The sequence below is a fragment of the Amycolatopsis sp. NPDC059235 genome, from assembly GCF_042754125.1.
Taxonomy (GTDB): domain Bacteria; phylum Actinomycetota; class Actinomycetes; order Mycobacteriales; family Pseudonocardiaceae; genus Amycolatopsis; species Amycolatopsis albidoflava.
Genome location: NZ_JBHZAG010000004.1, coordinates 1 through 111741, shown reverse-complemented (window position 1 = coordinate 111741; position 111741 = coordinate 1). Strand labels below are relative to the sequence as shown.

Here is a 111741-nt window from a genome sequence, read left to right as displayed (position 1 = left end):
CCAAGTCGAACCAGGACTCGAAACGTGGTTCGGCCAAGGAGATTCACCAGCGAGGGATCAGCGACGCTCACGAGCGAAGTCGATCAACGCAGCGAACAGCCGCGAGACAGCGGGGACAGCGAAGACCGCGCAGGCAACACTCCAGCGCTCAGACAGAAACCCGGCTCAGGACTCCGCGCCAAGCAGACAACCAAGCAGGCAACACGGCGCTCCCCAGACAGAAACCGCCTCAGGCCTCGACCCCAGGCAACTCCGTCCGCAGCTGCGAAGCGGTGGAAACCACCAGCATCAGCAACGTCCCCAGCGGCGACGGGTCCATCCCCTCCGCCGGGAACGCGTACCGCAGCGTCACGTCCACCCCGCGCTCGGTGTGGCCGACGCCCAACGTCCCGAACAGCCCCTGCCCGGCCCGCTCCGCGACCGCGACCGCCAGGGCCGGGTCGTCGGGCAGATCCCAGGCCACCACGCAGGTCAGGCTGAGGACCGTCAGGCCGTCGGCGAGGCGGGTGGCCTGGATGACGCACGGGACGTCCGCATGAGAAAACGTGATCGCGCCGTCGTCGTCGACATGGACTTCCAGGTAACGCTCCAGCGCCTCGCGCGCCCGGGTGAGCAGCGCTCCGGTCTCGGCGGCTTCCGCGGTGCTCATTTCGTGCTCCCTGCCTGGTCCACCGCGCCGCCGAACCGGCGGTCGCGCTTGGCGAAGTCGAGGCACGCCTGCCACAGGTGCGTCCGGTCGAAATCCGGGAACAGCGTGTCCTGGTAGACCATCTCCGCGTACGCCGATTGCCACACCAGGAAGTTCGACGTCCGCTGCTCCCCCGACGGGCGGAGGAACAGGTCGACGTCCGGCATTTCCGGCTGGTACAGGTACTTCCCGATGGTGCGCTCGTCGATCTTGTCCGGGTTGATCTTCCCCGCCGCGACGTCCTGGCCGATCCGGCGCATCGCGTCGCCGAGTTCGGCGCGGCCGCCGTAGTTGACGCACATGGTCATGTTGAGCTTGGTGTTGTTCTTGGTCTTCTCTTCGGCGATCTGCAGTTCCTTGATCACGCTGGCCCACAGCTTCGGCCGCCGCCCGGCCCAGCGGATGCGCACGCCGATCGAACCGAGGTAGTCGACCTGGCGGCGGATGGTGTCGCGGTTGAAGCCCATCAGGAACCGCACTTCCTCGGGGCTGCGCTTCCAGTTCTCCGTGGAGAACGCGTACACCGACAGCCACTTCACGCCGATCTCGACCGCGCCGCTCGCGACGTCGATCATCACGGCCTCGCCGCGCTTGTGGCCCTCGATCCGCGGCAGGCCGCGCTGGTTGGCCCAGCGGCCGTTGCCGTCCATGACGAGCGCGACGTGCTTCGGCACCAGGTCGGCCGGGATTTCCGGCGGTTTCGCGCCCGAGACATGCGGCTCCGGAGCCCGCAGCTCGTACCCCGCCGAGCGGGTCTCCCGTCCCCTGCGCAGCACTCGCGGCCTCCTGAAGAATGGATTTCCTACCCGGCCGACCCTACTGGGCCGGGCCCGGCGGTCTCCCGGGCACGCCGCTCCACGAGCGGGAGCGACCGCAGCTGCCGTTCCAGATGCCACTGCAGATGCGCCGCGACCAGGCCGGACGCGTCCCGGCGGGTGATTCCGGGCGACGATTCGGCGACCGCCCACTCCCCCTGCAGCAGCGCGTCCAGCAGGGTCAGGACCTCGGGCGAGGGATGCACCGAACCCGCGATGCGGCAGTCCGGGCACATCGAGCCGCCCGCGGCGACGTTGAACGCGGCGTGCGGGCCGGGCAGGCCGCAGCGGGCGCATTCGGTGATCGCCGGGGCCCAGCCCGCGTAGGCCATGGCCCGGAGGAAGAACGCGTCGAGCACCAGCGACGCGTCCCGCTGCCCGCCGGCCAAGGCTCGTAAAGCGCCTACGACCAGCAGATACAGCTTCAGAACCGGTTCGCCCTCTTCGGCCGAGAGCCGGTCCGCGGTTTCCGCGATCGCGGACGCCGCGGTGTAGCGCTGGTAGTCGGCCACCAGCGGCAGGGCGAACGCGTCGACGGTCTCGACCTGGGTGATGACGTCGAGCGTCCGTCCGGGATAGAACTGCACGTCCACGTGCCCGAACGGCTCCAGCCGGGCCCCGAACCGCGACGACGTGCGCCGCACGCCCTTCGCGACGGCCCGGACCTTGCCGTGCCGCCTCGTGAGCAGGGTGACGATCCGGTCGGCCTCGCCCAGCTTGTGCGTGCGCAGCACCACCCCGGTGTCGCGGTAGAGGTTCACCACCCCGACATCGTCCCACTCGGGAGGCGATGCCGGGGCGGGACACCCTGGTTCAGCAGTAGCTGCCGGTGCAGTAGTAGCTGTGCACCTCGGACGCGGCCACGAGGCTGATGATGATCATGATGATCGCGAACACCCAGCCGAGCGCGCCGATGATGGTGGCGACGAGGCACAGCGTGCGCGTCGTCTGCGACGACTGCTGGGCCATCGCGTAGTTGCCCTGCATCTTGTACGTCTGGACTTCGTTCGACTTCATGATCGCGAAGATCGCGACGATCCACATCAGGAAGATGCAGCCGATCGCCCAGCCCTTGTAGTCCTTGATGGCGCTCATGTCGCCGCCGGGCTGGCCGCCGTAAGCGGGCTGGCCGTACGGCGCGGGCTGGCCGTAGGGCTGCTGCGGGTACGGCTGCGCCGGCGTCGCGCCGGACTGCGGGTACGGCTGCTGCCCGTAGGGCTGCTGCGGCTGGCCGCCGTAAGGCTGCTGGGGCTGCTGGGGCTGCTGGGGCTGCTGCGGCTGGCCGTAGGGATTGGTCATCTGGGTTCCCCCGAGTTTCTCGTGCTTACCGTGCTTTCCGTGATCCGGTGCGGATCAGGACTGTGCCGGACCGGGCTCCGGTGTTTCCGGCTTGATCATCTGCGTCGCTTCCGGCTCGCCTGCCGGCTTCACGACCTGGGTGCGCTCGGCGGCGCCGAACGCTTCGGACGGCGATTGCCGGGGTGCGGCCGGGCGCACGACCTGGGTCGGCTCGGGCTGCTCGAACGCCGTGGGACCCGGCTGCTGCGGCGATGCTCCGGCACCCGGCGCGGCGGGCGGCTGCCCGAATCCCGGCTGCGGCTGACCTGGCTGGCCGAACGCGGGCTGCGGTTGAACCGGCTGCCCGAACGCGGGCTGCGGCGGGACGCCCGGCTGCCCGAATCCTTGCTGCGGCGGAGTTCCGGGGACCGGCGGCTGGCCGTATCCCGATTGCGGAGCCCCGAATCCGCCTGGTGCGGCGGGAAATCCGGCGTTCGGCTGCGCGGGGAATCCGGCCGAGGCGGGCTGGCCGAACCCCGGCGCGGCACCTGGCTGGCCGGGGAAATCGCCTGGCTGACCGAATCCCGCCGGAGCACCCGGCTGTCCCGGGAAACCGCCCGGCTGGCCGGGCTGCCCGAACCCGCCGGGCTGGCCGGGAAATCCGCTCTGCTGACCGAATGCCGCGCCCGGAGCGCCCGAGGGCGAGGGGTCGGCGGGTACCACGATCGTGCTCAGGATCTTGTCCGAGAACGTCTGCGCCTTGTCGTCCCACAGCGGCCACAGGTAACCGAGGGCGAACGCCATGCTGTCCAGCGCGTGCGCGAGGTCGCGGACGAACGCCATCCCGGCCCCGATCGGTTCGCCGGTGGCCTCGCTGACGAGTTTGATGCCGACGATCCGCTTGCCGAGCGACTGTCCCGTGTTGCCGCCGTTGATCCAGCGGTTGAAGACCGTCCAGGCGAGATTGCCGAGAATCGCCAGCAGGTAAACGATCGTGCCCGCGACACCGGACGCCATCGACACGAGCAGAGCGAGGACGATCCCGCCCAGGAGCGGGGCGAAGTCGATGAGATAGGCACCGGCGCGCCGGCCCCAGTCCGCGTAGACCCGGGCGGGACCGTACGGCTGGGGGTAGCCCGGTGCCTGCTGTCCCGGCGGCGCGCCGAACGACGGTCCGCCTTGAGGCGGGCCGCCGGGCTGGCCGTAGGGATAGGTCATCGAGTGTCCCCCTCGTTCATGGTCTCGGCAGGCGAGTGCTGATCGCGGCCGCTGTGGACACGTCAGTGCGCGGGAGCGTACCTCGTTCATCCGGGCCGGGCCGAGCAGGTGTCCGCATCGGGTGACGCGGTGGACGCGACGGCCCCCGAACCAGTTCCTGGGACAGCGAAAACGGGGCTAACTCAGACAGACAGGCTGGTGAACGGGGCCAACGGAATGTTGCGCGCGACGAACCACAGCACGAACACGACCGCGACGACGTGCGGCGTCCAGCGCCAGTGCAGCCAGGACCGCATCGCCCTTCCGCGCAGCCGTCCGATCGTCCAAGCCAGACCGCTCCACGCGAAGAGCGCGACGAACGCCAAAGCCACCGCGTTGTAGTGCAGTGCGGCGGAAAAATCGCCGTGCAGCACGCTGTAGGCCATGCGCATCCCGCCGCAGCCGGGGCAGTCGATCCCGAAAAGCAGCTTCGTCGGGCACACCGGGAGCGGGCCGCCGGGGGTGGTCGGATCGCCGAGCCACACCGCGACGCACGCCAGGCCGATCCCGCCCGCCGCGGCTGCGGGGCCGGCTAGAGCCCTTGCCACCGCACGGGTTCCGCGCGCCGGCTGTCCGGTGTAGACGGTGCTCAACGGAACCAGAGCACGTGTCCGGCGAACACCAGGACGACGAGCGCGACGAGCACGTACAGCCCGATCAGGATGGCGATGCTGAGCGCCGACCACATCGCCCACTTGCGCGCCTCGTCCGCCGCGCGGTGCGCTTCGGCCGCGTATCCCTGGTACCACAGGGTGTTCACCTGGCTGGCCTTGACGATCGCGACGATCCCCAGCGGCAGGCAGCAGAACACGGTCGCGAGGATCGCCCACACCAGGTTGCTGTCCGGCGGCGGCGGGTACTGCGGCGGGTAGCCGTACGAAGGAGGGTACGGGCCCTGCGGCGGATACGGGCCGGTCATGCGGTCCCCCTGGACAAATCGGATACGGTTCGGCCTGACGCTACCTTCCCGCGCCGCCGGGCACGACGGGAACCGGTCAGAAACCCAGCCGGCGCAGCTGCTTCGGGTCCCGCTGCCAGTCCTTGGCCACCTTGATGTGCAGGTCGAGATACACCTTCGTGCCGAGCAGCCGTTCGATGTGCTTGCGCGCGGTCGCGCCGACCTCGCGCAGCCGTTCGCCCTTGTGCCCGAGGATGATCCCCTTCTGGCTGGGGCGTTCCACGTACAGCAGCGCGTGGATGTCGATGAGGTCGTCGCGGTCTTCGCGCGGGATCATTTCCTCGACGGTCACCGCGATGGAGTGCGGCAGTTCGTCGCGGACGCCTTCCAGCGCGGCCTCGCGGATCAGCTCGGCGACCAGCGTCTGCTCGGGCTCGTCGGTGAGTTCGCCGCCCGGGTACAGCTGCGGTCCTTCGGGCAGCCGCTGCACCAGCAGGTCGGCGACCGTCTGCACCTGAAAACCGTCCACGGCGGACACCGGCACGAGGTCGGCGAATTCCATCACCTCTTGCAGCGCGACCAGCTGCTCGGCGATCTGCTCGGGCTTCACCAGGTCGGTCTTGGTGACGACGCCGATCACCGGCGTGCGCCGGGCGATCTTCTTCAGCTCGGCCGCGATGAACCGGTCGCCCGGGCCGATTTTCTCGTTGGCGGGCACGCAGAACCCGACGACGTCCACTTCGGACCACGTCTCGTGCACGACGTCGTTGAGCCGCTGGCCGAGCAGCGTGCGCGGACGGTGCAGGCCGGGCGTGTCGATGATCACCAGCTGCGCGTCGTCGCGGTGCACGATGCCGCGGATGGCGTGCCGAGTGGTCTGCGGTTTGCTGGAGGTGATCGCGACCTTCGTGCCGACGAGCGCGTTGGTGAGCGTCGATTTGCCCGCGTTGGGACGGCCGACGAAGCAGGCGAAACCGGAACGGTGCGGCTCAGTCACGGGTGAAGCACCTCGACCACGGCGCCGGACGGATCGGCGAAGACGATCGGCGCCGCGCTGGACACGTCGCGGACCGCGTGCACGGACGCTTCGGCGACGAGCGCGTCGGCGGTCACGACGGCGGCGGCTTCGAGGCCTTCGGCACCGCTGGAGAGCGCGGCGGCGACGGCGGCCTGCACGGCGGTGAGCTTGAACGACGGCTGGTCGACGGTGGCGGCGGCGTAGGTGCGGCCGTCGCTGTCGCGGACCGCGGCACCTTCCGCGGCGCCGGTGCGCGCGCGGGCCGAACGGGCCAGCGTGACCAGTTTCTGGTCCTCGGCGTCGAGGTCAGGCATGTTCGACTCTCCTGTCGTGCTCTTCGGGCTGGGGCGGGCGGGTGCGCGGGCGCGCCGACGACGGCCGGACGACCACGGACGTGATCCGCATCCGGCCGCGGCGGTCCTTGCCCCCTTCGGCGAACAGCCGAAGACCGGCGACCTCGGCTTCGGCCCCCGGCAGCGGGACCCTACCCAGTCGCTCGGCGAGCAGCCCGCCCACGGTCTCCACGTCGTGGTCTTCGAGGTCGATGCCGAACAGTTCGCCCAGGTCGTCGACGCCGAGCCGGGACGACACCCGGACCGAGCCGTCTTCCAGTTCCTCGACGTCGGGGCGTTCGTCGGCGTCGGATTCGTCGGTGATCTCGCCGACGATCTCCTCGAGGATGTCCTCGATGGTGAGCAGGCCCGCGGTGCCGCCGTATTCGTCCACCGCGATCGCCATGTGGTTGTGCGTGCGCTGCATTTCTTTGAGCAGCTCGTCGAGCCGTTTGGAGTCGGGCACGAAGCTCGCCGGGTTCATCACCGCGTCGACGACCGTGCTCGGCCCGTCCGGGCCCATGTACTCGGACATCAGGTCTTTGATGTTGGCCACGCCGACGATGTCGTCCACCGAATCGTCGATCACCGGGACGCGGGTGAAGCCGGTGCGCAGCGCGAGCGCGAGGGCCTGGCGGACGGTTTTGGTGCGCTCGATCCACACGATTTCGGTGCGCGGCACCATGACCTCGCGGGCGACGGTGTCGCCGAGTTCGAACACCGAGTGGATCATCTCGCGTTCGGAGTCCTCGACGACGCCGCGTTCCTGGGCGAGGTCGACCAGTTCGCGCAGTTCGACCTCGGAGGTGAACGGGCCTTCGCGGAAGCCGCGGCCGGGGGTGATCGCGTTGCCGAGCACGATCAGCAGCCGCGACAGCGGGCCGAGGACGGTGCCGAGGACGCGGACCGGCCCGGCGACGATCGTGCCGACGCGGTACGGGTGCTGGCGGCCGATGGTGCGCGGGCCGACGCCGATGATGACGTAGCTGACGACCACCATCACGACCGCCGACACCAGGATCGCGAGCCACAGCCGGTCGAACCAGGCGACGAAGGACACGGTGACCAGCACCGTGGCGGTGAGTTCGCAGACGAGCCGCAGCAGGAGCAGCAGGTTGATGTGCCTGCGGCGTTCGGCGACGACCGCGGCGAGCTGGCGGGCTCCGACGCGGCCGGCGCGGACGAGGCCGTCGACCCTGGCTTGCGACACCGTGCCGACCGCGGCGTCCGCGGCCGCGAACACGCCCGCGAGCAGCACCAGCGTCACCGCGATGACGACCTGTGCCGGGGGGTTTCCCATGATCGGAGCCTAGGACGTTTCCCCGGGCTGCGGCGTGTCGAGCCCAGCGATGCCGAGCACGCGGTCGTCGACGTCGCGTTGCGCGTCGCGGGCCTGGTGCGCCGCGACCGCGGCCTGGAATTCGCCGAGGATCCGCTTCTGCAGCCCGAACATCTCGCGTTCCTCGGCGGGTTCGGCGTGGTCGTAGCCGAGGAGGTGGAGGCAGCCGTGGACGGTGAGCAGGTGCAGTTCGTCGATCAGCCGGTGGCCCGCGGTTTTCGCCTGGTCTTTCGCGAAGGCCGGGCAGAGCACGATGTCGCCGAGCAGCGCCGGGGACGCGTCGGGCGCGTCGGGGCGGCGCGAGGAGTCGAGCTCGTCCATCGGGAAGGCCATCACGTCGGTGGGCCCCGGCAGGTCCATCCAGCGTTCGTGGAGGTCTTCCATCACCTCGAGGGTGACGCACAGGATGGACAGCTCGGCGAGCGGGCTGACCTCCATTTTCTCGAGGGTGTAGCGCGCGGCGGAGACGATGGACGCCTCGTCGACGTCGACGCCGGACTCGTTGGCGATCTCGATGCTCATCGGCGGGTGCCCTTCCAGCCGCCGTTCTGCTGCTCTTGCGCGTCCTGCACGGCCTGCCACTTCTCGTACGCGTCGACGATGTCGCCGACCAGTCGGTGCCGGACGACGTCCTGGCTGGTGAGCTCGGCGAAGTGCAGGTCCTCGACGCCGCCGAGGATGTCGCGCACGACGCGGAGCCCGCTGCGCTGCCCGCCGGGCAGGTCGATCTGGGTGATGTCGCCGGTGACGACGATCTTCGCGCCGAACCCGAGGCGGGTGAGGAACATCTTCATCTGCTCGGGCGTGGTGTTCTGCGCCTCGTCGAGGATGATGAAGGCGTCGTTCAATGTCCGGCCGCGCATGTACGCCAGCGGTGCGATTTCGATCGTGCCCGCCTGCATGAGCCGCGGAATCGACTCCGGCTCGACCATGTCGTGCAGCGCGTCGTAGAGCGGCCGCAGATACGGGTCGATCTTCTCGTTCAGCGTGCCCGGCAAGTATCCGAGCCGTTCGCCGGCCTCGACCGCCGGACGCGTCAGCACGATCCGCGTGACCTGCTTGGCCTGCAACGCCTGCACGGCCTTCGCCATCGCGAGATACGTCTTGCCCGTACCAGCGGGCCCGATGCCGAACACAATCGTGTGCTTGTCGATCGCGTCCACGTACCGCTTCTGGTTCAGTGTCTTGGGCCGAATGGTCTTGCCGCGCCGCGAAACGATGTTGAGGCTCAGCACCTCCGCGGGCGACGCGTCCCCGCTGGACAACATCCCCACAGTCCGCCGCACCGTGTCGGGCCCCACCTGCTGACCGCCACCGGCAAGCTGCACCAATTCGGTGAACACGCGCTCCGCGAACGCCACGTCAGCCGCAGCGCCAGTCAACGTGACCTCGTTGCCGCGCACGTGCACGTCCGCGGCCAGCAGCTCCTCCGCCACCCGCAAATTCTCGTCCCGCGACCCCAGCAGGCTCAGCTGAGCCCCCTCCGGGATCGGAAATCGAACCTGTGCCTCGGCCGATACCCGATTGTCAGGTCGGGCGGCTCCACCCGTCTCAGTTCCGGCCACGTGGCCTCGGTCCTGCTTTCTGCGCACTTCGCAAGTCAACGTACAGGGACCCCATAGATGCTACTTGTCCCCGACACCCACTCGCAGCCCGGTTTCAGTGCACTCCCGCCTGCGGCTTCCCGAACATCCCCAGCTGCTCCCCGCCGAGCACATGGGCATGCACATGAAACACCGTCTGCCCGGCGTCAGCATCAGTGTTGAACACCACCCGATACCCGCTGACAGAGACCCCTTCGATCTCCGCCACCTTCCGAGCCGTCAACAACACCCGGGACAACAACCCCGGATCCGCCTCCGCCAACTCCCCCACGTTCCGATACCGCTTCCTCGGAACCACAAGTACATGCACCCGCGCCTGCGGATTGATGTCCCGAAACGCAAACGTGGCGTCGTCCTGATACACGACGTCCGCCGGAATCTCCCCAGCAATAATCCGCTCGAACAACGTCTCCGCAGCACCAGCATCGCTCATAGACCCACCCTACAAACAGAAGCCAACGCCCGATACGGACCGCAACCAACGAACGCCACGCCACCACCGGACGCACCCAACGCAACGGCCGCACGACACGCAACCACCGGACGCACCCAACGCAACGGCCGCACGGAAGGCAACCACCGCACCGTGGGGGTCCGGGGGGCTCGGCCCCCCGGGAGTAATGGCGGAACCAGCGGCGGCGAAGTATCGCGCCAGCGATACGAAGACGCCGCGGCGCGGTGGAGCCTGGGGGTCGCTCCACCGCCGCCGCGGCTCCGCCGGACCGAGGGGGGAGGTGCCCGGCGGGGTTCTGGTTCGTACTCAAGAGTAATGCCCGCCTGCGGGCGGGCTGAAACCCTCGTGTTTCGCACGTTGCGAAGCAGAGTAGCCGCCGGGGGTGCGGCGCGCCATCACCTGGTGCGGATGTTTAGGGGTTCTGCCGGGTTTTCCGGTTCTGTGTCAGTGCCAGCGGCCGGTGAGGACGCCGAGTGCGCCTAATGCCACTGCGGCCGCGGTGGATGTGCGGAGGACCGTCGGGCCGAGCCGGACCGTGGTGGCTCCGGCCTCTTCGAGGGCAGCGAGTTCTTCGTCGGTGATGCCGCCTTCCGGCCCTACGACAAGGAGGACGTCGCCTCCGCCGGGGAGGTCGAGGTCGGTAAGCCTGCTGGTGACGCCGGATTCGAGGACCAGCGTCGCGGACATCGTGGCGGCCAGCTGCGCGAGTTCGCGCGTGCCGACCGGTTCGGCGACGGCGGGCACATGGGCGCGGCGGGCCTGTTTCGCGGCGGAGCGGGCAGTTGCGCGCCAGCGGGCGAGTGCTTTCTCGCCGCGGGATCCGTCGTCCCAGCGGGCGACGCTGCGGGCGGCGCGCCAGGGCACGATCGCGTCCGCGCCGGCTTCGGTGGCCAGTTCAACTGCCAGTTCCCCGCGGTCGCCCTTCGCGAGCGCTTGGGCGACGTGGACGCGCAGCGCGGGCGGTTCCTCTTGCCACCGCTCGAGAACTGTGAGGGTGACCGTGGCCGCGCGGCCTGCTTCGACAGCGTCCACGGCGCAGCGGGCCATCGCGCCGGCACCGTCGGAGAGCACGAGCTGCTCCCCCACGCGCAGCCGGCGCACGGTGGCCGCGTGCCGGGCTTCCTCGCCGTCGAGCAGCGCCCGGCCTTCGGCGGGCACTGCCGGGGCGAGGAAGACCGGCAGGGTGGTGTCCGGCACAGTCAGCGGTTCTTCGCGCGCAGCTTGGAGAACAGGCCGCCGTGCTTGCTGCCGTTGGCGGCGAGCGTCGGGACTTCTTCGCCGCGCTGCTGGGCCAGGTCGACGAGCAGGTCTCGCTGGGCCTCGTCGAGCTTGGTGGGCACCACGACGTCGATGTGCACGTGCAGGTCGCCGCGGCCGTCGACGCGCCCGGACGAGCGCAGCCGCGGCATGCCCTTGCCGGTGAGCACCAGTTCGGTGTTGGGCTGGGTACCGGGTTCGATGTCGAGTTCGTAGTCGCCGTCGACCAGGGTGGCGATCGGCACTGTCGCGCCGAGCGCCGCGGTGGTCATCGGGATGCGGAAGTTGCAGTGCAGGTCGTTGCCCTCGCGGACGAACACCTCGTGCGGGGCCTCGTCGATCTCGACGTAGAGGTCGCCCGCCGGGCCGCCGCCGGGGCCGACCTCGCCCTGTCCGGACAGCCGGATCCGCATGCCGTCGCCGACGCCGGGCGGGATCTTCGCGGTGACGCCGCGCCGCGACCGGATCCGGCCGTCGCCGCCGCACTGGCGGCACGGGTCGGGGATGACCTCGCCGAAGCCGCGGCACACCGGGCACGGGCGCGCGGTGACGACCTGGCCGAGGAACGACCGCTGCACGGACTGGACCTCGCCGGCCCCGCCGCAGGTGTCGCAGGTCTTGGTGCTGGTGCCCTCGGCGGTTCCCGCGCCGCGGCACAGGTCGCAGACGATCGCGGTGTCGACGGTGATCTCGCGGTCGACACCGGTCGCGCACTCCTCGAGAGTGAGGCCGAGCCGGATCAGCGCGTCGGAGCCGGGCTGCACGCGGCTGCGCGGCCCGCGGCCCCGTCCGCCGCCTCCGCCGGCGGCGCCGAAGAACGCGTCCATGATGTCGCCGAGCCCGCCGAAGCCCGCGAACGGGTCGCCGCCGCCTCCGCCGCGGCCGCCCCCGTCCATCGGGTCGCCGCCGAGGTCGACGATCTTGCGCTTCTGCGGGTCGGAGAGCACCTCGTACGCGGTGGTCACCTCGCCGAAGCGGTGCTGGGCGTCCTCCGACGGGTTCACGTCGGGGTGCAGTTCACGGGCCAGCTTGCGGTACGCGCGCTTGATCTCCTGATCGCTCGCGTTCTTGGCCACCCCGAGGATCCCGTAGTAGTCCCTCGCCACGTTGCTCTGCCTTCTCCTTCGTGTTCCGCCCCCGCCGCCGGTCAGCGGCCGGACAGGATCTGCCCCACGTAGTTGGCGACCGCGCGGACCGCCGCGATCGTGCCGGGGTAGTCCATCCTGGTCGGCCCGACGACGCCCATTCCCCCGAGCAGCATGTCGTCCCGGCCGTAGCCGATGGACACGACCGAGGTGCTGCGCATCTGCTCGTCCTCATTTTCCTCACCGATGAGCACGGTGACCGCACCGGGGTTGCGGGCCGCGGCGAGCAGCTTCAGCACCACCACCTGTTCCTCGAGCGCTTCGAGCACCTGGCGCAGCGAACCGGGGAAGTCCGCGACGTTGCGGGTGAGGTTGCCGGTGCCGCCGAGCACGATCCGCTCTTCCGGGTGCTCGACCAGCGATTCGACCAGCATGGTGCAGATCCGGGTGAGGTGGTCGCGCAGGTCCGCGGGCGCGGCCTCGGGCAGCTCGGCCACGTTCGCCGCGGCGTCGGCGAGGCGCCGCCCGGCGAGCGCGCCGTTGAGCACGGTGCGCAGCCGCAGCACGGTCTCCTCGGTGACCACGTCGCCGAGGTCGACGGTGCGCTGGTCCACCCGGCCGGAGTCGGTGATCAGCACGAGCATGAGCCGCGCCGGTGTGAGCGGAACCACTTCGAGGTGGCGCGCCACGGTGTTGGTGAGCATCGGGTACTGCACCACCGCGACCTGGCGGGTGAGCTGCGCGAGCAGCCGCACCGACCGGCGCAGCACGTCGTCGAGGTCGGTGCCCGAGTCGAGGAAGTTGGTGATCGCGCGCCGCTCGGCGCTCGAGAGCGGCTTGATCTCCGAAAGCCGGTCGACGAACAGCCGGTAGCCCTTGTCGGTGGGGATCCGCCCGGCGCTGGTGTGCGGCTGGGCGATGTACCCCTCTTCCTCGAGGGCGGCCATGTCGTTGCGCACGGTGGCACTGGAAACGCCGAGGTTGTGCCGCTCGACGATCGTCTTCGACCCGACTGGCTCCTGGTTGGAGACGTAGTCGGCGACGATCGCGCGCAGCACCTCGAAGCGACGCTCGTCCGTGTTCGCCACCGGCACCTCCTTCGCGGTCCTCCTGCTACTCACAACGAGTTTACGGACCCGGGAGTGCCCGGCGCGCCCTCCGGTCCCGGCAGCCACGAGTAAATGGCGGGCAAACAATTTTTAATAGCGACGAACCGGGCAACTCGGATCTTCGCTTGCACGGGGAACCGGAACCCGGTTTTCTGCCTCGGAAAGACTATGAACCAGTCGATCCGAAAGCAGTGGCCGACATGAACGCACTTTCTCCCGAAATCGCCGAAATCCGGCAGCGGGCCGCCGAAGCGCAGGAACGGCTGAAGCACGTGTCGGCGACCGCGACGAGCCAGGACGGCGCGGTCACCGCGACCGTCAACACCGCCGGTGCGCTGCAGGAACTCCAGTTCGGCTCCCGCGCGGACGAGATCCCGCGCGCCGCGCTCGCCGCCGCCGTGCTGGCCACCGCCCGGCGCGCCCAGGCCCAGGCGGCGCAGCAGCTGACCGCGATCATGGCCCCGGTGATCGGCGAGCACAGCGACGCGATGAAATTCCTCGAAGAACAGATCCCGGAACCGGAAGTTCCGGAGGAACCGGCCCCGCCTTCGACGCCGCAGCCGCAATTCTTCGACGCCCAGGACGATTCCGCTCCTCCCGCCCGTCCCGCCCGTCCCGCGCGCCCCGCCCGCCCGGCGCCGGACCCGACCGATGACGACGACTACTACGGCGGCGGCTCGTTCCTGGGGAGGAACTGATGGCGGACGGCTACCAAGTCCATCTCGAGGCACTGCAACAGCACAAAAGCGACGTGCAGGACATCGCCGCCGGGGTGCACACGGCAGCGCAGGCCGCGGAACAGGGCCAGGCGCTGGGAGACGACTCCTTCGGCATCGTCGGCCTCCCGTTCGCCGCGGTGATGCAGAGCTTCACCGGGACCGCGAGCATGTTCATCGGCTTGGTCGCCGGTGCCGCCGACGACATCGCCGACCGGCTGGGCTCAGCCCACGACGCGTACCGCGACCACGAAAAACAGACTGTCGGCACCGTCGACGGCGTCGGGAAGGAGCTGCCGGCATGAGCGAGAACCCGCTGGTCGCGACGAGCGAAGCGCCCTCGGGCGCGCTCACCAACATGGGGTCGTCGAGCAACGAGATGGACAATCTCAACGCCCAGACCTCCGGCACCGGGATCTTCAACGACGTCGCCTCGACCATCACCGACGCCCGCGCGGGCGACTGGGGCAACCTGGTCATGGACGGCATCACCGACGGGCTCGACCTGCTCGGCGCCGCGATGGACCCGCTCGGCTCGCTGGCCGCCGCGGGGGTCGGCTGGCTGATCGAGCACATCAGCTTCCTCAAGGAGGGCCTCGACAAGCTCGCCGGCAGCCCGGAGGCAGTCACCGCCAAGGCGACGACCTGGCAGAACATCTCCAAGCAGCTCGACGAGAGCGCGACGCAGTACCAGCAGGCCGCAGCCAAAGTGAAACCCGACTTCCAGGGACAGGGCGGCTCCGCCTACCAGACCACGGCCGCCGGGTACGTCGCCACTCTGAAGGGCGCGTCCGTGCAGGCCAAGGGCACCTCGGTCGGCATGACGATCGCCGCCGCGCTCGTCGGGACCGAGCGCGGCATCATCCGCGACATGATCTCGTCGTTCGTCGGCGAGCTGATCATCAAGGGACTGGCCGCGCTGGCGTCGTCCTGGTGCACGTTCGGCGGGACCGTGGCCGCGTTCATCGCCGACACGGTGGTCGAGGGCGGGATCCTCGCGGAGAAGATCTCCGGCCGGATCGCGAAAGTCGTGGAGCAGCTCGAGAAGCTCGCGCAGAAAGCGGGCAAGGCGAAGGGCGCGATCGAAGACGCCGCGAACGCGCTGCGCAAGCTCGGCAAGAACGCGGGCAAACTGACGGACAAGAGCGTCGACGCGGCCGTCTCCGTCGAGAACAAGGCCACCAAGCTCAAACAGGCCGGTGCGGACTGGGACAAGCTCAGCCGGGCCGAGAAGTGGGAGAAGGCCGGCGAAAAGGCCGAGGACTGGAAGGAAGCGACAGGCGCCAAGCTGCCGGACAACCTGTCCAAGTTCGCCGAACCGAACCGCAGCTTCCTCAACCTGTCGAAGTGGAAGGAAGCCGACGGCGGCGTGCCCAAGTGGAACACCGCCGACACCACCGGCGTCGTGGCCGAAGGGCGGCGGCAGGAGAACGAGCAGATCGACCGCTCGCACGAGTCCGCCGAGTCCTACGAGAAGGAGCACGCCCGCGAAGAGGGCGGCGGCGAAGGCGGCAGTTCTGAGAGCGGCGGTTCCGAAGGCGGTCCTCGATGACAGTGCGGCCCGCTGATCCGGCCGAGGTCGCGACCGCGAATTTGGCCGGGCGGCTGCACCCGTCCCAACGCTCGCTGCTGGTCGGCGGATGGTTCCGGTTCCAGCTCGGACTGGCCGCCGCGCTGATCGTGTTCGCGGTCGTCCTGCCGCTGACCACGAGCATCCTCGACGAGCCGCACCGCGCGCAGACTCTCGGCGCGGCGCCGTTCGTGCTCCTCCTTATCGTGGCCTTGCTGGTCAGTTGCCTCCGCAGCTACCAGAACCTCAGCCGCCCGCTGACCGTCATCACCGGCTGGACCCACAACTTCGAACAGGACGGCCAGTCCCACGCCTACCCGATCTGCGTCCGCCACTACTTCGCCCGCACTTCGCGATGGGAGATGAACGCCGGCGGCACCACCTACCGGCTCACCAAGCCGCAGTTCGAACGCCTCCGACCTGACCGGAACAACACCGTCTGCCTGATCCCGCGCAGCAAAATCGTGGTCAACATCCTCCCAGCGTGACCGGGACCGGCGAGCGGGGAGAACACGTGCGCGAGGAAACCGTGCAGGCGGCCGCCGACCAGGCCAACCGGGAAGGCCGGCTGCATCCGTCCCAGCGGACAATGGTCCTGAACGCGGGCTTCTCGATGGCTGTCGTGTGGATCATCCTGTTTGTCGCAGCCGCGATCATGGCTCCCATCGGCATCGGAGCGAGCAGCGACGAGGTGCGAGGCCTGAACGAACTGCACACCGACGCCGGTCTGCCGCCGGTGTCGTACTGGTCGCTGAACTGGCAGGTGTACCTCCTGACGGTTCTCTTCCTCGCGCTCGCCGTGCTCCCAGGGAGACTTATCTGGCGGCGGCTGGCGGAAGTGCGCAGCGGCAAACTCGACGTGGTGCCCGGCTGGACGCACGACTACGGGCACGTGCACAAGGCGCCTTCCCGCGGGCAGCACGCGATGTACATGTACGAAGTCACCGAGCGCATGACGTTCACCTATTTCGTCGTGCAGGGGAAGTCCCACCGGCTCGACTACGACATGCGGCAGCGGGTGCTCGGCAACCGCACGAACGCCGCGATCCTCACTCCGCGCAGCAAAATCCTGGTCAACGTGGTCGCCGCGTGACCGCGAAGGCCGATCCCGGCGAGGTCGCCGCGGCCAATCTCGCCGGGAGGACGCATCCGAGCCAGCGCGGCGAGGCGCTCGGCTGCCTCTTCCGGGGAGTCTGGGGGTTCGTCGCGATCGAGGTGGCGATCTCGATCGTCGCGGTGGTCAAGTCGGGCTTCACCACGTCCGCGTTGTGGGCAGTGGGGGTCACCGTGGTCATCCTCGGGTGGGCGATCCGGCTCAGCCTGCGGGAGATCGCCGACTTCCGCGCGCCGCTGACAGTCCTCCCCGGGCCGGCGCACGATTTCGGCGCCGGCCCGATCACCGACGACTATCCGGTCGGGTTCAAGCACATCCCGCGCGGGCCGGGCACCACTGAAAAATGGCAGCTTCGCGTGGGCGGCCGCACCCACGCCGTCGGTCCGGATCGAGGGAAGCGGCTGGCCGCCGAGCGGGTCGTCGCGGTGTGCCTGTTCGGGAACAGCGGCTCCGTGGCGAGCATCGTCGGCGAGAACGGCGTGTGGTGAACCCGCGTCACGAGTTCTTCGGGAACCCCAGGTTCACCCCCGCGTGCGAGGTGTCCGGCCAACGGGACGTCACCACCTTCGTCCGCGTGAAGAAGTGGAATCCCTCCGGGCCATACGCGTGCGTGTCGCCGAACAGGGAGTCTTTCCAGCCGCCGAAGGAGTAATAGCCGACGGGGACCGGGATGGGCACGTTGACGCCCACCATGCCTACCTCGACCTCGTTCTGGAAGCGGCGCGCCGCGCGTCCGTCGCCGGTGAAGATGGCGGTTCCGTTGCCGTACGGGTTGGCGTTGATGAGCGCCAGCGCGTCGTCGAAGCTCGTCGTTCGGGCGACGGACAGCACTGGGCCGAAGATTTCGTCGGTGTACACCGCCATACTGGGCGTTACGCGGTCGAAAAGTGTGGGGCCAAGCCAGAATCCGTCGTCCGCGCCGTCTGCTTCCACGCCCCGGCCGTCCATCACCAGTTCCGCGCCTTCGGCGACTCCGGTGTCCACATAGGACGAAACGCGCTCGTGGTGTGCCCGCGTGACCAGCGGGCCCATCTCCGACGACGGTTTGCGGCCGTCTCCGACGCGCAGTTTTCGCATCCGGTCAACGATTTTGGCCACCAGTTCGTCCGCGATCGGCTCGACGGCGACCACCACCGAAACCGCCATGCACCGCTCCCCCGCCGACCCGAAACCGGCCGACACGGCGGCGTCCGCGGCCAGGTCGAGGTCTGCGTCCGGCAGCACGATCATGTGGTTCTTCGCCCCGCCGAGCGCCTGGACGCGCTTACCGTGGCTGGTGCCGGTTTCGTAGACGTAGCGCGCGATCGGAGTCGAACCGACGAACGAGATCGCCTTGACGTCCGGGTGCGCGAGCAGTCCGTCGACCGCGACTTTGTCGCCCTGCAGCACGTTGAACGCGCCGGACGGCAGGCCCGCTTCGGCGAGCAGTTCGGCGATGAACAGCGCCGCGGACGGGTCCTTCTCGCTCGGCTTGAGCACGACGGTGTTGCCGCACGCCAGCGCGTTCGGCACGAACCAGAGCGGCACCATCGCCGGGAAGTTGAACGGCGAGATCACCCCGACCACGCCGAGCGGCTGCGCGATCGAGTAGACGTCGACGCCCGTGGAGGCGTTCTCGCTGAACCCGCCCTTGAGCATTTGCGCCGCGCCGCACGCGTACTCGACATTCTCGATCGCGCGCGCGACTTCGCCCGCCGCGTCCGATTCGACCTTGCCGTGCTCGCTCGTCACGATCTTCGCCAGTTCGTGTTTGCGCGCCTGCAGCAGCTCGCGGAAGGCGAACAGCACGCGCGTCCGCCCGGCGAGCGACGTGCCCCGCCAGCCCGGCAACGCAGCGGTCGCGGCGGCCACCGCTTGGTCCACCTCGGCCGGTCCGGCGAAGTCCACCTGCGCGCTGACCTGGCCGGTCGCCGGGTCGTACACGTCGCCGGTGGGTCCGGTGCCGACGACCGGCTTGCCGTCGATCCAATGGCTGATGCGGTCGGTCACGACGTCCGCTCCTTCCGGTCGGGTGCCCACGAGTCTCCGGGCGAGGCGCCCGGGTCCGCCATCGACAACGTGTACGGACTACCCCTCTCCGCCGTACAGTCTGTGCCCTGCCGGCCAGCAAGGGGGACCGATGTACCCGACCGTCGCCGAGGCGCTCGCGTTGCCGGTGCTGCGCCAGGGCTGTCCGCGCGTCGTCGCGGGCAGCACCGGGCTCGAGCGGCGGGTCCGCTGGGCGCACGCGGCCGAGGTCGCCGACATCGCGCATCTGCTGCGCGGCGGAGAACTCGTGCTCACCACGGGCGTCGCGCTCCCGGATGACGACGCGACGCTGACCCGGTACGTCGCTGACCTCGCCGAAGTCGGTGTCGCGGGCCTGGTCGTCGAGCTGGTGCGGCACTGGAACGACCGGCTGCCGCGCGCCCTCGTCACCGCGGCCGAGCAGCGCGGCTTGCCGCTGGTGACGCTGTCTCGCGAGACGCGGTATGTCGCGGTGACCGAGGCAGTGAACGGAATGATCGTGGACGCGCAGCTCGCCGAGCTTCGGGCGGCGGAACGGGTGCACGAAACGTTCACGTCGCTGACCGTCGCCGGAGCCGAGCCCGCCGCGGTGCTGGCCGAGGTGGCGCGAATGACCGAACAGCCGGTCGTGCTGGAAACCCTCGAACACGAAGTCCTCGCCTACGACACAGCCGGCACGGACCCGGGCGAGCTGCTGATCGGCTGGCCAGCGCGGTCGCGGGTGGTACAGCTCGGCGAGCGCACCGGTTACCACTCGGCGGCGGGCTGGCTAGTCACCGTGGTCGGCGCGCGCGGGCACGACTGGGGACGGCTGGTGCTGGTGTGCGCCGAGCCGCCGCCGCACCGGTACCAAGTGGTCGCCGAACGAGCGGCGTCCGCGCTCGCGGTGCACCGTCTCGTCGCGCGCGACTCCGACACGCTCGAACGGCAAGCGCACCGCGCAGTGTTGACCGAGCTGCTGAATTCGCCCGCGCCGACGGCAGAAATCCTCGCGCGCTCTTCTGCACTCGCGGTGCCGCTGACGGGACGGCAGTTGGTCGGTCTCGCGGTACGGCCGCGCATCACCGCAACGACGCGACCGACGCTGTCTACGCCGCCGCTTTTGCGCGAGCTCGCTGAAGCCACCGCGCTCGCGACGCGCCGCGCGAAGGTGTCCGCGCTGGTGTCGACCGACGAGACTGCCGTACGCGCGCTTCTCGCGCTCTCGCCAGAAGCCAACGCCGACGCTGTGCTTCAGCGCCTAGCCGCCGACATTCACGACGCGCGCGCTTCCGCTCCCGCCGCGCTCGGCGTAGGCACGACGGTCACTGGACCTGCTGAGGCACAACGCACTTTGGTCGAAGCCGCGCACGTCGCTGCCGCCGCCCTCGACGAGCACGACGGCCAACCGTTCCACCGTCTCAAGGATGTTCGGCTACGCGGGCTGCTGCACCTTCTCGCCGACGACGAACGCGTACACGCCTTCGCGGCGCGAGAACTGGGCCCGCTCCTGGAACGCGACGCCGCTTCCGGAAGCCGCCTCGTTCCGGCACTGCGGCACTACTGCGCGCATGGCGGCAACAAGTCCGCCGCAGCCGTCGCCGCCCACACTTCGCGGACGGCTTACTACCAGCAACTCGCCCGCATCGAACAGGTGCTGGGAGTGCGACTGGAAGATCCGGAGTCGATGTTGTCGCTGTACGTGGCGTTACTCGCGCACGACCTCGGGAGCGCCACCCGTCCGAGCGAGGAAAACCCACCCGGACGAGGAGCACAGTGATCGGGCTCGGCGAGCCGATATCCCTCATATGGTGTTCTCTTCCTTCGCTCCGGTCGCCGCCGCTCTGATCGGATTCGGCGGCGTGGCCGCCCCGCAGGTCCCGGAGTCCGTGCTGCAGCTGACCGTCCACGAGACTTCCGGGCGCGTCACGAGCGCTTCCCTGACCTGCGACCCCACCGGCGGCACGCACCGCCACCGCGACACCGCCTGCGCGACGCTCACCGCGGCCAACGGCGATTTCGCCCGCATCGCCCCGCATCGGCAGAAATGCACGATGATCTACTCGCCGGTGGACGTCACGGCGCTGGGCAGCTGGCGGGGCACGCGGGTGACCTACCGCGCGACGTACCCGAACAAGTGCGCGGCGGACAGCCAGTCGAACGGGGTGTTCGCGCTTTAGGCCGCGCGGCCCGGCGGTCGCGAACGGCGAACGCCGCCGGGCCGCTTCCGGCGGGCAGCGGCGGAATCGGTTGCCGCACCGAACAATTCGGTAGGGAGCCGCCGCGATCCCGCGTAGGCTGCGGCGTCGTGCTGGCCCCGACGACCTTCCGCGAGCTCTGCTTCGTCGTGCACGACCACACCGGCCCGGCGTTGTTCTCCGACGTGCTTTCCCCGTGGCTCGACGAGCACGCGGCCGCCGCGCGCGAACTGCTCGCCCCGCTGGCGGTCTGCGGAGAATGGCAGCGGACGGAATACGTCTGGGGCGACCTGCTCGAGCAAGCGTACGCACTCAGCCGGATCAGCGATCTCCTGCTGCTGGGCTTCCAGCCCGGTCTTCCGGACGGAACCGAAACACCGTGGGCGCACCGGTTGCACCTGCCCGAGCACGAAGTGCGCGTCACCGCGGAGGAGTACCTCAGCTTCTTCTCCGCACTGGGCCTGCGACAGGCCGAGGTCGCGCGGTTCGATCCGTTCTTTCACGAGATCGCGGCCGTCGAACAGAGCGAGGATCCGGACGCGCCGATCGAGATCGTCGCCGAGCGGTGGCCGTGCCTCATGCTCGGCGAACTGCTGTTCGGCCGGGCCGGCGTCGCCGTGCGGGCCGGGGAACGCCGCGCGGCAGCCGGGATCGCGGACCGGTCGATGCTGGAGGATTCGTTCCTCCGTCGCGACTACCTGACCGCGGACGCCTACCGGTTCAACATCGACGCGAACCTGGACATCGACGAAGAAAACCCGTTCAGCGACGAGGAACTGACCCCGGCGGAGCGCCGCGACCTGGTGCGCCATCGCTGCGCGGTGCGCCGCTCCGAGCACCTCCCGCAGCACGAAAACCCGGTGCTCGGCTGGCGGCTGACCGTGCCCCGGACCTGAAACCGGCCCGTCATTCGCACGGCGCCTGCGACCGGACGATCTCCCGGGCCCGGGAGCGGCCTAAGTTCCAGGCAGGCCAAGGGTCGTCCGCGAGAGACACGACGATCGGCCGCAACAGGCAGGCCGCGTCGGGGCGGCGCTGCGCCACTACCGGAGCCACATCCGCGGAAAACCGGCTCAGATAATGGACGTCGAGCGGTTTGCCGTGCGCCGCCCGGTCCAGGTTGGCGTCGGCGATCAAGCCTTCCGGGTTCGCCGCGGCCAACCCCAGCAGCGCCAGCGCCCCGGTCGCGATCGCCGCCCGGGGCAGCCAGGTCGCGCGGAACGTGCCCAGCGTGGCAACCGTCAGGAGGAACACCACGCCCAGCCAGATCTCGCAGACCTCCACCACCAGGCGCAGCACGGTGAACCCGTAAGCCTCCTGGTAGGTCCACATGCGACTCAACGCCGACAGCACCAGCACCAGGCTCAGCACCGCCAAGGCGCCGAGCAGCGCACGCAGCAGAATCCGGTCGGAGCGGCTGGCTTTCGGAGCCCAGCGCAGTGCCGCGGTGACGATGCCGAGCGTCAGGACGGTGCAGGCGCAGAGCTGCCAGAAGCCGCTGCGGGCGTAGTCGGCCGAGGTGAGACCGTCGGTGCGGAGGACGTAGTCCGTGCCGCCGAAGAGGGCTACCGCCTGCACCAGAACGTAGGCGGTGAACAAGACCGCCAGCGTGGCCAACGCCGCCGTCCACAGTAGACGGTCGCCGACGGTGGCCGTCCGGTTTTCCCGTTCCGGCAACGGATCCGCGGAGATCAGGAAGGCACCGGCGATACCGCCGAAGGTCACGGCGAACACCAACGCCCACTGGAAAACCGAATCAGGCCGGACGGTCGGGACGAGGTCGCCGACGAAGTGCGCGAAGTTGTCGTCCGCGCTGATCAGCAGCGGGAGGAACACGACCACCACCAACGCCGACACCAGCACCGCCGCGAAAACCCGCGGTCGGCCTCGTCCCTGACGCCGCGCGCGGCGAAGCACCCACGGCACCGCGCGGAAAGCTTCGAGGGGAATCGCGAGGGCGTCGTAGGTGGTGCCGTGCACGGTTCGCCTGCCGACCACAGCGAGCGACGCCGCGACTCCCGCCGCCAGCACGCACAGCACGAACAACCAGTCCGCCGCCCGCACCGCTCCGACGCCCAGCAGCGCGATCGCCAGCACTCCCCACCCCGCGCGACGCCATCGCAAACCCGGCCCCACCCGCACGACCAGCACCGCGATGGCCGCCAGCACCGCCGACAACACCCATCCGGCCCCCGGCCGATCGACCGGCACCAGCGCCGCGGCGACCACGGCGACGGCCACCGCCGCCAGCCTCGCCCCTCCCGGCACCGCGGCCTCGGCCCGCGCGAACAACGGCCGCGGTCCCGGACGCCGCTGGTCGATCACCACAACCCCGGGCGGAACGGCGTGCGCGGGCCGGACTTCGACGTCCTCGGACATGAAACCTCTCTTCGCATTGGCAAATATCGGACGGGATTTCGCTCCCGCCAAGGAGAAATGGGGAGGTTCAGGAGAGCGTGGGGGCTGGGTGCTTCACCGGAGGCGCTGCGGGAACGGAAGCGCCCGGCCAGCGAAGATCCGCGCACCGGCCAGCCAGCTGACCACCGCGCTCAACCGCCGGGGTCAGCGAACACCTGGCCAGTCGACCGCCGCGCTCAACAACCGACCTCAGCACCCAGCCAGTGCTTCCCCCATCACCTTGAGCCCAGTAGTGCCGTCGAGCAGCGCACCACCGCAGCCAGCCACTCGGCCCGCCCGCTCGTCTCCAGCACGGACGCCGAAGCAAACCCGTCAAGCAGGCAACGTCACCCGGATCCGGCACCCCGGCCCGCCGCCCCCAGCGGCACGACCGGGTTCCGCGTCGACCACCGCGACCGTCCCGCCGTGCAGTTCCACCACCCACCGCACGATCGCCAGCCCGAGCCCGGTCCCGCCGCCCCCGGCGCGTTCTCCCCGGGTGAACCGCTCGAACACCCGGTCCCGGTCGGGTTCCGCGATCCCCGGCCCCTGGTCGTGCACCTCGATCCGCGCCTCCCCGGCCTCGACGCGCGCCAACACCGCCACTTCTCCCCCGGCCGGACCGTGCCGCGCGGCGTTCTCCAGCAGGTTCACCACGACCTGGTACAGCCGCTCCCGGTCGGCGGGCACCGTCGCACCCGGCGGGCTCACCGAGACGGTGAACCGGACTCCCCGTCCCGCCGCCGCGGCCATCGCCTCCGCCTCGGCGGCGACTTCGGCCAGCAGGTCCGCCAGGTCGACCGTCGATCGGTCCAGCGGCAGGGTTCCGGCGTCGATCTGCGACAGGTCCAGCAGTTCGGTGACCAGCCTGCCCAGGCGTTCGGTCTGGTGCAGCGCGGTGCGCAGCGTCGCGGGATCCGGCGAGGCGACGCCGTCCACCAGGTTCTCCAGGACGGCGTTGAGCGCGGTGATCGGCGTCCGCAGTTCGTGCGAGACGTTCGCGATCAGTTCCCTGCGCTGCTGGTCCGCAGTGGACAGATCGGCGGCCATCTGATTGAAGGCCGCGGCCAGCGAGCCGACCTCGTCGCGCGCGGTGGCGCGGATCCGCCGGGTGTAATCGCCTTTCGCCATTTCGCCCGCCGCGGCGGTCATTTCGCGCAGCGGACGGGTCATGCCGTGCGCCAGGATCTGCGACGTCACCAGCGCGATGACCATGGCCATCACCGTCGTCTGCGGCGGCAGCCAGCCGATCTGGTACCGGAAAAACCCGAACGCGATCCCGCCGGACGCCACCATCAGGATCGCCAGCTTCAGCTTCACCGACCGGATCGGGTCGAGCGGCCGAGGCAGCAGATCGACGGCTTTCGCCACCAGCACTCTCACGCGGGAACCTCCAACGCGTATCCGACGCCGTGCACCGTCCGGATCAAATCGGCCCCCAGTTTCCGCCGCAACGCCTTGATGTGGCTGTCCACCGCCCGGGTGCCGGCTCCGGTTGCCTGCACGTCCCAGTCCCACACCTCGCTCAGCAGCCGTTCCCGCGGCTGCACTGCACGCGGCCGGCGCGCGAAATGCACCAGGAGGTCGAATTCGATCGGCGTCAACTGGGCGGGTTCGCCCCCTCGGCGAACCCGCCGTTCGGCGATGTCGATCTCCAAATCCCCCAGCACGATCCGCTCCTCCGCCGCGGCCGAAGACCGCTCCACCCGCCGCAGCAACGCCTGGATCCGCGCGGACAGCACGCGCATCGAGAACGGCTTCGTGAGGTAGTCGTCCGCACCGACGCCGAGGCCCACCAGCAGGTCGGTCTCGTCGGCGCGCGCGGTGAGCATCAGCACCGGCACCGGCCGTCGCGCCTGGATCCGGCGGCACACCTCGAGACCGTCGAAACCGGGCAGCATCACGTCGAGAACCACCAGGTCGGGACTGGTCGCCGCCTCCGCCTCGACCGCCGCCGGACCGTCGTGCGCGACCGTCACGGAGAACCCCTCCGCGCTCAGCCGGGCATCGATCGACGCGGCGATGGTGAGGTCGTCCTCGACGACCAGCACCCGTCTTCCCCCGTTGTCCATGCCGCCGACTTTAAGCAATCGCCGTGGAGGCCATCCGGGTGAGCTGTGGAGATCCGGTGGAGATGTTTCCGCCGTTTTGCCCGGACGTCACCAGCAGGTTGTGACGTACGTCATGCACCCCGGCGCGGTTCGGCGCAATCGACAGACTGCGCCAAGGGCGTCCGAACAGTGAACAGTCTGTCTCTGCCCCCGGCCCCCGCCCGGCGCGCAGGATTCCGCAATGGAGCCGACGACACGTGAGCACAGCCGGGTGGACCTCGGCGACGTGCGGGCGCTGCGAGGCAGCCGGTTCTTCAACGACGAACTGGCCCCGGTCCCGGTCGAGAAGCGGACCTGGACGACCTACAACTATTTCGCGCTGTGGATGGGGATGGCGCACAACATCCCCTCGTACGCACTGGCCGCGTCGCTCATCGCGCTCGGCATGAACTGGCTGCAAGCGCTGATCACGATCACCATCGGGAACCTGATCGTGCTCGCGCCGATGCTGCTCAACAGCCACGCGGGCACCAAATACGGCATCCCGTTCCCGGTGTTCGCCCGCGCGTTCTACGGCCTGCGCGGAGCGAACCTCGCCGCGTTGCTGCGCGCGTTCATCGCCTGCGGCTGGTTCGGCATCCAGACCTGGGTGGGCGGCGAGGCGATCTACGTGATCGTCGGACGCCTCGCCGGATCCGGCTGGCGCGATTCGGCGGTGATCGCCGGGCAGCACTGGACGCTGTGGCTGTCGTTCGCGGTGTTCTGGCTCGTGCAGATGCTGATCATCTGGCGCGGCATGGAAGCGGTCCGCAAGTTCGAGAACTGGACCGCGCCGCTGGTGTCGGTCGGGTTCCTGATCCTGCTCGGCTACGTGCTGGTGAAGGCGGGCGGGCTCGGCCCGATCCTGCACGACAGCGGGAAGCTCGGCTGGGGGCCGGGGTTCTGGAAGGTGTTCGCGCCGTCGCTTATGGCGATGATCGCGTTCTGGTCGACGCTGTCGCTGAACATGCCGGACTTCACCCGCTTCGGCGGCAGCCAGCGCAAGCAGATGCGCGGCCAGATCCTCGGGCTGCCGACAACCATGACGTTCATCGCGGTCGTCGCCATCCTCACCACGTCCGGCGGGCACGTGCTCTACGGGCAGGACATCTGGGACCCGGCGCAGCTGGCGGACAAGTTCTCCAGCCCGGTCGTGGTGGTCGTCGCGCTGGTCGCGCTGGTGCTGGCGACGATTTCGGCCAACCTGGCGGCGAACGTCGTCAGCCCGTCTTACGATTTCTCCAACGCCTTCCCGAAACGGATCACCTTCGCCCTCGGCGGGCTGATCACCGGCGTGATCGGCATCCTGATCCAGCCGTGGCGGCTCTACTCCGACCCGGACATCTACATTTTCGCCTGGCTCGGCTTCTACGGCGGGCTGCTCGGCGCGGTCGCCGGGGTGCTCGTCGCCGGGTACTGGGTGGTGAAGCGGACGCGGCTGAAGCTGGCCGACCTGTACCTGCCGAGCGGGCAGTACTGGTTCACCGCGGGCTGGCATTGGCGCGCGCTCGTCGCGACCCTGATCGGCGCGGTGCTCGCGGTCGGCGGCGCCTACGGCGGTCCGTTCCCGGCAGATGGCCTGATTCCTTTCCTGAAGCCTTTGTACGACTACAACTGGGCAGTGGGATTCGTCGGCGCTTTCGTCGCCTACATCCTGTTCAGCCTTCCTTTGAACGCGCACCGGAACGAGGAGGAAACCAGTGTCTGACACGGTCCGAGCCGGCTTGATCCAGCAGCGGTGGACGGGTGACAAGGAGTCGATGATCGCGAACGCGGTCGATGCCATCGGCAAGGCGGCTTCGCAGGGCGCGCAGGTGGTGTGCCTGCAGGAACTGTTCTACGGCCCGTATTTCTGCCAGGTGCAGGACGCGGATTTCTACTCCTACACCGAAGCCATTCCGGACGGTCCGACCACGAAGCTCATGCAGGAGGTCGCCGAGCGACACGGCGTGGTGCTCGTGGTGCCGATGTACGAACAGGAACAGCCGGGCGTCTACTACAACACCGCGGCGGTGATCGACGCCGACGGGAAATACCTCGGAATGCACCGCAAGAACCACATTCCGCAGGTGAAGGGGTTCTGGGAGAAGTTCTACTTCAAGCCGGGCAACCTCGGCTATCCGGTCTTCGACACCGCGGTCGGCCGGATCGGCGTGTACATCTGCTACGAACGGCACTTCCCTGAAGGCTGGCGCGCGCTCGGGCTCGCCGGGGCGCAGATTGTGTTCAACCCGTCGGCGACGAGCCGCGGGCTGTCCGAGTACCTGTGGCGGCTGGAGCAGCCCGCCGCCGCGGTAGCGAACGAATACTACGTAGGCACGATCAACAGGGTCGGCGTGGAACCGCTGGGCGACAACGACTTCTACGGACAATCATACTTTGTGGACCCACGCGGCCAGCTCGTCGGCGAGGCGGCGTCGGACACCGAAGAGGAGATCGTGGTCCGCGATCTCGACATGGGCAGGCTCGCCGAGGTCCGCGATCTGTGGCAGTTCTACCGCGACCGCCGCCCGGACAGCTACGGCCCGCTCGCGGAGGCCTGATGACTACCCTGATCCGAGGCGGGCAAGTAGTTTCGCCGTCCGGCGCGGTCACCGCCGACGTGCTGGTGGACGGCGAAACCATCGCGGCGGTAGGCGCTCCCGGCACGCTGACCGGCGACGAAACTCTTGACGCGACCGGCAAGTACGTGCTGCCTGGCGGAATCGACGCGCATACGCACATGGAAATGCCGTTCGGCGGCACGCATTCCGTCGATTCCTTCGAGACCGGCACCATCGCCGCCGCGTGGGGCGGGACGACGACGATCATCGACTTCGCCGTGCAGGCCAAGGGAACGTCATTGTTGTCCACACTGGACAAGTGGCATTCCAAAGCGGACGGCAACTGCGCGATCGACTACGGGTTCCATATGATCGTGTCGGACGTCAACGACTCCAGCTTGAAGGAGATGCGGGCGTGCGTCGACGGCGGCGTCGGCAGCTTCAAGATGTTCATGGCCTACCCCGGCGTTTTCTACTCCACCGACGGGGAAATCCTGCGCGCCATGCAGCAGGCGCGCGAGATCGGCGCGACGATCATGATGCACGCGGAAAACGGCATCGCGATCGACGAGCTGGCCGCGCAGGCAGTCGCCGCCGGGCACACTGACCCAGTTCAGCACGGCTTGACCCGCCCGCCCGAACTGGAAGGCGAGGCGACCTCACGGGCGATCCGGCTCGCCAAGGTGACCGGATCACCGCTGTACATCGTGCATTTGTCGGCTTCACAGGCGCTCGCCGCGGTCGCCGAAGCACGGGATAATGGGCAGAACGTCTTCGCCGAGACCTGCCCGCAGTATCTCTACCTGTCCATTGAGGACTTGGCGAAACCCGATTTCGAGGGTGCCAAGTTCGTCGCCTCCCCGCCGCTGCGGGAGAAATCGCACCAGGCCGACCTGTGGCGCGGGCTGCGTACGAACGACCTGTCCGTGGTGTCCACCGACCATTGCCCGTTCTGCTTCAAGGACCAGAAAGAGCTGGGACGCGGCGACTTCCGGGCGATCCCGAACGGAATGCCGGGCGTCGAGCACCGGATGGACCTGCTGCACCAGGGCGTCGTCGCGGGCGAGATCTCGCTGGGCCGCTGGGTCGAGACGTGCTCGGCGACGCCCGCGCGGATGTTCGGGCTGTACCCGCGCAAGGGCGTGATCGCGGCGGGTTCGGACGCCGACATCGTGGTGTACGACCCTTCCGCGACCCAGACCCTGTCCGCGGCGACCCATCACATGAACGTGGACTACTCGGCGTACGAAGGCTTTTCGCTCACCGGAAAAGTCCACACTGTACTGTCGCGCGGCCGGGTCGTGGTGTCGCCGGACGGCTTCCACGGCAGCCCCGGGCACGGAAAATTCCTTTCCCGCGAACTCAATCAATACTTGAATTGAGGGCCGCCTGATGGATTTCGGGATCGTGCTGCAGACCGACCCGCCCGCGGCGGAGGTCGTGCGGATGATGAAGGCCGCCGAGGACGCCGGGTTCCGGTACGGCTGGACGTTCGACTCGTGCGTGCTGTGGCAGGAACCGTTCGTGATCTACGCGCGGATCCTGGAAGCGACGTCCGCGCTGGTCGTGGGGCCGATGGTGACCAGCCCCGGCACCCGGGACTGGTCGGTGATGGCGTCGACCTTCGCGACGCTCAACGACATGTTCGGCAACCGCACGGTGTGCGGCATCGGCCGCGGCGACTCCGCACACCGGGTCGTCGGGAGGCCACCGTCCACTTTGGCCACCGTGCGGGAATGCATGCGCACGGTGAAAGACCTCGCCGAAGGCCGCGAAGTCACGATGAACGACACCGCGGTCCGCATTCCGTGGATCCGCGGCGGACGGCTGGAAATGTGGATGGCCGGGTACGGCCCGAAGGCACTGCAAACCGTCGGCGAACACGCGGACGGCTTCATCCTGCAATGCGCCGACCCGGCCATCGCCCGCTGGACCATCGGCGCGGTCCGAGACGCCGCCCGCGCCGCCGGCCGCGACCCCGGCGGAATCACGATCTGCGTCGCGGCTCCCGCGTATGTCGGCGAAGACCTGGCACACCAACGGGAACAGCTGCGCTGGTTCGGCGGAATGGTGGGCAACCACGTCGCGGACCTGGTGTCCCGCTACGGCTCGTCCGGCCCGGTGCCGCACGAACTGACCGATTACATCCGCGAGCGCGAAGGCTACGACTACTCCCACCACGGCCGCGCCGGCAACCCGTCGACCGCGTTCGTCCCAGACGAAATCGTGGACCGATTCTGCTTGCTCGGCCCAGCGTCGGCGCACATCGCACGGCTGGAGGAATTGGCGGAGCTGGGGGTGGACCAGTTCGCGCTGTACCTGATGCACGACGAGCGGGAGGAGACGTTGGCGGCTTATGGGGCGCAGGTGATTCCCAAGCTGACCGCGTGACCCCAAACCTTCCGCTTGACGAAGAGATGCAGCGACAGGAAGGGAATTAACCATCTCGGAAGCGCTCTGGCGTGTTGCCCAAGAACAAGAATCAGTTTCACGACTTCGGTAACAGCACTGCCGAACCCGCCGATCTCATGATCACGAAAACCTTGACACGAGGACGGCTGGGGACATGGACATCGCGGAGCGCGCGCAGGCGCTGGCACTGAAGATCCGCAAGCACAAAGACAGCATCCAAACCGAGGAGGCGACCAAGAACGCCTTTGTGATGCCGTTCATCAGCACGGTCCTCGGCTACGACGTGTTCAACCCGGCCGAGGTGATCCCGGAGTTCACCGCGGACGTCGGGATCAAAAAGGGCGAGAAGATCGACTACGCGATCGCCCACGACAACCAGATCCAGGTCCTCGTCGAAGCTAAGAAGATCAACGACCCGCTCCGGATCGAGCACGCCTCCCAGCTCTTCCGGTACTTCTCCGTCACCAACGCGAGAATCGCGATCCTGACGAACGGCGAGGTGTACGAGTTCTACACCGATCTGGACGCACCCAACCGGATGGACGCGAAACCCTTCCTGGTACTGGACTTCGCCGACATCGACGAGACGCTGCTGCCGGAACTCGCCAAGCTGACCAAAGAGTCCTTCAACCTCGATTCGGTGATCAGCACCGCGGGCGAACTCAAGTACATCGGCCAGCTCAAGCGCATTCTGGCGACTCAGTTCAAGCAGCCAGAAGACGAGTGGGTCCGCTTCCTCACCACTCGGGTGTACGAGGGTTCTTTCACCCAGCGCGTCCGCGACCAGTTCCTGCCGCTGGTCGAGAAGGCGGCCCGCCAGTTCCTGAACGAACAGGTGAACGACCGGCTCAAGAATGCCTTGGGCGGACCGGACTCCTACGTCAGCGTCACGAGCGGCGCCGCTTCGGACGCGGAACCGGTCCCTGCCGCCGAACCCGCTGCCACTGCCGAAGAGACCGCTGATCGGGACATCGTCACCACCGAGGAAGAACTAGAGGGATACCGGGTGGTCCGGGCGATCGTGTGCGGACAGGTCGCTCCGGAACGAGTCGTGGCCAGGGACAACAAGAGCTACTTCAGCGTCCTGCTGGACGACAACAACCGGAAGCCGATCGCGCGGTTGTGGTTCAACCGGACGAAGAAGTACCTGGGGATCTTTGACGAAGCGAAGACGGAAACACGGGTTCCCCTCGACCGTACCGAGGACATCTACCGGCACGCCGAGCACCTTCGCCGCACCGTCGCACGCTATCTCGAAAGCGGGACCGGCAGTGGACAATCTCCGGTCGAGAACGGCGCCGTGACAGCTCTGTAAAGGATCAGTCCAGCATCGCCTGGTACACCAGCTGCCGCAGCTGCTGCCGGATCGGATGGGTCGACGACGGCAGCAGCTGTGTGTAGAACGCCACCGTCAGGTCCTCGTCCGGATCCACCCAGAACGCCGTCGACGCGGCCCCGCCCCACGCGTATTCGCCAGGCGTGGCAAGGGTTTTCGCCTTCACCGAGTCGATCAGGACCGAGAACCCCAACCCGAAGCCGTACCCGTCGAAAGGCATCTCCGCGAACAGCGGCCGCCCGTACGCCTCCAGATCCACATGCCCCGGCAAGTGGTTGGCCGTCATCAGATCCACTGTGCGCGGGCTCAGAATCCGCACGCCGTCGAGCTCTCCGCGGCGCAGCAGCATCTGCGTGAACCGGTGATAATCAGCCGCCGTCGAGACGAGGCCGCCGCCGCCCGAGAGGCACGCCGGGCGCGACGTACCCACTGCGCCGAAGGCGTCGTTGCGGACCAGCTTCTTCGTCCCGGGCGCAGGCAGATACAGAGCCGCCAGACGGTCCGTGTCCGAGGTCCAGAAGGCCGTGTCAGTCATGCCCAGCGGGCCGAAGATCCGCTCGGCGAACACCTCGTCGAGCGGCTTCCCCGCCAGCACCTCGACCAATCGGCCCAGGACGTCGCTGGCCACCGAGTAGTTCCACTCCGCGCCCGGCTGGAACACGAGCGGGAACCGCGCCCACGCCTTGGTGCACTCCGCCAGATCCAGCCCCGGCGGCGTGCCCCATTCGTACCCGCCCGCGCGGTAGATCGCGTCGGCCGGGTGCGTGTGGTGGAAGCCGTAGGTGAGGCCCGCGGTGTGCGAAAGCAGGTGCCACAGCCGGATCGGTTCGGTCGCCGGCTCGGTGACCGGAGCCAGCGCCGAACCTTTCACGTACACCCGCGGCTCGGCGAATTCCGGCAGCCACCGCGAGATCGGGTCAGTGAGGTCGATCAGGCCTTCCTCGACGAACGTCATCGCCGCCACCGAGGTGACCGGCTTCGTCATCGAGAAGATCCGCCAGATCGTGTCGGTCTCCACCGGCGCACCGGCCTCGACGTCGCGCGCGCCGTGCGACGCGACGTGCACGATCCGGCCGTGCCTGCTCACCACCGCGAGGAAGCCCGGCAGCAAGCCGTCGTCCACGTACCGGGCGAAATGCCGGTCGATCCGCCGCAGCCGTGCCCCGTCGAAACCCGCGTCGGCCGGATCGGCCTCCACCTTCACCTCGGTCGCCATGGCGGCGACCTTACGCCGAAGCAGCCGACTTTCGCTCCGCTGCCTTTTCCTCGCGCCAGGCCTCGTCGTTCTTGCCCTCGCGCCAGTATCCGGACAGCGACACCGCGTCCCGCGCGACGCCGCGGTCGTCGAACAGGTACCGCCGCAGCTCCCGCACGAAGCCGGCCTCGCCGTGGACGAACGCGTGCACGTCCTGGCCAGGCCACGGCAGCGCCTTCACCGCGGCGACCAGATCGTCGGCCGCCGAGCGATGCAGCCAGGTGACCTGCGCGTCGGCCTTCGTCGCGAGCGGCTGGTGCTCCGACTTGTCCGCCACCAGCAGGAACACGTGCGCCAACGCTCCCGGCGGCAGCGCCTCGAGCGCGGCGGCGATGGCGGGCACCGCCGATTCATCACCCACCAGCAGGTGCCAGTCGGCGTCGGCGCGCGGCGCGTACGCCCCGCCCGGACCGGCCAGCAACAGCTCGTCACCAGGCTGTGCGCGCTGCGCCCACGGCCCGGCCAACCCCTCGTCGCCGTGCACCACGAAATCGAGCACCAGTTCGCCCGCCGCCTCGTCGTACGAGCGGACCGTGTACGTGCGCAACCGCGGCGCGTGCTCGCGCGGCAGTTCCTCGCGGATCCGGTTCAGGTCGAACGGCTCCGGATACTCCACCCCGTCCACCTTGAAGATCACCTTCACGTACGCGTCGGTGAACTCGTTCGGGCGGAAATCGCGGAGCCCCTCGCCGCCGGCCACGATCCGGATCATGTGCGGGGTGAGGTGCTCCTTGCGCAGCACCTCCAGCCGCACCGCGGTCCTCCCCTTGCGCGCCGGACCTTCGGCCATCGAACACCCCTATTTCAGTAAGGTTTACCTAAGTCGCGTCCCCCACGGTACGCGCCCTCACCCGTTCCGCCCAGTGCCGCCGTCCCCGAGTTCCGCGAGCATTGCCCGGAAACCCGCCCCGACCCGGTCCCGGTACCCGGCGAAAAGCCGGTTCGCCAGCAGTACTGCCCACCACTGCCCGGTGGCGGCGTTCCGGACGCGGTGAGTGACGCGAGACCCGGCCGGATCGTCGGCGACCTCGTACTCCCCGCGGTACCACCAACCGCCCTGCGCGGCCAGGAACCGGCGCGAGCGGTCGACTTCCAGCTTCATCGCGTAACCCGAAGCCGTCAACTGCCTTTCCAGCCGCGCGAACACCTCTGTCGGCGCGGCCGGAACGACTCCGGAGACCTCGACGATCGTTCTCATGCTTCCCACGGCTTCGAGACCCGCGTGTTCTGGAACGCGGTGATCTGCCAGCCCTCGTCGCCCCGCACCATCACGTAGGTCAACGAGCTCTCGCGCCCCTCGGCGGCCGGGTCGTCGCCCCCGGTCAGCGACGAGCCGCCGCCGGTCACGACGACCGCGACGTCGTCCCGCAGGAACCGCACCCGCGGCTCGCCCCAGCCGGTGAGCTTCGAACCTTTCAGCGGCCCCTGGAACAGCTCGCGGTGCGAGTCCACGATCGCCTGGCGGCCGACGGACCGAAGCCCGAAGAACGTCACGTAATCGGCGTCTTCGGTGAAGCAGTTGCCGTAAGCGTCGGCGTCTCCGCTGTTCCAGGCGTCGGCGAGACGAGTGAGGACACACAGGACTTCTTCGTGCTGCGACATGCTTATCTCCTTAACGAACGTCGTTCGCGTACGAGACAAGTTGTACTCACGAACACCGTTCGCGTCAAGCGCGGGGTTCGTCTAGGCTTCGGGGATGACCGCACCGCCCCCGCCCTGGCGCCGGACGCCGAGCCCGCGCCGGCGCGCCGCGAAGCAGATGCTGTCGCAGGAACTGATCGTGAAAACCGCGCTCGAAATCCTCGCCGCCGAGGGCATTGACGCCGTCTCGATGCGCCGGGTCGCGCAGCAACTGGAGACCGGGCCCGCGTCGCTGTACGCGTACGTGGCCAACAAAGAGGAACTGGACGAACTCCTGCTCGACGCGGCGCTGAGCGAGGTGCCGTGCCCCGAGCCGGATCCGCAGCGGTGGACCGAACAGGTCAAAGAGCAAGTGCGGCACCAGATCCGGGCGATGATGGCGTATCCGGGCATCGCGAAAGTCGCGTGGCAGACGCCGATTCCAGTGACGCCGAATTCGTTGCGGCAGGGCGAAATCATGCTTCAACTGCTGCGCGCGGGCGGCCTCGATCTCAAGCAGGCGGTGTTCGCGGGCGACGCGTTGAGCACGTACGCCAAGGCATTCGCGTACGAAGCGAGCGGCTGGACGTTCGGCGATTACGACCCGGAAAAAATGAGCGAACGCGGGCAGCAGATGGCGGAGTACATGCAGTCGCTGCCCGCGAGCGCCTTCCCGAACCTGTTGCAGGCCAGGGAATTCTTCACCGAGGAGACCAGCCAGCCCCGGCTCGAATTCGCCTTGGAGGCGTTCGTGGCCGGGCTGGCGGCGATGGTCAGAAAGTGAGCACGATCTTGCCGCGCGTGTGACCCTGTTCCAGCTCGCGGTAGGCGGCTTGGACCTCGGCCAGCGGATACGTCGCGGCGATCTCGACGTCGAGCAATCCCTTGTCCGCCAACGCGACGAGGTCGCGCATGACCTCGGCGCTCGCCCCGGCGATGTTGCCCTCGGTCTTCACCCGGTACGTCTCGGCGGCGTCGAAATCGACCACCGTGTCGATCCGTCCGGGGTAGACGCCGAGCCGCAAGGCGAGTTCGACGTAACCGTCGCCGTAAGTGTCGACGAACGCGTGCACCTGGTCGCCAGTCAGCTCGCGGAGCCGCTCTTCGAGCCCTTCGCCGTACGCGATCGGGACAATGTCGTGCTCGCGCAACCACTCGTGGTTCGCTTCGCTGGCAATGCCGATCACAGTCGCGCCGGTGAGCTTCGCCAGCTGCACAGCCAGCGAACCGACCCCGCCAGCAGCGCCGGACACGACGACCGTCTCGCCCTCGCGCGGGCACACCGCACCGACCGCGGCGTACGCAGTCGTTCCGGCCACGAACAACCCGCCCGCGACCTCCCACGACAGCCCGCTCGGCTTCGGCACGAGATGCTCCGCCGGGACGAGCACGTATTCAGCTTGGCTGGAGCGGGTGTGCACGAAGCCGACGACCTCGTCCCCCACCTGGATTTCTTCGACGTCCGCGCCCAGCTCGACCACGGTTCCGGCCAGGTCGCTGCCCTGCCCGGACGGGAAGGTGGACGGCCAGCGTTCCGCCAGCGCGCCGACGCGGATCTTCGTTTCCCCCGGATCGATGCCCGCGGCCCGGACCCGCACGAGCACCTGCCCGGATTCCGGCGCCGGCCGGGGCACTTCGGCCAGCTGCAGCACTTCGATCCCGCCGTGTTCGCCGTATCTGACCGCCTGCGGCATACGCGTCTCCCTCGCTCGTATGCTTAGCCCAACAAACGATCGAACGGATTTATGCCCGGCGGGCGAAAATTCAGCCGGCCAGCCTCCGGACCACGGCATCCGCGAGCAACCGGCCGCGGTCGGTCAGCACCGCGCGGCCCCGACTGTCCAAATCGGACACTTCGAGCAGCCCCTCCGCGGCGGCCGCCCGCGCTTCCTTGATTCCGGACTCGTCGAGCGCCGACAACGCCAGGCCGTCGGAGATCCGCAGCTCCAGCATGATCCGCTCCAGGTGCTGGTCCTCCTCGGTGAGCACCTCGCGATCGGCCTCCGGGCTCTGTCCCTCCGCAAGCAGGCCGGAGTACTTGGCCGGATGCTTGACGTTCCACCACCGCACTCCGCCGACGTGGCTGTGCGCGCCCGGCCCGGCGCCCCACCAGTCGCCGCCCTGCCAGTAGCCGAGGTTGTGGCGGCACCGCGCCGCCTCGCCGGTCGCCCAGTTCGACACCTCATACCAGGTCAAACCCGCGCCGGAGAGGACCGAGTCGATCATTTCGTAGTAGCTGGCCAGCGTGTCGTCGTCCGGCGCGGGCAGTTCGCCGCGCCGCACCCGGCGGGCCAGCGCGGTGCCGTCCTCCACGATCAGCGCATACGCGGACACGTGGTCGACACCTGCGGAGAGAACAGCATCGAGCGACGCGCGCAGGTCTTCGACCCGCTCCCCCGGCGTACCGTAAATAAGGTCGAGGTTGACGTGCTCGAACCCGGCGGCCCGGGCTTCGCGAGCGGCGTCGACCGGACGGCCGGGGGTGTGCACGCGGTCGAGCACCTTGAGCACGTGCCGGGCCGCGGACTGCATGCCCAGCGACACCCGGGTGTAACCCGCGTCACGGATGCCCGTGAAGAACTCGGGCGAAGTGGACTCCGGGTTCGATTCGGTCGTCACCTCCGCGCCCGGCGCGAGCCCGAACGCCGACCGGACGCCGTCGAGCACCTCGGCCAGCCCGTCCGCGCCGAGCATGGACGGCGTCCCGCCGCCGACGAACACCGTCTCCGCCTGGGGTGCGCTGCCCAGGATCTCCGCGCCCAGCTCCAGCTCACGGCGCAGCGCGTCCAGCCACGACCGCGGCGAGGCGGCCGAACCGAGTTCGCCCGCGGTGTAGGTGTTGAAGTCGCAGTAACCGCAGCGGGTCGCGCAAAACGGCACGTGGACGTACACGCCGAACGGACGGGTGCCCAGGCCGGCGAGCGCGGTCTCGGGCAGTCCGGCGGGAGGGCGGTGAGCGTCGGGAACAGGCACGACGTCCATTCTCCCCCGCCTGCCGCGGACTCCCGCGCGCCCCCGCACCCAACACCCGGAGCTGGTTGAGCCAGCTTCACGTCCGTGAGGGGAACCCTGAGGGAATCAGATTCCCTCAGGGTTCCCCTCACGGACCGCGAACCGGCGTGCCACCCGGCGGAAAGTTCGGCCGCCGAACGATGCGCCGCCCGTCGCACCGCCGGTTGACAAGCGCCCGAAACCGTCCCACGATGCGTCCGAAAGCCGGGAAAGACCTGGCAGATCGCCCGGCCAATGCACATCGGCGGCCGTTTCGCACCCCCGCAGTGAGCCTTCTCCCACGATCCGGACGCCCTTGGACGACGTTCGGCCCGCGTGGCAATCTGAGCCGGTGAGTCCTGCCGGTGTCCTTCTCGTGGCGCGCCGCCACGTCGACCTTCTCCGGGTCGCGAGCGCGCTCTGCCGGCCTGTTCGCTGACTCCCGCGCAAAGCCTGCCCAGCCCACCACCTGGACCTGCTCCCGCCCCGCGCCGATGCCGCGGCGGAGCCGCCTCGATCACCCCGCCCGGAGGATCTCCATGTCCGCACCCCCGCGTGAGACGCCCGCGAAGGCCCGCACGCCTCGGACTCGCCAGAAGCGCGGCGAGGGCCAGTGGGCGCTCGGCTACCGGGAGCCGCTGAACCCGAACGAGCGCTCGAAGAAGGACGACAGCCCGCTCAACGTCCGCGCGCGGATCGAGAACATCTACGCGCACCGGGGTTTCGACTCGATCGACCCGGGCGACCTGCGCGGCCGGTTCCGCTGGTTCGGCCTCTACACCCAGCGCAAGCCGGGCATCGACGGCGGCCGCACCGCGCTGCTGGAGCCCGAGGAGCTGGACGACCGCTACTTCATGATGCGCGTCCGCATCGACGGCGGCGCCCTCACCACCGAGCAGCTGCGGGTGATCGGCGAGATCTCGAAGGAGCACGCGCGCGACACCGCCGACATCTCCGACCGGCAGAACGTCCAGTACCACTGGATCCAGATCGAGGACGTGCCCTCGATCTGGTCGCGGCTCGAAGCCGTCGGCCTGAGCACCACCGAGGCCTGCGGCGACTGCCCGCGCGTCGTGCTCGGCTCCCCGGTCGCCGGCATCGCCGAGAACGAGGTGCTCGACGCGACTCCCGCGATCGACGAGATCCTCGAGCGCTACATCGGCGACCCGCGCTTCGCCAACCTGCCGCGCAAGTTCAAGACCGCGATCTCCGGGCTGCCGGACATCGTGCACGAGATCAACGACATCGCCTTCGTCGGCGTGAACCACCCCGAGCACGGCCCCGGCCTCGACCTGTGGGTCGGCGGCGGGCTCTCCACGAACCCGATGCTCGCGCAGCGGCTCGGCGCGTGGATCCCGCTGGACGAGGTGCCGCAGGTCTGGGAAGGCGTCGTCTCCATCTTCCGCGACTACGGCTACCGGCGGCTCCGTTCGAAGGCCCGGCTGAAGTTCCTGGTCAAGGACTGGGGCATTGAAAAATTCCGGGAAGTCCTCGAAACCGAGTACCTCAAGCGGAAGCTGATCGACGGCCCGCCGCCGGAGAACCCCGCGACCCCGATCGACCACGTCGGCGTGCACCGGCAGAAGGACGGCAACTTCTACGTCGGGGCCGCGCCGATCGCCGGGCGGGTGTCCGGCAGCACGCTGGTCGCGGTCGCCGAGGCGGCCGAGCGCGCCGGATCGCGGCGGGTGCGGCTGACCCCGCACCAGAAGCTGGTCGTGCTCGACGTGCCCGAGGCCAAGGTCCCCGCGCTGGAGACGGAGCTGGCCGAGCTGGGCCTGCAGACCAAGCCGTCGCCGTGGCGGCGCAGCGTGATGGCGTGCACCGGGCTGGAGTTCTGCAAGCTCGCGATCGTCGAGACGAAGGTGCGCGCGCAGCAACTGGTGGCGGATCTGGAGAAGTCGCTCGCCGACATCAACGCGCAGCTGGAAACGCCGGTGACGGTGCACCTCAACGGCTGCCCCAACTCCTGCGCCCGCGTGCAGACCGCGGACATCGGGCTCAAGGGCCAGATCGTCAGCGACGCCGACGGCAACCAGGTCGAGGGCTTCCAGGTGCACCTCGGCGGCGGGCTCGGGCTCGACGCCGGATTCGGCCGGAAGCTGCGCGGCCACAAGGTCACCGCGGGCGAGCTGGTCGAGTACGTGGAACGCGTAGTGCGCGCGTACGTCGCGGGCCGCGAGCCGGGCGAACGGTTCCCGCAGTGGGCGTTGCGGGCGGACGAAGGGGTGCTGCAGTGACCGCGGTGGCGGACTATCGGGCGCTGGCCGAACGCGCCGAGAAGGAACTGGCCGACGCGACCGCCGAGGAGGCGCTTCGCTGGACGTCCGAGACCTTCGGCGACGACTTCATCGTGGCGTCGAACATGCAGGACGCCGTGCTGATCGACCTCGCCACGAAGGTCAAGCCCGCGGTGGACGTGCTGTTCCTGGAGACCGGCTACCACTTCGCCGAAACCCTTGGGGTGCGCGACGCGGTGCAGACGGTGTACCCGGACGTGCGGATCGTCAACGCCCAGGCCGAGCAAAGCGTCGCCGAGCAGGACGCGGAGTACGGGCCGAAGCTGCACGAACGCGACCCCGGCCAGTGCTGCTTCCTGCGCAAGGTCGTGCCGCTGCGCCAGACGCTCGGCAAGTACTCGGCCTGGGTCACCGGCGTGCGCCGGGTGGACGCGCCGACCCGCGCGAACACGCCGATCGTCACCTGGGACGAGCGCAACGGCCTGGTGAAGATCAACCCGATCGCGGCGTGGACCGACGACGAGTTCAACGGCTACCTGCACTCGAACGGGATTCTGGAGAACCCGCTGGTGTCGATCGGCTACCTGTCGATCGGCTGCGCGCCGTGCACCGCGAAGGTCGAGGCGGGGCAGGATCCGCGCAGCGGCCGGTGGGCGGGGCAGTCCAAAACCGAGTGCGGACTGCATGGCTGATGGCTAACACAGGAGGACTGATGACGACCGCGGAACCGGCGGCCGACGCGGCTGTCGACAACCTGGCCGCCTTGGAGTCCGAGGCCATCCACATCTTCCGCGAGGTCGCGGGCGAGTTCGACCGGCCGGTGATCCTGTTCTCCGGCGGCAAGGACTCGACGCTGATGCTGCACCTGGCGATCAAGGCCTTCTGGCCCGCGCCGGTGCCGTTCCCGCTGCTGCACGTGGACACCGGGCACAACTTCGACGAGGTCCTCGAATTCCGCGACCGCGTCGTGGAAAAGCACGGGCTGCGGCTGGTCGTGGCGAAGGTCCAGGACTGGATCGACGACGGCCGGCTCGAGGAACGCGCCGACGGCCTGCGCAATCCGCTGCAGACCACGCCGCTGTTGGAGACGATCGCGGAGAACAAGTTCGACGCGGTCTTCGGCGGCGGTCGCCGCGACGAGGAGCGAGCGCGGGCGAAGGAGCGGATCTTCAGCCTGCGCAACGCTTTCGGCCAGTGGGAGCCGCGCCGGCAGCGGCCGGAACTGTGGAACCTCTACAACGGACGGCACCGTCCGGGCGAGCAGGTCCGCGTGTTCCCGCTGTCCAACTGGACCGAAGCGGACGTGTGGAACTACATCGCCCGCGAAAAGGTCGAACTGCCTTCGATTTACTACGCCCACCAGCGCGCGGTCTACCAGCGCGACGGCATGTGGCTCAGCGAAGGCCCCTGGGGCGGGCCGCGGCCCGGCGAGGACGTCCGCGAGCTGAGCGTGCGCTACCGGACCGTCGGCGACGGTTCGTGCACTGGCGCGATCGAATCCACGGCGTCCACTGTGGACGAAGTGATCGCCGAGGTCCAGGCTTCGCGGCTCACCGAACGCGGCGCCACCCGCGCCGACGACCGGATGTCCGAGGCGGCCATGGAAGACCGCAAACGGGAGGGCTACTTCTGATGTCGAGCCTGCTGAGGCTGGCCACCGCGGGCAGCGTGGACGACGGGAAGTCCACGCTGGTCGGGCGGCTGCTGTACGACACCAAGTCCGTCCTCGCCGACCAGCTCGACGCGGTCACCCGCGCGTCTGTCGACAAAGGACTGTCCACTCCGGACCTTTCGCTGCTCGTCGACGGCCTGCGCTCGGAGCGCGAGCAGGGCATCACGATCGACGTCGCGTACCGGTATTTCGCGACGCCGAAGCGGTCGTTCGTGCTTGCCGACACCCCGGGACACGTGCAGTACACCCGCAACACGGTCACCGGCGCGTCCACCGCGCAGCTCGCGGTACTGCTGGTCGACGCGCGCAACGGCGTGGTCGAGCAGACCCGGCGGCACGCGGCCGTGCTCGCGCTGCTCGGCGTGCCGCAGCTGGTGCTGGCGGTGAACAAGATCGACCTCGTCGACTACGACGAGAACACCTTCGGCGTCATCGCCAAGGAGTTCACCGCGCACGCGGAATCCCTCGGCTACGACTCGGCGTCCGTCGTCTCCATCCCGGTTTCCGCGCTGGCCGGCGACAATGTCGCGACCCGGTCCGAGAAAACCCCGTGGTACGACGGCCCGTCGCTGCTTGAGCACCTTGAAAACGTGCCCGTAGCGCCGGACCCGCACGATTCCGCGCTGCGGTTCCCGGTCCAGTACGTGATCCGCCCGCGCACCGCCGAGTACCCGGATTACCGTGGCTATGCAGGGCAGATCGCCGCCGGCACTGTGCGTCCGGGCGACGAGATTGTCGTGCAGCCGCAAGGGATCCGCAGCCGAGTCGAGCGGATCGACACCGCGGACGGTCCGCTGGAAGAAGCGGGTGCCGGAACCTCGGTGACCCTGCTGCTCGCCGACGACATCGACATCAGCCGCGGCGACCTCATCGCCGCCGCGGACGCGCCGCCGGAGGTCACTGACGAGATCACCGGCACGCTCTGCTGGCTGTCCTCGAAGCCGCTCAAGACCGGCGCGCGCGTGCTGATCAAGCACGGCACCCGGACCGTGCAGGGGCTCACCACCGAGTTGCACGCCCGGTTCGACGAGCAGACCCTGTCCAGTGTGGACTCTCCGGGCAGCTTGGAGCTCAACGACATCGGCAGCGTCAGCCTGCAGCTGGCCGAGCCGCTGCCGGTGGACGACTACGGCGTGAGCCCGCGCACCGGCGCGTTCCTGGTGATCGACCCGAAGGACGGCGACACCCTCGCCGCCGGACTCGTCGGAGAACGGTTCTCGTGACGCCTCCCCTGGTCGCCGTCGCGCACGGCAGTCGTGACCCCCGCTCCGCCGCGACGGTGCGGGCGCTGGTCGACGTCGTCCGTGCGCAGGCGCCGGGGCTGGACGTGCACGAATCCTTCCTCGACCTGTCGGAGCCGCGGATTACGGACGTCCTGCGCGGCCTTTACGCACAGGGGCATCGCTCCGCGGTCGTCGTGCCGTTGTTGCTGGGCAGCGCTTTTCACGCCCGGGTCGACCTGCCCGCGCTGGTCGACGAGGTGACCGCGGAGTGCCCCGGGTTCCGGATCCAGGTATCGGACGTGCTGGGCGCCGACCCGGTGCTCGAAGCCGTCGCCCTCGACCGGCTCGCCGGAGCCCGCCTGCGCAGCGGAACCGGCGTGCTGCTGAGCGCGGTCGGCTCCTCGAACCCCGAGGCCAACGCCGTCGTCGCCGGAGTGGCCGCACGCTGGGAAAAGCAGCTCGGGCTTCCGGTGAGCGAGGCGTTCGCCAGCGCCACTCAGCCGGATATCCCGGCCGCCGCCGCTCGCCTGCGCGATCGCGGCGTACGGCATCTCGTGGTGGCGTCGTGGTTCCTGGCCCCCGGCCTGCTGCCGGACCGGATCGCGTTGCTGGCCCGCGAGGCCGACCCCAGCGCGTTCATCGCCGAGCCGCTCGCGGACGACCCGCGCGTAGCGGACGTCGTGATCGGCCGGTACGCCGCCGCGATCTCCGGGCTGCTGCGGACGGCCGCCTGACAGTCGCACCCGGGCAGCCCACGCCGGTGGTCCGGCCTGGCTCGCCCTGTCGGACCACCGTCGGTAGACCCGAACGGCCGATCAGACCACTCCTACCGCCACAAGGTGAGCGGTATTCACATTTTCCGTCACGGTGCGCACCTGTGAACGGTCAATCCTTGACGCGCTACTTAACTTGCCGGTAACTCTCTAATCGCTGCGCAGCTTTCTCTCTCCCCCGTGAAACCCGCAGGTAGGAGCACACAGATGAAAGCACCTCACCTTTACCGGCTGGCCGCGCTGACGGCGGTCGCCGCCCTTCCGCTCGCCCTCGCGGCCCCGGCGTCCGCCGCGACCGCGATCAACTTCGACTGCCAGGCCGACGCACCGGTGGTCGGCCCGCAGCAGGTGTCGCTGACCCAGAACGCCGACGTCACCGCACCCGCGACGGTCGCGCCCGGCGGCGCGTTCGACGTCGTCATCGACCCCGCGCCCAACACCGTCCCGAGCGACGTGGGCGGCAACAAGGTCAAGAACATCAACACCTTCGCGCTGAAGTTCCCGATCCCGGCGAACTCGACCTATGTCAGCGCCGACCTCGCCGGAGGCTCCGGTCTCGGCGACACCCCGCCGACGATCGCCGTCGCCAACGGCGTGGCGACCCTGAGCTTCCCCGGCCCGATCGCCGGCGGTTCGACCTTCGAACTGCCGACCATCACCGCGCATCTCAAGGCGGGCGACTCCGGCAAAATCGAGACGAAACTGTCCGGCACCAGCTACAGCGACCCCGGCCTGACCTTCAAGGCCGTGGCCAGCAGCATCATCGGCGACGTGACCGCGCCGACGGCGTGCTTCCCGAACCCGAGCCCGGTTTTCACCACGACGACAATCGGCTGACCCGGACCGCGGCCACCCGCTGCGCCCGGGTGGCCGCGCCCGGTTCACGGCAGCAGCAGCCCCCAGTAGACCGCCCACGGAACGAACACCAGCCCGGCCACGAGCGGTGCGATCGTGCCGCGCCGCCGGTCTGGTTTCCGCAGCCCGGTTGCGGTGACCGCCAACGCCACCACGGTCGCGATCGCCAGCGCTTGCACCGCCAGCCACGGCAACGGCCGCCCGACGAATACCGGTCCGAGATCCTTCATCCCGGACATCTGCGCCCAGCCCAGGATTCCGAAGAACCCGGCGACAGTCGCCATTCCCAGCCCGGCCAGCCACCGCGACGGCTTAGTCCCCCGGCGACGCACCAGCGAAACCACGCCGCTGACCGCGAACCCGCCGAGTAACAAGGCGAGCGTGATCCCTTGCGCCCCAACAGATTCCCACCAGGACAACGACTGAAGCGCTTCCGTCGGACGCTGCGTGAAGGCCGCGGTTTCGACGTGCACGCCCCGCCGACCCGCCAGCCATTCCCCGACCACCGCCGGATAACCGGGCACGACCCGAGGCTGGCGGTCGAACCCGGCGTCGCTGGTCGCGTACAGATCCGGCCCTCCGCCCGCGACGAACCGAATCGTGTGGTTCGGGTGTCCGGCCAGTGCGTCGGCGAAAATCCGCGAGCTCTCGACCGGCACGTGATTGATGTCGAGGTCGCCCCACAACGCCAGGATCGGCTGTTTCAGCCGCCGCAACACCGGCACCGGGTCGTAGTCGGCCTCGGGAAACAGCCCCGCTCCGACGGCGAACCGCGTTCCCCGCACCGGCAAGGTCGTCAGCAACGAACCGGAAATCCCTTGGTGGCGAAGGACATTCCCCCAATACCACGAGGTCTGCCTGGCTCCGCCCAACCCCGATCCGCCGACCGTGATCACATACGAGATGCCAGCCGTCCGCGTCGCCGCGAGCGGCGCGACCCACGCACCCTCGCTGACTCCCCAGACGCCGACCTCCGCGGCTTCGGAATGAGCCCGCAACGCGTGCACCGCCGAGACCAGATCGTCGGCCAGCACGTTGTAATCCCGCTGGGTCTTGGAATAACCGCTGGTACGCCGGTCGTACACGAGCGTCGTGACGCCGAGCCGCGTGAACATCTCGGCCTGCAACCGGAGGTTGTCCCGCGTCCGCCAGTCCGACCCGCCTTGCAGGACGATCGCGGACTTCGCCGGCCCTTCCGTCCGGAATACCGTGCCGTGCAACGTGATTCCGCCCGCGCCGGTGAAGCTGACGTCAGCGGACGGTTGTGCTAGTGCCGGCTGGGCGGTCGGAAGGACCGAGCCCAGCGCGAGGATCGCGGCGGCGAGCCGCGATTTGCCCCAGGGCAGCATGAAGTGTTCTCCTTGCTTCGGGAGATCGTGCGACGTTTTCCCTTATTCCTGGGTGCCGAGTTGCCGCTCGGCACCCAGGGCCTCCTCCAGTTCAGTCCTGGACGGCCTCCTGTCCGGCCGGCGTCGGGAACGCGATCATCCGCGTCTCGACCCGGCGCGCCCCCTCCGGCGTCTCGTCGTCCGGCCGCTGATACCGGCGCAGCAAGCCGAGATACGCCTCGACGAAGTCCCCCAGCTCGTCCAGCGTCACGGTGATCGCGCCGCGCGAGTACGGAATCGCGTCCGCCCACTCCCCGAGCCGCGGCCGCTCGCGCTCGAACCGTTCGTACAGCTCGGTATCGCCCGCGAGCCACAGCCGGTGCAGCTCGCCGATCGCCGCCTTCGCCGGATCGTCGCGCTCGTCCGCTGGCGGCAAGCGGAGGTCATGCGGCACCGCGCGCCACCAGCGCTCTCGTCCGCGCGCGCGTTCGGGAAGCTCCTCGACGAACCCGTTCTCGGCCAGGACCCGCAGGTTGTAGCTGGTCCCGCCGCTGGTCACGCCCAGCCGCTCAGCGAGCGTCGTCGACGTCGCGGGCCCGGACGCGGCGAGCGCCTCGAGAATCCGCTGCCGCAACGGATTCGCGAGCGCCTTGAGTGCCTTGAGATCGGCGGGGCGAGGTTCTGCCATGCTCCCAAGGTAGCGATGCACGAGTTTTCGTGCACGGGTTTTCGTGCATGAACTTCACACCCGCTCCCGGGCAAGCGGTGTGCGAAAGTGTCAGGCATGGCTGACGAACTGGTGCACTACGAGGTGGCGGCCGGCATCGCCACGATCACCCTGGACTCCCCGCACAACCGCAACGCGCTGTCGGCGCAGCTGCGGCGGGAACTGAGCGAGTCGCTGACCAAGGCCCGCGAGGACGACTCGGTGCGCGTGGTGCAGCTGACCCACACCGGCCCGGTCTTCTGCGCGGGCATGGACTTGAAGGAAGCGCGCGGCGCCGGTTCGTCCGACCAGGGCGTGAACGAGTTCCCGCAGATCCTGGACCAGCTGTGGACGAGCCCGAAGCCGGTCGTCGCCCGGCTGGCCGGCCCGGCTCGCGCGGGCGGCATCGGCATGGTCGCCGCGTGCGACATCGCGGTCGCGGTCCCGGAAGCGACCTTCGCTTTCTCGGAAGTCCGCATCGGCGTCATCCCGGCGGTCATCAGCCTGACGGTCCTCCCGCGGCTGAACGCCCGGGCCGCGCACGAACTCTTCCTGACCGGCGACGTCTTCGACGCGAAGCGCGCGGTGGAGATCGGTCTGCTGAACGCCTGCGTCCCCTCCGAGGACCTAGACAAGACCGTCGAGGGCTACCTCAAGTCGCTGACCCTGGGCGGCCCGAAAGCGTTGGCCGCCACCAAGGAACTGCTGGCCCGCCCGCGTCCGGCCACTCCGGCCGAGGGCTTCGCGGACATGAACGCCCTCTCCGCGGGTTTCTTCGCCAGCGAAGAAGGCCAGGAAGGGATCCAGGCCTTCGCTCAGAAGCGCAAGCCGAACTGGGTCCCGCAGGACTGACGTTGTTGTCCGTGAAGGGAACCCTGAGGGACTCTGATTCCCTCAGGGTTCCCCTCACGGCCCGCTAAGCGTCCACCAGCACCAAAGTCAGCCGCCGCTCGCCGGAGCCCATCGCGCGCTGCGCGTCCGACAAAACGCTTCGCACCGCCAGATAAGCCTTGGGCTCAGCGGCTTTCAGCCCGTCCGACCCGGCCCAGATCAGCACGTGCTCACCGGTCGGCAGCCACGACAAATCCGTGAGCATGTCGTACAGCGCGTCCAGATTCCGTCCGAAATACGACGGAAAAGACAGCGCCTCGCCGATCGCGTCCAGCGCCGACAGTTTGTCCAGCGCCCGCGCTCCGTCGACCCGATGCGGATAAGCCCCGCGCGCGAACGCCGCGTCGGCCGCGGCCTGCGCCGTCTCGCCGGTCACCGCGCGGAGTCCACGACGACGAACGACGCGTAATGATCGCCTGTGTAATACAACTCTTTCCCCGCCCCTGTGATCAACCGGCGGGCCCCTCGGTCCGGGCTCCCCGGCGTCTTCACGGTGTATTCGTGGTAATAGCCGTTCTTCTCCGCGGGAAGCTTTTTCTCCCGGTTCTGGAAGACGACGTCGTCATTGCGCGGATACGGGTAGGGCCCGCCCTTCTGGATCAGGCTCCACGTGTCTTTCGCCTGCGAGGGCAGCGACGACAACGGCTTGACCGGCAGCTTGGAATCGGCTCCCGGCACTTTCCCGGAAGCTGCGGCGGGAGCACCCGACGAGGACGAGGGCGCCGGCGAATCCGAGGAGCCGGCGGTTTCCTTGACGAGCCACCCGCCGAGCACCAGCACGAGGAGACCGACGAGCGCAGCGGTGATCCGCCTACGGTTGACCATGGTGTGCCAGCTTAGGAGCGGCCGGGACCGTCGTCGTCACGGGCCGTGCCGAACCAGCGGCCGAAGCGTTCGACCAGCTTGTCGATGGCCCACGCGGCGAGCAGGCACAGCGGCACGAGCACCGCCATCACCAGCACGAACTGCACCGGGAACCAGGCTTGGGCGAGCCACAGCTCGACCCCGTCCCACCAGTTGGCCAGGCCCTCAAACACGAGTGTGAGCCTACGCGCGCTCGCCAGCGCGGCGGCGGGCAGGGGAGGTAGGTTGCTGCCATGTTCGCCGTATACGCGCAGGAACCCAACGCCGAGTCCCCGCTCGATTCGCTGGTCGTCGGCGAGCGGCCGGAACCCGAAGTGCCCGAAGGCTGGGTCCGGGTGCACGTCAAAGCCGCCAGCCTGAACATGCACGACCTGTGGACCTTGCGCGGCGTCGGCATCAAGGCCGACCAGTTCCCGATGATCCTCGGCTGCGACGGAGCGGGCACGCTCGACGACGGCACCGAGGTCGTGCTGCATTCGGTGATCAACGCGCCGGGCTGGCAGGGCGACGACACGCTCGACCCGAAGCGCACTCTGCTCACCGAAAAGCACCAGGGCACGTTCGCGGACCAGGTCGTGGTCCCGGCCCGCAACGCGGTGCCGAAGCCGGCCGGCCTGAGCTTCGCCGAGGGCGCGACGATGGGCACCGCGTGGCTCACCGCGTACCGGATGCTGTTCGTGAAGTCGGACCTGCGACCTGGCCAGACGATGCTGGTGCAGGGCGCGTCCGGCGGGGTGTCGACCGCGCTGATCGCGCTCGGCCGCGCGGCCGGGTTCCGCGTGTGGGTCACCGGGCGCACCGAGGAGAAGCGCGCCCTGGCCGAGAGCGTCGGCGCGCACCAGACGTTCGAGTCCGGCGCGCGGCTGCCCGAGCGGGTGGACGCGGTGTTCGAGACCGTCGGCAAGGCCACCTGGGGACACACGCTCAAGTCGCTGAAGCCGGGCGGCGCGGTCGTGGTGTCCGGTTCGACCAGCGGCCCCGACCCGTCGGCCGACCTGCAGCGGGTTTTCTTCCTGCAGCTGCGGGTCCTCGGCTCGACCATGGGCACCCGCGACGAGCTGGCCGACCTGCTCGCCTACCTCGATCTGAAGGGCATCAAGCCGCAGATCGGCACCGAGCTCCCCCTTGCGGAGGCCCCCGCGGGATTCGCCGCGATGGCCGCCGGCGAGACCGCGGGCAAGATCGTCTTCACTCGCTGAGCGTGATCCTACGGCGCTGACCTGGGCTTTTCCGTTCCGGAAAGGTCCAGGCCAGTGCTTTTACCCGCTGTCTCGTGAATCGTCAACACCCCAGCTTCGCAATCAGATGGTGACCCCCCAAATTCCACCAGAAATCGACCTTGGGCGGTTAACCTGGAGAACATGACCGCGACGCAGCGGCCAGTCCCGGCCGGCCGGGGCGGCCGGAACCCCAGCGAACCGGAGCCGATCCGGGAATCCTTCCGGCGGTTCGCCGGCATGCGCACGCGCGTGCTGGAGGTCGGGCCGCCGGTCGCCGAGGCTCCCGCACCCAAGCGCACGCGCCGCAAGGGCGACGGGAAACCCCGCGCGCCCCGGCTCGTGTTGCTCCACGGGTATTGCGACAGTGCCGACACGTGGCGTCCAGTACTCGGAGAATTAGCCGCCGCGGGCATCGCCGCGATCGCGGTCGACCTCCCCGGCTTCGGCGACGCGCAGCCGCTGCGCCCCGGCCCGATGCTTCCGCAACTCGACGCGTTCACCGCCGCGGTGGTGCGCGAGCAGGCCGTGCTCGGCCCGGTGGTGCTCGCGGGAAACTCGCTCGGCGGCACGATGAGCCTGCGCGCGGCGCAGAACCGCCGGCTGCCGACCGCGGGCGTGGTGTCGATCGCCGCGCCCGGTTTCGTCGACTCGTGGCTGGTGCGCACGGTCGGCCGCAACCCGCTGCCGCTGCGGCTGTACTCCTCGCTTCCGTTGCCGGTGCCGGGTTTCCTGGTCCGAGCGGTCGCCGAACAGCTCGTGCCGCGGATCCTCTACGCCGACTCGCGCCAAGCCGACGCGGGCCAGGTCCGGCGGTTCACCACGCTCTTTCCCGACTACCGGGCTACCACGTCGCGGCTCGAGCAGGCCCGGCAGCTCGTCGCGGAACTGGCGGACGCCTACCGCCTCGACCAGATCAAGATCCCGCTGCTCGCGGTCGCGTGCGGCAAGGACAAGCTGGTGACGGCCGCGTCCGGGCGGAAGCTGCACACCCTGGTGCCGCACAGCAGGCTCGTCGTCCGCGAGGACTGGGGCCACTGCCCGCAGCTCGACGACCCGCCCGAGGTCGCGGAGCTGCTCACCTTCTTCGCCGCGGGCGCGATCCGTTCGGCCGCGCGCCCGGCGCCCACGGTCAACGACGTCGAGGACGACTCCGCGACCGGGTGACTCAGGCTGCCAAGATCGTCACACTATGGAGTCGGTGACAGGTGCGGCGCCGCCGGGTACGGTGCCCTGCCAGGGCCCGGAACCCGGGGCCTGCGAACCACCAGTCTGAGGAGACATCGATGTCAGCTCCGCGCGGCCCTAACCTGGGCTCCGGGTCCGGGATCTTCCGGCGGAAGCCGATCGACACCATCGAGCAGGCCGGGGAAAGCGGCCTGCAGCGCACGCTCGGCTTGCGGCAGCTGACCGCGATCGGCGTCGGCGGCATCATCGGCGCCGGCATCTTCTCGCTCGCCGGGGCGGTCGCGAACAAGACCGCGGGCCCGGCCGTGCTGATCTCGTTCCTGATCGCGGGCATCGCGAGCGCCGCGGCGGCGTTCTCCTACGCCGAATTCGCCGGCCTCATCCCGCGCGCGGGCTCCGCCTACACCTACGGGTACGCGGTGCTCGGCGAGATCGTCGGCTGGTTCATCGGCTGGGACCTGCTGCTGGAGTACACCGCGATCGTGTCCGTGGTGGCGATCGGGATTTCGGGCTACTTCAACGATTTGCTGGGCTTCCTGCATGTCTCGCTGCCGCACTGGATGTCCGGCGCGCCAGGAACGGAACCGGCGGGCGTCGAACCGGGGTCGTACAAGATCAACCTGTTCGCGGTACTGCTTTGCCTGCTGATCGCCTTTATCCTGAACCAGGGCATGAAGAACGCGGCGCGCTTCGAAACCCTGCTGGTGTACCTGAAGGTCGGCCTGGTGCTGCTGGTGATCGTGGTCGGCGCCTTCCACATCCAGAGCGGCAACTACAGCAACTTCTTCCCGTTCGGCCTCAGCGGCGCTTTCACCGGCGCGGCAACGGTGTTCTTCGCGGTCTTCGGCTACGACGCCATGTCCACCGCGGCCGAGGAATCGCAGGACTCGCAGAAGCACATGCCGAAGGCGATCATCTACTCGCTGGCGATCTCGATGGTGCTGTACGTGCTCGCCTGCCTGGTCCTGACCGGCATGGTGAAGTACACCGACATCAACCCGGAAGCCGCGTTCTCGAGCGCGTTCGCGAAGGTCGGCCTCGGCTGGCTGGGCGCGATCATCGCGGTAGGCGCGATCATCGGCATCCTGACGGTGCTGTTCACCTTCCTGCTGGGCGCGACCCGCGTGGGCTACTCGATGAGCCGTGACGGCCTGCTGCCGAAGTGGTTCGCGAAGACCCACCCGGTGAAGAAGGTCCCTTCGCGCATCACCTGGATCCTTGGCGCCGCGTCCGCACTGATCGCCGGCGTGCTGCCGATCGGCGAGGCCGCGGAACTGACGAACATCGGCATCCTGCTGGCCTTCGTGGTCGTGTGCATCGCGGTGATCGTGCTGCGCTACAAGCATCCTGAGCTGCCGCGCACGTTCAAGACGCCGGGCATGCCGGTGGTGCCGATCATCGGGGTGATCTTCTCGATCTGGCTGATCACGTTCCTGAAGCCGGAAACCTGGCTGCGCTTCGCGATCTGGTTCGCGATCGGGATGGTGATCTACTTCTCGTACAGCAAACGGCATTCGGCGATGGAGCGTGGCGAGGCCGCTGGCTCCGGGGACGGGGATGCCGGCGGGGTGAAGTCCACTTCGGACTGATGCTGGGCTTTTGATGCGGGGGACGCCATTGCGGTGTCCCCCGCATTTTCTTTGGCCCTGTTGGCGATCCGCTGGCGTGCACCTGGGGCAATGCCGCCGCCGCTCCGATGAGGTCGTCTTTCCTGCGTAATCGGGCATCATCTCGGGCCGGTCGCGCACATCGCACTCGCCGGAAACCTCGTTGCGACAGCTCTTCCAATACCGCGTGCAACCACATCACCACGACTGTTCGAGGCGCGCCACTACCACATAAGCCCTTCTCGGCCCGCCGGAAGCCTCAGCGCAACCGGTCGAGCCGTTCCGCCGCGGCCTTCGCCTCCGTGCGGAGCCGGGCCACGATCGAGGCCGCTGAACCGTCGCTGGCGAGCTGATACGTCTGCCCGGCCCACAACGACATCGCCTCCGGGTCACCAGCTTTCCCTGCCGCCGCGCGGACCGGTTTGCTCAGGTGGTGCAGCTGCGGGTACGCGGCGGGCGCGTTCGCGGAGAGGTCGCTCAGGACGCGGTTCACCATGCCCCGCGCCGGGCGTCCGCTGAACGCGCGCGTGAACGCCGTCGCCCGGCCTGCCTCGGCGAGCGCACGCCGCTGGGTGTCGCCGGTGCCGGCTTCCGTCGCCAGCAGGAAGGCCGTGCCCAGCTGCGCCGCCGACGCCCCGGCCGCCAGCACCGCCGCGATGTCGGCACCGTTGACCAGTCCCCCGGCCGCGATCAACGGCAGGCTCGTGCGAGCGCCGAGCAAACGCAGCAGCGCGAGCAGGCCGTACTCCTCGCCGCCGGCGGGGTTGCTCGGGTCGTCGGTGAACAGACCGCGATGCCCGCCGGCCTCGAAGCCCTGCACGACCAGCGCGTCCGCTCCGCGCGCGGCAGCGAGGTCGGCTTCCTCCGGATTCGTGACGGTGACCGCGACCTTGCCGCCGGCTTCGTGAATCCGCTGCACCTCGGCGGAAGTCGGCGCGCCGAAGGTGAACGACACCACCGGAACCCGGTGCCGTACGACGAGATCGAGCTTCGCCGGGTACTCGTCGTCGTCCCAGACCGGGTCGCCGAGTTCGACGCCGTAACGCACGGCCTCGGCGAGCAACCGTTCGCGGTGCGCGGCAAGGTCGGCCACCGACCGGCCGCCGGGGACGAACAGGTTGACGCCGAACCGGCCGCCGGTGAGGTCGGCGGTGTGCGCGATCCGGGCGTCGAGCGTCTCCGGGCTGAGGTAGCCGGCGGCGAGGAAACCGAACCCGCCCGCGCCCGTGACGGCGCCGACCAGCTGCGGAGTCGTCGGCCCGCCCGCCATCGGCGCCGCGATCACCGGGAACTCGAGATCATCGAACATGTCCCCGAGCCTAGTGCCGCACCGGAAATGCGCCGGGCAGCCGCCGCGTTGCAGAAGAGCATGACGGCAACCCTGGAACAGCTCCGCGCGCTGACCGTGGAGGAGAACGGCCTCGCCACCGTGGCCACGACCCGCGCCGACGGCACCGTGCACGCGTCCGTGGTGAACGCGGGCATCCTGAACGACCCGGTGACCGGCAAGCCGAGCGTGGGCTTCGTCGCCGTCGGCGGCGCGCACAAGCTCGCGCTGCTGCGCCGCAACGGCCACGCGACCGTGACGTTCCGCCGCGGCTGGCGCTGGCTCTCGGCAACCGGCCCGGTCCGCCTGATCGGCCCGGACGACCCCGACCCGTCCTTCCCTGCCGCCGACCTCCCGCCCCTGCTGCGCGAGGTGTTCCGCGCCGCCACCGGCACCCACGACGACTGGGCGGAGTACGACCGGGTGATGGCCGCCGAACGCCGAGCCGCGGTGTTCGTGGAGGTGGGCAGGATCATCGGGAACGGCTGACCGCCTTCGCCGCACGATATCCGGGCGACTCAACCGGAACAGATCAGCTCCTTCCGATCAACTCCTCGGGCACCACCCGGACCGAGAACGGCCGCTGTGCTTCGAAAACCTCGGCACCCGCTGCCTTGGCGACCTGGCGATAGCGACCGTCCTCGTCCAGTTCGAACACGGCCAGTTCGGCGGTCACTGGGTCGATCACCCAGTAGCTCGGGACGCCCAGCCGTTCGTAGAGCGCCTTCTTGGTGTTCAGGTCGTGAATCGACGTGCTCGGCGACAGCACCTCGACCGCAAGCACCGGCGGCACGGGCAGATCCTTGGCAGTGAAATCCTCGGTCCGTCCTACCAGCACATCCGGCTGCAGCTCTATCCGATCGCCCACGTGCACCGCGAACGGCGCGCCGACGACGAACAATTCTTCCGGACAGGCCGCATCGAGCACGCCGTACAGCCGGTAGCCGATGGTCTGGTGTCTCAGACCTGGCGCGGGGCTCACGAGGAGTGTCCCGTCGATGAGTTCGTAACGGCGGCCATCCTGCGGCATCCCCTCGAGGTCGTGCACCGTCATGGGGCCCGACCCGGGCGGATACTCGATGTCCGTCATGACCGTCATGCTGCTCTCCTTTCCCTGTTCGCGCCAGAGAGTCCCTGTCCGCAATTGAGAACACCAGCCCCCACCGACAAAAACGGCGGCTCCGGGAAACCCGGAGCCGCCGTTCACCCGAAGGTGGAACCTACTTCTTGTTCTTCCCGTTGTCCTCAGTGGACAGTGCCGCGACGAACGCTTCCTGCGGCACCTCCACCCGGCCGACGGTCTTCATCCGCTTCTTGCCTTCCTTCTGCTTCTCCAGCAGTTTCCGCTTCCGCGAGATGTCACCGCCGTAGCATTTGGCCAGCACGTCCTTGCGGATGGCGCGGATCGTTTCGCGCGCGATGATCCGGGAACCGATCGCCGCCTGGATCGGGACCTCGAACTGCTGCCGCGGAATCAGCTCGCGCAGGCGCGTCGCCATGCGGTTTCCGTACGTGTAGGCGGCGTCCTTGTGCACGATCGCGGAGAACGCGTCCACCGTCTCGCCCTGCAGCAGGATGTCGACCTTCACCAGATCGGCCACCTGCTCGCCGGACTCCTCGTAGTCCAGCGACGCGTAACCGCGGGTGCGCGACTTCAGCGTGTCGAAGAAGTCGAAAATGATCTCCGCCAGCGGGATCGTGTAGCGCAGTTCGACGCGGTCTTCCGACAGGTAGTCCATGCCCAGCAGGTTGCCGCGCTTCGCCTGGCACAGCTCCATGATCGTGCCCACGAACTCCGACGGCGCCAGGATGCTCACCTTCGACACCGGCTCGTGCACCTCGGAGATCTTGAGCCCGCCCGGCCAGTCCGAGGGGTTCGTGACGATCACCTCGCTGCGGTCCTCCAGCACCACGCGGTACACCACGTTCGGCGCGGTGGAAATCAGGTCCAGGCCGAACTCGCGCTCCAGCCGGTCCCGGGTGATTTCCAGGTGCAGCAGGCCGAGGAAACCGCAGCGGAAGCCGAAGCCCAGTGCGACCGACGTTTCCGGCTCGTAGGTCAGCGCGGCGTCGTTGAGCTGCAGCTTCTCCAGCGCCTCGCGCAGTTCCGGGTAGTCCGAGCCGTCCACCGGGTACAGCCCGGAGAACACCATCGGCTTCGGTTCGCGGTAGCCGGCCAGCGGCTCCGTCGCGCCGTGCCGCTCGGACGTCACGGTGTCGCCGACCTTCGACTGGCGCACGTCCTTCACGCCGGTGATCAGGTAGCCGACCTCGCCGACGCCGAGTCCCTTGCTGGCCTTCGGCTCCGGCGAGATGATCCCGACCTCGAGCAGTTCGTGCGTCGCCCCGGTGGACATCATCTTGATCTTCTCGCGCGGCGTGATCTTGCCGTCCACCACGCGGATGTACGTCACGACGCCGCGGTAGGTGTCGTAGACCGAGTCGAAGATCATCGCGCGGGCGGGCGCGTCCGCGTCGCCGACCGGCGGCGGGACCTGGCGCACGCATTCGTCCAGCAGTTCGGTCACGCCCATGCCGGTCTTGGCCGACACGCGCAGCACGTCCGAGGGCTCGCAGCCGATGATGTGCGCGATCTCCGCCGCGTACTTCTCCGGGTCCGCCGAGGGCAGGTCGATCTTGTTCAGCACCGGGATGATGTGCAGGTCGTTCTCGAGCGCGAGGTACAGGTTCGCGAGCGTCTGCGCCTCGATCCCCTGCGCGGCGTCGACCAGCAGGATCGCGCCCTCGCACGCCTCGAGCGCCCGCGAGACCTCGTACGTGAAGTCGACGTGGCCGGGCGTGTCGATCAGGTGCAGCACGTGGTCCTGCCCGTCGACCTGCCACGGCAGCCGGACGTTCTGGGCCTTGATCGTGATGCCGCGTTCCCGCTCGATGTCCATGCGGTCGAGGTACTGCGCGCGCATGGCTCGCTCCTCGACGACGCCGGTGAGCTGCAGCATCCGGTCCGCCAGCGTCGACTTGCCGTGGTCGATGTGGGCGATGATGCAGAAGTTGCGGATCAACTCCGGCGGCGTGAAGGTGGTGTCGGCGAACGTCTTGGGCGCTGTCACTCGGGCTGTCCTCGGGATGGTGGGGGATGTCCGTACCCCATCGTCCCATGGACCTCCGGGTGCGGGTGGGGGTCATCCCCGATGCGGCCCCGCGCGTCTCGTGATGACCTCGAAGCATGACCACTTCACCCTCCCCCTCGCCGCCCGGCCCCGGCGTCCTCGACGCCGCGCTCGACCGGGCTTTCGGCCACCCCAGCGGCGTGCTGGGCAGGCTCGGCGGCAAGCTGATGGCGGTCAGCAACGCCGCGACCGAGCACCGCGTCGTCGACCTCGCCCGCCTCGAACCGGACGAGACCGTTCTCGTCATCGGCCCCGGTCCGGGGATCGGCCTCGACGCGGCGAGCAAACTCGCCGGTGAGGTGATCGGCGTCGAACCCTCCCCTCAGATGCGCGACCTGTGCACGGACCGCTGCGGCGACCGCGCCGAGGTGCGCGCGGGCAGCGCGGCCCAAACTGGCTGTGCGGACGCGTCCGCGGACGTCGCGCTGACCGTGAACAACGTCCAGCTTTGGGAGGACCGCGCGGCGGGCTTCGCCGAGTTGTTCCGGGTGCTGCGGCCAGGCGGACGCCTGCTGCTCTCGGCGCACGAGAAGTGGCTTCCGGTGACCCGGCACGAGTTGGCCGACGAAGCCGCCGCCGCGGGATTCACCGACCTGCAGACCTGGACCTGGGACCCGCCGGGATTCGCCCCGCTCGCCGCCCAGCTTCGAGCCGTGAAACCGAGCTAGCGCTTGTCGCGACGCAACGGGTGGTCCTCCGGGACCTCGACGAGAACGATCCGCAACCCGTCCGGGTCGGCGATCCACGCCTCGTCGGTGCCCCAAGGTTCGCGACGAGCCTCGCGCACCGGTTCGACCCCGCGTCCGGCCAATTCGGCCAGGGTCGCCGGGAGATCGCGGACCTGCAGGAACAGATTGACGTCCGGACCGGGTCCTTCTTCGCCGCTGCCGACCACCTCGATCGAACCGCCGCCGGCGAAAAACCGCGTGCCACCAGGGAACTCGCGCTCGATCGCGAGGCCGAGGGCGTCCCGGTAGAACGCGGTGGACACCTCGTGGTCGCGGGGGTGGATCAGCACCCGGCTGCTCAGTACGTCCATGGGTCCTGCCTACCTGAGCGGCTCAGGCGACCGCAATCGCAGCGATCCCGGCCAGCACCACCAGCGACCCGGCGAGCCGGCGGACCGCGTTGCGCTCGCGGAGCACGAGCCAGGCGGCAACCCCGCCGAAGACGATCGACAGTTCGCGCGCCGGCGCGACGAGGCTGACCGGCGCGATCCGCAGGGCGTACAGGACCAGCAGGTAGCTGACCGGCGAGGCCAGTCCGACGATCAGCACCTCGCGCCGGTGGTCGCGCCACAACCGCTTGATCTCGGACCGGCCGCGGGCGGCGGCCGGCGCGAGCAGGATGCTCTGGCCGATCGCGCCGCCGCCGAAGTAGACGAGCGGGGGCACGCCCAGCGACGTCACCGAGTGCGCGTCCCAGAGCGTGTAAGCCGCGATGACCGTGCCGGTGGCGACGCCGTAGAACACCCCGGCGCGACGAGCCTTCGCGTCGCCGGTGCTGCCGCCGAGACTGATCACCAGAACGCCCGCGACGACGAGGAAGGCACCGACCAGCCCGAGCACACCGGGCAGTTCGCCCAGGACCGTGACGGCCACGAGCACCGAAACCAGCGGGCCGGTGCCGCGGGCCAGCGGGTAGACGACGGACAGATCGCCGACCTCGTAGCCGCGCTGCAGCACGATCCCGTACACCACGTGCAGGACCGCGGTAAGCAGCGCGGCGAGCAGCCAAGTCCATTGTGGACGTTCCGGTTCGACGGCCAGCGCGACCGCGATCACCGGGAGCATCGCCACCGCGGAAACCGAGTAGTACAGCCAGACGAATCGCGGGCCGCCGCCGGAAACCCGTTTGGCGGCGAGGTTCCACACGGCGTGCACGACCGCGGCGACGAGAACCATGGCGAGGGCAGTGGTGTTCATCCGGGACCCTTTCAGGTTTTCAGCGCACGCTGAAGACCGGGTCCTCCAGGCTTTTGTCCCGTCAGATGAACGGCAGGGCTCGGTGTCCCGCCGAAGGTGCCGCTCGGACCAGTCCCGCCCGCCCTCGTTGTCTTCGCGACCCGCTCTGCGGGACCACGGGCAGGCGACGGAACCCTAGGCACTACCGAAATCCACCGTAACGGAGACGCGGGCGGGATGCCGAACGGTTCTCGGCTCCGGGGCCCGCTCCAGGGCCGCGAGCAGGGCTGTTAAGATTTTCGATTGTTGCCGTGCGGCATTCCGTCAGGGAGGAAACCCGGCAGTCCCTCGGGACTGATCCGGAGCCACGCGAACGCGGCAGCGACCTTCACCGAGTGAAAGAGGAACGCCTCCATGGCCAACATCAAGTCGCAGGTCAAGCGCATCGACACCAACGAGAAGGCGCGGCAGCGCAACCTGGCGATCCGGTCCTCGGTGAAGACCGCGATCCGCAAGTTCCGCGAGGCCGCCGAAGCCGGTGACAAGGACAAGGCCCTCGAACTGCAGCGCGACGCCGCTCGCAAGCTCGACAAGGCCGTCACCAAGGGCGTCATCCACGCCAACCAGGCCGCGAACAAGAAGTCGGCTCTCGCGAAGCGCGCGAACCAGCTCTGAGCGCAGTCTTTCCGGAAGGCCCGGCGGCTTCGGCTGCCGGGCCTTTTCCGTGTCCGGGAATCGCGGATTACCTTGCACCGATGACGGCTGACCGCACCTCTTAGGCAGCGGTCATCATGGCGTGCGGCGGAACCGAACGCTGCAGCCGGTCAGGGCCGTTTTTCGCCGGAGCGTCAGCGGTCGCCCTTGGCCGCGACCACCTCGAGGACCGCGCGCTGCAGGGCGTAGTTCGCATCGGCCGCCGCGCCCTTGACCTCGGCGTTCAGCCGCGCCACGACGCGCATCGCGGTCGCCAGGCCGTCCTGGCCCCAGCCGCGCGACTGGCCCTGCGCCTTGCGGATCTTCCACGGCGGCATGCCCAGTTCGCCCGCCATCTGGTTCGGGTTGCCGCGGCCGGCGGCGGACACGCGAGCGATCGTGCGGACCGCGTCAGCCAGTGCGTCGGCCACCAGGACGTGCGGAACGCCCAGCTGCATCGCCCACTGCAGCGACTCCATCGCGGCCGCCCGGTCTCCCGCGACGGCCTTCTCCGCGACCGCGAAGCCGGTCACGTCGGCGCGTCCGGTGTGGTAGCGGCGGACCGCCTGCTCGTCGATGACTCCCCCGGTGTCGGCGACCAGCTGCGTCGCCGCCGAGGACAGTTCGCGCAGGTCCGAGCCGACCGAGTCGAGCAGCGCCAGCAGGCCCGCGCCGTCGATCTTGCCGCCCGCGCGCCGCACCTCGTTGCGGACGAACGCCTCGCGCTCGGCCGGCTTGGTGAGCTTCGGGCATTCGGTGATCTCCGCGCCCGCCTTTTTCAACGCGCCCGGCAGGGCCTTCGCGGCCTTGCTCCGCCCGCCGCCGCTGTGCACGACCACGAGGACGATGCCGTCGGCCGGCGCCTTCACGTACGCCAGGACGGCGTCGGACAGCTCCTGCGAGATGTCCTGCGCCGACTCCAGCACGATCACGCGCCCTTCGGCGAACAAGGACGGGCTGACCAGCTCAGCCAGGACGGGCGGTGTGAGATCGGACACCCGCGTCCGCGTGAGGTCCGCCGTCGGGTCCGCGGCCTTGGCCGCGTCGAGGGAAGCTCGCACAGCCCGTTCGATGAGCAGTTCTTCCTCGCCCGTGACGAGGTGCAGCGGCGCGGGTGCGGTGGTCACCTCGTCATCCTCTCACCCGGCCGCCGGGCCGCCCGCCCCGGTGATGTGGGCCGCCTCCGTGGCACGAGCTGATCGGGATGTCGTACGGTGTAGCCGAGGACGCGCCCACCGGCGCTCCGACAACCGAATACCGCTCATCCAGAGGGGCAGAGGGAACGGCCCGACGAAGCCCCGGCAACCGGCGTACAGCCTGTCATCCCGCGATCGCGGGATAGCTGACGACCACGGTGCCAATTCCGGCCCGCTTCGGCGGGGCAGATGAGGAAAGGAACCTCGCGATGACTGCAGCCCTCAGCGCCACCTCCGCCAACAAGACGATCGACCTCGGTCCGGCCGTCGAACTGGTGTCGAAGGAAGAAGGGCACCGGCAGCCGCTCGCTCCGGAATTCGTCTCCGCCGAAGACTTCTCGCCGCTCGAGGTCGCCTACGACTTCGGCCGCGTCCGCCGCGAGGACATCGAGGCGGGCCCGCGCAACATCTGGCGTTACAAGAAACTCCTTCCCGTCCCCTCGACCGTCGAGGAGACCCCGAACACCGAACCCGGCTGTACCAGGCTCGTGCGCGCCGACCGGCTCGCGAAGGAGCTCGGCCTCAAGAGCGTGTGGGTCAAGGACGACACCGGCAACCCGACGCACTCGTTCAAGGACCGCGTGGTCGCCGTCGCGCTCGCGGCCGCGCGCGAGTTCGGCTTCGAGGTCCTCGCGTGTCCCTCAACCGGCAACCTGGCCAACGCGACCGCGGCCGCCGCGGCTCGCGCCGGCTGGCGGTCGGTCGTGCTGATCCCGAAGAACCTCGAGCGCGCGAAGATCCTCACCACCGCGGTCTACGACGGCGACCTGATCGCCGTCGACGGCAACTACGACGACGTGAACCGGCTGGCCACCGAACTGGCCGGCGAGCACCCGAAGTGGGCGTTCGTGAACGTCAACGTCCGCCCGTACTACTCCGAGGGCTCGAAGACGCTCGCCTACGAGGTCGCCGAGCAGCTCGGCTGGCGCCTCCCCGAGCAGATCGTCGTGCCGATCGCCTCCGGTTCCCAGCTCACCAAGGTGGACAAGGGTTTCCGCGAGCTGGGCCAGCTCGGTCTCGTGGACGCCAGCCCGTACAAGGTGTTCGGCGCGCAGGCCACCGGCTGCTCGCCGGTTTCCACCGCGTACCGCAACGGCCACGACGTGGTCCAGCCGGTGAAGCCGGACACGATCGCCCGCTCGCTCGCGATCGGCAACCCGGCCGACGGCCCGTACGTGCTCGACGTGGTCAACCGCACCGGCGGCGCGATCGAGGACGTCACCGACGAAGAGGTGGTCGAAGGCATCCGGCTGCTCGCGCGCACCGAAGGCATCTTCACCGAGACCGCGGGCGGCGTCACCGTGGCGACCGCGAAGAAGCTCGTCGAAACCGGCAAGCTCGACCCGGACGCCGAAACCGTCCTCCTCATCACCGGCGACGGCCTGAAGACCCTCGACGCGGTCGAGAACCACATCGGCCCGAAGGCCACCGTGCCGCCGTCCGCCGCAGCCGTCGCCAAGGCGCTCGGCTACTGACCCACCGGCCCGGGGTCCGCTGCCCTATCGCGGCGGACCCCGCGGCTCACCCCGGCGTGCGACCGCCGGTCCGTTTCCCGCGGGCAGAACGGCGGTGTCGCCGTCGATATCGGTCCGGGTGACCAGCACTCCCATCGTGCCGAGAACGTCCACTGTGGACTTGCTCGGATGTCCGTACCCGTTGCCCGCGCCGACACTGATCAGCGCGGTGCGCGGCCGCACCGCCGCGAGGAACTGCGGCAGCGAATATCTCGAGCCGTGATGCGGCACCTTCAATACGTCAGCCCGCAAATCGGCGCCCTCGGCGAGCAGGTCTGCTTGCGCAGCCAGTTCAACGTCTCCGGTCAGCAAGACCCGGCCAGCCGAGGTGTCGGCGCGCAGGACCACCGAACTGTTGTTGATCATCGTGCCGTCCTGCAACGCAGGTGACCGAGCAGTGGCGTAGCGCGGACCTAGCACGTCCAGTGACAATCCCGGCCATTCCAGGCGTTGCCCCTCGCTCAACTGCACGAGCGGCACGCCACGACGCCGCGCTTCGCCGGAAACCGACTGCCACGCCCACGCTGGAGCACGTCCGGGCCCGACCGCGATCGCACCGACTGCCCGTCCGTCGAAGACCGAGGCGAGACCACCGATGTGATCCGCGTGCAGATGGCTCAGCACGAGCAGCGGCACCCGTTCGACTCCCAGCCTCTGCAGGCATTCGTCGACCGGCCCCGGCTCCGGCCCGGTATCCACGACCACGGCACGGCCGGGCTCGGCAGTCGCGAGAACTACCGCATCTCCCTGTCCGACATCGCATTCCACCATCGCCCAGCCGCCCGGCGGCCAACTGGGGGCCAGGACTTTGGCCGGCACGACCGTCAGCAGCACAACAACCAGGCCGATCGCCACCAGCAGCCGAAGTCGGCGAAACCTTGCCGCCACCACGACTACCACCAGCAGGCCCGCCGCGCATAATCCGCCCCACCAGCCGCCAGGCCAGGACAGCGCTGCCCCTGGTGCCCTCGCGCCGTGTCGGGCGACAGTGATCAGCCACCGCGCCTCCGGGTCCGCCAGATGGATCAGCAGCTGCCCGGCACCTGGCCACCACGGCCCGACGACTGTCGCGAGCACGCCTAGCACGGTGACCGGCGCGACCACTGGCGCCGCAAGGACATTGGTGACGACCGAGACCAGGCTGACCGTGCCCGCCATTCCGGCGATGACTGGTGCGGTGACCACGAAAGCGGCAAGTGGCACGGCGAGGCCTTCGGCGTAACCGGATGGAACTCCCCGTCGTACCAAGGAATCCGCCCAGCGCGGCGCGAGCAGCACCAGCCCGGCCGTCGCGAGAACCGAGAGCGCGAAGCCGAAGTTCGCCGCCATCGTCGGATCCCACGCCACCAGGACGCACACCGCGAACGCCAATGCGGGCAGCGCTGAACCGCGTCGTCCGAGAGCCAGCGCGAGCAAACCGATACCGCCCATGACACCGGCCCGCACCACGCTCGGTTCAGGACCCACCAGGACGAGAAATCCCGCCAAGCAGGCACCAGCCGCCGCTGCGGAAAACCTTGGCCCTGCTCGGATCAATCGGCACAGCAGCAGGACAGCTCCGCCGATGATGACAAGATTTCCGCCGCTCACCGCCATCAAGTGGGTGAGCCCGGAGGCGGTGAACTCGCTTTCGACCCGCTGCGGCAACGCACTCGTGTCGCCGAGCACCAGTCCGGGCAGCAGGCCCGCCGGTTCCTCCGGCAGGATCGCGCACAGCGAATGCAAGCTGCTCCGCAGAGCCGCGGCGGCGCGCTGCCACCACGGCGCCGGTCCTGCGTCGACGGGTGCGGCACGGACGGAGAGCACCGCGGCGGTCAGCTCGCCGCCGCGTGCGGGCAGGAGCCGTCCGGACGTCGACACTTCCTGCCCTGGCAGCAGACCGCTCCATCCGGTGACCGGTGCCAGCAACAGAACCCGGCCGGTCGACTCGACGGGCTGACCGTCCACTGTAGCCGTGGTAACCCTTGCCGGAATCGCCACTGAGCGAGTGCCCGCTTGCTGGTCTGCGTAGCCAGCTTGGTGGATCGGCCGTGGGCGCTCGCTGATCTCGACCCGCAGCGTCGCTGTGACGCCATGGGCTGCGGCGGCTCCCAGCGGGTCGGATGCCGCGTCGTGAATGCGAAGGGCTGTTGGCACAGCGGCAACGAGCCCGGCCAGCAGCAACGCTCCCCCAACGCCAGCGTATCGGGAGCGGCCGCGCGCCAGAAGCGCCGCGGCGCCGATGACCGCGACGGCTCCGATCACGGTCGCGGCCCACCAACCGAGTTGCAGTCCGGCGAGGGTGGCCGCCCATCCGGCGACGGCGGCGGGGACAAGGCGGAAATCGTGGTCACGGCGCGACTTTTCCTCGGTTTCCAGCTTCATCCGACGGTCACCTGCTCGCGAAGTTTTTGGAACTTGCTTTCTCCGATGCCATCGACGTCGCGGAGTTGTTCGACGCTCGAGAAGCCGCCGTGCTGAGTGCGCCAGTCGGTGATGCGCCGGGCGGTGACCTCGCCGACGCCGGGGAGGCTGTCGAGTTGTTCGGCGGTCGCGGAGTTCAGGTCGATCTTGCTGGCTGCAGCGGCTGAACCGGCCGGTGCGGCTTGCGCAGCGGGGACGCCGACCGCCAGCTGTTCCCCGTCGGTGAGTTTGCGGGCGAGGTTCAGTGCGGTCAGGTCGACACCCGGGTTCGCGCCTCCGGCGGCGCGGAGGGCGTCGGCGACGCGGGAACCCGAGGGCACGGTGACGAGTCCTGGGGAGCGCACGTGGCCGACGACGCTGATTACCAGGCTCTCGTTGGCTTTCGAGGCGTGTGGCGCCTGCGCTCGGGCGGTCGGGAGCGGCGGGGCGAGCTCGGCCGCGGGTGAGCGGCCGAAAATCGCCAGGCCACCGGCGACGACCGCGGCGGCTGCCAGCAAGGCGAGGGCGAAGATCATTCCTCGGCGGCCCAGAACGCCCGGCAGGCCGGTTGCTCCGGGGAGCCAGCGGCGTGTCCACCGCTGTTCGGTGTGTTCCGGCAGCCAGCTGCGGACCAGTTTGCCGGCGGGCAGCTGGTTTTCCGGAGGGGCTGGGTTGTCGGCAAGTGCGGACAATCGCGCTTTGCGGCTCGTTGGCTGCGAGAGTCGTGCGGAGCTGGATGGGGAAGTGTCTGCCGCAGCCGTCGGCTGGCTGTCCGGAAGTGGTGGACTGTCAGCAGGTGTGGTCAGGTGGGCTTTCAGACCCGTTGGCCGCGAGAGTGGCATGGGCTTGGACCGCAAACTGTCCGCGTCGGTCGCGGATCGGTCGCCCAGAAGCGCTGAACTGTCGGCAAACGCAGATAGGCGGGCTTTCAGACCTGTTGGCCGCGAGTGCGGTATGGACTTGAGCGGCAAACCGTCCGCGTCGGTCACGGACTGCCCACCCAAAAGCGGTGAACTGTCAGCAGCTGCAGACAAGCGGGCTTTCAGACCTGTTGGCCGCGCGTGTGGCATTGAGTCAGCTGCCGAGGCGTCTGCGCCTGCCAGGAGGTGACTGTCGGCACTTGCCGACAGTCGGTTGTCCGCGGCACCGTCGACGATCGCCGACCGCTGGTCGTCGCGAGAAGGCGAACTGTCAGCACCTGCAGACACTCGATGCTTCGCCCCCGCGTCCCGAGCAAGCACACCAGGCAACTCCGTGCCCGCGGACAGCTGGTTGTCTGCACCTGCCGACAACCGTCCGCGCGCTGCTCGGCCCGCGCGGCCGGTGGGCAGCCAGCGACGCACTGACTGGCCGCCGGTTCCGGCGGTATGCGGGACCACGGCCAGCTGGTCGGCCAGCCAGGTGAGCCTGACGTTCACGGGAGTGCCCGGATCCCGGGCGGAATTCTCGAACACACGATCGACGCTAGGCGTCGGCTGGCTCGGCGGCGAGAGGGTTCCGCGCGATCTGTGGACAACCCGCCCCTTGGGGACAACTCGGCCGTCGCGGCCGGAGACGCGGCGGAATTTGTCGGGGTGCGCGGTCATACTGGCTGGTTTGCCTGCGGCACGGGTGATCGAAAAGCGTTCGCACCTTCCGTTGTCATCCGTTAGACCTGGTAGTCAGCCGTCGAACAGGAGCCGCCGCAGCTGTGGACCACGCCGAACTGACCTTGCGCCCGATCACGGGGCCGGAAGAGCTCGATCTCTTCTGCCGGCTCACCTACGCCCTCGACCACGAACTCGCCGACGACCTTGCCGCCGGTCGCCGCAGGCCGGGGTGGATGTGGGTCGCGCTTCGCAGCGGCGAGCTCGTCGCCAGGGCCGCGTGGTGGGGCCGCGCCGAGGAGCCGGTCCCGTTTGTGCTGGACGTTTTCGATCTTGAGGACGTGGCCGTCGGAGCGCGGCTGTTGCGAACTGCGATGGCGGAGATTCTGCCGACGGGCACCCGGCCTCCGACTTACCACCGGCTGGTCCCCTCGGATTGGCGCGAAGAAGCGGCGACTCGAAGCGTGGTCGAAGACCGGATGACCGCGCTCGAACAGACCGGTGCGAAGCTGCTCGCCGAGCGGCTGCGCTTCGAGTGGGCACCGGGGACTCCGGTCGCTCCACCGAACCGACTGGTCTTCCGCCCGATCCGCGACGAAGCCGAGATCCTCGACCTGATGACCCGCGTCCTGGACGGGACGCTCGACGCGCACAGCCGCGACGACCTGACCCGGATGTCCGCTCGCGAAGCGGCAATCCGGCATTACGAGGACGAACTGGCGCACTACCGCAGCCCCCGGGACTGGTGGCGGGTCGCGACGCTCTCCGACGGCACGCCGGTCGGTTTCGTCACGCCGGCGCGCAACAACTACAACCCGATCATCGGATATCTCGCCGTCCTGCCCGAGCATCGCGGCAACGGCTACATCGACGACATTCTCGCCGAGGGCACCCGAATCCTTGCCGCCCAAGAAGTTCCTCGCATCCGGGCCGCGACGGATCTCGGCAATGTCCCGATGGCGAACGCGTTCCGGCGCGCGGGATACGTCGACTTCGAGCGGACGATCACGATGGCCTGGCCGTGATTCGCGCGGAACCGTGGGAACGCGCGGTCGCTCACGTGGCCGCGTTGGCGGCTGGCGGCCCGGCGGATCCGTCGTGGCGGGTCACGCTGCATTTCCATCCGGACCGGCTCGTCAACGGCGTGCCGATCCTCGAGAGCATGGCGCGCGACGGCCGGTATCGCTCGCAGTTCGAGACCGGAGTCAGCAACGGCGGGCTGACCGCGCGTCGGGGAGGAGACCGCTGGCGCTGGGAAAGCCGGTTGTTCGCTGGTGTCTACGACGACGTCGCGGCCGCGCACCGGCCGAAATACGGGTCGCTGAATTTTCGCGGCCGAAAGACAGGCGGCTCGCCGCGGTTCGGCTCGGCGTATCTGCGGCTCGCGCGGCACACGATGTCCCGCACGACTTTCGCTTATCCCGACAGCGTTTTCGAACCGACCTCGTTCGGCGTCGAGGCCCGGCTTTCCGAGCTGGTCGCGATTGCCGAGGCGGACGACAAAGACTTGCTGGACGACTACATCGAGGCGCAGGTGCACGGAGAGGTAAATCTGGCGCGGGACGTCGAGGCGCTGGTTCTCGATCCGTCTTACCGAGGAACCGAAATCGAGACCGCGGCCCAAAAACTGGGTGCGGTCGAATGGCACGACGGGTTTCGGCTAGACACCGGAGAACTGCTCCGGCATCCCGAATACCGAGGTCCGGAATTCACCGCGCTGGGCGCAGAACTCGCCGAGGACGGCAAGCTCGATCCGCGTATCCTCGGGAAAGCCACCGGCCAGGACGAGCAAGCGCTCAAACGTGTCTGGCATCTGCTCGCGCGATTCGGCAACCAGGAACTCAGCTAGGCGCGCTGCACGACCACGCCGAGCACGCCAGGGCCGGTGTGCGCGCCGATGACCGCGCCGATCTCCGACACCACGCATCCCCCGGCACAGCCGGGGATCGCTTCCTCCAGCCGGTTCGCCAACTCGACAGCGCGTTCCGGCGAAGCGAGATGATGCACCGCCAACTCGACCGGCCCCGTCCCCGCCGCCTGCACGGACAACTCGACCAAGCGCCCGATCGCGCGGTTCATCGTGCGCACTTTTTCCAGCGGCAGGATCCGGCCGTCGGACATGTGCAGCACCGGTTTCACCGCCAGCGCGGTGCCGAGCAGCGCCGCGGCCGAGCCGATCCGACCGCCTCGGCGCAGGTGTTCCAGCGTCTCGACCACGAACAACGTCGACGATCGGTCGGCCGTTTTCGTCGCGACTGCTTCGACTTCGGCCGGGCTGGCTCCGGCAGCGGCGGCGTCCGCGGCATGCAGGGCCGCGAAGCCCAAACCCATCGCCGTGGTGCGGGAATCGACGACCCGGACCCGGTCCGAGCCGACTTCTTCCGCGGCCAGGACGGCGGCTTCCCAGGTACCGGACAGCTCTCTCGACAGGTGCACGGACACGACGGCGTCCGCGCCGGCGTCGAGCGCGGCCCGGAATTCGGTGGCGAACTCGGCCGGAGTGGGCCGCGAAGTCGTGACGATCTTGCGCTCCCCCAGCGCTTCCGCGAGCGCGGCGGGACCCATTTCGACGCCGTCGAGCGAACACACGCCTTCCACCAGGACGTGCAGGGGCACCACCCGCACCGAGTGCCGCTCGGCGAAGCCTTCGGGCAGGTGCGCGGTGGAGTCCGTGACCACGGCGACCGACACGTCGTCAGCCTACGTTGCCAGAGCCGAGGTGCGGGGCAACGAGCTTCGCCATCGCGGTGCCGACAGCTTCGTGCCCGGCCCATCCCCAGTGCATGCCGTCGGGATTTCCCGCGCCGCTCAAGACATGTTCGCCAACCACGCCGGGCGTGTCGAGCAACGGCACTTCGCGTCGCGCGGCCCACGAAGCGAGCGCAGCGGCCGCTTCGGCGCGTCCCGTGTGTACGCGTCCGTACGCATCAGCGCGGTGCACCGAAGGCAGCATGCCGAACACCGGCAACTCAGGGCGTAGCGCGCGCAACGCTTCGACGGACTGGTCCAGATAGCTCACGCTCAGGCGCGCAGGAAGCACGCGAGGACGTCCGCGCATCACGACAGACAAACGTGGCTGCGCAGCGAGATAAGCACCGCGTACAACGCGACGCACGCCGTCGGGGCGAAGGTAGCGAAGCCCCTGACGCAAGTACGTCGGCAGAGGCGACGGCAGTGTGTCCATGTGACCGACGGCGAGCACGACGGCGTCGACGCGACGCAGATCCGCCCACACGCGCGGGTCGCCGGTGAGCGACCACCACAGGTCTCGCGCGGTCCAGCCGATTCCGGCGACAAGATCGGCTTGGCCGGACAGCGCGTTCGCGGCGACGTTGGGCCACAGGCGCGGATCATCGGCCGCGCAAGGGCCCTCGGGGCCGTGGAAACAGAGTGAATCGCCGAAGACGAGCAGCTGCGGGCTCATCGGGTCAGCCGGTGATGCCCGCGTTGTACGCGTGCAACCGCCACTTCCCCTCGCGGTGGCCGAGTTCGACCCAGTGGCAGTTCATGATCCCGCCGAGCGACGGCCAGACCTCGACCGGAAGGCCGAGCAGCTTCGCGGTCAGCGCGAGGATGAGCCCGCCGTGCGAGGCGAGCAGGACCGATTCGCCGACGTCGGAGTTCGGCTGCATCAGGTCGTTGACCACCTCGGCGGCGCGTTCGGCGACCTCCACCCGGGACTCGCCGCCCGGCGGAGCCCACGCGGCGTTGGTGCGCCACAGCCGGCGGTCGCCCGGATAGCCTTCGTCGACCTCGGCGCCGGTCAGGCCCTGCCACTCGCCGAGGTGCGTCTCGCGCAGCCGCTTGTCGATCTGCAGCGGCACGCCGATCGCCTCCGTGAGCACCGTCGCGGTGTCGGTGGCGCGGCGCAGATCGGACGCGATCACCAGCTCCGGCGCGAAGCGCGCGAGTGCGGGCACGGCGAAGCGCGCCTGGTTCCAGCCGACCGGGGTCAGCGCGGAATCGAGGTGTCCCTGCATGCGGCCGGCGGCGTTGTAGTCCGTCTCGCCGTGCCGCCAGAGCAGCAGCCGCCGCGGGCTCACGCCTCCGGACCGTCCGCGTCGTCGGTGTCGTTGGCGGGGACCGTCGCCAGCCCTTCGACCTCGATCCGCGGGCAGTCCTTCCACAGCCGCTCGAGGCCGTAGAACGAGCGCTCGTCCGCGTGCTGGACGTGGACGACGACGTCGACGTAGTCGAGCAGCACCCAGCGGCCCTCGCGGGCGCCTTCGCGCCGGACCGGCTTGTGCCCCTCGATGCGGAGCTTCTCTTCCACGTTGTCGACGATCGCGCCGACCTGGCGCTCGTTGGCCGCGGAGGCGATCACGAACGCGTCGGTGATCACGAGCTGCTCGGACACGTCCAGGACGACCACGTCGCTGGCCAGCTTGTCGGCCGCCGCGTGCGCGGCCGCCACCGCCAGGTCCCGTGCCTCGGACGTCGCTGCCACAGTGCTCCTTCAGATTCGGGGTATGCCCGGACGAGGGTACCCGGTCAGGCCTCGGCGTCCTTGCGGTAGAGGTCCTTCTTGGCGATGTAGCGCACAACGCCGTCGGGCACGAGGTACCAGACCGGCTCGCCCCGCTCGACGCGTTCGCGGCATCCGGTGGACGAGATGGACATGGCGGTGACCTCGACGAGGCTCACCTTGCCGCTCGGCAGATGATGCGAATTGAGCCGGTAGCCCGGGCGGGTGACGCCGATGAAATGCGCGAAGTCGAACAGCTCGCCCGCCTTGTGCCAGGTGAGGATCTGCTCGAGCGCGTCGGCCCCGGTGATGAAGAACAGCTCGTCGTCCGGGTACTCCTCGTGCAGGTCGCGCAGCGTGTCGACGGTGTAGGTCTGGCCGCCGCGGTCGATGTCGACCCGGCTCACCGAGAAGACCGGGTTGGACGCGGTGGCGATGACCGTCATCAGGTACCGGTCCTCGGCGCGCGTGACGCGGCGGCCGGACTTCTGCCACGGCTGCCCGGTAGGCACGAAGATGACCTCGTCGAGCGCGAACCGCGACTGGACCTCGCTGGCCGCGACGAGGTGGCCGTGGTGCACGGGGTCGAAGGTGCCGCCCATGACCCCGATCCGGCGTGGTGACATAGCCGGTGAGCCTATACGCGCGGGCACGCGAGGGCTTCCCGTCGCGACTGCGACCTAGGTTACTGTTGTGATATGAGTCACATAACTCTGCGTTTACGGCCGGAAACTGTCCGTTCGGGGTCGGTCGGCTCCGGGATTGTCGGGGGCATGGGGTAGACCGGGGGACGTGGACACCACCGCTACCACCCCAGACCTCCGGACCCGCGCCGAGACCCTGCTCCGCGCGCTCGCCGGGGACAACGCCGCCCTCCGAGAGGACCAGTGGACCGCCATCGAGGCGCTGGTCGCGCACCATCGGCGCGCGCTCGTCGTGCAGCGCACCGGCTGGGGAAAGTCGGCCGTGTACTTCCTGGCCACCGCGCTGCTGCGGGAACAGGGAGCGGGGCCGACGGTCATCGTTTCGCCGCTGCTCGCCCTGATGCGCAACCAGATCTCCGCCGCCGCCAGGGCGGGGATCCACGCGGCCACCATCAACTCGGCGAACGCGCAGGAATGGGACCAGGTCCAGGCGTCCGTGGCGGCGGGCGAGGTGGACGTGCTGCTGGTCAGTCCGGAACGGCTCAACAACCCGGACTTCCGCGACAGCGTGCTGCCGAAGCTCACCGCCAGCGCCGGCCTGCTGGTGGTGGACGAGGCGCACTGCATTTCCGACTGGGGCCACGATTTCCGGCCGGACTACCGGAGGCTGCGCACCCTGCTGGGCGACCTGCCCGAGGGCGTTCCGGTGCTGGCCACCACCGCGACCGCGAACGACCGGGTGGCCACGGACGTCGCCGAGCAGCTCGGCATCGGCGGCGAGACGGACACGCTCGTCCTGCGCGGTCCGCTCGACCGGGAAAGCCTGCGGCTGGCTGTGGCCGAACTGCCGAGTGACGAGGCGCGGCTGGCCTGGCTCGCCGAGCACCTGGCGGAACTGCCGGGGTCGGGCATCATCTACACGCTCACCGTCGCCGCCGCGCACGACGTCGCCGCGCTGCTGTCCGATCGCGGCTACCCGGTGGCCGCCTACACCGGGAAGACCGATCCGGCCGATCGCCAGGCCGCGGAGGACGATCTGCTGGAGAACCGGGTCAAGGCGCTGGTGGCGACCTCGGCGCTCGGGATGGGGTTCGACAAGCCGGACCTCGGATTCGTGGTGCACCTGGGCGCGCCGTCGTCGCCGATCGCCTACTACCAGCAGGTCGGGCGTGCCGGTCGCGGCGTCGAGCGGGCCGAGGTGGTGCTGCTGCCGGGGCGGGAGGACAAGGCGATCTGGGCATACTTCGGATCGCTGGCGTTCCCGGACGAGCTACGCGTCACGCAGGTGCTCAACGCGCTCGCGTACTCCGACCGTCCACTTTCGACAGCCGCGCTGGAACCGTCGGTCGAGCTCTCCCGGTCGCGGCTGGAGATGGTGCTGAAAGTGCTCGATGTGGACGGTGCGGTGCGCCGGGTGCGCGGCGGCTGGGAAAGCACCGGACAGCCGTGGGAGTACGACCGGGAACGGTACGAACGCGTCAGCGTCGCGCGGGCGGCCGAGCAGGAGGCGATGCTCGGGTACATCCGCACGGCCGGATGCCGGATGGAGTATCTGCGGCGGCAGCTCGACGATCCGGAGGCAGCGCCGTGCGGCCGGTGCGACAACTGCACCGGGGAGCATTGGAACACCGCGGTGTCCGAGGAAGTCGCGGGCGAGACGCGGGAACGGCTGGACCGGCCCGGGGTCGCGGTGGCACCGCGAAAACAGTGGCCGAGCGGGATGAAGGGGCTCGACGTGCCGCTGTCGGGCCGGATCAAGACGGAAGAGCAGGCCGAGCAGGGACAGGTGCTGGGCCGGCTCACGGACGTGGGCTGGGGCGGCCGGTTGCGCGAACTGCTCGGCCCGGGCGCGCCGGACGCCGAGGTTCCCGACTCGGTTTTCGACGCGTGCGTGAAGGTGCTCGCGGGATGGCAGTGGGCGCAACGTCCGGTGGCGGTGGTGGCGATCCCGTCGGCGACGCGGCCGCAGCTGGTCGACAGCCTCGCGTTGCGCTTGTCGGCGATCGGGCGGCTGGACTACCTGGGTGAGCTGACGTCGGCCGGGCCGCCGCCTCGGCAGGCGAACAGCGCGCAACGGCTGGCCGATCTGTGGCGGAGGTTGAGCCTGCCGGACGACGTGGCGGCGAGTGTCGCGCAGGCGCAGGGGCCGGTGCTGCTGGTGGACGACCTGATCGACACCGGCTGGACGATGACACTGGCGGCGCGGCTGCTGCGCCGGGCCGGGGCGGAGGGGGTGTTGCCGTTCGCGTTGGCGACCACTGCTTGAGGTGCGGTGCGGCCTGGGTGCGTGGGCGGCTGGGCGGGATCGGTTTGAGGTGCGCGGCAGCGTGGGCGACCGAACGGAATCGGCTTGAGCTCCGCAGCGGCCCAGGCGACCGAACAGAATCGGCTTGAGCTTCGCCGCGGGCCGGTGCGGACCGAGGCTGTGTTTGCGGCGGGAGCGAGTCGGGCACGGTTAGTCCTGGCGGGTTGATCCGGCCCGGTGCGCGGGCACTGAATCGGTGATGCCGCTGCGGTGCCTCCCGACGCGGTGCGCCCGATCCGCGCTACGCGACTGAGGCCGTTCAGGTGACCGCGGGATGCCGCACGAACGAAGCGGGGCGGGGCGGGGCGGGGCGGGGCGGGGCGGGGCGGGGCGGGGCGGGGAAAGTATCGGCCAAGCAGCCGGGCTCAGCCGGAGCAGCCTGCGCCGCTGCGTCGCCACGCAGTCTGGGCAGGGCGGGCCAGCGCCCGCGCCTCCTCGCGTGGCTACCGTCCGCATCGCCACCCGCGCCCCCATGATCCCCCTGCGGCAAAAGCATTCCCGCATCACAGACCGCAGTGGGACAAGCACCAACCGCCATCATGGGGCGAGATCTACCGATCTCCGGGCATTTCTGGCAAAGTCCCGTTCCACTCGGCGGACGTGCGGACGTGTGGAGGTTGCCCGATGGCCGGTCCTACGACCGAAGGCGTCGCCCGGCATCGGTTGCCGGTGCGGAAGTTGTTCGCTGCCAGTGCGGGCAATGCGCTCGAGTGGTTCGACTGGACGATCTACGCGACCTTCAGCATCTACTTCGCCGGCGCGTTCTTCCCTCCCGGCAACGAAACGCTCGCGCTGATCAACACCTTCGCCACCTACGCGCTCGCGTTCTTCTTCCGGCCGCTCGGCGGCGTGCTCCTCGGGCGCTTCGCCGACGTGCACGGGCGCAAGCCCGCCATGTTGCTCACCATTTCGCTGATGGCGGGCGGGTCGGTCGCGATCGGCGTGCTTCCGACGTTCGCGCAGGTCGGGTGGCTGGCTCCGATTCTCCTGCTGCTCGCGCGCATCGCGCAGGGGCTTTCGCTCGGCGGCGAGGTTTCCAACGCTTCCGCGTACCTCGGCGAGGTCGCGCCCAAGGAGCGGCGCGGTCGGTACTCCTCCTTCTTCTACATCTCCACCGGGTCCGCGGTGCTCATCGCGACGGTGCTCGGGTTCGTGCTCGCCCGCACGATGGACAAGGCGCACCTCACCTCGTTCGGCTGGCGGATTCCGTTCCTGCTCGGCGGCGTGCTCGGGCTGGTCGGGCTGTGGCTGCGGCGCAGTCTCGAAGAAACCGAGCTGTACCACGAGAAAAAGGAGAGCGCGCGGCAAGTGAAACGGCCGTTGCTCACCACGGTCACCCAGCATCCGCGGGCGGTCGGGCAGCTCATCGGGTTCTCGATGCTCTCGACGCTTTGCTACTACACCTTCTTCAGCGCCCTCACCTCCTTCGCGGTCAAGGGACGCGGCGCGAACGACGTCGACACCTTCCTCGCGCTTTCCATCGCGACCGCCCTCTTCGTCGTCCTCCAGTACCCGATGGGTGCGCTCGCCGACCGGCACGGGCGGCGGCCTCAGTTGCTGGTCTGGTCCGGGGCCACCGCGCTCGTGATCGTGCCTCTCTCCTACCTCGTGCGGCCCGGGTTCGGGAATCTGCTCATCGTGTTCTGCGTCGGCCTCGCGCTCTACACCGCGATGACCTCGCTGGCGCCGGCGATCATGAGCGAGCTCTTTCCCACCGAACTGCGCGGGCTGGGCATCGGCGCTTGGTACAACCTGACCGTCGCCGTGTTCGGCGGGACCGCGCCGCTCGTGCTCAGCGCGCTTTCCGCGGCGGGCGCTGCCACTGCCTTCTTCTGGTATGTCGCCGTCGCGGCGGCGATCGCGTTCTTCGTGATCCTCCGGATGCCCGAAACGAAGGGCAGCGAACTGCGGTAAACCCGCTAGCGCGCGGTCGGTAGGCTTCACCGATCGACTACGCGAAGGAGGGACACCGTGCGCAAGCCCGAGGTTAGTGAGGAACTGGCCCGACGCGTGGTGGCCTCGCTCCGCCGCGCGTTCGACGTCGACCTCGACCCGTCCGCGGCGCTCATCGCGGTGTCCACTCGCGACGGTGTCGACTACCAGTGCAACCTGGCGATGAGCCTCGGCAAACGGCTCGGCAAGCCGCCGCGCGAGGTCGCGGCCGGGATCGTCGAGAACCTGGAGCTGGACGGTGTCGCCGACCAGCCGGAGATCGCCGGGCCCGGGTTTCTGAACTTCGTGTTGCGCCGCGAATGGCTTGAGCAGCGCGTGGCCGAGCAAGCGAAAGACGACCGGCTCGGGGTTGCCGAGGCCGAGCAGCCGCGCCGGGTCGCGCTCGACTACAGCAGTCCCAACGTGGCCAAGGAAATGCACGTCGGGCACGTGCGCTCCACGGTGATCGGCGACGCGATCAGCAGGCTGCTGCGCTTCGTCGGGCACGAGGTGCTGCCGCACAACCATCTCGGCGACTGGGGCACGCCGTTCGGCATGCTGATCGAACACCACCTGGACGAACCGTCCGGGGATCGCAGCGACCTCAACGCGTTCTACCAGGCCGCACGCCGGAAGTTCGACGCCGACGAGGCCTTCGCGACCCGTTCCCGCGAGCGCGTCGTGAAGCTCCAGAGCGGCGACGCGGACACGCTCGCCTTCTGGCAGGAACTCGTCGATGAGTCGACAAGGCACTTCAACGCGGCCTACCGCCAGCTCGGCATCACGCTCACCGACGACGACATCTACGGCGAAAGCTTCTACAACCCGTACCTGGGCGAGGTCGTCGACGAACTCGAAGCCGACGGGCTCACCGAGCTCAGCGACGGCGCGGTGTGCGTGTTCCCCGAAGGCTTCACCAACCGCGAAGGCGACCGGCTCCCGCTGATCGTCCGCAAGCGCGACGGCGGCTACGGCTACGCGGCCACCGACCTCGCCACCATCCGGTACTGGACCGCCGAACGCGGGGCGACCGATCTGCTGTACGTCGTCGGCACCCCGCAGGCGCAGCACTTCGCGATGATCTTCGCGGTGGCCCGTGCGGCGGGCTGGCTCGAAGGCGTGCACGCCGAGCACATCGGGTTCGGCTCGATCCTCGGCGCGGACGGCAAGGTGATGCGCACCCGCGCCGGCGAGACGATCAAGCTCGCCAGCCTGCTCGACGAAGCAGTGGCGCAGGCCGCGGAAGTCGTTGCGGAGCGCAGTAAACTGAGCAAGGAAGAGCAGCGGGAAGTCGCGCGCGCAGTCGGTATCGGAGCGGTCAAGTACGCCGACCTTTCCAGCGACCGCGAACGCGACTACGTGTTCGACTGGGACCGCATGCTCGCCAAGGACGGCAATACGTCCGTCTACCTGCAGTACGCGCACGCACGGATCGAGTCGATCCTCGCCAAGGCGGGCGAAACCGACGATAACGCGCCCGTCCTTCTTCAAAAACCAGAGGAACGCACGCTCGCGCTGACGCTGCTGCGGTTCAGCGAAGCGATCAGTGCGGCGACGTCCGCGTACGCGCCGCACAAGCTCTGTACGTACCTGTACGACACCGCGGTCACGTTCTCGCGCTTCTACGAGGAGTGCCCGGTGCTGACCGCGGAAACCCCGGAGCTGCGCGCTTCGCGGGTACAGCTGGCCACGCTCACGTCGCGCACGCTCGTGCAGGGCTTGGCGTTGCTCGGCATCGAAGCCCCGCGACGCCTCTAAATCAGGGTCCGATGTGGACGAGCGCCATCAACGTGTCGGCGACCTCGTCCACCGCTTTTCCCCGTGCGGCGGACGGCAATTCACCGCACCACGTCGGCGCCTGGCTCATCGCTGCGTGCATGCACTGCAGCACGGTGTCGACGCTGGTGACGGTGAACTCGCCGCTCGTCAGGCCTTCTTCGACCAGCGCGCGGAACAGCGCGTCGTGGCGGAGGCGGAGTTCCTTGATGCGTTCGCGTTGCGCGCTCGGCCATTCGCGCGGCATCAGGAACAGCCGCAGCGCCGCCGGATAGTCGTTGACCGCGATCGTGACGTGCTCGTGGATCAACGCGCGCAGGCGGTCTCCCGGCGTGCCCTCGGTGCGGTCGAGCAGTTGCTCCAGCCGCGCCGTCCACTCGTCGCCGAGCGTCTCGATCGCCGCCGTGCCTAGCTCGTCTTTGCTGGAAAAGTAGTAGTACAGCGAACCCTTCGTGACGTCGAGGCGCTCGGCGACATGCTCCAGGCTCACCGCGTCGTAGCCGCGCTCGCCGAACAACTCGGCCGCCGCCGTCAGGATTTCCTGGATCCGCTTGCCCCGTTTGCGCTGCACGCGCTCGGACGGCGGTTTCACCCCGTTCACCGCGCCCATCTCGCTCCTCCGTGTTCTCCGCTGCCCCGAAAGCCTACCGGTTGACCGCAAGTTCAACTCTTGACTTGAGAGTCAAATTTTGTCACCGTGGTCAGACGACAGACGGGAGCGGACGATGGAGTTCGAGGACATCCGGTACGAAATCGACGGCCCGGCCGCGGTCGTCACGATCGACCGGCCGGAGCGCTACAACGCCTTTCGCGGGAAGACGGTCGACGAGCTGATCAAGGCGTTCCGCCTGGCCTGGGCGGACAAGCAGGTGCAGGCGGTGATCCTCACCGGTGCCGGCGAGAAGGCGTTCTGCACCGGCGGCGACGTCAAACAGCGTGCGGAGACCGGCGACTACGGTCCGACCGAGAGCGGCATGTTCGAGATCGGCAACCTGCACAAGCTCATCCGCGACATCCCGAAGCCGGTGATCGCCGCGGTCAACGGCGTCGCGGTCGGCGGCGGGCACGTGCTGCACGTCCTGTGCGACGTCACGATCGCCAGCGAGACCGCGCGGTTCGGCCAGGCCGGTCCGCGGGTCGGGTCGTTCGACGCCGGGTTCGGCTCGGCGTATCTCGCGCGGGTCGTCGGCGAGAAGAAGGCGCGCGAGATCTGGTTCTTCTGCCGCCAGTACGACGCGGCCGAGGCGGAGCGGATGGGCCTGGTCAACGCCGTCGTCCCGGCGGGCGAACTGCTCAAGACCGCCAAGGCGTGGGCTGACGACGCTGCCGCACTAAGCCCGACCGCACTGCGTTTTCTCAAGCAGTCCTTCAACGCGGACACCGACCACCAGGCCGGACTGTCCAATTTGGCCATGTCCGCGCTCGACCTGTTCACCGCCTCGCCGGAGGGCTTGGAAGGTGCGCAAGCGTTTGCGGAGAAGCGCAAGCCGGACTTCGTCTCGCACGTGAACTGGCACTGACCATGGACTTCACGTTCACCGACGACGAGGACGCCTACCGGAACGAGCTGCGCCGGTTCGCGACGAAAGTCCTTGCGCCGCATTACCAATCCGACGACAAGGCGGCGAAGCTGCGGCCCCAGCTCGTCGCGGACCTGGCGTCGATGGGCCTGACCGGCCTGCGCATCCCGGAACGCCACGGCGGCCAGGAGGCCAGCGCGGTCGTCGCCGGGATGGCCGCCGAGGAGGTCGCGCGCGGCGACTTCAACGCCGCCTATCTGATCATCGTCAGCGCGCTGGTCAGCGACATCCTCACCCGGAACGCGACCGAACAGCAGCAGGCCGCGTGGCTGCCGCCGATCGCGTCCGGCGAGGTCGTACCCGCGTTCTGCATCACCGAACCCGGGCACGGCACCGACGCCGCGAAGCTGGAGATGAAGGCCGAACCGGACGGTGACGGCTGGCGGCTCACCGGCGAGAAAACCTCGATCACGCTGGGGATGTCCGCCGACGTCGCGCTCGTGCTCGCCCGCACCGGCGGCCCCGGCGCGCGCGGGGTCAGCGCGTTCTGGGTCGAACTGGACGACGCCTACGTCTCGCGGGCGGCGTTCGACGATCTCGGCAGCCGGGCCATCGGACGCGCGTCACTGCACTTCGACGGGCTGCCCGTCGCCAAGGAAGCGTTGGTCGGCGGCGAGGGCCAAGGGTTCGTCTCCGTGATGCAGGGTTTCGACTATTCGCGCGCGATCATCGGGCTCGCTTGCCTTGGCGCGGCGCAGGTTTCGCTCGACGAGGCGCTGCAGTGGTCCCGCGACCGCGAGGCGTTCGGCAGTCCGATCGGCACCTTCCAAGGCGTCGCGTTCCCGCTCGCCGAGCAGGCGACGTACCTGCGCGGTGCCCGGCACGTCTGTTACGAAGCGTTGTGGCGCAAGGACAACGACGTCGAGCACAGCACCGAGGCGGCGATGGCGAAGTTCTGGGCACCGAAGCTCGCCGCGGAGACCATTCACCAGTGTCTGCTGACGTTCGGGCACCTCGGCTACTCCAGCGAAAGCCCGGTCGGGCAGCGGCTTCGTGACGTGATCGGCCTCGAAATCGGCGACGGCACCGCGCAGGTGTCGAAGCTCGTCATCGCGCGCAACCTGCTCGGCCGCGCCTACGCCCCCTAGAGGAGAACACGCATGCTCAAGGACAAAGTCATCATCGTCACCGGTGCGGGTCAAGGCATCGGCCGTGGCATCGCCGAGAAGCTGGCCGCCGAGGGTGCGACCGTCGTGGTCAGCGACATCAACGAGACCACCGCGAAGGAGACCGCGGCCGCGATCGGCGGGGTCGGCGTCAAGACCGACGTCACCTCCCCCGAATCCGTCGCTGCCGCGGTCGAGCAGGTCCGCGCGCAGTTCGGCCGGATCGACGTGCTGGTCAACAACGCCGGCTGGGACAAGGCGGGCCCGTTCATCGAGTCCGCCCGTGCCGACTGGGACCGCGTCGTGCAGATCAATCTCTACGGCGTGCTCAACACCTGCCGCGAGGTCTTGCCGGTGATGGCCGAACAGGGCTTCGGCTCAGTGGTCAACATCGCGTCCGACGCCGGCCGCGTCGGTTCGTCGGGCGAGGCGGTGTACTCGGCGGCGAAGGGCGGCATCATCGCGTTCACGAAGTCGATCGCCCGGGAATTGGCGCGCAGCAAGGTAAACGCCAACGTCGTGTGCCCCGGACCCGCCGACACCGAACTGTTCGCCTCGCTCGGCGGCGACAACCCGAAACTGCGCGAAGCACTGACGAAAGCCATCCCGTTCCGGCGGCTCGCGCAGCCGTCCGACATCGCGAACGTGGTCGCCTTCCTGGCCTCCGACGAGGCCGCCTATGTCACCGGCCAGACCGTCAGCGTCAGCGGCGGCCTCACCATGAGCTGACCCGGAGCCCGCCATGCCGTTCGCGACGATCCTCAACGACGAGACGATCGAGGCCCACACCCGCGCCGGGTACTGGGTGAACCGCACCATCACCGACTACCTCGACGACGCCGCGGCGGCCACGCCGGACAAGACCGCGTTCGTCGATTCGCAGCGCAGCATCACCTTCGGCCAGCTCAAACATGAGGTCGACCGGTGTGCACGAGGGCTGATGGAACTGGGCGTCCGGCCTGGCGACGTCGTGTCGTTCCAGCTGCCGAACCGGATCGAGTGGATCGTCGTGCACTACGCGGCGAGCCGGATCGGCGCGGTCAGCAATCCGCTGATTCCGATCTACCGGGACCGCGAGGTCGGCTTCATGGTGGCGCTCGCGAAGTCGAAAGTCCTGGTGGTGCCGCAGGAATTCCGCGGTTTCGACTATCCGGCGATGGCGCGGCGGCTCCGTCCGCAGTGGCCGGATCTCGAGCACGTGCTGGTGGTCGGGTCGTCCTGGGACGAGTTCGCCGCGACGCCTTGGGAGCAGCGGCGGGAACTGCCGTCGTGGCGGCCCGATCCCAACGACGTCACGCTGCTGATTTTCACCTCCGGCACCACCGGCGAGCCCAAGGGCGTGATGCACACGCACAACACCGCGATCGCCGCGAACAACCCGCTCCCGGATCGGCTCGGCATCACCTCCGACAGCGTCCTGCACATGGCGTCGACACTCGCGCACCTCACCGGTTTCCTTTACGGCGCAAGGCTCGGCGTGCAGAACGGCGCGACCTGCGTGCTGCAAGACGTGTGGGATGCGGCGCGGTTCGTGGAACTGGTCGCCGAGCACGGCATCACCTACACCTCCGCCGCCACTCCGTTCCTGCACGACCTGTTGTCCGCGCCGAACCTCGCCGAGCACGATCTCCATTCCCTGCAACGGTTCTGTTGCATGGGCGCGCCGATCCCCCGGGCGCTCGTGCGGCAAGCACGACAGAAATTGCCCGGTCTTGTCGTGCTCGGCGGCTGGGGCCAGAGCGAGGACGCGCTGGTCACGCTCGGCATCCCGGGCGATCCGGACGACAAGCTGATCGACACCGACGGCTATCCCTGGCCGGGCATGCGGATCCGGGTTGTCGACCCCGACGGAACCGAATTGCCTCCGGGCGCCGAAGGCCGGCTGCAGGTCGCCGGGCCGTTCCTGTTCGTCGGCTACGCGGAACGGCTTGAGCTGGCTCGCGAGAGCTTCACCGGCGATTGGTTCGACACCGGCGATCTCGCGGCCATCGACGCCGACGGCTACCTCCGCATCGCGGGCCGGACCAAGGACGTGATCATCCGCGGCGGAGAGAACATCCCGGTCGCGTACGTGGAGAACGTCCTTTACGAACACCCGGACGTCGAAGCGGTCGCCGTGGTCGCGGTCCCCGATCCGCGGCTGCAGGAACGCGCCTGCGCCTGCCTCGTGCTCAAGCCTGGCGTCGACCTGGATCTCGAAAAGCTGCGCGGTTTTCTCGCCGGGAAGGGCGTCGCCAAGCAGTACTGGCCGGAGCGCGTGGAGCTGTTTCCGGAACTCCCCCGGACCGCCAGCGGCAAAATCCAGAAGTTCCAGCTCCGGTCGCTGGTGGAACAGGAGAACGGGACCGGTCCCCGGCCGATTCAGTAGCTTCGGGCGCGAGAGAGGGGAGAATCTCGTGTCCCGCGACGATCCCGACTTCGCCCGCGCCCTCGCGCTGGTCGACGAGGCGCTGTCCCGGCTGCGCCGCCCGATCCGCCGCGAACGACGGCGGCTGCGCTGGGAGCAGTGGCGCAAGCGCCCGTACTACCGTTTCGAACCGGACGGCAGGAAACCACAGCTCGTGCACCTGGCCGGACTCCGCGTCACTCCATTGTGGACGACCGTCGGCACCGGGGTCTCCGACGTCGACGTGCGCTACCCGGTGACCGCGCGCCGCCGGTTCACGATCGGGTGGCGCTGGCTCGTGCGGCACGACTACGACGAGTTCCGCGTGCCGATCTCGCTGGTCGCCGACGCGAGCGGCCAAGCAGTGCTGATCGCGCCGGGCGGCCGGACGTTCACCGCGGACGAGACCGGCTGGCACGCCCTGGCCGCTCTCCTGTACACGGAGTACGCGATGCCGCCCGGCGGACGCTGGTACGGCGCGGGCTGACCTCAGCGGGCTCGCAGCTTCCGCCGCAACGAGAGACCCACCCCCATGGCGGCCATCGAAGCGCGCATCGCCCCGCGGCTGAACCGGCTGTCAGTCACGAACTGATCTGCGCTGCGGAGCGAACCGCGCACTTGCGGGTACGCGTACTTCCGCATCTGCCGTTCGTAGCCGGCCACCGCGGCTGTCACATCGCCGCCTCGGGAAAGGTTGCGGCACAACACTTGCGCGTCGCGGAGGGCGATGTTCGCGCCGATGCCGCGGAACGGCGTCATGCTGTGCACGGCGTCGCCGAGCAAGGTGACCGGACCGGTCTCCCACTCGCGAACCGGCACCGACGTGCGGATCGGCAGCATGGCCACCGTGGCGTCCAGCGAGTCCCGCACCACCCGGCTGAACGACGGATGCCAGTCGCGGATCCGGTCCAGCACCACCGAACGCAGCTCCGGCACGGCCAGCTCGGCGAGGTCCGCCGGGAAGTGCGCCGCCTTCGCGCCATAGGACCACATCACGTAGCTGCTGGTGTTGTCGAACAGCACCGGGTCGACGGTCGCGGACTCGTCGTTCTCCGAAGCCGCCGAAAACTCGTGCGGCGCGGTGAACATCCCGCAGCCGGGGGGCGGCAGCACGAACGTCGGGGCCGTCGCCAGCCGGTTCGGGATCAGCGCGCGAGACTCGGCGGTCAGCGGGAATTTGCCGATGACGGTGCGGATTCCGGTGTCCACCCGCTTCGCGTGCGGCAACAGCTGGGCGCGGACTCGGGAGTTCGCGCCGTCCGCGCCGACCACCAGATCCGCTTCGGCGGTGGTGCCGTCGGCGAAGTGCAGACCGACGCCCTTGGCATCGGTCTCGTACCGCACGAATTCCTTGTCGTACCAGAGGACTTCTTCCAGCCCGGACGACAGCACCTGGTGCATCGAGATCCGGCTGGCCGAATGGTGCGCGGCAGCCGGGTCGGAGCCGGGCGGCGGGTCGAGGACCGCCAGCTCGCGCATCTGCTCGGTGACGAAGCCGAACGTTCCCTTGCTCACCCCGGTGGTGGCCAGGAACCGCTCCCACGCGGCCGGCGGAAGGCACTCGTGCAGCGCCGCGGAGCCCATCGGCGCGATGTGCACCCGGTAGCCCTGCAGCCGATCGGCCCGGGTGCGGCTGCGCTCGTAGACCGCCACCTGGAATCCGGCTCGCACCAGGCCGTGCGCCAGGCACAACCCGCCGGTGCCGCCGCCCACTACCGCCACCTTGATCTTGTTCACGGTCGCTCCCCTCTCGGTTGCCTGCGACTATAATTATCCACACGGATGATTGTGTCAACCTTCAGGATGATTAACCCGTCGGTTAGGCTGCCCGGGTGTCCGAGACCACCCCGCGCCGCGCGCCGCGCCCCGGTGAGCGCCAGCGCGATCCCGAACGCACGAAGGCCCGCATTTTCGAGGCGGCGAAGGCCGAATTCGGGAGCAAGGGATACGCGGCCGCGCGGGTCAGCGACATCGCACAGCGCGCGGGCGTGAACAAGCAGCTGATCTCGTACTACTTCGGCGGCAAGGAAGGCCTGTACGCCGAGGTCGCGAGCGAACCGTTCGCCGGGTTCGCCGCGATGACCACGACCGACCGGCCGCTCGCGGACGTGCTCGAGGACTTCGCCAAGGGCGGCCTCGCCGACCAGGACCAGGCGCGGCTGTTCCTGCGGGAGAACATGGCCGAGGGCGCGCCGAACGAGGCGGGGGCCGAGTCGCAGCGCGAGTTTCTGCGGGGGCAGCTCGCGTACATGCGGGCGCGGCAGGAAGCGGGCGACTTCCCGGCCGACGTGGACCCGAAGACGTTCCTGCTGATGCTGATGGCGGCGGCCAGCGCGCCGATGTCGCTTCCCCGGATCGCGGAGGCGCTGACCGGGGAGGATCCGTCGTCAGAATCCTTTGTGGAGTATTACGCGGAGCAGCTGGCTCGCGTGGCCCGGCATCTCGCGGGCTGAACGAAGCTCAGGCGGGCGAGTCGAGGACCGCGTCCAGGAGGCCGGGAAACCGCGCCTGCAGTTCAGCCCTTCGCAGCGTGAGGATCCGCTGCGAACCTTGCACCCGAGCGTGCAGGATTCCCGCCTCGCGCAACACTTTCTGATGATGCGAGAACGTCGAGCGGCTCATTTCCAGCCCGGCGTCGGCCTGCAGCCGGGTGCAGTCGGACTCGCCTAGCCGAGCCAGCGCGCGCACCGTGGCGAGCCGCCCTTCGTCGCCGAGCGCGGCCAGCACCCTGGCCAGCCGCAGTTCGCTCGCGTCCGGATGCAGTCCGTCGGTCGTCGCCGTCACGAGCCGAGCCTATCCCGAGCCTTCCGCTATGTCGAACTTTCTTGTAATGTTCGAAATTCTTCGAACACATCGAAGATTATCGAACAAGGGGGTCTCATGGTTGCGTCCGACCGCCGGCCGCTGCTGCTGCCGGTCGTCCTCGCGGCGATGTTCATGTACGGCTTCGACCTGAACGTCGTCAACGTCGCTGTCCCGTCGCTGCACCGCGACCTGAACGCCGGGCAGGCCGCGCTGGAGCTGGTCGTCGGCGGGTACGCGTTCGCTTACGCCGCGGGGCTGGTGACCGGAGGCCGCCTCGGCGATCTGTTCGGCTACCGGCGGATGTTCCTGTCCGGCATGGGCGCGTTCACCGTGGCGTCCGTGCTGTGCGGGATCGCGCAGTCCCCCGGCCAACTGGTCGGGGCCCGGCTGCTGCAGGGCCTGACCGCGGCGATGATGGTGCCGCAGATCCTGGCCGTGATCACGAGCAGTTTTCCCGCGCCGGAACGGCCCAAAGCGCTGGCCTGGTTCGGGGTGACCGCCGCGGTCAGCGGGGTCTTCGGGCAGGTGCTGGGCGGAGTGCTGCTGAGCGCCGACGTGTTCGGCCTCGGCTGGCGGGTGATCTTCCTGCTCAACGCGCCGGTCGGCATCGCTGTGCTGCTGCTGGCGGCGCAAGTCCTGCCCCGCGCCGCGACCGCCCGGACCGCGGGCCTCGATCCGATCGGCGTCCTCGGCGTGTCCGGTTCGCTGGCGCTCGCGCTCATCCCCTTGGTGCTGGGCCGGGGCGCGGGCTGGCCGTGGTGGTGCTGGGCGATGCTGGCGCTGTCCGTCCCGGCGGCGCTGCTGATCGTGTCCTACGAACGACGGCTGCTCGCCCGCGGCGGAGCCCCGCTGCTCGACCTGTCCTTGTTCCGGGTGCGCAGTTTCCGCGCCGGGCTGGCGATCAGCGTGGCGTTCATGGCGTCCTTCGCCGGCAGCATCTTCGTCGTCAGCCTCTTGCTGCAGAACGGGCTCGGGCTGGGGCCGTTCCAGGCGGGGCTGACGTTCGCGCCGATGGCGCTCGCCGGGGTCGTCGCGCCGTTCGCCGGCAAACGGCTGATCGCCGCGCACGGCCCGGCCAAGGCGATCCTGCTCGGCTGCGCCGCCGATCTGGCCGCCATGCTCGGACTCGCCATCGCGCTGAACCTCCGAGGCGGCGGGGTCGAAAGCTGGTGGCTGGCGATCGTCCTTGCCTTGCTGGGGCTGGGAAACAGCCTGATCCTGCCCGCGCTGATCGGCACCGCACTGTCCGAAGTGGACCCTCGGCAAGCGGGCATCGCCTCCGGAACGCTCAACACCACGCAGCAGTTCGCCGGTTCGGCCGGGCTCGCGGTCATCGGCACGATCTTCTTCGCGGTGCTGGGAGATCGTCCGGCAGGCGCGGCCGAGTACGCATCCGCGGCCGAAGCAGCGGCCTGGATCTGCGTCGTTCTGGTCGCCGCGATGGCGGCGCTCACTGCCTTGCTGAGCCGACGTCGCAATGCGCCGGACCGCGAGCCCGCGGCGGCGCGAAGCTGAACGGACTAACGGCGCAGCGGGACGAGGTCGTCCGCGTGCACGACCTCCCGGCGGTACTCCACCGGAACCTCGTGGCTCGACCGCCCGATCAACGCGGGCAACTCCCCCGCGTCGAATCCGACCACCCCGCGCGCCACCGGCACGTCCGCGGAATCCACCAGATCCACGACATCCCCGGCCTCGAAATCCCCATCCAAACCGGTGATCCCCGCTGCCAGCAGCGAACGGCGGCGCAGGATCGCCCGCACCGCGCCGTCGTCCAAGCGGAGGCGGCCGGAGGTGTCGGCGGCGTAGCCGAGCCAGAAGCGGCGGGCGGACAGCCGGGTGTCGGCGGGCGCGAAAGCGGTGCCGACGTTGGCGGCGCGCAACGCGTCTCCGGCGTCGGCGGCAGCGGCCAGCAGCACCGGGATTCCGGCGCCGGCCGCGGTGCGCGCGGCGGAAAGCTTCGAGACCATGCCGCCGGTGCCCAGGCCCGAGGACGACATTCCGACCGCGATGCCCTCCACATCGGACTCGCCGCGCACCTCGGTGATCTTGCGCGTCGCGCCGTCGCGCGGGTCGCCGTCGTACAGACCGTCCACATCGGACAGCAGAACCAGCGCGTCGGCGCCGACAAGGTGCGCCACCAAAGCGGCTAGCCGGTCGTTGTCGCCGAAGCGGATCTCTTGCGTGGCAACGGTGTCGTTCTCGTTCACGACCGGCACCGCGCCGAGCGCGAGCAGCCGGGAAAACGTGCGTTGCGCGTTCCGATAGTGCGAGCGGCGGACGACGTCGTCCGAGGTGAGCAGCACCTGGCCGACGGTCAGCGAGTAGCGGCCGAACGATTCCGCGTACGCGTGCGCCAGCGCCAGCTGTCCGACACTCGCCGCGGCCTGCTGCGTAGCCAGGTCGCCCGGGCGCTTGCCCAGCTTCAACGGCGCGAGCCCGGCGCCGATCGCGCCCGAGGACACGAGCACGATCTGCGCGTCGCGCGACACTCGGTCCGCGATGGCGTCGACCAGTGCGTCGAGACGAGCGACGTCGAGCCCGCTGCCCGCGGTGGTCAGCGCCGAGGAACCGACCTTGACGACCAGCCGGCGGGCATCCGCGATCTCTTGCCGCGTGCCGCTCACCGGTCGCGCTCCGCCTGCTCCTCGTCGTCCCACACGCCGTCCAGTTCGGAGTCGACCGACGGGGTGGTTTCCTCTTCGACCAGCTCTTCGTCCTCGCCGGTGCCGTCGCGGCGGATCCGGCGGGCTTCCTTGCGCTCGGACGCGCCGACGCGGTCGGTGCGCTCCAGCCGGACGTCCGTGCCGCGGCCTGAAAGGTGCACCGCCACGCCCGGCGTGGAGGGCTGCCATTCGAACTGGATGTCGCCGATGGTGACCGGGCTGCCCGGCCGGGCGCCGTTCTTCGCCAGCGCCTCCTCGACACCGAGCCGGTTGAGCCGGTCCGCGAGGTAGCCGACGGCCTCGTCGTTGGCGAAGTTCGTCTGCCGGATCCAGCGTTCTGGGCGCGAACCGCGGACGATGAACCCGCCCTCTTCCTCCGGATCGCGTTCGACGGTGAATCCGCTGTCGTCGATCGCGAGCGGGTGCAGCACGATCTTCTCCGGCTCCAGCACCGGCTGCGCCTCGCGGTAGGCCTCGACGACCTCCGCCAGCGCGAAGCTCAGCTCCTTCAAGCCCTTGCGCGACGCGGTGGACACCTCGAACACGCGCAGCCCGCGAGCCTCCAGCTCGGGCCGCACGAACTCGGCCAGCTCGGCCGCTTCCGGGATGTCGATCTTGTTCAGCACCACCACGCGCGGGCGTTCCTCGAGCTTGCCGCCCAGCCCCGGCGTGTAGCGGGCCAGCTCCTCCTCGAGAGCGTCCACATCGGACAGCGGATCGCGGCCCGGCTCCAGCGTCGCGCAGTCGACCACGTGCACCAGCACGGCGCAGCGTTCGATGTGGCGCAGGAAGTCCAGGCCGAGGCCGCGGCCCTCGGACGCGCCCGGGATCAGGCCCGGCACGTCGGCCATGGTGAACACCGACGATCCGGCGGTGATGACGCCGAGGTTCGGCACGAGCGTGGTGAACGGGTAGTCGGCGATCTTCGGCTTCGCCGCGGACAGCACGGAGATCAGCGACGACTTGCCCGCGGACGGGAAGCCGAGCAGGCCGACGTCGGCGACCGAACGCAGCTCCAGCACGAGGTTGCGGCTCTCGCCCGGCTCGCCGAGCAGCGCGAACCCGGGCGCCTTGCGGGCCTTCGACGACAACGCGGCGTTGCCGAGCCCGCCGCGCCCGCCCTGCGCGGCGATGAACCGGGTGCCGGGATTCGTGAGGTCGGCGACGAGCTCGCCGTCCTCGGTGAACACCACGGTGCCCGGCGGGACCTTCATCTCCAGGCCCTCGCCTTGGGCACCGTTGCGGTTGCTGCCCATGCCCATCTTGCCGTTGCCGGCGCGGGCGTGCGGGCGGAAGTGGAAGTCGAGGAGGGTGTGCACGTTGGCGTCGACGATGAGGGTGACGTCACCGCCGTTGCCGCCGTTGCCGCCGTCCGGGCCGCCGAGCGGCTTGAACTTCTCGCGGTGCACCGAGGCACAGCCGTTTCCCCCGTCCCCGGCGGTCAGATGGATGACCGCGCGGTCCACGAACCGGGACGCCATGGGTTTGCCTCACTTCACGTGCGATGGTGCGAAAAGGGATCCGGACAAAACAAACGAGGGGTGGCACCGGAGATATTCCGGTCCCACCCCTCGTTCGAAGGTTATTGCTCGCCGAGACCGAAGATCAGACCTCGGACGGGACGATGTTGACCGTCTTGCGGCCGCGCTTCGAGCCGAACTCGACCGCACCGGCGGCGAGCGCGAACAGCGTGTCGTCGCCGCCACGGCCGACGTTCACGCCGGGGTGGAACTTGGTGCCCCGCTGGCGGATCAGGATCTCGCCCGCGTTCACCTCCTGGCCGCCGAAGCGCTTCACACCCAGTCGCTGGGCGTTCGAATCACGACCGTTGCGGGAGCTGGACGCACCCTTCTTGTGAGCCATCGCTCAAGCCCCTTCCAGGAAAAGTTTCAGTCTCGAAAGTTCGAAGAACTACTTGGAGATGCCGGTGACCTCGACGCGGGTCAGCTTCTGCCGGTGACCCTGGCGCTTGTGGTAGCCGGTCTTGTTCTTGAACTTGTGGATCCGGATCTTCGGACCCTTGGTCTGCTCGACGACCTTGCCGGTGACCGAGACCTTCGCCAACGCGTCGGCGTCCGTGGTGACCTCGCCACCGTCCACGAACAGCACGGCGGGGAAGGTGTGCTCGGTGCCCGGCTCGCCCTCGAGCTTCTCGACCTCGACGACGTCGCCAACGGCAACCTTGTACTGCTTGCCGCCGGTCTTGACGATCGCGTACGCCGACACGGATGTCTCCTGCATTACTCGACAATGGGTTAGGGGGCTGGCGCGGCCGGCCCGCCCGAAGACGGTCCAGGTGCTCGCGCAGCAACTCATGCTTGCGATGAGCCGTACTACAGGTTACGGGAGGCCCCGGGCGCTGCTGCACCCGGGGTACCCGTGGTGGATCAACTCTGGTCCGAAGCCTTCACCGGCGGCCCTGCCGGACGCGAAGCGGCGCGGCGCGGACGCCGCCGGGTGCTCCGCACGGCCGGGGCCGGGACGTCGACCTCGGGTTCTTCTCCCGCGTCCGCCTCGGCGGCCGCGGGCTGCTTGGTTTCCGGCTCCGGCGCGGCCTGGCCCGCCGCGGGCTCCGGCTGCTTCGGCTCCTGGACGGCGGCCGGGGCCTCCGTCTTGGCCTCGGCCTTCTCCGGCTTCTCGGCCGCGGTGTCCTGCTCGGACGGCTTGACCGGGTCCTGCGCCTTCGCCTCGGCGGTGTCCGCCGAGCCTTCCGGACCGTGGTGCTCGTGCTTCGCCTTCGACGCGTTGGCCATCGCCTGCACCGCCGACACCACGGACTCGCGCTGCACCGGGGTCGGAGCCGGGGCGGCCTGCTCGGCCTTCGGCTCGTGGTGCTGCTGCTCTTCGCCCTTGCCGCGGCCCCGGGAGCGCCGGGAGCTCTTGGTGTCGCCGCCGCCGTGGCTGTGGCCGTTGTTGCCGTTGTGCCCGTTGCCGCCGTTGCCTCCGCCGCCGGTGCGCTGCGGTTCGGTGGACACGACGACGCCGCGGCCCTTGCAGTGCTCGCACGGCGTGGAGAACGCCTCGAGCAGCCCGGTGCCGATCTTCTTGCGCGTCATCTGCACGAGGCCCAGCGACGTGACCTCGGCCACCTGGTGGCGCGTGCGGTCGCGGCCGAGGCATTCGGTGAGCCGCCGCAGCACCAGCTCGCGGTTGGACTCGAGCACCATGTCGATGAAGTCGATGACGATGATGCCGCCGATGTCCCGCAGCCGGAGCTGGCGGACGATCTCCTCCGCCGACTCCAGGTTGTTGCGGGTCACCGTCTCCTCGAGGTTGCCGCCCGAGCCGGTGAACTTGCCGGTGTTGACGTCGATGACGGTCATCGCCTCGGTGCGGTCGATGACCAGGTAGCCGCCCGAAGGCAGCCAGACCTTGCGGTCGAGCGCCTTGGTGATCTGCTCGTCGATCCGGTGGTCGGCGAACGCGTCGCCGGTGCCGGTGTAGCGCTTGAGCCGGTCGGCCAGGTCGGGCGCGACGTGCTGCACGTAGCCGTGGATGGTGTCCCACGCCGTCGAACCCTGGATCTCCAGCTTCGCGAAGTCCTCGGTGAACAGGTCGCGCACGACCTTCACCAGCAGGTCCGGCTCCTCGTACAGCATGGTCGGGGCGCCGCCCTTCTTGGCGGACCCGGCCGAGGCCTTCTCCTTGATGACGTCCCACTGCGCCTTGAGCCGCTGGACGTCCCGGTCGAGCTCCTCCTCGCTGATGCCCTCCGAGGCGGTGCGGATGATGACGCCCGCGTCCTCCGGGACGATCCGCTTGAGGATGTCCTTGAGCCTGCGCCGCTCGTTCTCCGGCAGCTTGCGGGAGATGCCGGTGGCCCCGCCCGCGGGGACGTAGACGAGGAAACGGCCGGGCAGCGAGATCTGCGTGGTCAGCCGGGCGCCCTTGTGCCCGACCGGGTCCTTGGTGACCTGCACCAGCACGCTGTCGCCGGTGGACAGCGCCTGCTCGATCTTGCGCGCCTTGCCTTCCAGGCCGGCGGCGTCCCAGTCGACCTCGCCCGCGTAGAGCACCGCGTTGCGGCCGCGGCCGATGTCGATGAACGCGGCCTCCATGCTGGGCAGCACGTTCTGGACGCGTCCGAGGTAGACGTTGCCGACGATCGAGCCGGTGCCCGACGAGGTCACGAAGTGCTCGACCAGCACGCCGTCCTCGAGCACGCCGATCTGCGTTGACTCGCCCTTCTCGGCGACGACCATGGTGCGCTCGACCGATTCGCGGCGGGCCAGGAACTCGGCCTCGGACAGGATCGGGGCGCGGCGGCGGCCCGCCTCGCGGCCGTCGCGGCGGCGCTGGCGCTTGGCCTCGAGCCGCGTGGAGCCGCGGACACTGCGCACCTCGTCGCGCGCCGGGCGCTCGGTCTCGGCGGCCTTGGCCTGGCGGACGTGCGTGACGGTGTTCGGCGGGTCGTCTCCGCCGGTGGCCTCGGCCCCGTCGTCGTCCCCGCCCTTGCGGCGGCGGCGACGGCGGCGGCGCTTGCTGCCGCCGTCGGACTCGGCGTCGTCGTCGGACTCCGCCTCGGCTTCGCCCGCCTCGTCCGGCTTCTCGGTCTTGTCCTTGGAGTCTTTGGAGTCTTTGCCGTCCTTGGCGTCTTTCGCGTCCTTGGCCGGCTGGTCGTCGGAGGTTTCGTCCTCGTTCTCGGACTGAGCCTCGTCGCCGCCCTTGCCCCGGCCGCGGCCGCGGCGGCCGCGACGGCGCCGGCGACGGCCGTTCGCGTCGTCGCCGTCCTCGTCGGAACGCTCGTCGCGGGCCTCGTCGGAGGTTTCTTCCTCGGCGGTGTCGGCGGCGCGCTCGGCCCGTCCGGGACGCTCCGGACGCTCGGCCTGCGCGGGAGCCTCGCCGACGCCGAACACCGGCTCGGGCTTGCTGCGCGTCTGCTGCGCGGGCTCGGGCGGCAGGAAGACCGGCGACGGCGCGGCGAACACCGGCACGTGCACGGGGCCGCGGGCCGGGGTGGCCTGCTCGGTTTCCTCCTGGCCGGCCGGGATCGCGGGCGCGACGGCCCGGCGGGCGCGACGGGTGCGGCTGCGGGCAGGCTTCTCGCTCTCTTGAGCGGACTCCTGCTCGGTTTCCGCGGCGGCAGTCTCGGCGGAGAACGGGCGGGCCGACCAGCTCGCCGGGGCGGCGGTCCCCTGGTCCGCGGCGGTTTCCGACGCGGCAGCGCGCTGCGCCGCGCCGGTCTCCGGGGAAGAGCCCTGTGCCGGGGCGGACTCCGCAGCGGCGGTTCCGGCGGAGGCGACGTCCTGCGCGGCGGCGGCTTCGGGGGCGGCCTCGCCGTCCTGTGCTCCGGCCGTCGCCTGGCCGTTGGCCTGCTCGACGGCTTCGGTTCCGGCGGCGCTCGGGGCCTGCTCGGCGTCGCTCCCGGCGACGGCCGCGGCGGTGGCTTCCTGGGCGGCCTCGGCGGTGGCGTCGCCGGACTCGGCGGCGGTCTCCGCGTCGAGGATCACCGCCACGCGGTGCGCGACCTCCTTGGTCACGCTCGACTGGGCGCTGCGGGGGCTTTCCCCCAGCTCGGCGAGCTTGCCGAGCAGGTCGCGGCTGCTCAGGCCGAGCAGCTTGGCCAGCGCGTGCACGCGGATGCGCGGCGGCAGCTCGCCCAGCCTGCTGGTCGTGGGTGCGACGGTATTCCCGCCGGTCTGATCGGCGGGTGTGTCCGCGTTCGACATATGTCTCCTCCGCCCCCGGGCGCGTCAGCCGGTTCGCACCGGTGGTGACGCGGCCGCGCAGGGGCCCTTTCTGTTCCGTGCCCGCCGTGGTGGTGACCAGCGGCGGGAATCCTGCTGGCAGCCGTGCGGTCCGCCGGGTCGGCGGCCGCTCGGTTCCTGGTCTGCTCGGCGGGGTGCCGGCCTGCTCGCGACCCCCGGGCCACCCGCCACGACATCGACCTTGGCCCGGCCTCCCGGGGGCGACGCGCGTGGTGCCGGTCCGGCACTCCTCCGGGCCGCTCACGACGCGGGCGGGATGCCCGTCGGCGCAGCGGCCAACGCGAGTATCCCACACCCGGGGGGACACCCGGTGTAGTCGGTGTCCCCCGGCAGGCGCCCGGGCGTGCCGCGATCATGCACTCGGGCGAACTTCCGCGCTTCGCTTGTCGCGCCGGGCCAGGGGTGGTTAGCGTGCGGGCTCGGGCGCTCGCGCGGGCGCCCGGCATAGCCCCGCGCGCGGTGGGAGGTCCGGTGTCTGTGCTGGCGCGGCCGCTGCGGGCGGCCGTGTGCTCCCTCCTGGTCCTCGCCGGATGCGCCGCGGTCTCTCCGCCGGCCGTCGCGGGTCCCGGATGCGCTTCCGGCGGCCGGGCGGTGCGCTACGTCGTCGCGTTCGACCGCGGAACCCCGGAATCTTCCGCCCGCCAGCAGGCGAGCGCGGGCTGCGGGCAGGTCGCCGTCTACTACCCGCAGATTTCCGTGGCGGTCGTCACGTCATCCGACCGGGCGTTCGCGGATCGGCTCGGCCCGGAGCGGACGTTCAGCGCGCAAGCCACCCGGACGGCCGCCGAACAGCCCGGTGCCGCCGCCCAGCCCGCCCGTGCCGAGCTCCCGCTCAGCGACCCGGCGCGAGTCCCCGCGGCGGACCTGTCCGCGCAGCAATGGGACATGAACCTGATCGGCGCCCCGGCCGCGCACCAGGTGACCGGCGGCAGCCGTTCGGTGGTCGTCGGCGTCCTGGACTCCGGCGTCGACCCGAAGCACCCCGACCTCGCCGCCGCGATCGACCCGGAGGATTCGGCGGGCTGCCTCACCGGCGTCCCGGACCCGAGCCCGGCCGCGTGGCAGCCGACGACCTCGGCGCACGGCACGCACGTCGCGGGCATCATCGCCGCGGCCGACGACGGCAAGGGCATCACCGGCGTCGCGCCGGGCGTGCGGATCGCCTCGGTGAAGGTCATCGACGACCGCGGCTACGCCGATCCCGAGGCGGCGGTCTGCGGGATCATGTGGTCGGCGGCGCGGCATCTGCCGATCGCCAACAGCAGCTGGTTCGTGAACCCGTGGTCGCTGTCCTGCGTGCGCGGCAACGACCGCGGCGTGGTGCACGAGGTGCTGGCGCGGGCGGTGGAGTACGCGACCTCGCAGGGCACCTTGAACGTCGCCGCCGCGACCAACGAGGCCGTCGATCTCACCCCGTCGGCCCATTCGGGTTCGCCGTCCGCCGCCGGGAAGTGCGAGGCACTGCCAGCCGGGCTGCGGGACGTGGTGACGGCGTCGGCGATCAGCCAGGACCGGGTGAAATCGGGCTACAGCTCGTACGGGCTCGGTGTGGTCGATGTCACTGCCCCGGGCGGCGACGACGACCGGTGCGTGGTTTCGACCGTTCCGGGCGGGTACGCGCCGATGTGCGGGACGTCGATGGCCGCGCCGCACGTCGCCGGGGTGCTGGCGTTGCTCAAGTCGGTGCATCCCGCGTGGTCGGCCGCCGAGCTGCGCCGCGCGCTCGACTCCCGCGCGACGCCGATGCCGTGCCCGGACAATTACGACCTGACCGGCGACGGCGTCCAGGACGCCTACTGCTCCGGTTACGACGGATACAACGGCTTCTACGGCCACGGCCTCGTCGACGCCCGCTCCGCGGTGGCACCCGCGCAGACCGGAGGCCCGAGCCCGGCCCGCTGACCGCCTCGCCTTAAGTCAGCAGCAGTTTCGCGATCCTCCTTGTCGCGCCCCAGATCCCGATCCCGGCGAGCACCAGCAGGTACGCCAGGTTGCCCAGCATGCTCCAGGAGAAGATGCCGGTGGACAGCCCGCGCATCAGCTCGATCCCGTGGTACAGCGGGAAGCAGCGGACCAGCCACTGCAGCGCCTCCGGGTAGACCGTGATCGGGAAGAACGTGGTGGAGAAGAGGAACATCGGCATCAGGACGAGCTGGATGTAGTCGAACTGGGACGTCGACTTCAGGAAGCTGACCAGCGTGATGCTGATGGCCGCGAACGCGAACGAGACGAGCAGCGCGGCGGGCAGGAGCAGCAGCGCCCACCACGACGTGAGCAGCCCCATGACGCCGGTGACCGCCAGGAACGCGACCGAATAGAGGCCGCCGCGCATCATCGCCCAGGCGATCTCGCCGAGCGCCACGTCGAGCGGGCCGACCGGGGTGGCCAGCATCGCGTCGTATGTCTTGGCGTAGCGCAGTTTGAAGAACAGGTTGTACGTGCACTCGAACACCGCGCCGTTCATCGCCGACGACGCCAGCAGCGCGGGCGCCACGAACGCGACGTAGCTCATCGGCTGCCCGTCCGGCCCCGGCACGGTGGTGACCAGTTTGCCGAAGCCGACCTGGAACGCGAGCAGGTAGAACAACGGCTCGAGCGCGCCGGACACGAGGATCGTCCACGACCGTCCGTAGACGGTGAGCGCGCGTTCGATCAGCGCGGTCGCGCGGCCGCTGTACATGCCGGCGGGCAGGACGCGGAGCAGAATTCCGCGCCGCTGCGGGAGAATCGGGGCGCTTCGCAGGTCGGTCATCACGCCACCAGCCGTCGGTAGAAGCCGCGGTGCGCGATCGCCCAGCCGATCGCGACCAGCACGGCCAGATACGCGAGGTGCCCGAGCATCGGGAGCGGATCGCGCCCGCCGAGCGTGACGGCGCGGGACAGCTCGGTTCCGTGCCACAGCGGGGAAATCCAGGCGAGCCAGCGCAGGTACAGCGGCAGCTGGGCGATCGGGAAGAACGTGCCGGAGAACAAGGTCATCGGGATGACGACGAACCGGAAGATCAGCCCGAACCGCTGTCCCTCGTCGAAGGTCCACGCCGCCAGCGCGGTGATCAGCGATCCGCAGGCGAGCCCGGTGAGGACCCCGACGAGGATCACCAGCAGCGCTCCCGCGTTGTCCCACGCGCCGAACAGCCACGCGATGAGCGCGTAGACCGCGCCGGAGAGGGCGAGCCGCAGAATCGTCCAGATCTGGTGGCCGCCGAGGACCTGGCCCGGCGACACCGGTGTCGCGGTGACCGCCAGATAGTCCTTCTGCCATTTGAATCCGCTGAGCACCGGGTAGCTCGACTCGCTGACGCCCTGCTGCGCCGCGCCGGCCACGAGCAGCGCCGGGGCGACGTACGCGAGGTACGACACGCCGCCGGTCGCCGGACCGGCTTTGACCTGCGAGCCGAAGCCGAGCCCCATCGCGGCGAGGAACAGTACCGGTTGCAGGCCGGTGGAGTAGAGCGTGCTGAGCCAATGCCTGCGGTACCAGGTCCAGTAGCCCTCGACGCGCAGCCAGGCGCCGTGGAACCGGCCGACGACGCGGCCGGTGGCGGGAGCGGTCATCAGTCCACCAACGTCCGGCCGGTGAGGCGGAGGAACACGTCTTCGAGGGAACTGCGCCGCACCAGGCTCGACAGCGGGCGCAGGCCGCGCTCGTGGGCGCGCTCCAGGGTGGCCTCGCCGGTCATCGTGTAGAGCAGCACCCGATCCGGGAGGACTTCGACGCGTTCGGCCAGCCCGTCCAGCCGGTCCGCCGCGTCCTGCTGCTCCCCCGGCGCGAACCGCAGCTCGACCACTTCGCGGGTGGAATGCCGGGCGATCAGGTCAGCGGGAGAGCCTTCCGCGGCGATCCGTCCGCCGTCCATGACGACCAAGCGATCGCACAGCTGCTCTGCCTCGTCCATGTAATGAGTGGTGACGATCAGCGTGGTGCCGCGCGCTTTGAGCCGGAAAAGCCGGTCCCACAACAGATGCCGCGCTTGCGGGTCGAGGCCGGTGGTCGGTTCGTCGAGCAGGAGCAGCTCCGGGTCGTTGACCAGCGACCGGGCGATGGTGAGCCGCCGCTTCATGCCGCCGGACAGGGAATCGACCGGTTTCTCGGCGCGATCGGACAGCTGCGCGAACTCCATCAGCTCGACGGCTTTCTGCCGCACGTGCGCGCGGGAAAGACCGAAGTAGCGGCCGTAGACGTGAAGGTTCTGCCGGACGGTCAGCTCCACGTCGAGGTTGTCCTCCTGCGGCACCACGCCCAGGCGCGCGCGGATCCGCGGCCCGTCGACGTCCGGGTCCATGCCGAGGACGCGCAGATCGCCGTCGGTGCGCGGGGACACGCACGCGATCATCCGCATCGTCGACGACTTCCCGGCGCCGTTGGGCCCGAGGAAGCCGAACGCCTCCCCCGGCCGCACCTCGACGTCGATGCCGCGGACTGCCTCGAATTCCCCGAACCGTTTGACCAGCGCCTTCGCTTGCACGAGCGCTGGTTCCGATGCCGACTCTCCCACGAGAAACGACGCTAGAGGGAGGGACCGACAATTCTCGACCCGTTTCCTCAGCCGCCGGGCGGCTCAAGCGCACCGACGGCCCGCCACAACGTTTCCCGGCACCGGTCCACCTCCTCGCGCCCGACCTCGTCGGCCACCCGGGACTCCAGCACGCGAACAGCTTCCGCCGCCGCTTCCGCCAGCTCCCGGCCCGCCCCGGTGAAATCGACGAGTTTCGCGCGGGCGTCGGCGGGATCGTCGCGCCGAGCGAGATAGCCCCACGCGACCAGTTCGTCGATCACCGGCCCGGTCGTCTGCTTGGTCGTCCCGAGAAGCCGGGCGACGGCGACCGCTCGCGCCGGGCCGTTCTCCAGCGACGCGAATACCCGCAGGTGGACCGCGCGGATCCGGGCGTCCCGCTGCTGCACCTCGGCGAGAACGCCGGCGGTCACCGCCTGGGCGAGCCGCCGGGCCAGCGCGCCGAGCCGCGACGAGCCGGTCAGCGCGACGAGGGCGGGTGGCTCCTGCGGCGTGCTTCTTGACACACCCGTCAGGCTACCTTACTTTTTTGGTCAGGTTACCTGACTTTTTGGAGGCCTGGCCGTGCTGCTCTCCCCCACGTCTTCGCAGGCCCGTTCCCGGTTGCTCGGCTCGATCCTCGCCTTGTCGGCGGTGACCCACGTGAGTCAGCTGGCCGTCTACGGAACCGGTTCGGACACGGTCGGGTCGGCGGCCTTCGGGGTCCTCTACGCGGCGATCGCGGCCGGGGTGTTCCGGCAGGCGCGGCCGGCGTTCCTCGCGGCCGCGGTCTTCCCGGCGATCGGCGGGCTGCTCGGGCTGTACCGGCTGATCGCCGTCCATCCCAACCCGTTCAGCGTGTTCCACCCGATCCTCGACGTCGTGATCGTCCCGCTCGCGATCAGCCTTTGGCGCGGCACGGCGCGGAAGGGCGGGGCGGCCCGCAGACCGCCCCGCCCGCGCTAAATCAGCGCACGGTCACCGGAACCGAACGGGTCACCCCGTTCACCGTCACCGAGATTTCCGCCGTCCCCGGCCGCAGTCCCCGCACCGACCCGGTCGCCGGGTCGAGCGAAACCACGTCCCACGGGGCAGGCGGCCAGCTGCCGATGTGCACCCCGCGACCGCCCCACACGGCGCTCACCGGATACGCCACCGGAATCGAGCGGCCCTCCTGCGTGACCGCGGCGGTCACCTTCCCGGTGCCGCCCCACGGCAGGGTGCCCGGGCCGGTCACCGTCAGCGCGTCGACGTTCGGGCGCGTCTCGAAGCGCACTGGCTGGCTGCGGTCCGAAGGGTCGACCTGAACCAGGGTCCAGCCGACGAAACCGCCGTCGCCGGGAGCCGCGGCTGGGGTCTTGCCCGAGTTGCCGTTCACCAGGTACGGCACGCCGTCCGTGCGCGACAGGCCGAACACGCCCGCGTGCGAAGCCAGCGAAGCCGCCGGTTTGCCGGACTTTTCCTCGAAACCGGTCAGCCACGTCTGCAGCAGCGCGGCCTCTTTCCGGTCGCCCAGCTGCGAATTGCCGGTCGGGCTCGGGTCCTTCACCGGGTGGTGCATCGCGACGACCACACCGCGCACCGAACGATCCTGCGCGGCATTGTCGAGCGCTTCGCGCATCATGCGGACCTGGTCGAACCCGCCGGCGCGCAGCGAGCCGCGCGAGGAGTCCATCAGGATCAGCCGTACGCCGTGCACATCGACCACCCGGTGCGTTTCCCCGAACGCGGCCTGGAAGTTCTTCAGCCCGTCGCCTGCCTCGGCTTCGTGGTTGCCGGGGACGTAATACCAGGGGACGCGGCCGTCGAGCTCTTCCGTGATGATCTTGCGGGCCAGGACGAAGTCCGGTGCGGTGCCGCGATCGACGAAGTCGCCGTTGATCAGGACCAGGTCCGGTTTCGCCGCGACAGCCTCGCGCAGCGCCCGGCGCGCCTGGGCGACGAGCGGGCCGTCCGGCGCGTCGGCGGTGAACTGGGCGTCGCTGACCACCGCGATCTTCAGGCCGCCCTTGCCGAGCGTGCCGTTGGTGACGAGCGCCGGGTCCGGGACAGCCGGATCGTGCGGCACGTTCGTGGTCGGCGCGACCTCGAAGGTGAGGTCGTTGAAGACCAGCTTGCCCTCGTATTGCTTGCCTGCCGCCGTTTCCACGGCGTAGAAGCGGGTGAACCGTTGCCCGTCCGGCAGTCCGGCGGGAACCGCGGCGGTCACGTATCGCCAGCCGGTCCAGTTGACGCTCAACGAAAGGTCCACAATGGACGCGGTGTTGGCGCCGTCGCGGAGTTCCGCCCGGATCCAGGCGCCCTTGCCGTCGCCGTTGATCCACATGCCGATCTTCTGCGTGCCGGCCGGGACCGGGATCGGGTTGGCGGCGTTGACATACGCGGCGCGGGTGGCGGTGGTGCCAGTGAGCCGGTAGTCGAGCGCCAGGCCCTTGCCGCCGTTGCGCCCGTCCGCGGACGACAACGCGGCGCCGACCACCGCCGGGTACACGGTGGCGGACCAGCCTTCCGCGCCGGCCAGCGGAGCCGCGACCTTGGCTTCGGTGCCCACCGAAGCCGCCAGGTGCATGGTCTTCCCGCCTGCGTGCACGGTGATCGCGGTGGCCCCGGACGCGGTCTTCGCGGACACCGCGAACCCCTTGCCCGACGGCTCGATCTTCACCACGGCGGGGTCGTACTCCAGCTTCACGTCCGACGGTTCGATCCAGGTGCCGTAACCGTCCGCGTCGTAGCCGTAGACCTGGAACTCGCCGCGCGCGTCAGCACCGGAAAGCGCGACCTGCTTCGTGCTCGCGCCGAGGCGGACCGGCTTGCCCAGCACGGTCAGCTTCGTGCGGCCGTTCACGAAGTTCTGGTGCGCGGTGACAGTGACGTCGGCGCGCGCGTCCGGATGCAGAAAGTCGGGCTGCGCGGTGAAGACGTTCTTCGTGACAGTGCCGCGGAACGGGTTCGACGTGGTCCAGAACGGCTTAGAAGCCACCGCGGCACCGGTCTCGTCGTGTCCGTTCGGCACAAGCGCGCGGCTCAGGCCGGACAGCACGCGGGTCGAGTTGTCGCTTTCCTGCGCGGGGGCGGGCGCGAAGCCGGTCAGCCGGCCGCTGCCGGGCACGGTCGCGACGCCGATGCCGTTGGGCACCAAGCGTTCCCCACCGTCCGAAGGCGAGTTCCGCACCGCCGGAGCGGCCTCTCCTTCGCCGCGCGCGAGAAGCGTCGAAGAGCCGCCGCCGTCGAGGTTGATCGCGTCGTTGGCTCCGAGCCGCTGCAACTGCCGAGCCATTTCCAGCTCGGTCATGCCGCGGCTGTCGGCTTGCCGACCGTCGACCGTGACGAGCCACATCCGCTTGCCGTCAGCGGAAAAACCGACGCCGGTACGCGGCGCGAGGGTAACGTCGTCGAGTTGCTGAAGCTGGCCGTCCTTCAGCAGCGTCTTGTTCCCGCCGACCGCGACCGCGATCTTGCCCGCGTCGGTCCGCGGCGCGTACGAAACGCCGACGCGGTCGCCGATCTTCAGCGCCGACAACGCATCCGCGCCAGCTTCACGGCCGAGCAGCAGCGTGCTGCCAGCCGGAATCGGGCCGTCAGCGGGCTTCGGACGCACCTGCGTCACGGCACCGTCGCGGATCTCGACCTCGGCGACGCGCTGCGCACCGGCAACCGACGTCGCGCGCGCCGAAGCGCCCCAGAGCGGCGTGTAGACGCCGAGAGCGTCCTTCGCGAGCACCGGGCTGTTGAAGTTCGTGGCCGGGGCAGCTTGCCCGTTCGGCAACGTGACCGACGCTTCGAGGAAGATGTCGGCGAGCTTCGCGCGACCCTGGTCGGTGATCGCGGCGGTGGTGTTGTGGCCGGACGCGGGCGCGTTGTGCAGCTCGCCCTTGTCGATGCCGACACCGAGCGGCGCGCCGGACGCGTTGATGTCGAAGAAATCGCCGTTGACACCCGCGACCGCGCCGGCGCGAGCGACCTGCTGGGACAGCGGGGTGCGCGCGGAAACGGTGCCCGGGCTGAGGTAAGTCGGCTTCAGGACCTTGCTGGTGAGGTCGACGCTCAGCGCGTCGCCGCGGATCCAGCCCTTCGGGTCGAAGCGGTCGAACTGGGTGAGGTTCAGACCAGGCGCGACCGCGTTGGTGGCGCTGCTGGTCTCGAGGCCGTCGTCGGCTCCGGGCGCCGCGGCGACGGCCGGGGCCTCCCGGGCCGAAGAGAAGGCGGGTGCGCTCTCGACCGGCGGCGGGCCGAGCGGAGCGGAGAGCGGGTCGGCAGTGGCAGGCGTGGCCAGCGTCAGCACCAGGAGGGCGCTGAGCAGCACGGATCTTGATCTTTTCACCAGGTACCCCACGATCGCGAAAATGGCTCAGGTCAGCCAAATCCATCGGCGCGACCGCCGGAAGTCCCTGCGGTGAACGGGACCTGAATGGCGCAGGATTATCCGCTCAGGGTGTCATGCGAGCGGCGAGAAACTCCTTCGCGACGCCTTCGTCGCCAGCGATCTCCGGCTGGGCGTCGGTGCGGTTCCACAGCAGCAACAGCAAATCCCGCGCGGGCGCCGCGACCGTGGCGACCGCTTCGCCCTCGCCGAGCTCGGGCGGTTCGCCGGGCACGACGGTCCACGAATGCCCGGTGTCGGTGGCGTGCAAGGCGATCGGTGCGGCCAGCGGGACCTTGTGCTTCCAGCGCGCGACGCGCGGCAGCATCGTGCCGAGAACCTCGAGGACGCCATCGGCGGCGATGAGCGGATCAAGCTGCGCCGCCCGGCCTCGTGCACCGAACAGATCGACCAGATGCACGGCAGTTTCGTGCACCTGGCGGCGGAACCAGAACCCCTTCGCCTTCTCCGCGGCGCCGAAAACCCAGCACGAGTCGGCGGGATCGGCCGCTTCGAGCGCGTCGAGCAGTTCGGCGGCGCTTTCGGCGTACCAGGGTGCGAGGTCGCCGCTCGGCGAGACGTCGAAGTCCTGGTCGCTCAGTTCGCCGGTGCGGACGATCCCGGCGGCCCACCGGTGCACGTTGCCGAGGTGCGTGACGAGGTCGCGTTTGGTCCAGTCGCCGCAGTACGGGACCGGATTGCCGAGGTCGCCCGAGGCTTCGGCGGCGAAGGCCCCGGTAAGCGAACGGAGGTGCGGCAGGTATTCGCGGGGCGGCAGCGGCAAGACAGTCACCGGTGGAGGTTAACCGATGCGCTGGGTTCCGAGCACCGACAATAACCGCAGCGCCTCCTCCCCCGGCGAGCCCGGCGCGGCGGTGTACAGCACGACCTCCTGGTCCCGGTCGGCAATGGCGAGCACGTCGCAGTCCACGGTCACGGTCCCGACGGCCGGATGCTCGAACGTCTTGCTGAACGTCGATTCCGCCACGACGTCGTGCGCCGCCCACAACGCGGCGAACCGCTCGCTCCCCGCGAGCAAGTCCGCGACCAGGGTGCGCACCTCGGGGTCGTCCGGGTACTTCGCCGCGGTCACCCGCAGCCGGTTGGCCATCGCGCGGGCGAACGCCTCGGCTTCGACCAAGCCGTACAGGCGCGATCGTCCGCGATCGAGGAAGACCCGGCGCGGCAAGCTGCGTTCTTCCCGGGACAGCGCGGAGAAGTCCTCCAGCAGCGCGGCGGCGAGCGGATTCCAGGCGAGCACCTCGTAGGTCGCCGAGAACACGACCCCGGCCGTCTGCGGCAACCGGTCCAGCAGGTCGAGGATGGTCTGCCGGACCTCCCGCGACGGCCCGCGCGCGGGTCGCCGCGCACCGGCGAGTTCGTGGAGGTGGTCGCGTTCGACGTCCGAGAGCCGCAACGCGCGGGTCAGCCCGGCCAGCACCTCGTTCGACGGGTTCGGGCCGCGAGCCTGTTCGAGCCGCGTGTAGTACTCGACCGAGATGAACGCCAGCCGCGCGACTTCCTCGCGCCGCAGCCCTGGCGTGCGGCGCCGTCTGCCCGCGGGCAAGCCCACGTCGGCCGGGGCGATGCGCTCACGCCTGCTTCGCAGGAAGCCCGCCAGTTCCGTTCGGTCCACCTGTCCAGTCTGCGGAGTCCGGACGGGCTCAGCCAGGTACATCCGGTGCCTGGCTGTCCGGGTTTGCCGGAGAAACCCTCGAAGCCATGACCGAAACACGAACGAACAGCCTGCTCGGCGGCAAGATCGCTTTCATCACCGGTGCCGGGCGCGGGATCGGCGCGGCGGCGGCCCGGTTGTTCGCCGCGGAGGGCGCGAAGGTCGTCTTGGCCGCGCGGACCGAAACGCAGTTGAAGGCGGTCGCCGAACAAGTGCGCGCGGACGGCGGCGTCGCGGATTACGTGCGGTGCGATCTCGCTGACCCGGCAAGCGTGCAGGCCGCGATCGACCGGGTGCTGGAGCTGCACGGACGGTTGGACCTCGCGTTCAACAACGCCGCGGCCGTCACCCCGCCGGGTCCGCTGGACGAGGTGCCGCTGGCCGACTTCGACCGGCTGTACCAGGTGAACCTGCGCGGACCGTGGCTGGCGATGGCCGCCGAGGTGAAGGCGATGCGGGCCAGCGGCGGCGGGGCCATCGTGAACACGTCGAGCGTCGGCAGTTTCGGCGCGAATCCTGCGCTGCCCGTTTACGGCGCCGCGAAACGCGCGCTGAACAGCCTGACCGAATCGGCGGCGGTCACGTATGGGCCGGAGGGGATCCGGGTGAACGCGATCGCGCCCGGCACGACGATGACCGAGATGATCCAGCAGCGGGAGGCAGACTCGCCGGGTGTCGTCGCCCGGCTCGTCGCAGCCAATCCCCTTGGCCGCGCGGCTGATCCCGCCGAAATAGCCGAAGCCGCGGCGTGGCTGCTGAGCGACCGGGCTTCTTACGTGACCGGCGCCGTCCTGCGCGTCGACGGCGGCACCGGGGTCTAGAAAGCACGAACGCCGGGCGGGAACCGCAGTCCCTGCCCGGCGTTCGCGGGGTCTAGCTCCGGATCACAGGTCCGGGAACCACAGCTTCAGCTCGCGCTCGGCCGATTCCGGCGAGTCCGAGCCGTGCACCAGGTTGTACTGGGTCTCCAGCGCGAAGTCGCCGCGCAGGGTGCCCGGGGTGGCCTTCTCGACCGGGTCGGTGCCGCCGGCCAGCTGGCGGAACGCGGCGATCGCGCGCGGGCCCTCGACGGCCAGCGCGACGAGCGGGCCGGACGTGATGAACTCCAGCAGGTCGCCGAAGAACGGGCGCTCCTTGTGCTCCGCGTAGTGCTCCTCGGCCACGGAGCGCTCGACGGTGCGCAGTTCCAGCGCGGCCAGCTTCAGGCCCTTGCGCTCGATGCGCGAAACGACCTCGCCGACGAGGCCGCGCGCGACGCCATCGGGCTTGACGAGGACCAGCGTGCGTTCAGTCACGACGGTATTTCTCCTTGTGCGGATTCGTGTTATTCGGAGCGGAGCCTATCCGACGCCCCGGCCGGGCCGGTCAGCGACGCTGGGGCTGCAGCGTCTTCGACCACAGCGAGGCCCCGGTCGCGTCGCGCAGGTCGACTGTCAGGGCACCGCTGGCACCGTCCACATTCAACTCCCCGAAGTGCTGGAATCCTTGCACCGGCGAGGAATTCTGCGTCTGCGGGGCGTGCACGAACACCGCTTCCGGACCGAAGGTCGGGTCGAGTTTGTTCGGACCGAACGCGCCGGCGTTGAGCGGGCCGGACACGAACTCCCAGAACGGGTCGAAGTCCTGGAACGCGGCGCGCTCGGGCGAATAATGGTGCGCGGCGGTGTAGTGCACGTCGGCGGTCAGCCACACGACATTGCGCACGCGCTGGCGTGAGATCTGGTTCAGCACCCAGGCCAGTTCGGTCTCGCGGCCGCCGGGCGCGCCGGGCAGGCCGTTGGCGACCGCCTCGATGTCCTTGCCGTCCGGCACGACCAGGCCGATCGGCATGTCCGCCTGGACGATCTTCCAGGTCGCGGTGCTGCGCCGGAGCGCGTCGGCCAGCCAGCGGGCCTGCGCGTCGCCGAGGATGTGGCCGGGCTTGGTCTGGTCGGAGGTGTTGGCGTCGCGGTAGGTGCGCATGTCGAGGACGAACACCTCGACCCGGCTGCCGTAGCGGAAGTTCCGGTACACCCGGCCGTCGACGGCCTGGCGGCTGTCGATCGGATGCCATTCGTGGAACGCCTGGAACGCGCGCCGGGCGAGGACGTCGGCGCGCTTTTCGGTGTATTCGGGGCGGTCGTTGAGGATTTCGCCCGGATACCAGTTGTTGACTACTTCATGATCATCCCACTGGACATAGGCGGGAACCTCCGCGGCGAACCGGCGGAAGTTGGCGTCCAGCCGGTTGTAAGCGTGCTGTCCGCGGTACTCGTCGAGCGTCTCGGCGACCTTCGACTTCTCCGGCGTCACGATGTTGTGCCAGGTCCCGCCGCCGCCGGGGAGCGTGACGGTTTCGGTGAGCGGCCCGTCGGCGTACACCGTGTCGCCGCTGTGCAGGAAGAGGTCCGGACGGCGGTCGGCCATCGCGGAGAAGATCGTCATGCCGCCGAGCGCCGGATTGATCCCGTAGTTCTGGCCGACGACGTCGCCGCTCCACAGGATCCGCGTGTTCGCGCGGCCGATCGGCGCGGTGGCGAACCGGCCGGCGACCGGTTCGCTCGCGCTGCGGCCGTCGAGGTCGACGGCGGTGACGCGGTAGTGGTATTCGGTGCCGGGAGCCAGCCCGGCGACGCGCACCTTGCCGGTGCCGCCGGTGGCGGGCGTGACGAACGGGCCGGGCACCCGGCGGGCGTGCCGGAACGACGGGTCGCGCGCGACCTCGACCATCAGCCGCGCCGGGCGGTCGGCCTTCGACCACACGATGCCGGAGCCGGCGGTCACGTCCCCGGACGCGACGCCGTGGGCGAGCACCGGACGGTCGCGGCGGACGAGCGGGGCGGCCGAGGCGGAGCCGGGCAGCAGCAGCCCGCCTGCCGCGGCGAGCGCGGGCACGGCGATTCCGGCTTTGAGCACGGAGCGCCGCGATGGGGTCGTTTCGGTCATGGCGGTCGTTCTATCCGGCGACCACGGCCAAGCGGCCAACTCAGGCTGACCGACGGGTGAACGGCTCACTCGTCAGGAGGAAGCTCACAGCCGGTCGTCACGCTCGGTGCGCTTCCCGAACCATCTCGTGCTCGCACTCGCCCGGTTCGGACAGCGGACGCTCCACAAACCCGTGCCGTTGGTACAGCGCCAGCGCGTACTCGTTGCCGCCCGCGACCCGCAACGCCAACTCGCCCGCCCCGCGCCCTTCGCTCCAGCGCACGACCGCTCGGACGAGCGCGTCCCCGACTCCCCTGCCGCGCGCGGACGGAGCGACCCACATCGACATCAGTTCCGCTTTGTCGCCGCGCTCGGAAAGGTGCCCGCTGACCATTCCCGCCGGAATGCCGTCGAGGTCGGCCAAGACGTTGAGCGACACGTCGCGCAACCGGGCCCGCCAGCGCGCTTCGGCGTCGCCTTCGCCTTGCCAGTCCGCGAGTTTCGAGCTGAACGCCTCCGGGTCCTCGCGCAGCGCCGCCAGCCGGAGGTCGCGCCACTCCGCCCAGTTGTCCACGCTCAGCTCGCGCACCACGATCACACTTGCACCGTCGCCGTGGCGGCCCGGCCGTTACATCGGAATAGGGTGAAACCATGCGCATCGACCGGCTCGACCACCTCGTCCTCACCGTCGCCGACCTCGGTGCGACGGTGGATTTCTACACGCGCGTGCTCGGCATGACCGAGGTGACGTTCGGAGCCGGGCGCAAGGCGCTGACGTTCGGAGCCAGCAAGATCAACCTGCACGAAGCGGGGCACGAGTTCGAACCCAAGGCGGAACGGCCGACGCCCGGCAGCGCGGACCTGTGCCTGATCACGAGCGATTCGCTGGAGCAGGTAGTGGAAGACCTGGCCGCGCACGGGGTGCCGGTCGAGGAGGGACCGGTGGACCGCACGGGCGCGACCGGGCCGATCCGCAGTGTGTATTTCCGCGACCCGGACCGGAACCTGATCGAGGTCAGCGTCTACCGCTGAGCCGCACCTCGCGGGAGTACACCGGCGCGGCACCGGGTTCCGGAAAGCATTCCAGGAGGAGATCGCCGCGCAGGTCGTCGAGCTCGTGCGGCGCTTCCTCGAGCAGGGCGTCGGCCCACGCTTCGAGCGATCCGTTCTTCAACGCGTCGTTCGGGACCTGGCTGAATTCGCCCGGTCCCATCGGCGTCCAGCCCGGTTCGCCGTCCGCGCGGAACGACAGCCGCCACCAATACGGCTGCCAGTAGCGAGCGCTCAAGCCTGCGGCTGCTGCTGACTCGGCAGCGTCCCCGCCGCCATCCGGCGCGCGACGTCGCGGCGCAGCCACAGGAACCACACGAACGCGGCCAAGAAGATGATCCCGATGATCGCGATCGCCGGTTGCGTGACGCCGATCCCGATGATCGCCAACTGCAGCAGCAGGATGACCGGCACCGCCCAGACGTGCTTGAGCATCCCGCACAGCATGATCAGCACCACGGCCAGCGCGATAACCGTCCAGCCGGTGAAGCTGGTGATGCCGCCGCCGAGTTTCGCGACGACCGGCAGCGCTAGTGCCACCGTGATGGCTTCCATGATCAGCGTGCCCGCCATGACGCCGCGGAAGCCCTTCATCGGGTCCTTCGCGGGCGGCTTCGCCGGGGTCGTCTCGCTCATGCCGGCTCCTTCCCGAACAGCGTCCGCGCGTCGCCCGCGGTGACCACGGATCCGGTCACCAGCACGCCGCCTCCCGCGAGCGGTTCCTCCGGGTCGTCGTTCTGCTCCACGAGGCCGATCGCGGTCTCGATCGCGGTCTCCAGGTCGCCTTCGGCGAGCACGCGGTCCTCGCCGAAGATCGACGCGGCCAGCTCGGCCAGGTCCTCGACCGGCAGCGACCGCGGCGACGAACTGCGCGTGACCACGACGTCGGACACCACCGGTTCCAGCGCGTCCAGGATGCCGCGCGCGTCCTTGTCGGCCAGCACGCCGACGACCGCGACGAGGCGGCGGAAGTTGAACTCGTCGGTGATCGTCGTGGCGAGCGCCCGCGCGCCCATCGGGTTGTGCGCGGCGTCGACCATGACCGCCGGTGCGGCCCGCACGCGTTCGAGCCTGCCGGGGTTCTCGACCTCGGCGAACGCCTCGCGCACCGCCTCCACCACGAGCTGTTTGTCTTTGCCCGCCCCGAAAAACGCCTCGACCGCGGCCAGCGCGAGCGCCGCGTTCGCCGCCTGATGCGCACCGTGCAGCGGCAGGAAGATCTCGTCGTACACGCCGCCGAGGCCCTGCAGCTTCAGCATCTGCCCGCCGACCGCGACCTCGCGTTCGAGCACGCCGAACTCGCTGCCCGCGCGCGCCACCGCGGCGTCGACCTCGACCGTGCGCTTCAGCAGGACGTTCAGCACCTCGGGGTCCTGCTCGCCGATCACCGCGACCGACCCGGGCTTGATGATCCCGGCCTTCTCCGCGGCCGCGTCGACCGGCGTCGGGCCGAGGTACTCGGTGTGGTCCAGCCCGATCGGCGTGATGACCGCGACCTGCGCGTCGGCCACGTTCGTCGCGTCCCACGCGCCGCCCATGCCCGCCTCGATCACCGCGGCCTCGACCGGAGCGTCGGAGAACGCCGCGAACGCCATCCCGGTGAGCACCTCGAACTTGCTCATCGGCACGCCGTCCTCGCTCGCGCCGTCCACCATCGCCACGTACGGCGCGATGTCCTGGTACAGCTCGGCGTAGCGGGCGGCGGAGATCGGACGGCCGTCGAGCGCGATCCGCTCGGTGACGAGCTGCAGGTGCGGGCTCGTGTAGCGACCGGAGCGCAGGCCCATGCGCGTCAGCAGCGAATCGACCATCCGGGCGACCGAGCCCTTGCCGTTCGTGCCCGCGATGTGCACCACCGGGTAGCCCTGGTTGGGCTCGCCGAGCAGCGTCATCAGCGCCTGGATGCGGGCAAGCGACGGTTCGAGCTTCGTCTCCGGCCAGCGCTGGTTCAGCTCGGCCTCGGCGGCCATCAGGTCGCGGCGGGCCTCCGGGCCGTTCTCGTCGCCGAACTCGGCCGGCGCGCCTTCGTCGTCGAGTTCGTGCAGCTCAGTGCCCTCTTCGGCGTGCAGATCGGGAACCGGGCCGAGCGCCAGGTTGTCGCCGAGCTGGCCGATGCCGCCGATCCCGCCGCGCGACCCGCCGCCGACGGTGTAGGCCGCGTCCGGCGCGTCGAGGTCGGGCTCCAGCTCGTTCCCGGCGTCGTACTCGTCTTCGCTGTGCGCGAGCGCGCCCAGTTCGTCGACCCCCGCGAAACTGTCCGGATCGGCGAGATCCGGCCGCCGGGTCTCCTCGGGCTCCTCACCGCGCGGCACTCGTGCACTCCTTGAAGTCGCTGTCCCGGCGCGGTCGCGCGACCGGGAAGACCAGGCGAAAGGTTCGGCCCGGCACACCCTCGAGCGTACCCGGGGCCGCCTCGCGCCCAGCGGCCCCGGGGCTTCGGCGTGATCACGCCCGCGGCGAGCCGTGGCAAGGTCGGGCGCATGCCCTTCGACCACAACCACCACTATCACCCGACGCTGCTCCGGCTCCTGCCGCCAGGCCCCGGCCGAGCCCTCGACGTGGGCTGCGGCGACGGCCGGTTCGCCCGCAAGCTGGCCGCCGCCGGGATGACCGTCGAAGGCATCGACACGTCGGACGAAATGATCACGCGCGCGAGCGCCGCCGGTTCGCCAGGACCGGGCACTATCGAATACCGCCGCGCCGACGTGACCACCGAACCGCTGGAACCCGAGTCCTACGCCTTCATCTCCTGCCTCGCGTCGCTGCACCACGTCCCGTTCGAAACCGTCACGAGACTCCGCGACGCCCTAGCTCCCGGCGGCGTCCTCGCGGTGCTCGGCTGCGCTCGACCGAGCCGGCCAAGCGACTACGCACGCGAACTCGTCGCCGCCCCCGCGAACATCTTGGCCCGCTTGATCGTCTTCGCCGGAGACCAGCTCAACGGCGGTGCGGACCCAGTCGCCAAGGCTCCGGTCCACATGAAATTCCCTCCGCTGAACGACGTCCGCCGGGACGCCGCGCGCCTGCTCCCCGGCAGCACCGTCCGCCCGCTCGTGTTCTGGCGGCACCTGCTGACCTGGCGGAAACCCACAGATCACCCCGCAGCCGGGTGAAACCCCGCCCCGACCACCCGATCGGCGGAGAGCGCTCGGGCCCCGCTTGCCGAAAGGTAAAGCGAGTCGTACCGCTCGGGAGGACGGGGTTCGCATGCGCATCATCCGGATAGTGCTGGCCGCACTCGCGGCGGTCACCATGCTTCTGTCGACGGCGGCGGCCGCGAGCGCCGCGCCCCGGCACTACCGCCACTATGTCGCCCTGGGCGACTCGTACACGTCAGGGCCGCTCATCCCGCTGCCCCGGCTGGATCCGCTGGGCTGCTTCCGCTCGACGTCCAACTACCCGTCGATGGTGGCGGATTCCCTGGACGTAGACCGCTTCACCGACGTCAGCTGCGGTGGCGCGGACACGTCGAACATGACCGCCCCGCAAAACGTGCCGCTGGGCCAGAACGCCCCGCAGCTCTCCGCGCTGCGCCCAGACACCGACCTGGTCACCCTCGGCATCGGCGGCAATGACTCGGGCCTGTTCGGCAAGCTGGTCGACACCTGCCCAACGCTGCGCGACTCGGACCCGACCGGAAATCCGTGCCAGCGGCATTACACCGTCGACGGCGTAGACACCATCAAGGCGCTGCTCCCCAAGACGCAAGCGGCCATCCAGCAGGTCCTGGCCGGAATCCACGAACGCTCGCCCCACGCGAAGGTGCTGGCCATCGGCTACCCCCGAATCGCCCCCGCAGAAGGCTACTGCCCCGACGTCCTGCCCTTCGCGAACGGCGACTACGCCTGGCTCTCCAGCGTAGAAGAGGCTCTGAACAACGCCGTAAGCAACGCAGCAGCCGCAGACGGCCAAACGTCCTATGTGGACACCTACACCCCGTCCTTCGGCCACGACGCCTGCCAACCCCAAGGCGTAGCGTGGATCAACGGCAAAGACCTGAACCTGCTGGCAGCAGCCGCCTACCACCCCCTGTACGCAGGAATGGAAGGCGAAGCAAAAGTAATCCGCCAAAAACTCCGCTGAAAACGACGTGAGGGGAACCCTAAGGGACTCAGAGTCCCCCAGGGTTCCCCTCACGGACTTTGGCCACCCCACCAACCGCCGCCGACGCACCCACCCATGGAAGCCCCCCCCCCCCCCCCCACCCCCCAAACCAGCCCCCCAGCC

113 protein-coding genes and 1 riboswitch are annotated in these 111741 nt (G+C 69.6%); of the genes, 48 read left to right on the top strand and 65 right to left on the bottom strand.

Features of this window, described 5'->3' with window-relative positions; translation table 11 throughout:
• Positions 1-229: 229 nt before the first annotated feature.
• The 16 genes from ACFXI3_RS04200 to hrcA form a co-directional block, all read right to left on the bottom strand.
• Positions 230-649 (bottom strand): YbjN domain-containing protein, encoded by a 420-nt coding sequence (locus ACFXI3_RS04200; protein ID WP_037813576.1) that lies wholly within the window; start codon positions 647-649, stop codon positions 230-232.
• Positions 646-1464, bottom strand: a complete 819-nt coding sequence (locus tag ACFXI3_RS04195; protein ID WP_344283983.1) for an isoprenyl transferase — start codon at positions 1462-1464, stop codon at positions 646-648. The genes ACFXI3_RS04200 and ACFXI3_RS04195 overlap by 4 nt, the downstream gene beginning before the upstream one ends.
• 26 nt (positions 1465-1490) lie before the next feature.
• A complete protein-coding gene (gene recO / locus ACFXI3_RS04190; RefSeq protein ID WP_344283980.1) occupies positions 1491-2267 on the bottom strand; it encodes a DNA repair protein RecO in 777 nt (258 codons plus the stop codon).
• Positions 2268-2316: 49 nt separating this feature from the next.
• Positions 2317-2802 (bottom strand): CD225/dispanin family protein, encoded by a 486-nt coding sequence (locus ACFXI3_RS04185; RefSeq protein WP_378397939.1) that lies wholly within the window; start codon positions 2800-2802, stop codon positions 2317-2319.
• Positions 2803-2856: 54 nt separating this feature from the next.
• Positions 2857-3999 (bottom strand): RDD family protein, encoded by a 1143-nt coding sequence (locus tag ACFXI3_RS04180; protein ID WP_378397937.1) that lies wholly within the window; start codon positions 3997-3999, stop codon positions 2857-2859.
• A 182-nt stretch (positions 4000-4181) separates the two neighbouring features.
• Complete coding sequence (locus tag ACFXI3_RS04175) at positions 4182-4631, bottom strand: DUF2752 domain-containing protein (protein ID WP_344283971.1); 450 nt, start codon at positions 4629-4631, stop codon at positions 4182-4184.
• Entirely contained in the window at positions 4628-4957 is a 330-nt protein-coding gene (locus ACFXI3_RS04170) for a CD225/dispanin family protein (RefSeq protein ID WP_344283968.1), read from the bottom strand. Before ACFXI3_RS04170 ends, ACFXI3_RS04175 begins: the two co-directional genes overlap by 4 nt.
• 76 nt (positions 4958-5033) lie before the next feature.
• Entirely contained in the window at positions 5034-5933 is a 900-nt protein-coding gene (era, locus tag ACFXI3_RS04165; protein WP_344283965.1) for a GTPase Era, read from the bottom strand.
• Entirely contained in the window at positions 5930-6268 is a 339-nt protein-coding gene (locus ACFXI3_RS04160; RefSeq protein ID WP_344283962.1) for a cytidine deaminase, read from the bottom strand. The genes era and ACFXI3_RS04160 overlap by 4 nt, the downstream gene beginning before the upstream one ends.
• Positions 6261-7586, bottom strand: a complete 1326-nt coding sequence (locus ACFXI3_RS04155) for a hemolysin family protein (RefSeq protein WP_344283959.1) — start codon at positions 7584-7586, stop codon at positions 6261-6263. The genes ACFXI3_RS04160 and ACFXI3_RS04155 overlap by 8 nt, the downstream gene beginning before the upstream one ends.
• Before the next feature lie 9 nt (positions 7587-7595).
• Positions 7596-8147 (bottom strand): rRNA maturation RNase YbeY, encoded by a 552-nt coding sequence (gene ybeY, locus ACFXI3_RS04150; RefSeq protein WP_344283956.1) that lies wholly within the window; start codon positions 8145-8147, stop codon positions 7596-7598.
• A complete protein-coding gene (locus ACFXI3_RS04145) occupies positions 8144-9190 on the bottom strand; it encodes a PhoH family protein (RefSeq protein WP_378398078.1) in 1047 nt (348 codons plus the stop codon). Before ACFXI3_RS04145 ends, ybeY begins: the two co-directional genes overlap by 4 nt.
• Positions 9191-9284: 94 nt before the next feature.
• Positions 9285-9662, bottom strand: a complete 378-nt coding sequence (locus tag ACFXI3_RS04140) for a histidine triad nucleotide-binding protein (protein WP_378397934.1) — start codon at positions 9660-9662, stop codon at positions 9285-9287.
• A 465-nt stretch (positions 9663-10127) separates the two neighbouring features.
• The gene (locus tag ACFXI3_RS04135; RefSeq protein ID WP_378397932.1) at positions 10128-10880 is read right to left on the bottom strand and encodes a 16S rRNA (uracil(1498)-N(3))-methyltransferase; all 753 of its coding nucleotides are present in this window, start codon (positions 10878-10880) and stop codon (positions 10128-10130) included.
• A 2-nt stretch (positions 10881-10882) separates the two neighbouring features.
• Positions 10883-12046, bottom strand: coding sequence for a molecular chaperone DnaJ (gene dnaJ, locus ACFXI3_RS04130; RefSeq protein ID WP_037813614.1), 1164 nt, complete (start codon positions 12044-12046; stop codon positions 10883-10885).
• Between the two features lie 41 nt (positions 12047-12087).
• On the bottom strand, positions 12088-13113 hold the full coding sequence (gene hrcA / locus ACFXI3_RS04125; protein ID WP_344283947.1) for a heat-inducible transcriptional repressor HrcA: 1026 nt from the start codon (positions 13111-13113) through the stop codon (positions 12088-12090).
• Positions 13114-13334: 221 nt separating this feature from the next.
• On the opposite strand from hrcA, the gene ACFXI3_RS04120 reads away from it, so the two are divergent.
• The 6 genes from ACFXI3_RS04120 to ACFXI3_RS04095 are packed head-to-tail and all read left to right on the top strand — an operon-like array spanning position 13335 to position 17022.
• Positions 13335-13832 (top strand): YbaB/EbfC family nucleoid-associated protein, encoded by a 498-nt coding sequence (locus ACFXI3_RS04120; RefSeq protein WP_378397929.1) that lies wholly within the window; start codon positions 13335-13337, stop codon positions 13830-13832.
• A complete protein-coding gene (locus ACFXI3_RS04115; protein ID WP_378397927.1) occupies positions 13832-14155 on the top strand; it encodes a type VII secretion target in 324 nt (107 codons plus the stop codon). The genes ACFXI3_RS04120 and ACFXI3_RS04115 overlap by 1 nt, the downstream gene beginning before the upstream one ends.
• The gene (locus ACFXI3_RS04110; RefSeq protein WP_378397925.1) at positions 14152-15402 is read left to right on the top strand and encodes a hypothetical protein; all 1251 of its coding nucleotides are present in this window, start codon (positions 14152-14154) and stop codon (positions 15400-15402) included. The genes ACFXI3_RS04115 and ACFXI3_RS04110 overlap by 4 nt, the downstream gene beginning before the upstream one ends.
• On the top strand, positions 15399-15908 hold the full coding sequence (locus tag ACFXI3_RS04105; protein WP_378397923.1) for a hypothetical protein: 510 nt from the start codon (positions 15399-15401) through the stop codon (positions 15906-15908). The genes ACFXI3_RS04110 and ACFXI3_RS04105 overlap by 4 nt, the downstream gene beginning before the upstream one ends.
• Positions 15905-16513 carry a hypothetical protein gene (locus ACFXI3_RS04100; protein ID WP_378397922.1) on the top strand — a complete coding sequence of 203 codons (609 nt, stop codon included), beginning with the start codon at positions 15905-15907 and terminating at the stop codon, positions 16511-16513. The genes ACFXI3_RS04105 and ACFXI3_RS04100 overlap by 4 nt, the downstream gene beginning before the upstream one ends.
• Positions 16510-17022, top strand: a complete 513-nt coding sequence (locus ACFXI3_RS04095) for a hypothetical protein (RefSeq protein ID WP_378397920.1) — start codon at positions 16510-16512, stop codon at positions 17020-17022. Before ACFXI3_RS04100 ends, ACFXI3_RS04095 begins: the two co-directional genes overlap by 4 nt.
• A 7-nt stretch (positions 17023-17029) precedes the next feature.
• Here the strand turns inward: ACFXI3_RS04095 and ACFXI3_RS04090 are convergent, their stop codons facing one another.
• A complete protein-coding gene (locus ACFXI3_RS04090) occupies positions 17030-18523 on the bottom strand; it encodes a CoA-acylating methylmalonate-semialdehyde dehydrogenase (RefSeq protein ID WP_378397918.1) in 1494 nt (497 codons plus the stop codon).
• Positions 18524-18653: 130 nt separating this feature from the next.
• Here ACFXI3_RS04090 and ACFXI3_RS04085 point away from each other — a divergent pair, with 130 nt between their 5' ends.
• From ACFXI3_RS04085 to ACFXI3_RS04075, 3 genes are all read left to right on the top strand, one after another.
• Positions 18654-20300, top strand: a complete 1647-nt coding sequence (locus tag ACFXI3_RS04085; protein WP_378397916.1) for a PucR family transcriptional regulator — start codon at positions 18654-18656, stop codon at positions 20298-20300.
• A gap of 28 nt (positions 20301-20328) precedes the next feature.
• Positions 20329-20700, top strand: coding sequence for an SSI family serine proteinase inhibitor (locus ACFXI3_RS04080; protein ID WP_344283925.1), 372 nt, complete (start codon positions 20329-20331; stop codon positions 20698-20700).
• A 128-nt stretch (positions 20701-20828) separates the two neighbouring features.
• Positions 20829-21614, top strand: a complete 786-nt coding sequence (locus ACFXI3_RS04075; RefSeq protein ID WP_378397914.1) for a hypothetical protein — start codon at positions 20829-20831, stop codon at positions 21612-21614.
• Positions 21615-21624: 10 nt separating this feature from the next.
• Here the strand turns inward: ACFXI3_RS04075 and ACFXI3_RS04070 are convergent, their stop codons facing one another.
• The 3 genes from ACFXI3_RS04070 to ACFXI3_RS04060 form a co-directional block, all read right to left on the bottom strand.
• Entirely contained in the window at positions 21625-23097 is a 1473-nt protein-coding gene (locus ACFXI3_RS04070; RefSeq protein ID WP_378397912.1) for a DUF4153 domain-containing protein, read from the bottom strand.
• Between the two features lie 351 nt (positions 23098-23448).
• Positions 23449-24498, bottom strand: a complete 1050-nt coding sequence (locus tag ACFXI3_RS04065) for an ATP-binding protein (RefSeq protein WP_344283917.1) — start codon at positions 24496-24498, stop codon at positions 23449-23451.
• Entirely contained in the window at positions 24495-25166 is a 672-nt protein-coding gene (locus ACFXI3_RS04060; RefSeq protein ID WP_037714914.1) for a response regulator transcription factor, read from the bottom strand. Before ACFXI3_RS04060 ends, ACFXI3_RS04065 begins: the two co-directional genes overlap by 4 nt.
• 241 nt (positions 25167-25407) lie before the next feature.
• Between ACFXI3_RS04060 and ACFXI3_RS04055 the strand changes: the two genes are divergently transcribed.
• The 5 genes from ACFXI3_RS04055 (at position 25408) to ACFXI3_RS04035 (ending at position 31475) form a co-directional block, all read left to right on the top strand.
• Positions 25408-26913 (top strand): NCS1 family nucleobase:cation symporter-1, encoded by a 1506-nt coding sequence (locus ACFXI3_RS04055; protein ID WP_344283914.1) that lies wholly within the window; start codon positions 25408-25410, stop codon positions 26911-26913.
• On the top strand, positions 26906-27748 hold the full coding sequence (locus tag ACFXI3_RS04050; RefSeq protein ID WP_037813646.1) for a nitrilase-related carbon-nitrogen hydrolase: 843 nt from the start codon (positions 26906-26908) through the stop codon (positions 27746-27748). Before ACFXI3_RS04055 ends, ACFXI3_RS04050 begins: the two co-directional genes overlap by 8 nt.
• Entirely contained in the window at positions 27748-29130 is a 1383-nt protein-coding gene (gene hydA / locus ACFXI3_RS04045; protein WP_378397909.1) for a dihydropyrimidinase, read from the top strand. The genes ACFXI3_RS04050 and hydA overlap by 1 nt, the downstream gene beginning before the upstream one ends.
• A 10-nt stretch (positions 29131-29140) precedes the next feature.
• Complete coding sequence (locus ACFXI3_RS04040; RefSeq protein WP_378397907.1) at positions 29141-30139, top strand: TIGR03842 family LLM class F420-dependent oxidoreductase; 999 nt, start codon at positions 29141-29143, stop codon at positions 30137-30139.
• A gap of 175 nt (positions 30140-30314) precedes the next feature.
• Positions 30315-31475 (top strand): type I restriction enzyme HsdR N-terminal domain-containing protein, encoded by a 1161-nt coding sequence (locus ACFXI3_RS04035; protein ID WP_378397904.1) that lies wholly within the window; start codon positions 30315-30317, stop codon positions 31473-31475.
• A gap of 4 nt (positions 31476-31479) precedes the next feature.
• Here ACFXI3_RS04035 and ACFXI3_RS04030 read toward each other — a convergent pair whose 3' ends face one another.
• The 4 genes from ACFXI3_RS04030 to ACFXI3_RS04015 are packed head-to-tail and all read right to left on the bottom strand — an operon-like array spanning position 31480 to position 34353.
• On the bottom strand, positions 31480-32712 hold the full coding sequence (locus tag ACFXI3_RS04030; RefSeq protein WP_344283905.1) for a serine hydrolase domain-containing protein: 1233 nt from the start codon (positions 32710-32712) through the stop codon (positions 31480-31482).
• 10 nt (positions 32713-32722) lie between these two features.
• Positions 32723-33541 (bottom strand): siderophore-interacting protein, encoded by an 819-nt coding sequence (locus tag ACFXI3_RS04025; RefSeq protein WP_344283903.1) that lies wholly within the window; start codon positions 33539-33541, stop codon positions 32723-32725.
• Between the two features lie 57 nt (positions 33542-33598).
• On the bottom strand, positions 33599-33949 hold the full coding sequence (locus tag ACFXI3_RS04020) for a hypothetical protein (RefSeq protein ID WP_344283900.1): 351 nt from the start codon (positions 33947-33949) through the stop codon (positions 33599-33601).
• Entirely contained in the window at positions 33946-34353 is a 408-nt protein-coding gene (locus ACFXI3_RS04015) for an SgcJ/EcaC family oxidoreductase (protein WP_378397901.1), read from the bottom strand. Before ACFXI3_RS04015 ends, ACFXI3_RS04020 begins: the two co-directional genes overlap by 4 nt.
• A gap of 94 nt (positions 34354-34447) precedes the next feature.
• On the opposite strand from ACFXI3_RS04015, the gene ACFXI3_RS04010 reads away from it, so the two are divergent.
• On the top strand, positions 34448-35155 hold the full coding sequence (locus ACFXI3_RS04010; RefSeq protein WP_378397899.1) for a TetR/AcrR family transcriptional regulator: 708 nt from the start codon (positions 34448-34450) through the stop codon (positions 35153-35155).
• On the opposite strand, the gene ACFXI3_RS04005 is transcribed toward ACFXI3_RS04010, so the two are convergent.
• Complete coding sequence (locus ACFXI3_RS04005; RefSeq protein ID WP_378397897.1) at positions 35145-36065, bottom strand: NADP-dependent oxidoreductase; 921 nt, start codon at positions 36063-36065, stop codon at positions 35145-35147. The genes ACFXI3_RS04010 and ACFXI3_RS04005 overlap by 11 nt on opposite strands.
• 70 nt (positions 36066-36135) lie before the next feature.
• Positions 36136-37353: a radical SAM family heme chaperone HemW gene (hemW, locus tag ACFXI3_RS04000; RefSeq protein ID WP_378397895.1), complete on the bottom strand. Its 1218-nt coding sequence runs from the start codon at positions 37351-37353 to the stop codon at positions 36136-36138.
• Between the two features lie 361 nt (positions 37354-37714).
• Between hemW and ACFXI3_RS03995 the strand changes: the two genes are divergently transcribed.
• The 7 genes from ACFXI3_RS03995 to ACFXI3_RS03965 all read left to right on the top strand — a co-directional run bounded on the left by ACFXI3_RS03995 (position 37715) and on the right by ACFXI3_RS03965 (position 44107).
• Positions 37715-37801: a putative leader peptide gene (locus ACFXI3_RS03995; RefSeq protein WP_350540000.1), complete on the top strand. Its 87-nt coding sequence runs from the start codon at positions 37715-37717 to the stop codon at positions 37799-37801.
• A gap of 100 nt (positions 37802-37901) precedes the next feature.
• The gene (locus tag ACFXI3_RS03990; protein ID WP_344283887.1) at positions 37902-39602 is read left to right on the top strand and encodes a nitrite/sulfite reductase; all 1701 of its coding nucleotides are present in this window, start codon (positions 37902-37904) and stop codon (positions 39600-39602) included.
• Positions 39599-40294 carry a phosphoadenylyl-sulfate reductase gene (locus tag ACFXI3_RS03985; RefSeq protein ID WP_378397891.1) on the top strand — a complete coding sequence of 232 codons (696 nt, stop codon included), beginning with the start codon at positions 39599-39601 and terminating at the stop codon, positions 40292-40294. The genes ACFXI3_RS03990 and ACFXI3_RS03985 overlap by 4 nt, the downstream gene beginning before the upstream one ends.
• A gap of 20 nt (positions 40295-40314) precedes the next feature.
• Complete coding sequence (gene cysD, locus ACFXI3_RS03980; RefSeq protein WP_344283880.1) at positions 40315-41235, top strand: sulfate adenylyltransferase subunit CysD; 921 nt, start codon at positions 40315-40317, stop codon at positions 41233-41235.
• Positions 41235-42497, top strand: a complete 1263-nt coding sequence (locus ACFXI3_RS03975; RefSeq protein WP_378397889.1) for a sulfate adenylyltransferase subunit 1 — start codon at positions 41235-41237, stop codon at positions 42495-42497. Before cysD ends, ACFXI3_RS03975 begins: the two co-directional genes overlap by 1 nt.
• A complete protein-coding gene (locus ACFXI3_RS03970) occupies positions 42494-43231 on the top strand; it encodes a sirohydrochlorin chelatase (protein WP_378397887.1) in 738 nt (245 codons plus the stop codon). The genes ACFXI3_RS03975 and ACFXI3_RS03970 overlap by 4 nt, the downstream gene beginning before the upstream one ends.
• A 246-nt stretch (positions 43232-43477) precedes the next feature.
• A complete protein-coding gene (locus tag ACFXI3_RS03965) occupies positions 43478-44107 on the top strand; it encodes a cyclase (RefSeq protein ID WP_378397885.1) in 630 nt (209 codons plus the stop codon).
• 44 nt (positions 44108-44151) lie between these two features.
• Here the strand turns inward: ACFXI3_RS03965 and ACFXI3_RS03960 are convergent, their stop codons facing one another.
• Positions 44152-45474, bottom strand: a complete 1323-nt coding sequence (locus tag ACFXI3_RS03960; RefSeq protein ID WP_378397883.1) for an alpha/beta hydrolase family protein — start codon at positions 45472-45474, stop codon at positions 44152-44154.
• Between the two features lie 91 nt (positions 45475-45565).
• Positions 45566-46141, bottom strand: coding sequence for an ArsR/SmtB family transcription factor (locus ACFXI3_RS03955; RefSeq protein ID WP_378397882.1), 576 nt, complete (start codon positions 46139-46141; stop codon positions 45566-45568).
• A gap of 96 nt (positions 46142-46237) precedes the next feature.
• Here ACFXI3_RS03955 and ACFXI3_RS03950 point away from each other — a divergent pair, with 96 nt between their 5' ends.
• Positions 46238-47011 carry an enoyl-CoA hydratase-related protein gene (locus ACFXI3_RS03950; protein WP_344283864.1) on the top strand — a complete coding sequence of 258 codons (774 nt, stop codon included), beginning with the start codon at positions 46238-46240 and terminating at the stop codon, positions 47009-47011.
• 64 nt (positions 47012-47075) lie between these two features.
• Here ACFXI3_RS03950 and ACFXI3_RS03945 read toward each other — a convergent pair whose 3' ends face one another.
• The 3 genes from ACFXI3_RS03945 to ACFXI3_RS03935 are packed head-to-tail and all read right to left on the bottom strand — an operon-like array spanning position 47076 to position 48087.
• The gene (locus ACFXI3_RS03945) at positions 47076-47426 is read right to left on the bottom strand and encodes a barstar family protein (RefSeq protein ID WP_344283862.1); all 351 of its coding nucleotides are present in this window, start codon (positions 47424-47426) and stop codon (positions 47076-47078) included.
• A complete protein-coding gene (locus ACFXI3_RS03940; RefSeq protein WP_378397880.1) occupies positions 47423-47875 on the bottom strand; it encodes a ribonuclease domain-containing protein in 453 nt (150 codons plus the stop codon). The genes ACFXI3_RS03945 and ACFXI3_RS03940 overlap by 4 nt, the downstream gene beginning before the upstream one ends.
• Before the next feature lie 11 nt (positions 47876-47886).
• Positions 47887-48087, bottom strand: a complete 201-nt coding sequence (locus ACFXI3_RS03935) for a hypothetical protein (RefSeq protein WP_037813693.1) — start codon at positions 48085-48087, stop codon at positions 47887-47889.
• 60 nt (positions 48088-48147) lie between these two features.
• On the opposite strand from ACFXI3_RS03935, the gene ACFXI3_RS03930 reads away from it, so the two are divergent.
• The 3 genes from ACFXI3_RS03930 to ACFXI3_RS03920 all read left to right on the top strand — a co-directional run bounded on the left by ACFXI3_RS03930 (position 48148) and on the right by ACFXI3_RS03920 (position 51908).
• Positions 48148-49113: a zinc-binding dehydrogenase gene (locus tag ACFXI3_RS03930; RefSeq protein WP_378397878.1), complete on the top strand. Its 966-nt coding sequence runs from the start codon at positions 48148-48150 to the stop codon at positions 49111-49113.
• A 162-nt stretch (positions 49114-49275) separates the two neighbouring features.
• A complete protein-coding gene (locus ACFXI3_RS03925) occupies positions 49276-50298 on the top strand; it encodes an alpha/beta hydrolase (protein ID WP_344283850.1) in 1023 nt (340 codons plus the stop codon).
• A 119-nt stretch (positions 50299-50417) separates the two neighbouring features.
• Positions 50418-51908, top strand: coding sequence for an amino acid permease (locus ACFXI3_RS03920; protein WP_378397876.1), 1491 nt, complete (start codon positions 50418-50420; stop codon positions 51906-51908).
• A gap of 277 nt (positions 51909-52185) precedes the next feature.
• On the opposite strand, the gene ACFXI3_RS03915 is transcribed toward ACFXI3_RS03920, so the two are convergent.
• On the bottom strand, positions 52186-53235 hold the full coding sequence (locus tag ACFXI3_RS03915; RefSeq protein WP_378397875.1) for an NAD(P)H-dependent flavin oxidoreductase: 1050 nt from the start codon (positions 53233-53235) through the stop codon (positions 52186-52188).
• A gap of 60 nt (positions 53236-53295) precedes the next feature.
• On the opposite strand from ACFXI3_RS03915, the gene ACFXI3_RS03910 reads away from it, so the two are divergent.
• Positions 53296-53742, top strand: coding sequence for a pyridoxamine 5'-phosphate oxidase family protein (locus ACFXI3_RS03910; RefSeq protein ID WP_378397874.1), 447 nt, complete (start codon positions 53296-53298; stop codon positions 53740-53742).
• 43 nt (positions 53743-53785) lie between these two features.
• Here ACFXI3_RS03910 and ACFXI3_RS03905 read toward each other — a convergent pair whose 3' ends face one another.
• Positions 53786-54352, bottom strand: a complete 567-nt coding sequence (locus ACFXI3_RS03905) for a Uma2 family endonuclease (RefSeq protein ID WP_378397873.1) — start codon at positions 54350-54352, stop codon at positions 53786-53788.
• A gap of 121 nt (positions 54353-54473) precedes the next feature.
• Positions 54474-56324, bottom strand: a complete 1851-nt coding sequence (gene lepA, locus ACFXI3_RS03900; protein WP_344283838.1) for a translation elongation factor 4 — start codon at positions 56322-56324, stop codon at positions 54474-54476.
• 116 nt (positions 56325-56440) lie between these two features.
• Between lepA and ACFXI3_RS03895 the strand changes: the two genes are divergently transcribed.
• Entirely contained in the window at positions 56441-57052 is a 612-nt protein-coding gene (locus ACFXI3_RS03895) for a class I SAM-dependent methyltransferase (RefSeq protein WP_378397872.1), read from the top strand.
• On the opposite strand, the gene ACFXI3_RS03890 is transcribed toward ACFXI3_RS03895, so the two are convergent.
• On the bottom strand, positions 57049-57423 hold the full coding sequence (locus ACFXI3_RS03890; protein WP_378397870.1) for a VOC family protein: 375 nt from the start codon (positions 57421-57423) through the stop codon (positions 57049-57051). The two genes, ACFXI3_RS03895 and ACFXI3_RS03890, sit on opposite strands and share 4 nt — an antisense overlap.
• Positions 57424-57445: 22 nt before the next feature.
• Entirely contained in the window at positions 57446-58309 is an 864-nt protein-coding gene (locus ACFXI3_RS03885; protein WP_378397868.1) for a DMT family transporter, read from the bottom strand.
• Between the two features lie 393 nt (positions 58310-58702).
• On the opposite strand from ACFXI3_RS03885, the gene rpsT reads away from it, so the two are divergent.
• Complete coding sequence (gene rpsT, locus ACFXI3_RS03880; RefSeq protein WP_116200451.1) at positions 58703-58963, top strand: 30S ribosomal protein S20; 261 nt, start codon at positions 58703-58705, stop codon at positions 58961-58963.
• A 173-nt stretch (positions 58964-59136) separates the two neighbouring features.
• Here the strand turns inward: rpsT and holA are convergent, their stop codons facing one another.
• A complete protein-coding gene (gene holA / locus ACFXI3_RS03875) occupies positions 59137-60108 on the bottom strand; it encodes a DNA polymerase III subunit delta (protein WP_344283825.1) in 972 nt (323 codons plus the stop codon).
• A 131-nt stretch (positions 60109-60239) separates the two neighbouring features.
• A riboswitch (SAM riboswitch) is annotated at positions 60240-60373 on the top strand.
• A 13-nt stretch (positions 60374-60386) separates the two neighbouring features.
• Here holA and thrC point away from each other — a divergent pair.
• Positions 60387-61652, top strand: coding sequence for a threonine synthase (thrC, locus tag ACFXI3_RS03870; protein WP_378397867.1), 1266 nt, complete (start codon positions 60387-60389; stop codon positions 61650-61652).
• Positions 61653-61676: 24 nt separating this feature from the next.
• Here the strand turns inward: thrC and ACFXI3_RS03865 are convergent, their stop codons facing one another.
• Both ACFXI3_RS03865 and ACFXI3_RS03860 read right to left on the bottom strand, forming a co-directional pair.
• Positions 61677-64055, bottom strand: coding sequence for a ComEC/Rec2 family competence protein (locus tag ACFXI3_RS03865; RefSeq protein ID WP_378397866.1), 2379 nt, complete (start codon positions 64053-64055; stop codon positions 61677-61679).
• Positions 64052-65062 carry a helix-hairpin-helix domain-containing protein gene (locus ACFXI3_RS03860; RefSeq protein WP_378397865.1) on the bottom strand — a complete coding sequence of 337 codons (1011 nt, stop codon included), beginning with the start codon at positions 65060-65062 and terminating at the stop codon, positions 64052-64054. Before ACFXI3_RS03860 ends, ACFXI3_RS03865 begins: the two co-directional genes overlap by 4 nt.
• A gap of 701 nt (positions 65063-65763) precedes the next feature.
• On the opposite strand from ACFXI3_RS03860, the gene ACFXI3_RS03855 reads away from it, so the two are divergent.
• Complete coding sequence (locus ACFXI3_RS03855) at positions 65764-66684, top strand: GNAT family N-acetyltransferase (protein ID WP_378397864.1); 921 nt, start codon at positions 65764-65766, stop codon at positions 66682-66684.
• Positions 66681-67508 (top strand): DUF3626 domain-containing protein, encoded by an 828-nt coding sequence (locus ACFXI3_RS03850; RefSeq protein WP_378397863.1) that lies wholly within the window; start codon positions 66681-66683, stop codon positions 67506-67508. The genes ACFXI3_RS03855 and ACFXI3_RS03850 overlap by 4 nt, the downstream gene beginning before the upstream one ends.
• Here the strand turns inward: ACFXI3_RS03850 and ACFXI3_RS03845 are convergent.
• From ACFXI3_RS03845 to nadD, 5 genes are read right to left on the bottom strand one after another with little or no spacing between them, the layout of a single operon-like run.
• Positions 67505-68350: a DegV family protein gene (locus ACFXI3_RS03845; protein WP_378397862.1), complete on the bottom strand. Its 846-nt coding sequence runs from the start codon at positions 68348-68350 to the stop codon at positions 67505-67507. The genes ACFXI3_RS03850 and ACFXI3_RS03845 overlap by 4 nt on opposite strands.
• A 4-nt stretch (positions 68351-68354) precedes the next feature.
• The gene (octT, locus tag ACFXI3_RS03840; protein ID WP_116200457.1) at positions 68355-69083 is read right to left on the bottom strand and encodes a diglucosylglycerate octanoyltransferase; all 729 of its coding nucleotides are present in this window, start codon (positions 69081-69083) and stop codon (positions 68355-68357) included.
• Between the two features lie 4 nt (positions 69084-69087).
• The gene (locus ACFXI3_RS03835; protein ID WP_370935631.1) at positions 69088-69702 is read right to left on the bottom strand and encodes a histidine phosphatase family protein; all 615 of its coding nucleotides are present in this window, start codon (positions 69700-69702) and stop codon (positions 69088-69090) included.
• Positions 69699-70106, bottom strand: coding sequence for a ribosome silencing factor (rsfS, locus tag ACFXI3_RS03830; RefSeq protein ID WP_344283800.1), 408 nt, complete (start codon positions 70104-70106; stop codon positions 69699-69701). The genes ACFXI3_RS03835 and rsfS overlap by 4 nt, the downstream gene beginning before the upstream one ends.
• A 44-nt stretch (positions 70107-70150) precedes the next feature.
• A complete protein-coding gene (nadD, locus tag ACFXI3_RS03825) occupies positions 70151-70750 on the bottom strand; it encodes a nicotinate-nucleotide adenylyltransferase (RefSeq protein ID WP_344283797.1) in 600 nt (199 codons plus the stop codon).
• Between the two features lie 166 nt (positions 70751-70916).
• On the opposite strand from nadD, the gene ACFXI3_RS03820 reads away from it, so the two are divergent.
• From ACFXI3_RS03820 to argS, 3 genes are all read left to right on the top strand, one after another.
• The gene (locus ACFXI3_RS03820) at positions 70917-73034 is read left to right on the top strand and encodes a RecQ family ATP-dependent DNA helicase (protein WP_344283794.1); all 2118 of its coding nucleotides are present in this window, start codon (positions 70917-70919) and stop codon (positions 73032-73034) included.
• Positions 73035-73697: 663 nt separating this feature from the next.
• Entirely contained in the window at positions 73698-74987 is a 1290-nt protein-coding gene (locus ACFXI3_RS03815; protein WP_344283792.1) for an MFS transporter, read from the top strand.
• Positions 74988-75044: 57 nt separating this feature from the next.
• Positions 75045-76763 carry an arginine--tRNA ligase gene (gene argS, locus ACFXI3_RS03810; RefSeq protein WP_378397860.1) on the top strand — a complete coding sequence of 573 codons (1719 nt, stop codon included), beginning with the start codon at positions 75045-75047 and terminating at the stop codon, positions 76761-76763.
• A gap of 1 nt (position 76764) precedes the next feature.
• Here the strand turns inward: argS and ACFXI3_RS03805 are convergent, their stop codons facing one another.
• Entirely contained in the window at positions 76765-77391 is a 627-nt protein-coding gene (locus tag ACFXI3_RS03805; protein WP_344283787.1) for a TetR/AcrR family transcriptional regulator, read from the bottom strand.
• A 115-nt stretch (positions 77392-77506) separates the two neighbouring features.
• Here ACFXI3_RS03805 and ACFXI3_RS03800 point away from each other — a divergent pair, with 115 nt between their 5' ends.
• The 5 genes from ACFXI3_RS03800 to ACFXI3_RS03780 are packed head-to-tail and all read left to right on the top strand — an operon-like array spanning position 77507 to position 82340.
• Complete coding sequence (locus ACFXI3_RS03800) at positions 77507-78301, top strand: enoyl-CoA hydratase-related protein (RefSeq protein ID WP_344283784.1); 795 nt, start codon at positions 77507-77509, stop codon at positions 78299-78301.
• Between the two features lie 2 nt (positions 78302-78303).
• Positions 78304-79449 carry an acyl-CoA dehydrogenase family protein gene (locus ACFXI3_RS03795; protein WP_344283781.1) on the top strand — a complete coding sequence of 382 codons (1146 nt, stop codon included), beginning with the start codon at positions 78304-78306 and terminating at the stop codon, positions 79447-79449.
• Positions 79450-79461: 12 nt separating this feature from the next.
• Positions 79462-80196, top strand: coding sequence for an SDR family NAD(P)-dependent oxidoreductase (locus ACFXI3_RS03790; RefSeq protein WP_378397858.1), 735 nt, complete (start codon positions 79462-79464; stop codon positions 80194-80196).
• Positions 80197-80209: 13 nt separating this feature from the next.
• Complete coding sequence (locus tag ACFXI3_RS03785; protein ID WP_378397856.1) at positions 80210-81835, top strand: AMP-binding protein; 1626 nt, start codon at positions 80210-80212, stop codon at positions 81833-81835.
• Between the two features lie 28 nt (positions 81836-81863).
• Positions 81864-82340: a hypothetical protein gene (locus tag ACFXI3_RS03780; RefSeq protein ID WP_378397855.1), complete on the top strand. Its 477-nt coding sequence runs from the start codon at positions 81864-81866 to the stop codon at positions 82338-82340.
• Positions 82341-82342: 2 nt separating this feature from the next.
• On the opposite strand, the gene ACFXI3_RS03775 is transcribed toward ACFXI3_RS03780, so the two are convergent.
• The gene (locus ACFXI3_RS03775; protein WP_378397853.1) at positions 82343-83590 is read right to left on the bottom strand and encodes an FAD-dependent oxidoreductase; all 1248 of its coding nucleotides are present in this window, start codon (positions 83588-83590) and stop codon (positions 82343-82345) included.
• 95 nt (positions 83591-83685) lie between these two features.
• Here ACFXI3_RS03775 and ACFXI3_RS03770 point away from each other — a divergent pair, with 95 nt between their 5' ends.
• The gene (locus ACFXI3_RS03770; RefSeq protein WP_378397852.1) at positions 83686-84306 is read left to right on the top strand and encodes a TetR/AcrR family transcriptional regulator; all 621 of its coding nucleotides are present in this window, start codon (positions 83686-83688) and stop codon (positions 84304-84306) included.
• A gap of 7 nt (positions 84307-84313) precedes the next feature.
• Here ACFXI3_RS03770 and ACFXI3_RS03765 read toward each other — a convergent pair whose 3' ends face one another.
• Positions 84314-84637 (bottom strand): transcriptional regulator, encoded by a 324-nt coding sequence (locus ACFXI3_RS03765; protein WP_344283768.1) that lies wholly within the window; start codon positions 84635-84637, stop codon positions 84314-84316.
• A gap of 96 nt (positions 84638-84733) precedes the next feature.
• Between ACFXI3_RS03765 and ACFXI3_RS03760 the strand changes: the two genes are divergently transcribed.
• Positions 84734-86173, top strand: coding sequence for an MFS transporter (locus ACFXI3_RS03760; protein ID WP_378397851.1), 1440 nt, complete (start codon positions 84734-84736; stop codon positions 86171-86173).
• 5 nt (positions 86174-86178) lie between these two features.
• Here the strand turns inward: ACFXI3_RS03760 and proB are convergent, their stop codons facing one another.
• The 5 genes from proB to ACFXI3_RS03735 all read right to left on the bottom strand — a co-directional run bounded on the left by proB (position 86179) and on the right by ACFXI3_RS03735 (position 92993).
• Complete coding sequence (gene proB / locus ACFXI3_RS03755; protein ID WP_344283762.1) at positions 86179-87285, bottom strand: glutamate 5-kinase; 1107 nt, start codon at positions 87283-87285, stop codon at positions 86179-86181.
• Positions 87282-88805 carry a GTPase ObgE gene (gene obgE, locus ACFXI3_RS03750; RefSeq protein ID WP_344283759.1) on the bottom strand — a complete coding sequence of 508 codons (1524 nt, stop codon included), beginning with the start codon at positions 88803-88805 and terminating at the stop codon, positions 87282-87284. Before obgE ends, proB begins: the two co-directional genes overlap by 4 nt.
• Before the next feature lie 124 nt (positions 88806-88929).
• Positions 88930-89187 (bottom strand): 50S ribosomal protein L27, encoded by a 258-nt coding sequence (gene rpmA, locus ACFXI3_RS03745; protein ID WP_344283755.1) that lies wholly within the window; start codon positions 89185-89187, stop codon positions 88930-88932.
• A 48-nt stretch (positions 89188-89235) separates the two neighbouring features.
• Positions 89236-89550: a 50S ribosomal protein L21 gene (rplU, locus tag ACFXI3_RS03740; protein WP_009081084.1), complete on the bottom strand. Its 315-nt coding sequence runs from the start codon at positions 89548-89550 to the stop codon at positions 89236-89238.
• Positions 89551-89711: 161 nt separating this feature from the next.
• Entirely contained in the window at positions 89712-92993 is a 3282-nt protein-coding gene (locus ACFXI3_RS03735; RefSeq protein ID WP_378397849.1) for a translation initiation factor IF-2 N-terminal domain-containing protein, read from the bottom strand.
• Positions 92994-93503: 510 nt separating this feature from the next.
• Between ACFXI3_RS03735 and ACFXI3_RS03730 the strand changes: the two genes are divergently transcribed.
• Positions 93504-94934, top strand: a complete 1431-nt coding sequence (locus ACFXI3_RS03730) for a S8 family serine peptidase (RefSeq protein WP_378397848.1) — start codon at positions 93504-93506, stop codon at positions 94932-94934.
• A gap of 10 nt (positions 94935-94944) precedes the next feature.
• Here ACFXI3_RS03730 and ACFXI3_RS03725 read toward each other — a convergent pair whose 3' ends face one another.
• Genes ACFXI3_RS03725 through ACFXI3_RS03710 form a run of 4 tightly spaced genes read right to left on the bottom strand, consistent with a single transcriptional unit; the run spans position 94945 to position 98052 of the window.
• Positions 94945-95784 (bottom strand): ABC transporter permease, encoded by an 840-nt coding sequence (locus ACFXI3_RS03725; protein WP_378397847.1) that lies wholly within the window; start codon positions 95782-95784, stop codon positions 94945-94947.
• Positions 95784-96587 (bottom strand): ABC transporter permease, encoded by an 804-nt coding sequence (locus ACFXI3_RS03720; protein WP_378397846.1) that lies wholly within the window; start codon positions 96585-96587, stop codon positions 95784-95786. The genes ACFXI3_RS03725 and ACFXI3_RS03720 overlap by 1 nt, the downstream gene beginning before the upstream one ends.
• A complete protein-coding gene (locus ACFXI3_RS03715; protein WP_344283740.1) occupies positions 96587-97528 on the bottom strand; it encodes an ABC transporter ATP-binding protein in 942 nt (313 codons plus the stop codon). Before ACFXI3_RS03715 ends, ACFXI3_RS03720 begins: the two co-directional genes overlap by 1 nt.
• Positions 97529-97575: 47 nt before the next feature.
• Complete coding sequence (locus ACFXI3_RS03710) at positions 97576-98052, bottom strand: MarR family winged helix-turn-helix transcriptional regulator (RefSeq protein ID WP_378397844.1); 477 nt, start codon at positions 98050-98052, stop codon at positions 97576-97578.
• A 58-nt stretch (positions 98053-98110) separates the two neighbouring features.
• Here ACFXI3_RS03710 and ACFXI3_RS03705 point away from each other — a divergent pair, with 58 nt between their 5' ends.
• Positions 98111-98491, top strand: coding sequence for a hypothetical protein (locus ACFXI3_RS03705; RefSeq protein WP_378397843.1), 381 nt, complete (start codon positions 98111-98113; stop codon positions 98489-98491).
• Between the two features lies 1 nt (position 98492).
• Here ACFXI3_RS03705 and ACFXI3_RS03700 read toward each other — a convergent pair whose 3' ends face one another.
• The 3 genes from ACFXI3_RS03700 to ACFXI3_RS03690 all read right to left on the bottom strand — a co-directional run bounded on the left by ACFXI3_RS03700 (position 98493) and on the right by ACFXI3_RS03690 (position 103521).
• Positions 98493-101828 (bottom strand): phosphodiester glycosidase family protein, encoded by a 3336-nt coding sequence (locus ACFXI3_RS03700; RefSeq protein ID WP_378397841.1) that lies wholly within the window; start codon positions 101826-101828, stop codon positions 98493-98495.
• 124 nt (positions 101829-101952) lie between these two features.
• The gene (locus ACFXI3_RS03695; RefSeq protein ID WP_378397839.1) at positions 101953-102678 is read right to left on the bottom strand and encodes a maleylpyruvate isomerase family mycothiol-dependent enzyme; all 726 of its coding nucleotides are present in this window, start codon (positions 102676-102678) and stop codon (positions 101953-101955) included.
• 9 nt (positions 102679-102687) lie between these two features.
• Positions 102688-103521 carry a helix-turn-helix transcriptional regulator gene (locus ACFXI3_RS03690; protein WP_378397838.1) on the bottom strand — a complete coding sequence of 278 codons (834 nt, stop codon included), beginning with the start codon at positions 103519-103521 and terminating at the stop codon, positions 102688-102690.
• Positions 103522-103607: 86 nt separating this feature from the next.
• Between ACFXI3_RS03690 and ACFXI3_RS03685 the strand changes: the two genes are divergently transcribed.
• Positions 103608-104381 (top strand): SDR family NAD(P)-dependent oxidoreductase, encoded by a 774-nt coding sequence (locus tag ACFXI3_RS03685; RefSeq protein WP_378397837.1) that lies wholly within the window; start codon positions 103608-103610, stop codon positions 104379-104381.
• Positions 104382-104444: 63 nt separating this feature from the next.
• On the opposite strand, the gene ndk is transcribed toward ACFXI3_RS03685, so the two are convergent.
• The 3 genes from ndk to ACFXI3_RS03670 form a co-directional block, all read right to left on the bottom strand.
• Entirely contained in the window at positions 104445-104855 is a 411-nt protein-coding gene (ndk, locus tag ACFXI3_RS03680) for a nucleoside-diphosphate kinase (RefSeq protein ID WP_020660996.1), read from the bottom strand.
• A gap of 70 nt (positions 104856-104925) precedes the next feature.
• Positions 104926-106485 carry an alkaline phosphatase D family protein gene (locus tag ACFXI3_RS03675; RefSeq protein ID WP_378397836.1) on the bottom strand — a complete coding sequence of 520 codons (1560 nt, stop codon included), beginning with the start codon at positions 106483-106485 and terminating at the stop codon, positions 104926-104928.
• 97 nt (positions 106486-106582) lie between these two features.
• Positions 106583-107062, bottom strand: a complete 480-nt coding sequence (locus ACFXI3_RS03670) for a GNAT family N-acetyltransferase (RefSeq protein WP_378397835.1) — start codon at positions 107060-107062, stop codon at positions 106583-106585.
• Between the two features lie 53 nt (positions 107063-107115).
• Here ACFXI3_RS03670 and ACFXI3_RS03665 point away from each other — a divergent pair, with 53 nt between their 5' ends.
• Complete coding sequence (locus tag ACFXI3_RS03665) at positions 107116-107496, top strand: VOC family protein (RefSeq protein WP_378397834.1); 381 nt, start codon at positions 107116-107118, stop codon at positions 107494-107496.
• Here ACFXI3_RS03665 and ACFXI3_RS03660 read toward each other — a convergent pair.
• Genes ACFXI3_RS03660 through ACFXI3_RS03650 form a run of 3 tightly spaced genes read right to left on the bottom strand, consistent with a single transcriptional unit; the run spans position 107480 to position 109826 of the window.
• Positions 107480-107752, bottom strand: coding sequence for a hypothetical protein (locus ACFXI3_RS03660; RefSeq protein WP_378397833.1), 273 nt, complete (start codon positions 107750-107752; stop codon positions 107480-107482). The two genes, ACFXI3_RS03665 and ACFXI3_RS03660, sit on opposite strands and share 17 nt — an antisense overlap.
• The gene (locus ACFXI3_RS03655; RefSeq protein WP_378397832.1) at positions 107749-108150 is read right to left on the bottom strand and encodes a DUF4233 domain-containing protein; all 402 of its coding nucleotides are present in this window, start codon (positions 108148-108150) and stop codon (positions 107749-107751) included. Before ACFXI3_RS03655 ends, ACFXI3_RS03660 begins: the two co-directional genes overlap by 4 nt.
• Entirely contained in the window at positions 108147-109826 is a 1680-nt protein-coding gene (locus ACFXI3_RS03650) for a bifunctional folylpolyglutamate synthase/dihydrofolate synthase (protein WP_378397831.1), read from the bottom strand. The genes ACFXI3_RS03655 and ACFXI3_RS03650 overlap by 4 nt, the downstream gene beginning before the upstream one ends.
• Positions 109827-109994: 168 nt before the next feature.
• Between ACFXI3_RS03650 and ACFXI3_RS03645 the strand changes: the two genes are divergently transcribed.
• Both ACFXI3_RS03645 and ACFXI3_RS03640 read left to right on the top strand, forming a co-directional pair.
• On the top strand, positions 109995-110627 hold the full coding sequence (locus ACFXI3_RS03645; RefSeq protein ID WP_378397829.1) for a class I SAM-dependent methyltransferase: 633 nt from the start codon (positions 109995-109997) through the stop codon (positions 110625-110627).
• Between the two features lie 94 nt (positions 110628-110721).
• Positions 110722-111597, top strand: a complete 876-nt coding sequence (locus ACFXI3_RS03640; RefSeq protein WP_344283700.1) for an SGNH/GDSL hydrolase family protein — start codon at positions 110722-110724, stop codon at positions 111595-111597.
• Positions 111598-111741: the final 144 nt, after the last annotated feature.

Bases quoted from the DNA above. Each gene is read 5' to 3' on its own strand.
- ACFXI3_RS04085 (WP_378397916.1), top strand. From the start codon at position 18,654: ATGTACCCGACCGTCGCCGAGGCGCTCGCGTTGCCGGTGCTGCGCCAG.
- ACFXI3_RS03885 (WP_378397868.1), bottom strand. From the start codon at position 58,309: ATGAACACCACTGCCCTCGCCATGGTTCTCGTCGCCGCGGTCGTGCAC.
- ACFXI3_RS04055 (WP_344283914.1), top strand. From the start codon at position 25,408: ATGGAGCCGACGACACGTGAGCACAGCCGGGTGGACCTCGGCGACGTG.
- ACFXI3_RS03960 (WP_378397883.1), bottom strand. From the start codon at position 45,474: ATGCTGCCCTGGGGCAAATCGCGGCTCGCCGCCGCGATCCTCGCGCTG.
- ACFXI3_RS04200 (WP_037813576.1), bottom strand. From the start codon at position 649: ATGAGCACCGCGGAAGCCGCCGAGACCGGAGCGCTGCTCACCCGGGCG.
- ACFXI3_RS03965 (WP_378397885.1), top strand. From the start codon at position 43,478: ATGAAAGCACCTCACCTTTACCGGCTGGCCGCGCTGACGGCGGTCGCC.
- rpmA (WP_344283755.1), bottom strand. From the start codon at position 89,187: ATGGCTCACAAGAAGGGTGCGTCCAGCTCCCGCAACGGTCGTGATTCG.
- ACFXI3_RS03940 (WP_378397880.1), bottom strand. From the start codon at position 47,875: ATGGTCAACCGTAGGCGGATCACCGCTGCGCTCGTCGGTCTCCTCGTG.
- octT (WP_116200457.1), bottom strand. From the start codon at position 69,083: ATGAGCCCGCAGCTGCTCGTCTTCGGCGATTCACTCTGTTTCCACGGC.
- ACFXI3_RS03955 (WP_378397882.1), bottom strand. From the start codon at position 46,141: ATGGCAGAACCTCGCCCCGCCGATCTCAAGGCACTCAAGGCGCTCGCG.
- ACFXI3_RS03990 (WP_344283887.1), top strand. From the start codon at position 37,902: ATGTCCGCACCCCCGCGTGAGACGCCCGCGAAGGCCCGCACGCCTCGG.
- ACFXI3_RS03640 (WP_344283700.1), top strand. From the start codon at position 110,722: ATGCGCATCATCCGGATAGTGCTGGCCGCACTCGCGGCGGTCACCATG.
- ACFXI3_RS03685 (WP_378397837.1), top strand. From the start codon at position 103,608: ATGACCGAAACACGAACGAACAGCCTGCTCGGCGGCAAGATCGCTTTC.
- ACFXI3_RS04025 (WP_344283903.1), bottom strand. From the start codon at position 33,541: ATGGCCGAAGGTCCGGCGCGCAAGGGGAGGACCGCGGTGCGGCTGGAG.
- ACFXI3_RS03800 (WP_344283784.1), top strand. From the start codon at position 77,507: ATGGAGTTCGAGGACATCCGGTACGAAATCGACGGCCCGGCCGCGGTC.
- ACFXI3_RS03805 (WP_344283787.1), bottom strand. From the start codon at position 77,391: ATGGGCGCGGTGAACGGGGTGAAACCGCCGTCCGAGCGCGTGCAGCGC.
- ACFXI3_RS04160 (WP_344283962.1), bottom strand. From the start codon at position 6,268: ATGCCTGACCTCGACGCCGAGGACCAGAAACTGGTCACGCTGGCCCGT.
- ACFXI3_RS03725 (WP_378397847.1), bottom strand. From the start codon at position 95,784: ATGACCGACCTGCGAAGCGCCCCGATTCTCCCGCAGCGGCGCGGAATT.
- ACFXI3_RS04040 (WP_378397907.1), top strand. From the start codon at position 29,141: ATGGATTTCGGGATCGTGCTGCAGACCGACCCGCCCGCGGCGGAGGTC.
- ACFXI3_RS03785 (WP_378397856.1), top strand. From the start codon at position 80,210: ATGCCGTTCGCGACGATCCTCAACGACGAGACGATCGAGGCCCACACC.
- ACFXI3_RS04140 (WP_378397934.1), bottom strand. From the start codon at position 9,662: ATGAGCGATGCTGGTGCTGCGGAGACGTTGTTCGAGCGGATTATTGCT.
- hydA (WP_378397909.1), top strand. From the start codon at position 27,748: ATGACTACCCTGATCCGAGGCGGGCAAGTAGTTTCGCCGTCCGGCGCG.
- ACFXI3_RS04030 (WP_344283905.1), bottom strand. From the start codon at position 32,712: ATGGCGACCGAGGTGAAGGTGGAGGCCGATCCGGCCGACGCGGGTTTC.
- ACFXI3_RS04080 (WP_344283925.1), top strand. From the start codon at position 20,329: ATGGTGTTCTCTTCCTTCGCTCCGGTCGCCGCCGCTCTGATCGGATTC.
- ACFXI3_RS03815 (WP_344283792.1), top strand. From the start codon at position 73,698: ATGGCCGGTCCTACGACCGAAGGCGTCGCCCGGCATCGGTTGCCGGTG.
- ACFXI3_RS03890 (WP_378397870.1), bottom strand. From the start codon at position 57,423: ATGGACGTACTGAGCAGCCGGGTGCTGATCCACCCCCGCGACCACGAG.
- hemW (WP_378397895.1), bottom strand. From the start codon at position 37,353: ATGGACGTCGTGCCTGTTCCCGACGCTCACCGCCCTCCCGCCGGACTG.
- ACFXI3_RS03975 (WP_378397889.1), top strand. From the start codon at position 41,235: ATGTCGAGCCTGCTGAGGCTGGCCACCGCGGGCAGCGTGGACGACGGG.
- nadD (WP_344283797.1), bottom strand. From the start codon at position 70,750: ATGTCACCACGCCGGATCGGGGTCATGGGCGGCACCTTCGACCCCGTG.
- ACFXI3_RS04185 (WP_378397939.1), bottom strand. From the start codon at position 2,802: ATGACCAATCCCTACGGCCAGCCGCAGCAGCCCCAGCAGCCCCAGCAG.
- cysD (WP_344283880.1), top strand. From the start codon at position 40,315: ATGACGACCGCGGAACCGGCGGCCGACGCGGCTGTCGACAACCTGGCC.
- ACFXI3_RS03645 (WP_378397829.1), top strand. From the start codon at position 109,995: ATGCCCTTCGACCACAACCACCACTATCACCCGACGCTGCTCCGGCTC.
- ACFXI3_RS03905 (WP_378397873.1), bottom strand. From the start codon at position 54,352: ATGACGGTCATGACGGACATCGAGTATCCGCCCGGGTCGGGCCCCATG.
- ACFXI3_RS03735 (WP_378397849.1), bottom strand. From the start codon at position 92,993: ATGTCGAACGCGGACACACCCGCCGATCAGACCGGCGGGAATACCGTC.
- ACFXI3_RS03950 (WP_344283864.1), top strand. From the start codon at position 46,238: ATGGCTGACGAACTGGTGCACTACGAGGTGGCGGCCGGCATCGCCACG.
- ACFXI3_RS04110 (WP_378397925.1), top strand. From the start codon at position 14,152: ATGAGCGAGAACCCGCTGGTCGCGACGAGCGAAGCGCCCTCGGGCGCG.
- ACFXI3_RS04070 (WP_378397912.1), bottom strand. From the start codon at position 23,097: ATGTCCGAGGACGTCGAAGTCCGGCCCGCGCACGCCGTTCCGCCCGGG.
- ACFXI3_RS04010 (WP_378397899.1), top strand. From the start codon at position 34,448: ATGACCGCACCGCCCCCGCCCTGGCGCCGGACGCCGAGCCCGCGCCGG.
- ACFXI3_RS03910 (WP_378397874.1), top strand. From the start codon at position 53,296: ATGACGGCAACCCTGGAACAGCTCCGCGCGCTGACCGTGGAGGAGAAC.
- ACFXI3_RS04015 (WP_378397901.1), bottom strand. From the start codon at position 34,353: ATGTCGCAGCACGAAGAAGTCCTGTGTGTCCTCACTCGTCTCGCCGAC.
- ACFXI3_RS04005 (WP_378397897.1), bottom strand. From the start codon at position 36,065: ATGCCGCAGGCGGTCAGATACGGCGAACACGGCGGGATCGAAGTGCTG.
- ACFXI3_RS04180 (WP_378397937.1), bottom strand. From the start codon at position 3,999: ATGACCTATCCCTACGGCCAGCCCGGCGGCCCGCCTCAAGGCGGACCG.
- ACFXI3_RS03865 (WP_378397866.1), bottom strand. From the start codon at position 64,055: ATGAAGCTGGAAACCGAGGAAAAGTCGCGCCGTGACCACGATTTCCGC.
- ACFXI3_RS03795 (WP_344283781.1), top strand. From the start codon at position 78,304: ATGGACTTCACGTTCACCGACGACGAGGACGCCTACCGGAACGAGCTG.
- ACFXI3_RS03760 (WP_378397851.1), top strand. From the start codon at position 84,734: ATGGTTGCGTCCGACCGCCGGCCGCTGCTGCTGCCGGTCGTCCTCGCG.
- ACFXI3_RS03665 (WP_378397834.1), top strand. From the start codon at position 107,116: ATGCGCATCGACCGGCTCGACCACCTCGTCCTCACCGTCGCCGACCTC.
- ACFXI3_RS04120 (WP_378397929.1), top strand. From the start codon at position 13,335: ATGAACGCACTTTCTCCCGAAATCGCCGAAATCCGGCAGCGGGCCGCC.
- ACFXI3_RS03655 (WP_378397832.1), bottom strand. From the start codon at position 108,150: ATGAGCGAGACGACCCCGGCGAAGCCGCCCGCGAAGGACCCGATGAAG.
- ACFXI3_RS03915 (WP_378397875.1), bottom strand. From the start codon at position 53,235: ATGTTCGATGATCTCGAGTTCCCGGTGATCGCGGCGCCGATGGCGGGC.
- obgE (WP_344283759.1), bottom strand. From the start codon at position 88,805: ATGGCGTCCCGGTTCGTGGACCGCGCGGTCATCCATCTGACCGCCGGG.
- ACFXI3_RS04155 (WP_344283959.1), bottom strand. From the start codon at position 7,586: ATGGGAAACCCCCCGGCACAGGTCGTCATCGCGGTGACGCTGGTGCTG.
- ACFXI3_RS03930 (WP_378397878.1), top strand. From the start codon at position 48,148: ATGTTCGCCGTATACGCGCAGGAACCCAACGCCGAGTCCCCGCTCGAT.
- ACFXI3_RS03920 (WP_378397876.1), top strand. From the start codon at position 50,418: ATGTCAGCTCCGCGCGGCCCTAACCTGGGCTCCGGGTCCGGGATCTTC.
- ACFXI3_RS04115 (WP_378397927.1), top strand. From the start codon at position 13,832: ATGGCGGACGGCTACCAAGTCCATCTCGAGGCACTGCAACAGCACAAA.
- ACFXI3_RS03790 (WP_378397858.1), top strand. From the start codon at position 79,462: ATGCTCAAGGACAAAGTCATCATCGTCACCGGTGCGGGTCAAGGCATC.
- ACFXI3_RS04105 (WP_378397923.1), top strand. From the start codon at position 15,399: ATGACAGTGCGGCCCGCTGATCCGGCCGAGGTCGCGACCGCGAATTTG.
- ACFXI3_RS03925 (WP_344283850.1), top strand. From the start codon at position 49,276: ATGACCGCGACGCAGCGGCCAGTCCCGGCCGGCCGGGGCGGCCGGAAC.
- ACFXI3_RS04020 (WP_344283900.1), bottom strand. From the start codon at position 33,949: ATGAGAACGATCGTCGAGGTCTCCGGAGTCGTTCCGGCCGCGCCGACA.
- ACFXI3_RS03895 (WP_378397872.1), top strand. From the start codon at position 56,441: ATGACCACTTCACCCTCCCCCTCGCCGCCCGGCCCCGGCGTCCTCGAC.
- ybeY (WP_344283956.1), bottom strand. From the start codon at position 8,147: ATGAGCATCGAGATCGCCAACGAGTCCGGCGTCGACGTCGACGAGGCG.
- ACFXI3_RS03675 (WP_378397836.1), bottom strand. From the start codon at position 106,485: ATGACCGAAACGACCCCATCGCGGCGCTCCGTGCTCAAAGCCGGAATC.
- thrC (WP_378397867.1), top strand. From the start codon at position 60,387: ATGACTGCAGCCCTCAGCGCCACCTCCGCCAACAAGACGATCGACCTC.
- rpsT (WP_116200451.1), top strand. From the start codon at position 58,703: ATGGCCAACATCAAGTCGCAGGTCAAGCGCATCGACACCAACGAGAAG.
- ACFXI3_RS04170 (WP_344283968.1), bottom strand. From the start codon at position 4,957: ATGACCGGCCCGTATCCGCCGCAGGGCCCGTACCCTCCTTCGTACGGC.
- ACFXI3_RS04035 (WP_378397904.1), top strand. From the start codon at position 30,315: ATGGACATCGCGGAGCGCGCGCAGGCGCTGGCACTGAAGATCCGCAAG.
- ACFXI3_RS03720 (WP_378397846.1), bottom strand. From the start codon at position 96,587: ATGACCGCTCCCGCCACCGGCCGCGTCGTCGGCCGGTTCCACGGCGCC.